General features: G+C 67.7%; 87 protein-coding genes (2 of these 87 only partly in view). 56 read left to right on the forward strand and 31 right to left on the reverse strand.

The annotated features are described in order from the left end of the window. The 6 genes from AB0I35_RS09225 to AB0I35_RS09250 all read left to right on the forward strand — a co-directional run. Positions 1 to 251, forward strand: the 3' portion of a protein-coding gene (locus AB0I35_RS09225; protein WP_067491064.1) for an adenylate kinase. Its footprint begins 295 nt before the window's first position; the window shows 251 of its 546 coding nt (coding positions 296-546); its start codon lies off the left edge, out of view; it ends in the stop codon at positions 249 to 251. Further along, positions 251 to 1,048 (forward strand): type I methionyl aminopeptidase, encoded by a 798-nt coding sequence (gene map / locus AB0I35_RS09230; RefSeq protein ID WP_357395281.1) that lies wholly within the window; start codon positions 251 to 253, stop codon positions 1,046 to 1,048. The genes AB0I35_RS09225 and map overlap by 1 nt, the downstream gene beginning before the upstream one ends. Before the next feature lie 84 nt (positions 1,049 to 1,132). Then, positions 1,133 to 2,224 carry a BMP family ABC transporter substrate-binding protein gene (locus tag AB0I35_RS09235; RefSeq protein WP_357395282.1) on the forward strand — a complete coding sequence of 364 codons (1,092 nt, stop codon included), beginning with the start codon at positions 1,133 to 1,135 and terminating at the stop codon, positions 2,222 to 2,224. Positions 2,225 to 2,234: 10 nt separating this feature from the next. Continuing rightward, a complete protein-coding gene (locus AB0I35_RS09240; protein ID WP_357395283.1) occupies positions 2,235 to 3,752 on the forward strand; it encodes an ABC transporter ATP-binding protein in 1,518 nt (505 codons plus the stop codon). Positions 3,753 to 3,780: 28 nt separating this feature from the next. Then, positions 3,781 to 5,049 (forward strand): ABC transporter permease, encoded by a 1,269-nt coding sequence (locus tag AB0I35_RS09245; protein ID WP_357395284.1) that lies wholly within the window; start codon positions 3,781 to 3,783, stop codon positions 5,047 to 5,049. Next, positions 5,046 to 6,338, forward strand: coding sequence for an ABC transporter permease (locus tag AB0I35_RS09250; RefSeq protein ID WP_357395286.1), 1,293 nt, complete (start codon positions 5,046 to 5,048; stop codon positions 6,336 to 6,338). Before AB0I35_RS09245 ends, AB0I35_RS09250 begins: the two co-directional genes overlap by 4 nt. 1 nt (position 6,339) lies before the next feature. Here AB0I35_RS09250 and dtd read toward each other — a convergent pair whose 3' ends face one another. Further along, a complete protein-coding gene (gene dtd / locus AB0I35_RS09255; RefSeq protein ID WP_357395287.1) occupies positions 6,340 to 6,783 on the reverse strand; it encodes a D-aminoacyl-tRNA deacylase in 444 nt (147 codons plus the stop codon). A gap of 137 nt (positions 6,784 to 6,920) precedes the next feature. On the opposite strand from dtd, the gene AB0I35_RS09260 reads away from it, so the two are divergent. Beyond that, positions 6,921 to 7,133, forward strand: coding sequence for a hypothetical protein (locus AB0I35_RS09260; protein WP_357395288.1), 213 nt, complete (start codon positions 6,921 to 6,923; stop codon positions 7,131 to 7,133). Positions 7,134 to 7,184: 51 nt separating this feature from the next. Here AB0I35_RS09260 and AB0I35_RS09265 read toward each other — a convergent pair whose 3' ends face one another. Beyond that, a complete protein-coding gene (locus AB0I35_RS09265; RefSeq protein WP_357395289.1) occupies positions 7,185 to 8,684 on the reverse strand; it encodes a hypothetical protein in 1,500 nt (499 codons plus the stop codon). Between the two features lie 313 nt (positions 8,685 to 8,997). Between AB0I35_RS09265 and AB0I35_RS09270 the strand changes: the two genes are divergently transcribed. From AB0I35_RS09270 to AB0I35_RS09280, 3 genes are all read left to right on the forward strand, one after another. After that, positions 8,998 to 10,941, forward strand: coding sequence for a hypothetical protein (locus tag AB0I35_RS09270; protein WP_357395291.1), 1,944 nt, complete (start codon positions 8,998 to 9,000; stop codon positions 10,939 to 10,941). After that, positions 10,938 to 11,732 carry an ESX secretion-associated protein EspG gene (locus AB0I35_RS09275; protein WP_357395292.1) on the forward strand — a complete coding sequence of 265 codons (795 nt, stop codon included), beginning with the start codon at positions 10,938 to 10,940 and terminating at the stop codon, positions 11,730 to 11,732. The genes AB0I35_RS09270 and AB0I35_RS09275 overlap by 4 nt, the downstream gene beginning before the upstream one ends. A 61-nt stretch (positions 11,733 to 11,793) precedes the next feature. Continuing rightward, positions 11,794 to 12,114, forward strand: a complete 321-nt coding sequence (locus AB0I35_RS09280) for a hypothetical protein (protein ID WP_357395293.1) — start codon at positions 11,794 to 11,796, stop codon at positions 12,112 to 12,114. 18 nt (positions 12,115 to 12,132) lie between these two features. On the opposite strand, the gene AB0I35_RS09285 is transcribed toward AB0I35_RS09280, so the two are convergent. From AB0I35_RS09285 to AB0I35_RS09295, 3 genes are read right to left on the reverse strand one after another with little or no spacing between them, the layout of a single operon-like run. Further along, complete coding sequence (locus AB0I35_RS09285; protein WP_357395294.1) at positions 12,133 to 12,585, reverse strand: hypothetical protein; 453 nt, start codon at positions 12,583 to 12,585, stop codon at positions 12,133 to 12,135. Then, a complete protein-coding gene (locus tag AB0I35_RS09290) occupies positions 12,582 to 13,073 on the reverse strand; it encodes a DUF6301 family protein (RefSeq protein ID WP_357395296.1) in 492 nt (163 codons plus the stop codon). The genes AB0I35_RS09285 and AB0I35_RS09290 overlap by 4 nt, the downstream gene beginning before the upstream one ends. Before the next feature lie 10 nt (positions 13,074 to 13,083). Then, positions 13,084 to 13,467: a hypothetical protein gene (locus AB0I35_RS09295; RefSeq protein WP_357395297.1), complete on the reverse strand. Its 384-nt coding sequence runs from the start codon at positions 13,465 to 13,467 to the stop codon at positions 13,084 to 13,086. 353 nt (positions 13,468 to 13,820) lie between these two features. On the opposite strand from AB0I35_RS09295, the gene AB0I35_RS09300 reads away from it, so the two are divergent. The 15 genes from AB0I35_RS09300 to AB0I35_RS09370 all read left to right on the forward strand — a co-directional run bounded on the left by AB0I35_RS09300 (position 13,821) and on the right by AB0I35_RS09370 (position 43,290). Beyond that, positions 13,821 to 32,732, forward strand: a complete 18,912-nt coding sequence (locus tag AB0I35_RS09300) for a hypothetical protein (RefSeq protein WP_357395299.1) — start codon at positions 13,821 to 13,823, stop codon at positions 32,730 to 32,732. After that, on the forward strand, positions 32,725 to 33,474 hold the full coding sequence (locus AB0I35_RS09305; protein ID WP_357395300.1) for a hypothetical protein: 750 nt from the start codon (positions 32,725 to 32,727) through the stop codon (positions 33,472 to 33,474). The genes AB0I35_RS09300 and AB0I35_RS09305 overlap by 8 nt, the downstream gene beginning before the upstream one ends. Before the next feature lie 15 nt (positions 33,475 to 33,489). Next, positions 33,490 to 34,689, forward strand: coding sequence for a hypothetical protein (locus AB0I35_RS09310; protein WP_357395302.1), 1,200 nt, complete (start codon positions 33,490 to 33,492; stop codon positions 34,687 to 34,689). An 87-nt stretch (positions 34,690 to 34,776) separates the two neighbouring features. After that, the gene (locus AB0I35_RS09315; RefSeq protein ID WP_357395303.1) at positions 34,777 to 35,253 is read left to right on the forward strand and encodes a YbaB/EbfC family nucleoid-associated protein; all 477 of its coding nucleotides are present in this window, start codon (positions 34,777 to 34,779) and stop codon (positions 35,251 to 35,253) included. 163 nt (positions 35,254 to 35,416) lie between these two features. Continuing rightward, entirely contained in the window at positions 35,417 to 37,246 is a 1,830-nt protein-coding gene (locus AB0I35_RS09320; protein ID WP_357395305.1) for a hypothetical protein, read from the forward strand. After that, the gene (locus AB0I35_RS09325) at positions 37,243 to 38,025 is read left to right on the forward strand and encodes an ESX secretion-associated protein EspG (RefSeq protein WP_357395306.1); all 783 of its coding nucleotides are present in this window, start codon (positions 37,243 to 37,245) and stop codon (positions 38,023 to 38,025) included. The genes AB0I35_RS09320 and AB0I35_RS09325 overlap by 4 nt, the downstream gene beginning before the upstream one ends. A gap of 23 nt (positions 38,026 to 38,048) precedes the next feature. Continuing rightward, entirely contained in the window at positions 38,049 to 38,381 is a 333-nt protein-coding gene (locus tag AB0I35_RS09330; RefSeq protein ID WP_067641166.1) for a hypothetical protein, read from the forward strand. 37 nt (positions 38,382 to 38,418) lie between these two features. Continuing rightward, on the forward strand, positions 38,419 to 38,715 hold the full coding sequence (locus AB0I35_RS09335; RefSeq protein WP_357395307.1) for a YbaB/EbfC family nucleoid-associated protein: 297 nt from the start codon (positions 38,419 to 38,421) through the stop codon (positions 38,713 to 38,715). A gap of 100 nt (positions 38,716 to 38,815) precedes the next feature. Then, positions 38,816 to 39,127, forward strand: a complete 312-nt coding sequence (locus AB0I35_RS09340; protein ID WP_357395308.1) for a type VII secretion target — start codon at positions 38,816 to 38,818, stop codon at positions 39,125 to 39,127. A 2-nt stretch (positions 39,128 to 39,129) separates the two neighbouring features. After that, positions 39,130 to 40,494 carry a hypothetical protein gene (locus AB0I35_RS09345; RefSeq protein ID WP_357395309.1) on the forward strand — a complete coding sequence of 455 codons (1,365 nt, stop codon included), beginning with the start codon at positions 39,130 to 39,132 and terminating at the stop codon, positions 40,492 to 40,494. A 27-nt stretch (positions 40,495 to 40,521) separates the two neighbouring features. Continuing rightward, entirely contained in the window at positions 40,522 to 40,827 is a 306-nt protein-coding gene (locus tag AB0I35_RS09350; RefSeq protein ID WP_067641173.1) for a PE family protein, read from the forward strand. Then, complete coding sequence (locus tag AB0I35_RS09355; RefSeq protein WP_357395310.1) at positions 40,824 to 41,804, forward strand: PPE domain-containing protein; 981 nt, start codon at positions 40,824 to 40,826, stop codon at positions 41,802 to 41,804. Before AB0I35_RS09350 ends, AB0I35_RS09355 begins: the two co-directional genes overlap by 4 nt. Continuing rightward, positions 41,801 to 42,592, forward strand: coding sequence for an ESX secretion-associated protein EspG (locus AB0I35_RS09360; RefSeq protein ID WP_357395311.1), 792 nt, complete (start codon positions 41,801 to 41,803; stop codon positions 42,590 to 42,592). Before AB0I35_RS09355 ends, AB0I35_RS09360 begins: the two co-directional genes overlap by 4 nt. Positions 42,593 to 42,634: 42 nt before the next feature. Next, the gene (locus AB0I35_RS09365; RefSeq protein ID WP_357395313.1) at positions 42,635 to 42,964 is read left to right on the forward strand and encodes a WXG100 family type VII secretion target; all 330 of its coding nucleotides are present in this window, start codon (positions 42,635 to 42,637) and stop codon (positions 42,962 to 42,964) included. A gap of 32 nt (positions 42,965 to 42,996) precedes the next feature. Continuing rightward, entirely contained in the window at positions 42,997 to 43,290 is a 294-nt protein-coding gene (locus tag AB0I35_RS09370; RefSeq protein ID WP_067641181.1) for a type VII secretion protein EsxR, read from the forward strand. A gap of 200 nt (positions 43,291 to 43,490) precedes the next feature. Here the strand turns inward: AB0I35_RS09370 and eccE (AB0I35_RS09375) are convergent, their stop codons facing one another. Further along, complete coding sequence (eccE, locus tag AB0I35_RS09375; protein ID WP_357395314.1) at positions 43,491 to 45,233, reverse strand: type VII secretion protein EccE; 1,743 nt, start codon at positions 45,231 to 45,233, stop codon at positions 43,491 to 43,493. Positions 45,234 to 45,350: 117 nt separating this feature from the next. On the opposite strand from eccE (AB0I35_RS09375), the gene eccB (AB0I35_RS09380) reads away from it, so the two are divergent. Next, complete coding sequence (eccB, locus tag AB0I35_RS09380; RefSeq protein WP_357395315.1) at positions 45,351 to 46,850, forward strand: type VII secretion protein EccB; 1,500 nt, start codon at positions 45,351 to 45,353, stop codon at positions 46,848 to 46,850. A 71-nt stretch (positions 46,851 to 46,921) separates the two neighbouring features. Here eccB (AB0I35_RS09380) and eccA read toward each other — a convergent pair whose 3' ends face one another. Continuing rightward, positions 46,922 to 48,763 (reverse strand): type VII secretion AAA-ATPase EccA, encoded by a 1,842-nt coding sequence (gene eccA / locus AB0I35_RS09385; protein ID WP_357395316.1) that lies wholly within the window; start codon positions 48,761 to 48,763, stop codon positions 46,922 to 46,924. Between the two features lie 157 nt (positions 48,764 to 48,920). Here eccA and eccD (AB0I35_RS09390) point away from each other — a divergent pair, with 157 nt between their 5' ends. From eccD (AB0I35_RS09390) to eccCa (AB0I35_RS09400), 3 genes are read left to right on the forward strand one after another with little or no spacing between them, the layout of a single operon-like run. Further along, entirely contained in the window at positions 48,921 to 50,381 is a 1,461-nt protein-coding gene (gene eccD, locus AB0I35_RS09390; protein WP_281201984.1) for a type VII secretion integral membrane protein EccD, read from the forward strand. Further along, positions 50,378 to 51,787, forward strand: coding sequence for a type VII secretion-associated serine protease mycosin (mycP, locus tag AB0I35_RS09395; RefSeq protein WP_357395317.1), 1,410 nt, complete (start codon positions 50,378 to 50,380; stop codon positions 51,785 to 51,787). Before eccD (AB0I35_RS09390) ends, mycP begins: the two co-directional genes overlap by 4 nt. An 8-nt stretch (positions 51,788 to 51,795) precedes the next feature. Next, positions 51,796 to 55,857 carry a type VII secretion protein EccCa gene (eccCa, locus tag AB0I35_RS09400; RefSeq protein WP_357395318.1) on the forward strand — a complete coding sequence of 1,354 codons (4,062 nt, stop codon included), beginning with the start codon at positions 51,796 to 51,798 and terminating at the stop codon, positions 55,855 to 55,857. On the opposite strand, the gene AB0I35_RS09405 is transcribed toward eccCa (AB0I35_RS09400), so the two are convergent. Both AB0I35_RS09405 and AB0I35_RS09410 read right to left on the reverse strand, forming a co-directional pair. Beyond that, entirely contained in the window at positions 55,854 to 56,426 is a 573-nt protein-coding gene (locus tag AB0I35_RS09405) for a GNAT family N-acetyltransferase (RefSeq protein WP_357395319.1), read from the reverse strand. The genes eccCa (AB0I35_RS09400) and AB0I35_RS09405 overlap by 4 nt on opposite strands. Continuing rightward, positions 56,423 to 57,232: a GntR family transcriptional regulator gene (locus tag AB0I35_RS09410; RefSeq protein ID WP_357395320.1), complete on the reverse strand. Its 810-nt coding sequence runs from the start codon at positions 57,230 to 57,232 to the stop codon at positions 56,423 to 56,425. The genes AB0I35_RS09405 and AB0I35_RS09410 overlap by 4 nt, the downstream gene beginning before the upstream one ends. A gap of 173 nt (positions 57,233 to 57,405) precedes the next feature. On the opposite strand from AB0I35_RS09410, the gene AB0I35_RS09415 reads away from it, so the two are divergent. Further along, on the forward strand, positions 57,406 to 57,906 hold the full coding sequence (locus AB0I35_RS09415) for a DUF4254 domain-containing protein (protein ID WP_067641196.1): 501 nt from the start codon (positions 57,406 to 57,408) through the stop codon (positions 57,904 to 57,906). Between the two features lie 4 nt (positions 57,907 to 57,910). Here AB0I35_RS09415 and AB0I35_RS09420 read toward each other — a convergent pair whose 3' ends face one another. Next, the gene (locus AB0I35_RS09420; RefSeq protein WP_357395321.1) at positions 57,911 to 61,261 is read right to left on the reverse strand and encodes an AAA family ATPase; all 3,351 of its coding nucleotides are present in this window, start codon (positions 61,259 to 61,261) and stop codon (positions 57,911 to 57,913) included. 329 nt (positions 61,262 to 61,590) lie between these two features. On the opposite strand from AB0I35_RS09420, the gene infA reads away from it, so the two are divergent. From infA to AB0I35_RS09465, 9 genes are all read left to right on the forward strand, one after another. Then, a complete protein-coding gene (gene infA / locus AB0I35_RS09425) occupies positions 61,591 to 61,812 on the forward strand; it encodes a translation initiation factor IF-1 (RefSeq protein WP_003418601.1) in 222 nt (73 codons plus the stop codon). Between the two features lie 148 nt (positions 61,813 to 61,960). After that, positions 61,961 to 62,074 carry a 50S ribosomal protein L36 gene (gene rpmJ, locus AB0I35_RS09430; protein WP_011207363.1) on the forward strand — a complete coding sequence of 38 codons (114 nt, stop codon included), beginning with the start codon at positions 61,961 to 61,963 and terminating at the stop codon, positions 62,072 to 62,074. 179 nt (positions 62,075 to 62,253) lie between these two features. Further along, on the forward strand, positions 62,254 to 62,625 hold the full coding sequence (rpsM, locus tag AB0I35_RS09435) for a 30S ribosomal protein S13 (RefSeq protein ID WP_067491000.1): 372 nt from the start codon (positions 62,254 to 62,256) through the stop codon (positions 62,623 to 62,625). Between the two features lie 9 nt (positions 62,626 to 62,634). Then, on the forward strand, positions 62,635 to 63,048 hold the full coding sequence (rpsK, locus tag AB0I35_RS09440; RefSeq protein WP_019045110.1) for a 30S ribosomal protein S11: 414 nt from the start codon (positions 62,635 to 62,637) through the stop codon (positions 63,046 to 63,048). Positions 63,049 to 63,070: 22 nt separating this feature from the next. Beyond that, positions 63,071 to 63,676, forward strand: a complete 606-nt coding sequence (gene rpsD, locus AB0I35_RS09445; RefSeq protein ID WP_067490998.1) for a 30S ribosomal protein S4 — start codon at positions 63,071 to 63,073, stop codon at positions 63,674 to 63,676. Between the two features lie 91 nt (positions 63,677 to 63,767). After that, positions 63,768 to 64,826, forward strand: coding sequence for a DNA-directed RNA polymerase subunit alpha (locus AB0I35_RS09450; RefSeq protein WP_022567324.1), 1,059 nt, complete (start codon positions 63,768 to 63,770; stop codon positions 64,824 to 64,826). A 45-nt stretch (positions 64,827 to 64,871) separates the two neighbouring features. Beyond that, positions 64,872 to 65,378 carry a 50S ribosomal protein L17 gene (gene rplQ / locus AB0I35_RS09455; RefSeq protein WP_357395322.1) on the forward strand — a complete coding sequence of 169 codons (507 nt, stop codon included), beginning with the start codon at positions 64,872 to 64,874 and terminating at the stop codon, positions 65,376 to 65,378. A gap of 85 nt (positions 65,379 to 65,463) precedes the next feature. Further along, positions 65,464 to 66,303: a tRNA pseudouridine(38-40) synthase TruA gene (gene truA / locus AB0I35_RS09460; protein ID WP_357395323.1), complete on the forward strand. Its 840-nt coding sequence runs from the start codon at positions 65,464 to 65,466 to the stop codon at positions 66,301 to 66,303. 204 nt (positions 66,304 to 66,507) lie between these two features. Continuing rightward, the gene (locus tag AB0I35_RS09465) at positions 66,508 to 67,758 is read left to right on the forward strand and encodes a cytochrome P450 (protein ID WP_357395324.1); all 1,251 of its coding nucleotides are present in this window, start codon (positions 66,508 to 66,510) and stop codon (positions 67,756 to 67,758) included. 7 nt (positions 67,759 to 67,765) lie between these two features. Here AB0I35_RS09465 and AB0I35_RS09470 read toward each other — a convergent pair whose 3' ends face one another. Further along, on the reverse strand, positions 67,766 to 69,445 hold the full coding sequence (locus AB0I35_RS09470) for an acyl-CoA dehydrogenase (protein WP_357395325.1): 1,680 nt from the start codon (positions 69,443 to 69,445) through the stop codon (positions 67,766 to 67,768). A gap of 220 nt (positions 69,446 to 69,665) precedes the next feature. Further along, positions 69,666 to 70,001, reverse strand: a complete 336-nt coding sequence (locus tag AB0I35_RS09475) for a metal-sensitive transcriptional regulator (protein WP_067641208.1) — start codon at positions 69,999 to 70,001, stop codon at positions 69,666 to 69,668. Positions 70,002 to 70,130: 129 nt separating this feature from the next. On the opposite strand from AB0I35_RS09475, the gene AB0I35_RS09480 reads away from it, so the two are divergent. Beyond that, a complete protein-coding gene (locus AB0I35_RS09480) occupies positions 70,131 to 70,943 on the forward strand; it encodes an S-methyl-5'-thioadenosine phosphorylase (RefSeq protein ID WP_357395326.1) in 813 nt (270 codons plus the stop codon). An 11-nt stretch (positions 70,944 to 70,954) separates the two neighbouring features. Here AB0I35_RS09480 and AB0I35_RS09485 read toward each other — a convergent pair whose 3' ends face one another. Then, positions 70,955 to 71,944, reverse strand: coding sequence for a GAF domain-containing protein (locus AB0I35_RS09485; RefSeq protein ID WP_357395327.1), 990 nt, complete (start codon positions 71,942 to 71,944; stop codon positions 70,955 to 70,957). Positions 71,945 to 72,051: 107 nt separating this feature from the next. Between AB0I35_RS09485 and AB0I35_RS09490 the strand changes: the two genes are divergently transcribed. Then, positions 72,052 to 72,594: an NAD(P)H-dependent oxidoreductase gene (locus AB0I35_RS09490; RefSeq protein ID WP_357395328.1), complete on the forward strand. Its 543-nt coding sequence runs from the start codon at positions 72,052 to 72,054 to the stop codon at positions 72,592 to 72,594. On the opposite strand, the gene eccE (AB0I35_RS09495) is transcribed toward AB0I35_RS09490, so the two are convergent. After that, entirely contained in the window at positions 72,582 to 74,231 is a 1,650-nt protein-coding gene (gene eccE, locus AB0I35_RS09495; RefSeq protein ID WP_357395329.1) for a type VII secretion protein EccE, read from the reverse strand. The two genes, AB0I35_RS09490 and eccE (AB0I35_RS09495), sit on opposite strands and share 13 nt — an antisense overlap. Positions 74,232 to 74,344: 113 nt before the next feature. On the opposite strand from eccE (AB0I35_RS09495), the gene eccB (AB0I35_RS09500) reads away from it, so the two are divergent. Then, on the forward strand, positions 74,345 to 75,823 hold the full coding sequence (eccB, locus tag AB0I35_RS09500) for a type VII secretion protein EccB (protein ID WP_067641215.1): 1,479 nt from the start codon (positions 74,345 to 74,347) through the stop codon (positions 75,821 to 75,823). On the opposite strand, the gene AB0I35_RS09505 is transcribed toward eccB (AB0I35_RS09500), so the two are convergent. After that, positions 75,820 to 76,575 carry a potassium channel family protein gene (locus tag AB0I35_RS09505; protein WP_357395330.1) on the reverse strand — a complete coding sequence of 252 codons (756 nt, stop codon included), beginning with the start codon at positions 76,573 to 76,575 and terminating at the stop codon, positions 75,820 to 75,822. The two genes, eccB (AB0I35_RS09500) and AB0I35_RS09505, sit on opposite strands and share 4 nt — an antisense overlap. A gap of 144 nt (positions 76,576 to 76,719) precedes the next feature. Then, positions 76,720 to 78,186, reverse strand: coding sequence for a type VII secretion integral membrane protein EccD (gene eccD, locus AB0I35_RS09510; RefSeq protein WP_357395331.1), 1,467 nt, complete (start codon positions 78,184 to 78,186; stop codon positions 76,720 to 76,722). Between the two features lie 184 nt (positions 78,187 to 78,370). Between eccD (AB0I35_RS09510) and eccCa (AB0I35_RS09515) the strand changes: the two genes are divergently transcribed. From eccCa (AB0I35_RS09515) to AB0I35_RS09530, 4 genes are all read left to right on the forward strand, one after another. Further along, entirely contained in the window at positions 78,371 to 82,405 is a 4,035-nt protein-coding gene (gene eccCa / locus AB0I35_RS09515; RefSeq protein WP_357395332.1) for a type VII secretion protein EccCa, read from the forward strand. Continuing rightward, positions 82,387 to 83,859 carry a type VII secretion-associated protein gene (locus tag AB0I35_RS09520; protein ID WP_357395333.1) on the forward strand — a complete coding sequence of 491 codons (1,473 nt, stop codon included), beginning with the start codon at positions 82,387 to 82,389 and terminating at the stop codon, positions 83,857 to 83,859. Before eccCa (AB0I35_RS09515) ends, AB0I35_RS09520 begins: the two co-directional genes overlap by 19 nt. Positions 83,860 to 83,978: 119 nt before the next feature. Continuing rightward, positions 83,979 to 84,299, forward strand: coding sequence for a WXG100 family type VII secretion target (locus AB0I35_RS09525; protein ID WP_357395334.1), 321 nt, complete (start codon positions 83,979 to 83,981; stop codon positions 84,297 to 84,299). Positions 84,300 to 84,335: 36 nt separating this feature from the next. Then, positions 84,336 to 84,638 (forward strand): WXG100 family type VII secretion target, encoded by a 303-nt coding sequence (locus AB0I35_RS09530; protein ID WP_357395335.1) that lies wholly within the window; start codon positions 84,336 to 84,338, stop codon positions 84,636 to 84,638. Between the two features lie 89 nt (positions 84,639 to 84,727). On the opposite strand, the gene AB0I35_RS09535 is transcribed toward AB0I35_RS09530, so the two are convergent. From AB0I35_RS09535 to AB0I35_RS09580, 10 genes are all read right to left on the reverse strand, one after another. Beyond that, on the reverse strand, positions 84,728 to 85,921 hold the full coding sequence (locus AB0I35_RS09535; RefSeq protein ID WP_357395336.1) for a hypothetical protein: 1,194 nt from the start codon (positions 85,919 to 85,921) through the stop codon (positions 84,728 to 84,730). Positions 85,922 to 85,932: 11 nt separating this feature from the next. Continuing rightward, entirely contained in the window at positions 85,933 to 87,036 is a 1,104-nt protein-coding gene (locus AB0I35_RS09540; RefSeq protein WP_357395337.1) for a hypothetical protein, read from the reverse strand. Between the two features lie 187 nt (positions 87,037 to 87,223). Next, positions 87,224 to 88,846, reverse strand: a complete 1,623-nt coding sequence (locus AB0I35_RS09545; RefSeq protein ID WP_357395338.1) for a serine/threonine-protein kinase — start codon at positions 88,844 to 88,846, stop codon at positions 87,224 to 87,226. A gap of 90 nt (positions 88,847 to 88,936) precedes the next feature. Continuing rightward, positions 88,937 to 90,148 carry a hypothetical protein gene (locus AB0I35_RS09550; RefSeq protein WP_357395339.1) on the reverse strand — a complete coding sequence of 404 codons (1,212 nt, stop codon included), beginning with the start codon at positions 90,146 to 90,148 and terminating at the stop codon, positions 88,937 to 88,939. 6 nt (positions 90,149 to 90,154) lie between these two features. After that, positions 90,155 to 91,381 carry a hypothetical protein gene (locus AB0I35_RS09555; RefSeq protein ID WP_357395340.1) on the reverse strand — a complete coding sequence of 409 codons (1,227 nt, stop codon included), beginning with the start codon at positions 91,379 to 91,381 and terminating at the stop codon, positions 90,155 to 90,157. 11 nt (positions 91,382 to 91,392) lie between these two features. Continuing rightward, a complete protein-coding gene (locus tag AB0I35_RS09560; RefSeq protein WP_357395341.1) occupies positions 91,393 to 92,535 on the reverse strand; it encodes a hypothetical protein in 1,143 nt (380 codons plus the stop codon). Positions 92,536 to 92,859: 324 nt separating this feature from the next. After that, the gene (locus AB0I35_RS09565; RefSeq protein ID WP_357395342.1) at positions 92,860 to 94,374 is read right to left on the reverse strand and encodes a serine/threonine-protein kinase; all 1,515 of its coding nucleotides are present in this window, start codon (positions 94,372 to 94,374) and stop codon (positions 92,860 to 92,862) included. Positions 94,375 to 94,450: 76 nt separating this feature from the next. Then, positions 94,451 to 95,689 (reverse strand): hypothetical protein, encoded by a 1,239-nt coding sequence (locus AB0I35_RS09570; RefSeq protein WP_357395343.1) that lies wholly within the window; start codon positions 95,687 to 95,689, stop codon positions 94,451 to 94,453. Continuing rightward, entirely contained in the window at positions 95,686 to 96,876 is a 1,191-nt protein-coding gene (locus tag AB0I35_RS09575; RefSeq protein ID WP_357395344.1) for a hypothetical protein, read from the reverse strand. Before AB0I35_RS09575 ends, AB0I35_RS09570 begins: the two co-directional genes overlap by 4 nt. A gap of 56 nt (positions 96,877 to 96,932) precedes the next feature. Further along, positions 96,933 to 98,123 carry a hypothetical protein gene (locus AB0I35_RS09580; protein ID WP_357395345.1) on the reverse strand — a complete coding sequence of 397 codons (1,191 nt, stop codon included), beginning with the start codon at positions 98,121 to 98,123 and terminating at the stop codon, positions 96,933 to 96,935. A gap of 143 nt (positions 98,124 to 98,266) precedes the next feature. Between AB0I35_RS09580 and AB0I35_RS09585 the strand changes: the two genes are divergently transcribed. From AB0I35_RS09585 to AB0I35_RS09600, 4 genes are all read left to right on the forward strand, one after another. After that, complete coding sequence (locus AB0I35_RS09585; RefSeq protein ID WP_357395346.1) at positions 98,267 to 99,568, forward strand: FHA domain-containing protein; 1,302 nt, start codon at positions 98,267 to 98,269, stop codon at positions 99,566 to 99,568. A gap of 222 nt (positions 99,569 to 99,790) precedes the next feature. Next, complete coding sequence (locus AB0I35_RS09590; RefSeq protein ID WP_357395347.1) at positions 99,791 to 100,492, forward strand: enoyl-CoA hydratase-related protein; 702 nt, start codon at positions 99,791 to 99,793, stop codon at positions 100,490 to 100,492. A 49-nt stretch (positions 100,493 to 100,541) separates the two neighbouring features. After that, on the forward strand, positions 100,542 to 101,744 hold the full coding sequence (locus AB0I35_RS09595; protein ID WP_357395348.1) for a M20 family metallopeptidase: 1,203 nt from the start codon (positions 100,542 to 100,544) through the stop codon (positions 101,742 to 101,744). A gap of 125 nt (positions 101,745 to 101,869) precedes the next feature. After that, on the forward strand, positions 101,870 to 103,033 hold the full coding sequence (locus tag AB0I35_RS09600; protein WP_357395472.1) for a M20 family metallopeptidase: 1,164 nt from the start codon (positions 101,870 to 101,872) through the stop codon (positions 103,031 to 103,033). Between the two features lie 51 nt (positions 103,034 to 103,084). Here the strand turns inward: AB0I35_RS09600 and AB0I35_RS09605 are convergent, their stop codons facing one another. Then, positions 103,085 to 103,549 carry a gamma-glutamylcyclotransferase gene (locus AB0I35_RS09605; protein WP_067490738.1) on the reverse strand — a complete coding sequence of 155 codons (465 nt, stop codon included), beginning with the start codon at positions 103,547 to 103,549 and terminating at the stop codon, positions 103,085 to 103,087. A 210-nt stretch (positions 103,550 to 103,759) separates the two neighbouring features. On the opposite strand from AB0I35_RS09605, the gene AB0I35_RS09610 reads away from it, so the two are divergent. From AB0I35_RS09610 to AB0I35_RS09630, 5 genes are all read left to right on the forward strand, one after another. After that, a complete protein-coding gene (locus AB0I35_RS09610) occupies positions 103,760 to 105,157 on the forward strand; it encodes an NAD(P)H-quinone dehydrogenase (protein WP_357395349.1) in 1,398 nt (465 codons plus the stop codon). Positions 105,158 to 105,333: 176 nt separating this feature from the next. Further along, on the forward strand, positions 105,334 to 106,371 hold the full coding sequence (locus tag AB0I35_RS09615) for a hypothetical protein (protein WP_357395350.1): 1,038 nt from the start codon (positions 105,334 to 105,336) through the stop codon (positions 106,369 to 106,371). Positions 106,372 to 106,902: 531 nt separating this feature from the next. Further along, positions 106,903 to 107,832, forward strand: a complete 930-nt coding sequence (locus AB0I35_RS09620; protein ID WP_357395351.1) for a hypothetical protein — start codon at positions 106,903 to 106,905, stop codon at positions 107,830 to 107,832. Between the two features lie 88 nt (positions 107,833 to 107,920). Beyond that, positions 107,921 to 109,105, forward strand: coding sequence for a PLP-dependent aminotransferase family protein (locus tag AB0I35_RS09625; RefSeq protein ID WP_357395352.1), 1,185 nt, complete (start codon positions 107,921 to 107,923; stop codon positions 109,103 to 109,105). A gap of 289 nt (positions 109,106 to 109,394) precedes the next feature. Next, on the forward strand, positions 109,395 to 110,306 hold the full coding sequence (locus tag AB0I35_RS09630) for an alpha/beta hydrolase (protein ID WP_357395353.1): 912 nt from the start codon (positions 109,395 to 109,397) through the stop codon (positions 110,304 to 110,306). A gap of 24 nt (positions 110,307 to 110,330) precedes the next feature. Here AB0I35_RS09630 and AB0I35_RS09635 read toward each other — a convergent pair whose 3' ends face one another. Both AB0I35_RS09635 and glpK read right to left on the reverse strand, forming a co-directional pair. Then, positions 110,331 to 110,921 (reverse strand): TetR/AcrR family transcriptional regulator, encoded by a 591-nt coding sequence (locus AB0I35_RS09635; RefSeq protein ID WP_357395354.1) that lies wholly within the window; start codon positions 110,919 to 110,921, stop codon positions 110,331 to 110,333. A gap of 2 nt (positions 110,922 to 110,923) precedes the next feature. Further along, complete coding sequence (gene glpK, locus AB0I35_RS09640; protein WP_357395355.1) at positions 110,924 to 112,420, reverse strand: glycerol kinase GlpK; 1,497 nt, start codon at positions 112,418 to 112,420, stop codon at positions 110,924 to 110,926. 234 nt (positions 112,421 to 112,654) lie between these two features. Between glpK and glpD the strand changes: the two genes are divergently transcribed. Beyond that, complete coding sequence (gene glpD, locus AB0I35_RS09645; RefSeq protein ID WP_357395356.1) at positions 112,655 to 114,445, forward strand: glycerol-3-phosphate dehydrogenase; 1,791 nt, start codon at positions 112,655 to 112,657, stop codon at positions 114,443 to 114,445. 3 nt (positions 114,446 to 114,448) lie between these two features. Here the strand turns inward: glpD and AB0I35_RS09650 are convergent, their stop codons facing one another. Together AB0I35_RS09650 and AB0I35_RS09655 are read right to left on the reverse strand one after the other, a co-directional pair. After that, complete coding sequence (locus tag AB0I35_RS09650) at positions 114,449 to 114,829, reverse strand: VOC family protein (RefSeq protein WP_357395357.1); 381 nt, start codon at positions 114,827 to 114,829, stop codon at positions 114,449 to 114,451. Positions 114,830 to 114,926: 97 nt separating this feature from the next. Beyond that, on the reverse strand, positions 114,927 to 115,343 hold the 3' portion of the coding sequence (locus tag AB0I35_RS09655; RefSeq protein WP_357395358.1) for a DNA-formamidopyrimidine glycosylase family protein. It continues 357 nt past the right edge of the window; 417 of the gene's 774 nt are visible here — the last part of the coding sequence; the start codon falls outside the window, past its right edge — the gene reads right to left on this strand; its stop codon occupies positions 114,927 to 114,929.

A 115,343-nucleotide genomic window follows, 5' to 3' on the forward strand; every position in this document is an offset into this window, starting at 1 on the left:
TCCTCGAGCATCACGGCACCGCGCTCGATGCCGTGCTGTGCTTCGTGGTCGCCGAGGACACCGTGGTCGAGCGCATGCTCGCCCGTGGCCGCGCCGACGACACCGAGGACGTCATCCGCAACCGGCTGCGGGTCTACCGCGAGGAGACCGAGCCGCTGCTCGAGTACTACGACGGTCTGGTCGTGACCGTCGACGGTCTCGGCGAGGTCGACGACGTCAACGCGCGAGCGCTGAAGGCTCTCGGCCAGTAATGGCATTCGGTCGCAAGAAGAAGGTCGTGCCGTTCCGCACGGCGGGCGAGCTCGACGCCATGGCGGCGGCGGGCGCGATCGTCGGGCGGGCGCTGGTCGCCGTGCGCGACGCCGCCAAGCCAGGGGTGTCGACGCTCGAGCTCGACGAGGTCGCCGAGCAGGTGATCCGGGAGGCGGGCGCGGTTCCGTCGTTCAAGGGTTACCACGGCTTCCCCGGCTCGATCTGTTCTTCGGTCAACGACCGTGTGGTGCACGGGATCCCCTCGGCGAAAGAGATTCTCACCGAGGGCGATCTGGTGTCGATCGACTGCGGCGCCATCCTCGACGGCTGGCACGGTGATTCGGCCTGGACCTTCGGCGTCGGCAACATCATCGAAGCCGATCGTCTGCTCAGCGAGGCGACGAAGTGGTCGATGGAGGCGGGTATCGGCGCGATGGTGCCCGGCAACCGGCTCACCGACGTGTCGCACGCGATCGAGCTCGGCACCCGGGCCGCCGAAGAGGTGCACGGCCGCAAATACGGCATCGTCGACGGCTACGGTGGCCACGCCATCGGCCGCGAGATGCACATGGATCCGTTCCTGCCGAACGAGGGCGCCCCGGGCAAGGGCCCGCGCCTGGTGGTCGGATCGGTGCTGGCCATCGAGCCGATGCTCACCCTCGGCACCACCGAGACCAAGACCCTCGACGACGACTGGACCGTGGTGACCACCGACGGTTCGCGGGCCGCGCACTGGGAACACAGCGTGGCTGTCACCGAGGACGGTCCGCGCATTCTCACGCTGCGCCCGGAGTGACGCCGGGTAAGTCTTTCGCGACTTTCCGGTGAAGTAATGTTTCGAATCCGGCTCCCGGCCGGGGTGATCCTGTATCTCTGAGTAATGAGATCTGGCTTCGCGCTGATCGCCGTCGTCGCTACCTGCGCGGCGGCGGCGTCGCTCGTCGGTTGCGGTGAGCCGCCTGCCGAGTCGCGCTACACGGGATCGGGCAATACCTACGGTTCGGCGAACGCCGGTTTCGAGACCTGCATGGTGACCGATGCGGGCGGTGTGGACGACAAGTCGTTCAACGAATCCGGCTGGAACGGGGTGAAGGCGGCGATCGACGCCAACCCCGGCGCCTACGGTTCCTACCGGCAGTCGAACAGTTCCGCCGATTACGAACCCAACCTGCGGGCCTCGGCCGATGACGACTGCGATCTGGTGATCGGCGTCGGCGGCCTGATGGCGGAGGCGGTGGCGCAGGTGGCGGGGGAGTACCCGGATCAGCGGTTCGCCATCGTCGACGCGCACGTGGAGTTGGACAACGTCTATTCGATGGAGTTCAACGCCGCCCAGTCCTCTTATCTGGCAGGCTATCTCGCGGCGGGAATGACCAAGACCGGCCGTGTCGCGACCTGGGGCGGCATGCAGATTCCGGCCGTGACGATCTTCATGGACGGTTTCGCGGCAGGCGTGGCCAGGTACAACCAGGTTCACGGGACGAGTGCCGAAGTGCTCGGCTGGAATGTAGCCGAGCAGAACGGTTCGTTCACCGGCAATTTCGACGACACCAGTGCCGGTCGCTCGCTGACCGAGAATTTCATCGCCCAGGGCGCCGACATCATTCATCCGGTGGCCGGTCCCGTCGGCATGGGTGGTGCGTCGGCCGTGCAGGATTCGCCCGGCGTGAGCATGGTCTGGGTCGATTCCGACGGGTACGAAGCCGTGCCCGAATACAAAGACATCATGTTGTCGTCGTCGATGAAGGACATTTCCGCCGCGGTGCGTGTCGCGATCGACAACGCTTTCGCCGAGGGCCCGAAAGACGGCCGGTATGTCGGCACCCTCGGCAACGGTGGGGTGGGCCTCGCGCCGTTCCATGATTTCGACGGTGCCGTGCCCGAGCGGCTGAAACAGGAGCTCACGGCCCTGCGCACCGAGATCGTCGAAGGCCGGATCGTGATCGACTCACCCGCCGCCCCCAAGCTCTGAGGACAACGACATGCGACTCGAAGTACGGGGACTGACAAAGGCTTTCGGCGATTTCCTGGCCGACGAGAATGTCGACCTGGTGGTGGAACCCGGTCAGGTGCACGCGATTCTCGGGGAGAACGGCGCGGGGAAATCGACCCTGATGAATATGCTCTACGGCATTCTCGAACCGACCAGCGGCGAAATCCTCATCGACGGCGCACCCGTGCGGTTCCGTTCGCCCAGCGACGCGATCGCCGCCGGAATCGGCATGGTGCATCAGCATTTCAAGCTGGTCGGCCCGTTCAGTGTGGCCGACAATGTGCAGCTGGGTCGCGAACACGCCAAGCGCGGGATTCTGGACCGGGCGGCGGCACGTGACGCGGTGCGCGCGGTGTCGGATCGGTACGGTCTTGCGCTCGATCCGGATGCCATCTGTGAGGACCTGCCGGTGGGTGTGCAGCAGCGGGTGGAGATCGTCAAGGCGCTCTCCGGCGACACCGACCTGCTGATCCTCGACGAACCGACCGCCGTGCTCACCCCGCCGGAAGTAGCGGAGCTGCTCGGCATCATCCGCAATCTAACCGCCGCGGGCATGTCGGTGATCTTCATCAGCCACAAGCTCAAAGAGGTGAAGGCCATCGCCGACACCATCACGGTGCTGCGCCGGGGCAAGGTGGTGGCCAAGGCCTCGCCCGAGGACAGCGAGGCCGACCTGGCGGCGGCGATGGTCGGGCGCTCGGTGATCCTGACCGTCGAACGCACACCCGCCGATCCAGGTGAGGTCGCCCTGGCGGTGCAGGATCTGACGGTGCTCGGCGAGCGGGGCACGGCGGTGCTCGACGGGCTGAACCTCACGGTGCGCGCCGGGGAGATCGTCGGGTTGGCCGGGGTGGAGGGCAACGGCCAGACCGAACTCGCCAGGGCCGTGCTCGGCACCGTTCGCCCGGACGGCGGAACGATCGAGCTGGGCGGGGTGCCGGTGACCTCGTGGGATCCGTACCGGCGCATCGTCGCCGGGCTCGGCTACATCCCGGAGGACCGTGGCCGCGACGGGCTGGCGGCCGACTTCACCGTGGCCGAGAACCTCGTGCTCAACCAGTACCGCGACGCACCGCTGTCGCATCGTGGCGTGCTCGACAGCGAGGCCGTCCGCACGCTGGCGGACAAGGCCATCGCCGACTTCGACATCCGCACCCGCGGCCCGGGCGAGCTCGTGTCGGCGCTGTCGGGTGGCAACCAGCAGAAGGTGGTGATCGCCCGCGAATTCTCCCGTCCCCGTGCGGTCCTCGTCGCGGCACAGCCCACCCGAGGGGTGGACGTGGGCGCTATCGAGTTCATCCACAGCAGGCTCGTCGCCGAACGTGACTCGGGGACCGGGGTGCTGCTCATCTCCGCCGAACTGGACGAGATTCTCGCCCTGTCCGACCGGATCGCGGTGATCCACAACGGGCAGATCGTCGGCGAGGTCGGTCCGGACACCCCGCGCGAGATCATCGGTCAGCTGATGGCAGGCCACCGCCCCACCGAATCCGCCACCCCGAGCTGAACTGGCGCCGACATCCTCGAGGATTCCCATGCCGAGTACGACCACCGCGCCGGAGACCGAATCGCCCCGGCCCGAAAGACCAGGTTTCGGCCGCACCTTCACCCGGTATCTGACCGAAGCCAACAGCGTGATGGTGACCATCTATTCGCTGCTGCTCGCCTTCGCGATCGGCGCGCTGCTCATCATCGTTTCCGATCCGTCGGTGCGCCGGGCCTGGGGCTACTTCCTCAACCGGCCCTCCGACGCGCTGAGTTTCTCCTGGCAGGCGGTGAGCACGGCCTACCGTGACCTGTTCGAGGGCGCCGTCCTCGACATCGGCCGCCTGCAGGAGTTCTTCGACGGCACGGCCACCCTCGCCCAGGTGCTACGCCCGATCTCGGAGACGCTCACCTACGCCACCCCGCTGATCTTCACCGGGCTCGCCGTGGGGCTGGCGTTCCGGGCCGGATTGTTCAATATCGGTGGGCACGGGCAGTTCATCTTCGGCATGCTCGGTGCCTTGATCGTCGGTTTCGCGATCGATCTGCCGCCGCTGCTGCACGTGCCGCTCGCGCTGGCCGCCGGTGCGCTCGCGGGCGGGATCTTCGGTGCCGTTCCCGGTGTGCTGAAGGCGAAAACCGGCGCACACGAGGTGATCTCGTCGATCATGTTGAACAATATCGCCACCTATTTCCTGCTCTGGGCGCTGAGCACCACCTTCATCCACTCGCTGACCTCCCAGGAGCTGGTGTCCAAGCCGGTCGATATCTCGGCGCGGCTGCCCCGTCTCCTCGGCTGGGCGGGGTCGGGGCTGCGGGTAAGTGTCGGCCTGCTGATCGCGTTGGCGCTGGCGGCGGGGATCTGGTGGCTGCTGCGCAAGTCGACCTTCGGGTACCGGATCCGCGCGGTCGGGGCGAATCCGCACGCGGCGCAGACGGCGGGCATCGACATGGGGCGTACGTTCATCACGACGATGGGGGTGTCGGGTGCGCTGGCCGGGATCGGCGGCGGGGCGCTGGTGCTCGGGTTGAATCCGTACACGGTCAACCCCGGAACGGTTGCCGAGTTCGGCTTCGACGGCATCACCGTCGCCTTGCTCGGGCGGGCGCATCCGGGTGGGATCGTCGCGGCGGCCTTGCTGTTCGGTGCGTTGAAGTCGGGCACGCTGCACATGCAGCCCGCCATCCCGGTGGAGATGTCGACGCTGTTGCAGGCGGTGATCGTGCTGTTCATCGCCGCGCCCGCCCTGGTGAAAACCCTGCTGCACCTGCGCACTCCGCGCGGTGGGCTCAACACGCTGGAAGCGAGGGGCTGGTGAGTACCGCTGTCACCGAATCGAAATCGGTCGTCGTGACCGAGACCGTGCGTCACCCGGTGGGTGGGGCGGTGCTCGTCGTGCTCGGGGCGGTGCTCGCCGTCGCGGCGTTGCTGTGGATGCCCGACGGGCGGGCCACCACGTTCCGTCTGGATCAGACCGTCGAAAGCGGCTGGACCGTCGGCACTTTCGGCATCGTTGTGACTCTCGCGGTGCTCACCGTGCTGCTCGGAGTGCTGATGCTCGCGCGGGCGGTGAGTGCGCGCATGCACGGGGTGATCGTCGGGGTGGCGGCGACCGCGCTGGTGATCGCGGTGTTGTCCTGGGTGGTGACGCCCGGCGTCGGGTTCCCGGTGGAGTTCGTGCTGGCCACCACGCTGTTCCTGGCCTTGCCGTTCATCTTCGGCGCCCTGTCCGGGGTGGTGTGTGAGCGGTCCGGTGTCATCAACCTCGGCATCGAAGGACAGTTCCTGGCAGGCGCCTTCACCGCCGTGCTGTTCGCCTCGATCACCGGCAACCCCTATGTCGGCATCCTCGCGGCAGTACTCAGCGGCATGATATCCACGCTGCTGCTGGCCTGGCTGGCCACCCGTTTCGAGGTGAATCAGCTGGTCACCGGTGTGATCCTGAACCTGCTCGCACTCGGCCTCACCGGGTTCCTGTTCGAGCGGCTCATGCGCATGGACCATTCACTCAACCAGCCGAGCACGGTGCCGCGCATCGGCGGATTCCTGCACGACATCGGCCTCGGCTTCCTTACCGACATCCCGATCCTCGGCCCGGTCCTCTTCGACCAGAACCTCTTCGTCTACGTGGCGCTGGCCTGTGTGTTCGGGCTGTCCTACCTGCTGTTCCACACCAGGTGGGGGCTGCGGACCCGTGCCGTCGGGGAGCACCCGGCGGCCGCCGACGCCGCCGGCATCGACGTGAACCGGCTGCGGTTCTGGAACGTCACCTGCGCGGGTGCGCTGTCAGGTTTCGGCGGCGCGTTCTTCACCATCGCCAACAATGTGGCCTTCAGCAAGAACATGACCGCGGCCCTCGGCTTCGTCGCGCTCGCGGTGATGATCGTCGGCCGTTGGAACCCCGTCGGCGCCCTGTGGGCCGCCCTCCTCTTCGGTTTCTCCAGCGCCCTGCAACGGTTCCTCAACACCATGCCCGGCAACCCGATCCCCACCGAATTCCTCGGCATGCTGCCTTACGTGGTCACTCTCGTCGTGGTCGCCGGATTCATCGGAAAAGCCGTCGCCCCCGCCGCCGACGGCATCCCGTACCGGCCTGGTGACAATTAGTTCAGCCTTCGAGCAGGACGGTGACCGGACCGTCGTTGGTCAGGTCTATGTGCATGTGGGCGCCGAATTTTCCGGTGGCCACGGTGGCACCCAGGTCACGCAGAGTGTCGGCGAAAATATCCACCAGTGGCTCGGCGACCGGGCCCGGGGCGGCGGCGTTCCAAGAGGGGCGGCGTCCCTTTGCGGTGTTGGCGTAGAGGGTGAACTGGCTGACAACGAGAATCGGCGCGTTCAGGTCGGCGGCCGAACGCTCGCCTTCGAGGATACGAAGCCGGAAAGCCTTGTCCGCCAGTGTTTTCGCGATGTCCTCGGTGTCGGTGTGGGTGACGCCGACCAGCGCGAGCAGGCCGTGCGGCACGCCCGTCGCGGCCGGGTCGATCCGGCCGACGACCTGATCGTCGACTGTTACCTGGGCGGTGGTCACACGCTGCAGCAGTACTCGCACAGCTATCGATCATGCCGGGTGACCCGAATCAACGGTAATCGGGGTGCAATCCATTGTTGTGAACGATCCGGGAATTACGAAAAGCGCTGTCCGGCTGCGGTTTACATTTCCCGCCCTGGACCGATAGTTTTACCGGTATGACGGACGAGCAAGTGCAGCAACGTAAGAATCTATTCATGGGGGGAATTGCGGCACTGGTGGGCTTCGGCCTGTTCATTCTGATGTTCTCGGCATTCGACATGGAGCCGAGCGGCTTCACCAGCGCGATCACCACGGGCCTGCTGGTGACGGCGGCAGCCTGCTTCGGCAGCGCCGCCCGAATCAAACGAGACGCGAACCGCAATTCCTGAACACACAAAAGCCGCTGCCCTCGATGTCTGGAGGGCAGCGGCTTCGGTGTGTCAGTCCTTGCCGAAGAACAGGATGTCGGGGCCGTAGTCGGTGAGGGGGCCCTTTTCGGCGGCTTGGCGGATGCCGCTGCCGGGTAGTTCGGTGACCTTGGCGAACATCGCCGCGTTGCCGAAGGCCGCGCGGACCTGGGTTTCGGAGGCGTAGTCGGCGCCGTAGTCGGCGAGGGTGGCGAAGTCGAGGGGGGCCAGGGGGGTGTCGAGTGGGGCTTGGCCCGCAGGGCGGCCGAGGGCGGCGTACTGGGTGGCCACGCCGTTGTCGTAGAGGCACAGCTCGTAGGAGATGTTCTCGATGGTGGCGACGGTCAGCACCGGCCACTTCGCCGACAACGCGACAGCCAGGGGGTGTTTGCCGAGTGCGCCGATCTCCCAGTTCAGGCTCTTCACCGAAACCCAGCTGCCCGAGGCCTTCTCGACGAGCACCACATCGGCGCCGAGTTCGGTGTCCGGGTTGACCTTCGGTTCCTTGACGCCCCAATGCCGTTCGTGCACACCGGCGAACCGGCCCGCGTCGACAGGAGTGGCGCCGTGCGCGGCGAAGGCGGCGGTGACAGCGGTCCGAACCTGCTCCAGTGCGTCGGGCGCCGAGCAGCGCACCGCGATCGCGCCGTAGGTCGCGGTGATTTCCACGGGCCGCGACGGCGGCTCCGGCATGGCACCGGCGGCCAAAGGCTTGAGGCCGACAAGGGCGAGGCGCCAGTTGATTTCGTCGATGGTCGCCAGGTCGCCACCCGACTGGTACAGGATCTGCTGCTGGGTCAACCGGCCGGCGCGCTCGAGCGTCGGAGCGCCGAGCTTGTGCAGTGCCTGGGTGGTCTTCAGGGTGAGATCGAGGTCCTCGATCCGGGTTTCGCGCAGCTGCGCCGTGCTCGCCGAGGACGTGACCTCCGAGTACAGCGCGCGATAGCTGGCGATGGCCTGTTTGCGGGAGCGCCCGACCATCAGCGTCCGCAACAGCGTGCTCAGGCTGGCCAGGTATTTGCCCGGCTGCTCGGGTGCCCGCGCGTACATCGCGGCCCGGATCCGCACCGCCGACTCCGTGGCAGCCACCGCCGCCTCGTGATCGAGGCGCATCAACCACACGCCGCACTTGGACAACCCGTCGGCGCACATCGCCTGCACGTCCGGATAGTCCTGTGCCACTTGCCGATACGCCGAACACGCGCTGCGGATGGTGTTGGTGGCGAGCTGGCGGTGCCCGACCAGCCGCGTCGCCTGCTCGAACAAGCGCAGCGCGTCCTGCAGCGCGCCCGCGTATTCATAGGAGACATAACCCTCGACCAGCCAATGCAGCCGGATCGCCACCGCTTCCTGGGCGGGCTCGAGAGCCTCTGCGGTGCGGTCGCGTCCCGACGGGTCGTCTCTGGTTGCGAGCAGACCTTGGGCCAGTTCGGTGAGCGAACCCGCCAGGCGGAGGTAGTCGTCCGGGGCTTGGCTTCTGGTGTTGGCGCGGTCCGCCGCAACGCGCCGTTCGAGGCTACTCAGGTCGGTCATGAGCAGTTCCATCGCGACGTCAATCTGGCCCCATCAATCGTTCGAGCGTGGCCCCGGGCGGCCTTCAGTGCTTCGATCGAGTCTGTCACAGATCGGTGACCTCCGTCGTGGGTGCGTGCAGATCTGCGCATCGGCCGTCTCGTTGGCGGATGTGCGCCACCGACGCGCGCGGCGGTTTCGGTGACAGACGCGAGAATTCATGGTAGCCGGAAGATGCTGGGGCTGGGCAGATTACATTGCGGTGGCTAAGCTTCGGAGGTTCCGGCCGAGTGGGATGTCCCGCGTCGGCGTTGGGTGCATCGAGGAGCTGGGCGTGGGAGAGAAGACTCCGTGGGATGGGGCCGCGGGCAAGGCGAGCATCCGGATCGAAACCGGTGCCGCGTTGCAGGCTGCCAATGCCTGCCGCGATGTCGTCGCCGTGCTGAAGGGATGCCAGGAGCTGCTGAAGCCCGGCGCTCTCAACAATTACAGCGTGGATGCCCTCGGCGGCGATCAGGTGCACGCGGGGCCGCTGCGCACCAAGTTCATCGACGAGACCCGGCAGGCCTACGACTCGGTCGACCGTTTCATCGATTCGCTGCACGACATGGGCGACATGTTCAAGGCGGCGGGCGAGACCTACACCGGCAACGATTCGCTCTCGGCCAGTGAGCTCGCGGCGCTGAAGGACAAGAAGACCGAGCTGGGTCAGGTGTCCACCTCACCGCCCGCGGTGAACATGAAAGACCTCGCCGCCAAGGCACCGCGCTACCTGCCGCCGGACTACCAGACTCCGGGCGGCAACTACACGGTGCACGACGACGACATCGACGTGGCCAAGAAGCCGAGCTCCAACCCGCCGCTGGCCCAGGCCGAGGGCGCCGACGTCTTCAAGTTCCACGCGCGCGAGCCCGCGAGCATGTCGTGGACCGATCTGCAGGACCTCGGCAGGCGGATCCAGTGGTCCCAGGTCGCGGCCGAGGTGCCGACCTGGAAAGTGCTCGCCGACCAGGTGGACAAGGTGGGCACGACGTTCCAGACCGCGGTGCGCACGATCACCACGACCAACTGGGAGAGCAAGGGCGGTGAGGCCGCGTTCACCGCGGTGCAGGATTTCGTTCGGTCTCTCGGGTCGTTGCGTGACGGCTTCCTGATGATGCACTCGGCGGTGCAATACACCGCCGACTTCCTGCACGCGACCGCGGCGTCGATGCCGCCGCCCGCCGACGGCGAAACCTGTGACGACGTCGGTGAGATTCAAGCGCTGTATCGCAAGCACTATTACGACGGTTTCGAAGCGGTGCAGGGCATGTTCCCCGTGGCCGCGCAGCCCGCGGCGCCGAAGGGGGAGCTCGGTCCGCCGCCACCACAGCCGGAGAAGAAAGACCCGGACAAGAACGGGGAGAACAACGGCGCCGGAAACAACGGTGCCGGAAATAATGGCGCCGGAAATAATGGCGCCGGAAATAATGGCGCCGGAAACAACGGTGGTGGCAACAATTCCGGCGGGAACAACGGTGCCGGAAACAGCGGAGCAGGCAACAGTGGCGCGGGGAATCAGAGCGCCGCCGAACAACAACAGCGCCAGGCGCTCGACGCTCTGAAAGAGCAACGCGCTGAGTTGCTCGGCCAACAGAACGGGCAGGGCGCGCAGGGGCAGGACCGCTCCGGTAACCAGAACGGCACCAACAAGAACACTGGTGCGGGTGGATCGGGTTCGGGCAGCTCCGGTTCGACCACGGGGGCGACGGGCGGCAGCTCGGACATGTCCTCGATGATCTCGGCGATCTCCGGGATCGTCTCCTCGATGACGCAAGCGTTGCCGTCGCTGGTCCAGGCGCTGTCAAGCATCGATCTGACCTCCACCACGCCGGATCTGACCCAGTTGACGCAGGCGCTGACACAGGTGCCCGATATTCGCGCGGCGATCTCGGACTCGCCCGAATTCGCGGCGCTGATGTCCCAGAATCCGGAATTGGCCGACGCCGCGCGCGCGATCGGGCTGACGATCGACCCCGCGGTTGCCGTCGCGACTCCGGCGGCCGGGCTCGACTCGACGGAACCGGCGACCGAGTCAGCACGCGCCGCCGAGGCTTTCCCGCGTGCGTCGCTGCCCGATTTCAGCAACCTCGGCTCACTCACCGACGTCATCACGCCCATCGTGGCCGCGAGTTCGGAAATCGTCGCGCCCGCGGTTGCCGACATCGTCGAGGAGGCTGTCATCACCGCCGAGGGAAATGCTGACCTCGAGCACGCCTCAGCGGAGCACCGGTCATGACGCGGACCTGGGAATTCACTGACACCGAGTTCTATATGCTGTGGCAGCGCCTGATTCGCGGGTCGATGCCGCGCCCGCTCACTTTTGTCACCGAAATCGAGGATTCCAACGAATTCGAGCAGCGCAAACACGAAGCGTGGCAGCGATTGTCGGAGAGGCTGGACGGCGAACTGCACACGGCGATCGATGTGCTCGCGCGGCCGCAGGTGTACGTGCGTTTGCGCGGGTGGAACGACCGTGCGTCGCAGGACCCGAAGTACATGATCAAGGCGCGTGCGGCACGGGCGGGAGCGCGCGGCTACCTGGTGTACCAGAAGCCGGGGATCACCTCGTGGCACAGTTCGGGCTACACCCTGGTCGAGTGTGGCCCGCACGGGCTGACCGAGGCGATTCTCGAGCGCATGCCCGCGGTGGACGCGGGCAAGTCGGGGATCATCCCGTTGGTCGGTGCGCAGAGCGGACAGTCCGAGTCCGAGTCGCGCTCGTCGCTGATCTTCGAGGAGGCCGACACCGGGCTCGCCACCCGCAGCGCCGCCTTCTTCGAGACCGAGGCCGAACGGACCGGGCTGATCGAAATCCTGCAGAACCAGTCGATGTTCGGATCCCGAGGCATGGAGCGCGACATCCTGCTGTGGCGTGACCTGCCCGACGACGGTCGCTATGTGATCGAACTGCCACGCGAGAACCCCAGCGCCACACCGATGACCCGCGCCGACCTCGCCGTCGAGATCGACCGCTCGATCGACCGCCTGATGGCACGGGTGGAGTCGCACTGGGAGGCCAGCGCCTAACTGTTGCACACGCGCATCGGCTGTGGTGTGCTCGAACCAGCCTCGTGAAGGGACCGAAGCGATGGGTAAATTCGAATACGACGCGGACAATTTCCGTGCCGCCGCCAACAAATCACGCGGTGTCCGCGATCAGGTCACCGATATCCTCACCACCCTCAACAGTTCCCTCAATGCCCGCGGAAACGTGTGGGGCAGCGACAAACTCGGCGACGGCTTCTACAACGGCCCGGGCGGCGACGACGGTTACGGCTCCTCCCGCACCAACGTCACCACGAACGTCGAAACCCTGGCCACCTCGATGAACGACTTCGCCGACGGCCAGACCGAGAGCGCGGCCTACATCGACAAGATGGAACAGGGCAACCGGGACGGGCTGAAGTAACCGCGGCCCTGCTCGCCGTCAGGGCATCGGTTGGCGGGGGAGCGCGAGGGCCGGCAGGGTGAGGGGCAGGCGGGTGGGGGTCTCCAGCCAGGCGTCGTAGGCGAGTTCGGTGGGGTTGGTGATGCCGTAGCCGTCGCGCAGGCCGACGACGGTGAGTTCGGCGGCGCGGCGACAATTCGCCCCGGTGATCGGTGCGGGAAAGTCGACCCACCACAGGTGTCCGTTGTCGACGTCGGGGTGATGCCACCCACCCTCGGTGAGCGCCTGGTATCCGGCGGGGCCCGGCCGTCGATCAGGGTCGAGGTACTTGTCGCCGATCAACTGAACCGACAGCACTTCGGCGTCACGGGCGAACTGCACGAATCGGCGGACGCGGGCCGGTTCGGGTTCGAACACGATCACCCGCGCGCCAAGGGGAAGTTCGCCCAGCTCGGCGGTCAGATGTTCGGCGAAGCTCGGCCAGTCGTTCACAGCCGACCCTGCTGGGAGAGTCGGCCGGCTTCGTCGAAGAGATCGAGCCAGTCGTTGGATGCCAGCGTCAAGGTGAGGGAACGGTCGAGCTCTTCGAGGATCAATGTCGAATCGATACCGCTCCAACGCGTTTGGCGAGGGTCATCGGTGATCTCCGCGCTCGGGGCGCCGAGGTCGGCGGCCAGGCGGGCGGTCATCGCGGTGTAGGCCTGTTGGACCAGCGCGCGGGTTTCGCTCGTGTCGGGGCCGATCGTGCTGAGGCCGACCTGGATGCGCTCGACCTCGCCGTCGTCGGCGAAGACCTTGCCGCTGGCCAGGCCGAATCCCGTGTCGAGCATGGCCCAGTCCTCGTCGGTGGAGACCACGTCCCAACCGAATCGCTCGGCGATGGCGGGTATCTCGTCGAGCTGCCAGGACCAGTCGAGCGTGCGCAGCCGGCTGCTCAGGTCGGCGACCTCGTCGGGGGTCCGGGTTCGGAAGTCCGTCAACTGTTTCTCCTCAGAAGTAGGACAGGAATGCCGCGTCGAAGTCGGGGTCGCGGGTGTCGAATTGCTGGGGGACGTAGTCGAAGGAGCGCACGCGCTCGATGAATTCGGCGGGCAGGACCAGGGGCTGTTCGGCGAGGTATTTCAGGGAGTCCTCGCGCCAGATCCACACGCCGTCGGAGTAGAGTGACGGACCACCCTCGATGTCGACGCCGTCGGTGAACAGGTCGGGCGCTTCGCCCATGACGTCGAAGACAGCGCGGACCTCGCGCATGTAGTTCAGGATCTGCTCGCGGTCGTCCTCCACGGTGCCGGTGGGCGCGTCGTGCACCGAGGGCAGCTCGTCGTGGGTGCCCTCGTACATCTCGCGATACATCGCCACCGGCTTCAATTCCATTGCGTGCGTCCGTTCTCGATGTCATGAGGTCTGTATGCCGCTCGGCGTGGGCCGGTCGGTCGCGCCTGCGCTCGGGCGAGCCGTCGATCTCGATCCTTCGCCCGCTCTGCTGGGTCGTCAAGTTCGACGGGGCGGGACGGCAGGCAGACGGCCCACGTTCACTCGATCGTCACCGAAGGTTTGCAGATCCCTGTCAGTGTTGTTGCGGAGGCGAACGAGTTGTGGTGTGCTCGAAGGGCGGCACAGCTGGAGGGATGAGGGGCGATGGCAGCGTTCACGGACTCGAGCTGGTGACGTAGCCTCCTATGATCGATCTGCCTTCCGAGCTGCATTGGCTCTCGATTCTTGCCGGCATGGAATGGCCAGAGGGCAATGAAGACGAGATGTGGGCCATGGCCGAGGACTGGCGCGTGGCCGCCGATGCCCTGCGTGGCCTCGTCGACGATATCGATGCCGCGAAAGCCGCTGCGTACAAGGCGTATCCGTTCGGCGAGGGCGTCGACGACATGCTCCGCGACTTCGAGGGGATGGCGCGCGGCGATCAGTCGGTGACCAAACTGGCCGAATTGTTCGATGTTCTGGCCGGTTCGGTGTATCAGACCGGTACCGAGATCGAATACACCAAGATCATGTTTCTGTCGTCGCTCGGCCTGCTGGCGCTGGAAATCGCCGCGGCATGGCTGTTTCCGCCGACGGCCCCCGCGGTGCAGGCGGCTGCGATCGGCGTCACGCGCGTGGTGGCGCGCGGCATCTTCGGCCGGGTCCTCGCCGCGATTCTGCGCCACGCCACCAAAGCGGCCCTGACGCGAGCCGTGAAATTCCTCGGTCAGCACGTGGCCATCGATACGGTCCTCGGCACCCTGCAGGAACTGGGCGCGCAGCAGTGGCAGGTCGATCAGGGGCACCGCAAGGAAGTCGACTGGAACCAGGTGAAGGCGGCGGCGGTGAGTTCGGCCGCGGGTGGTCTCGCTGCCGGTCCGTTCGCCAATTTCCTTGGCAAGCGGCTCGGCGACCAGATGTCGCCGTTCCTCAAGGGCGCGATCACGGGGACCGGTGCGGGCCTGGCCGGTGCCGGTGGCGGCATGCTCGGCCAGTTCGGCTACGACGGTTTCACGCAGGGCTGGGACAAGGCCTGGGACAACCTGAAGACCGCGGCGAGCGATCCGCTCATGTGGAGTGCCGGCGCCACCAACGGTGGTCTGTCCGGCCTGAACAAGGCGGGCGCCAACGCCGCGTGGAACAGTATGAAGCCGGGTCTGTTCGAGCGCCCGAGCTTCAGCTCGCAGGTCCGCGACGCCATGGGCCCCGGCTACGACCTCGGCAACTTCGGGCTCGACAACAACACCGCCGGTGGTGACGGCTCGACCAACCGTCCCGGCGCGGACGGCGAGAACCGGGCAGGCGGCGAGGACGGCGCGACCGGTGCCGGTGCGGACGGCGCGCGCGGGGGCGCCGGTGACGACACCATGGGCGGCGAAGGCGACGGCGCGGGCGAGAGGCGGGCCGGAGCGGGCGACGACAGCCAGTCCATGCGTCCGGCCGGCGGTGTCACTCCCGAGGCGCCCGCCACGACAGATACCACTGCGGGACAGGCGAACCAGCAGTCGAGCAACGACGGGCAGGGCGCCACAGACGGGGGCGGCGGCGCGGTCGGGCGGCAGGAGGCCAAGCCGGAGGTCCAGGCCAACGATGCCCAGGTCGGGGACGGTGGGCGTCAGGACGGTGGGGCGCGGGCCGGTGGGGAAAGCCCGGCAGCACAGGCAGATTCCGGGAGCGACACCTCACGGGCCGGGGAGGCGGACGCGCCGGTCGGCGAGGGTGTGACCGACGGGACCCGTACCGACGCGCAGTCCGGCGGGCAACCTGTCAACCAGGTCAACGACACTCAGACGGCAAACCGGGACACCCCGGTGCAGACGGGTGCGGCGCCGGTGGGTGGGATCGCCGCTGCGGGGCCGACGGCCACAGGCACACCGACACCAGGTGCGACCGGTCAGGCGCCGGTCGCAGGTCAGGCCACGCCGGGGCAGTCGGCTGCGACGCCTGCCCAATCCTCTTCCGCGCCAGTGCAATCCGCGCCGAGTCAGCAGTCGGCTCCCAATCAGCAGGCGACGCCCAATCAGCAGTCGTCGCAGGGTGCTCAGCCCTCCGCGCGTCCTGGCTCGCCGGAGGTGCGGGCCGGATCGCCCGACGGGATGCAGGCCGGACCCGAGAGCCGTTCCGGCACACCGGAGGTTCGGGGCGACGGTGCCGAAGCGCCGCGCTCCGCCGAAGCGCCGCGCTCCGCCGACACGCAGAACGATGGCGACGCACGTCCGGATGGGGAAATCCGTGCTGGCGCAAGCGAACAACGCGGCGGGCCCGGACTGGCCGAGACCCCGCTGCACGGTCTACACGCCGCTCCCGGGGAGTCGCCGCCGGTCCGGTCCGAAGCCGAGGTCGCCGCCGAGCCGGTTCGTGTCGACGACGCCGAGGCGCGTGACCCGCTTGCCGACGCCGCGGCGATCCTGCCCATCGTCGGCGTCGATCCTGGGGCAGGTCCGGCGCGACCAGATTCTGATGCGCGGACCGCGCGTCCCAGCACCCACGACACCTCCACACGGGACCGCGCCGACGGCGACGACCGCAGGCAGCCGCAGCGCGACGACAGCGAGCCCGTGTACGACACCCGGCTGCCCAACGGTCAGGGTGTCGTCCACCACCCCACGGGCACCGCGATCGGCGAGGACGCGCGCACCCATCGCGTCGCCGCGAACGTGCGCAACGACGGCGCTCACGACGTGGTCGTGCACGGGCGCCGCGACGGCTCGGTGACACCGAGCAACGGCAGCCCGGTCCACCCGCAGGACATCGTCGATGCGATCCGGAGCAACCCGAACTATGTGCCGGGCACACCGATTCGGCTGCTGTCCTGCCACGCGGGCAATGCCGACGGCTGGGCGCAGTACATCGCCGACCAACTGGGTGTGGATGTCACCGCGCCCACCGACCGTGTCGGTGTGCGGCGCGAACCCGATTCCGAACCGGTGATCGATCGCGGCGGCGTGTGGCGAACGTTCAGCCCGGAAACGGCGACCCAGCCCGCCGACACCAACTCGCCGCGACCGGACATCGACCCCGCGGACCCGTCGGATCGCGACGACCTCGACAGTGAGTCGCCACGGGATCGCGAGCTCGTCGACTTCATGAGCGACCAAGACCCGCCGACGCGCCCGGCCGCGATGTCGTTCCTCGAGCCAGAAAACGGGACCGACCACGCGCCGTTCAGCCGCGCGCCCGGCGTGGACGCGCATCTGCTCGGCGTGCTGGACATGAGCGATCCGCTGGTACAGACCACGGGGGAGCCGCCCCGGATCACCCATGTCGGCGGGGAACCGATCGACGAGTTCTCCCACCGGCTCAGCGCCGAACGTGGTGACGCGTTCGTGGCCGCCGCGAGACCGGATGCGGCCCTCGTCGCCGAATTCGAACAGCGCAAGGCCCAGCAGAAGGCACTGGAAACTCAGCGTTCCGAGACTGGGCGGGGGGTTCGTGAGGCCATCAAGGCGCTCAAGGATGCCGAGAACGCCCATGCCCGCGGCGAGGGCACCGAGGAACTGGTGACCCGCGCCCGTGACGACGTCGCGGCCGCCAAGGAAGCAGCCGCACGGGCCAAGGCCGACCTCGACGCCTTCCTCGCCGCCGACGCCGCCGAGACCGCGGCGGGCGATTCACCTGCCGCGCGCCTGGCGAAGGCCGAAGCCGACGTGCTGTCGGCGAACCGGCGCGGCCACGTCACCTCCATCACCATCGACCGGTTGACCGGTCGGGTGTACGAGGCCGCCAACGGCACCGCCGAACAACGCATCCACCCCTCGAAGCTGCATCCGACCTTGCGCGACAACGTTTCTCGGTACCAGGATCCCGAAGACGTCTACCACAACGGCGGCAAGCCTCCCCATTTCCCGCACCACGACAACCCGCTCGGACACGCCGAGGTGCGCGGCACCGATGCCGCCCTGCACGACCGGGAACTGCTCAACCGGCAGCGCGACCCCGCCGACCACCTCCCCACAGACTTCGACGGCCTGGCATCGATCCTCAACTCGCCCTATGTTCCGAGTCGTGGTGCTGAGGCGCCCTGCTGCGCCAATTGCACACGGGTGGTGCAAGGCACCGAGAGCACCGCAGGCCATATTATCGACGAAGGCCAGCCCCGGGTGGATCCGCTGCGTCACGCGGATCTGGAACAGGCGGCCCGCGAGGGCAATCCGATCTCGCCCCGGCTCGTGTCGCCCGAAAAGCCCGAGACCGACTTCATGGGCGACGACGATCCCGACAGTTCGTCGCCCGATACCAGCCCGCCCCGAGCGGCCGGCCTACAACAGCGGCCGGACGGCACCCTGTTCCGGCCGGGCGACCGCCCGGACAGCTACCGCGATTCCGACGGCACCTGGCATCACCGCGACGACCCACCGGACACGTTCCGCGACAAGCTTTTCCGGCTGCAGAACGTCACCGGCGGCTTCTATCGGGGCGATGCCGACCCACTCGCCGGTAGCGACTACAAGTACCGGGCGATCAAGGGCGACACCGAGCCCTACACGATGCAGGATCCCGATCGCGCCGCCGAGCTGCGCGACCTCGTTGCCCAGCGCGACGACGTGGAGATCAAGCGCGGAAAGCAACAGGTCAAACTCGACCGGCTGATGGCCGAGTTCGGCCTCACCGACCGCAACGACCTCGCCCCGAAGAAGGTCGCGAAAAAGATCGAAGCTTTGACCGCCGAGATCGAGAACGACCCAGCGTTGTCGGAGCCGGACAAGCAGGCCAAGGCCGCGAAGCTGATGGCGCTCCAGTCCACCGCGAGCAAGTACTTCTCGCTCGGCGTGAAGTTGGGCGGCCTGTCCAAACTACTCGGTGAGCTCGCCGGACTCGACTACGCGTTGAACCGTCCCGGTGCGATCCAGCTCACCTTCGACGACGCCTTCGACGGGGCAAATGTCGTCGACATCGCCGTGATCGTGCCCCCGGCGCGTCCGGGCGACCCGCCCACCCTGCTCGTGGTCGAGGCGAAGGGCGCAGGCGCCACCCTCGAGGGTTCGAAAATCGCGGATGCGCAGCAGGGTTCGCCCGAGTACCTGCGGCGCACGCTGGCGATGGACCAGAACCTGCGCTACCTTCTCAACGAGACGCCCGCGCAGATGCTGCAGCGTCGGCTCGATCCCGACAGCGCCGAGGGCAAGGCCCTGCGCAAAGCCGTTGCCCAGCTGATCGCCGCCCGCGAGGACGGCACGTTGCGGACAGAATACAAGCTGGTGCACGCCTCGGACAAAGGCAAGGTGCGGGTCACCGAGCTGCACCTCGTCCGCGACGGCGTCGACGTCTTGGCCGGCGTCCCGTTGCCCGTCGATCCCGCCACGCTCGATCGCCTCGCCGCCGACGACACGATCGACTACATGGACACCGAGGGCGACGACCGCCGTGACCGCACCGAATTCGCCGACGCGGAACCGCCGCGGCGCGAAGTGCGGGTCGAGCTGGGCGACAACGGTGAAGTCGTCGCGCTGCACATCCAGCTGGCCGATGGGCAGTGGGTCCTCGCCCGTGACGACGGTGTGGAGAGCGCGCAGCACGCGCCCGCGAGTCGGGACGCCGATGCTCGCGAGATCGACAACCGCAACGCACTGCGGAAGCTGATCGACGACCTCAATGCCGGGTATGTCGGGCTGAACCTGAAGTACCCGTCCGGATCGAATCTCGACCACCGAGGCCAGACCGCCATTCGAGACGGTGTGACCGGTGGCGCGCAGCTGATCTCCGATCCGCCGCCCGCGCCCGCGCAACCCGCGCCGCCGCCCGGCGACACACCGGTGATGAGCGCGCCGCCGCCCGGCCCCGGTGATCCCGCGTTGAACGTAGCCCGGATCGGGCGCGAAGGGCTCACCTGGTACCACAATCGCGAGCACATTCCGATTCTCGGTCCGGTGTTCGGACGTCAGGCCGATGTGGCGGGCGAGTACCGGCCGGTGTACTTCCCGGACGGCACCGAATACCGGCCGTGGATCAGCGACGCCGACCCGAACGCGGTGCGCGAGACCGTTGTCGACGAGCTCCGGGCGAACCGGATGGAGCCCGACGAGGTTCGCGACATCCTGAAGGAACTGTTCGACAACGCGCGCGACCCGCAGTTGCGTCAGGACCTGGTCGACGACCTGGAATTCAACGGGCTCATCGACACCGACGAGGCGCGGGCGATGGAGGACGCGCCGATCCCGCCCGTCGATTCGACGCCTGAGCAGCCGGGTCCGCCGCCGGAGGGCGAAACGCTCACCGAGATGGCCGAGCGGCTCGGCATCGACCTCGACGGCGACAGTCCCCAGGATCTGCGTCGCGCGATCGACCGACAGAGCCACCGCCTGCTGCGCGAAATCGGTGCGATCGAGGGTCTGGCCGACGCGGCACGGCGCGCCGAGGAGGAGCAGACCCGCCCGTACCGGCGCGCGGATCATCCCGCCGACCCGGCACCCGCCGCCGACGATCGGACCTTGCGCGGACAGGACCGGCCGCGCGAGCCCGGGTCGGACGAAACACCGGACGACGCCGCCTATTACGACGACGAAGTGAGCGGTGCCGAGCCGCGGCGCAGCCACTGGGGTGACACCAGCACGCCGCGGCCGGTTCCGTTCTCGCGGGAAGTCAGTTTCCTCGACAAGGACCCACTCGGCCGGTTCCTGCGCGATCTGATCGTCGCCTTCGAAGGCGTCACCGCGCTGCGTGATTACGACCGGGTCGGCAACGGCGCGGACCGGCTGCCCGAATGGGCCAGCTTCTCCGACGACCGGGAGCCGGGCCGCGATGAGGCGCGGGCTCGTGAATTCTTCGAACACGCGCTGCGCCGCGACCAGTTGCGTGACGAATTGTCCGGCTGGGCAGCGATGTTCGGCCTCGACCTGAATGACCTGACCGGTGACCGGCGCGAGCCGACGTTCGACGCACTTCGCGACGCGGCGCGTCAGCGGGCGCAGAACCTGGCCGACTTCATCGCCGCCGCGCAACCGATCCTGCAGGGTGACGGCACCCAACCGCTCGGCCGTTCCTACGGCGACCAGGTCGCGCGTGTGCCCGATGCCGATGGCGGACCGGACCGGTTGCTCGTCGTCGACGGGCCGCTCGACCGCGAACAGGCGCTGGCCCGTGCCCTGCGGGACAATCCGGAACTGGCCGTCGACCTGGACAACGGCAGGCTGCGACCGGACTTCCGGGCGGTACACAGCGATGGCGCGGACCGGCGGTTCCTCGACCCGGTGACCACCCCCGAGGTGCAACACATTCGGCGTACCGTGGACGGCGCCGAGCTACAGGTGACGATGATGCGCGGCGAGGACGGTCAGTGGCGGCCGGTCCAGGCCGCGCCCGAACCGCCGCCGACACCACGCGACCGCGCAGACATGGTGCGCGAGATCGTCGATCTGGCACGGGATCTCGGACTCGGCCCGGCCGCCCTGCACCCGGACGCTATCGACGCGACCATCCGCGCGCTGCACTTGGACAACGCGGTGCGCGCCGGGCAGACCGAGGCACTGTCCGACTACGCCCGCACGATGGCCGACATCGAGACCTTCCATCTGATCGGTGACGCGCGTGGCCAGTTGGCCACGCGGCTCGGCATCGCGAGCGGGGACCTCACGCCCAGGCGCATCGCCGAGGCGCTGGTCGATCCGAAGCAGCGGCGCGGCACACGCCAGCAGCAGTTCGAGGACCTACTCGACGGGCAGCAGCGCGATCCGAGCAAGACCGCCGGGTACTCCCAACAGCTGCGCAATGTCGACGAGGCCGCGGTCGAGGCGGCGCAGGAAGCACTGATCAAGGCACTGAGCCCGCGGAATCCGGAGGCGCTTCGCCCGAAGGTGAGCAAGACCGACCCGGTGACGGGCCGGTCGAAGGTCGGCCCGGCCGACAGCGGTATCGACCCGGCCAAGTTGCGTAAGCTCGTCACGCGGCTCAACCGGCTCGGCGCCGGCGACTACGTGCGAGGCGCGCTGGCCGCCTACGCCGATGCACTGATGCGCATCGACCCGTACACCGATCACCCCGCGGGGACCGCGGCTCGCGATCCCCGCACCACCGGGGACCCGCACATCTACGACGGCGAGGCGATCCACGGCCTGCGTGATGTCGTCGGTGCCGCCGAGCCGGGCGCGAGCCCGGTCGACTTCGCCGCGCGGGTCGCCGACAACGTCGCCCGCTCCTACGGCTCCGATGATCCGGTCGATCCGAATGATCCACGACCGCAGCCGAATCAGGACTGGGCCCGCCTGGTCGGAGTGGATGTCTCCACCGCCGACGACGCGAAGTTCGTCGAGATCTACGAGGCATACCGCGACGGCAAGATCGAAAAGCACGAGGGCCTGAGCCCGGAGAAACTGGCGGCCGAGATCGCCGCCATCCGCGAGGAGATCCACCTCAGAACCGAACGGATCGAGCAGCTGAAGGCGCTCACCGACGAGTTCTACCGGCCGGTGGCCGACCTTCCAGCCGGTGATGGCACCGCGGCCAGGGAACACCCGGGTCCGCGGCCCGACGAGCTGCCCGCAGGGCGACGCGGTCTGCCCGCCGGGTCCGAGAGCGCAGAGCCGAGCGGTGATCCGCGACCGGGTCGGCCCGATGCCGGAGTACCACCCGAACGCGGCACCGACCTCGACGATCGAGCCGACGCCGAGCTCGACCAAACCCTGCGCAAGCTCGACGAGGTCGCCGACGAGCTGGCGCAACCATTGCCCTCGCTGGACGATCTGGTGGGGCCGGGGGAGCCGGTCGATCCGTCGGCGATGCTCGACGCCGCCGTCGAACGCCAGAACAAACTGCACGACCAGGCCGACGAACGCCGTGCCGCACAGGCCGAGGTCGCGCTCGACGACACACTGCGTGAACTCGACGGCGTCGGCGCGGATCTGGCGGCGTTGGAGTCGTACCTGCGCGCCCAACGGGAATTCGACGCCGCCCAGGCCGAGATCGCCGCCCGGTTCGAGGAACTGGCCGCCCGGGATGCGCAGGCCGCCGCCGAGCGCGGCGACGAATCGGCGGACGCCCTCGCCGTACGCGCCGCCGACCTGGCCGCACTCGAGTCCTTCCTCGCCGCACAGCAGCAGTTCGACGCGTTGCGCGGCGAGTTGGCCGGGGCCACCGGGGTCCGGCCGGAGGACTTGGCCGCCGAGACCCTCGCCGACGCCCAGGCCCTCGAGTCATATCTGCGCGCCCAGCAGCAATTCGATGCCGCTCGTGCGGAAATGGCGGCTCGGTTCGCCGCCGCGGTGGAACGTCAGCCGACGAGGGAGCCCGTCGGAGCGGACGGGGACGATCCGACCACGTCCGACGGCATCGATCCGAGTCGCGACCTTTCCGATGGGGCAACCGACCGGGGCGACGACTCCGATCGCGGATCTGCCGACCAGGATCGGCCCGACGACGACACCGGTGAGCCACCGGCGGCGAGCACCGATCCCGGCGGCCCGCCGTCCAAGCCGCCGTCACGGCCGCCGACGGCGCCCAGCCCGGAACCCGAAGAGCCGTCGAAGAATTCGTCGCCGTTCGGCTTCGAGATGCCGAAGCCGCCCGCCGAATCGGCCGTGCCCGGCGAGGCGGTCCAGGATCAGTCTTTCAGCGACCGTGCCGACGCCGACACCGTGCCCGAACGTGCATACCAACGCCGGGATCTCCTCAACGACGTCCACCAGTTCTTGCAGGAACTGCGTGACCTGCCGCCCTCGGTCCATGCCGACGCGCCACCGCTCACCCCGGAACAGGCCGAGCAGATCCGCATCCTCGCCGACGCCCTCGGTCTCGGTGACGCGCTCACCGGTCAGCGCGATCCGCTCGGTGCGCTCGCCGAGATCGCCGACATGGCGCGGGCCCGCGGATTCCTCGACAGCGCCCTGGATCCCGACGCCGAACTCGGCAAACCCATGCGGTATCCCGACGACTACGAACCGCTCGACGTCGACGAGTTGCAGGACGGTCTCGACCACTGGCGAGTCGAGGGCGACCCTCAGGCGCGGGCCGAGATCGCCGAGGAACTGCGACTGTCCGGGCTCGACGGCGCCGCACGCCCCTCGCTCGGTACAGAACCGGAGCCGAATCCACAGGCCACGCCGTTGCATCCGTCCTCGATACTGCCGCCGGAGGACGGTGCGCGCCGACCGGGAAGTCCGCGGATAGAGCCCGCGCAGCAGGCGATGGACCGCCTGGCCGCCAGGTTCGGCGTGGATCTCGGCGATCCGGGCGCTCTCGATGCCGCGCGGTATCGCCAGCTGCTGCGCGCGGGCGCCGTCGAGGCGTTCGCCGCCGCGGTCCGGCATGCCGAAGCCGCCACCGACCCGCAACAGCGGACGCTGCGCGAGGCCGTCGCCCGGCGCTGGGCAGCCCGGCTCGGACTGCCCGCCGACCCCGGTCTCGTCCGCGCCGCCGACGACATCAACCGGTTGCGTGCGGGGGTGACACGCGATGCCGGCGACATGGCGCACCTGTATCAGATGGTGCGTAATCAGCTCGACGACCGCGTGCTTTCGTTGGACGTGGACGGCGACAAGATGTTGGTGCGGCTGGTGGCCGACGGACCCGACGCCTGGCATCTCGAGCCGCTCGCACGCGTCGAACCGAAGCCGTTCCGCCCGGCCGCCGACAACCCGGTCGAGGTGGCGCCGAAGAAGAACTGGCTGCGCAGACTCTGGGATCGTGTCGTCAATCGTGGCTACTACGGCCAGAACCCGAAGTACCCGTCGGGTTCGAGTATCGATGGTGCCGGTCAGTCGATGCTCGGCCACAGTGCCGGGCTGCCACTCACCACGGTGAAGGATTCGACGCCCAACGCGCCCGGTGGTGAGTACGACCAGCTGCAGATCAAGTTCAACCCGGCGCGCATCCTCAAAGAGGGTGTGCTCATGTGGCAGAACCGCGAATTGGTGCCGATTCTCAAGCATCTGTCCTCGCGGATCGCCGATCAGGCCGGTGAGTTCCTGCCGCTGCGCAATCTCGACGGCACCGAGTACAAGCCGTGGATCTCCGACGCCGATCCGGAGCTGCGGCGCCAGATCGAACAGGACCTGCGCGATGCCGGACTGGAGCATCTGCTCGAGCCGGAGAGCCTGACACCGCAGGAACTGGCCGCACGGGACACGAGGGAAGTCCCGGAGCCCGGTGACCCGGTCCGGATTTCGAGCGAGGGCGAAGAGGCGCCGGCCGTCGCCGAGCCCTTGCCGCCGTGGTTGGCGGACGTGGTCGACGCGGTGAACGGACGTCTCTCCGACGCGACTGTGCTCGAGGCGCTGGCACACGAACTCGGGGTGCGGCTCACCGATTACAGCGAAGAAGGGCTGCGCGAGGCGCTCGCCGAAGCCGAGTACCGGCTGTTGCGGCGCGACGGTGTGATCCAGGCGCTGGAAGCGGCATCGCGGTTCTTCAATGCCGAGAACGCCGAAATCCCGTTCCGGCCTGCCAACTTCCACAGCAAGGATCCACTGGGCGCCTACCTGAAGGAAGTCGTCGCCGCCAAGGGCGACAAGTTCAGCTTCGACATGCTGAACTGGCGTGGGGTGAACAACGGCGGCGAGCTGCCGACGCTCTGGGCCGATCTCGCCGACGACGGCAACGATCCGACGGTGCTTGCCGAGGACGCGCGCAAGATCTTCGACGACGCGCTGCGCCGGGCCGGCCTGCGTGATGAGCGGTCGACCTGGGCGCATCTGGCGGGCGCCGATCTCGACGCGCTGGTCCACAACCTCGACGCCGAGATCGCCCGGCTGCGTGGGCGACTCGACGACAACATCGGCGTGCTCGGCGAATTCGCCCAGCGAGTGGCCGATTTCAATTCCAGCGACAGCGGTGACCGACTCGTCGTCGACACCGAGAACGGCACGATCGCGATCGTCGACACGGGGGCCGGGCACGAAGCCGCCCTGGCGCGGGCGCTCGCCGAAGCCGACGCGGACTTCATTGACCGCCTCAACCGCGGCGAGGTCGACATCGAGATCCGGATGATCGGAATAGACGCGAACGGCCGCGTCCATCTGCTCGAGGTCGACGCGCCCGAGGTGCGGCATCTGCGGACCGAGGTCGGTGGCCGCACGGTGGACGCGACAATGGTGCGCGACCAAGACGGGCCCTGGCGCGTTGTCGAACTGCCGCCCCAGGCGATCGTGCCCGACACCGGCCTGTCCGTCGCGCCCGAAGACACGAATCATCCTGTACTGCAACCACGTTCGCTGTCCGAGGTCAGAGCAGACATCGCCGAGGTGGCAGGCCGGCTCGGCATCGAGGATCCGTCGAACCTGACCGCCGATCAGCTCGACAAACTGCTCGCCGACCAGGAACGGGCCAATCGGGTGCGGGCCAGGCAGGTCGAGGGTCTGGTCGACTACGCGCGAAGCGCCGACGCGATAGACAACTTCAACGCGCTGCACAATGTGCGCAGTGCGCTGGCGCTGCGGTTCGGAGTCACCCCGGAGGCGCTCACGCCGGAAGTGATCGCCGCCGGGTTGGCCGATCCCGCGACCCGGGTGGAACTGCATCGTCAGCGGTCGACCAACCTCACCGAGTACACGAAGCTGCTGCGCGCGCTCAACCCGTCCGCCGTCGACGCCGCGCGCGACGCGCTCGCCCCACATCTCGGGTTGCCCCGTGGCGGGCTGCCGCTGGACGCGGAGGCGTTGGCCGAGGCGCTGTCGAACCGGGCGGCGCGCGGTGAACTCGACGACCTCATCGGGCCGCTCACCGACTACGTGCGAACGCTCGCCGAGATCGACCCGTACGCCGACGATCTGGTGTACAACCCCGAAGCCGACCCGCGCGCGCGGGGCGACGATCCGCCCGTGCATCCACGCGATGCCCTCGACTTCCTGCGTGAGGTGGGCGCCGACGACCTCACGAACCGGTCGCCGCTGCCGCCCGCGCCCACCGATGCCGTCCCTGGGCCGAGCCGCGACCATGCCCGACTGCTCGGCGTCGACCTGACCGATGCCGACGACGCTCGCATCGCCCAGGTCTACGAGTGGTTCCGCGACGGCCGCATCGATAAACACGAGCGCCTCACCCTCGAACAGCTCGCACAGGTGCACGAGGAGATCCGCGACGAGATCCGCCGGCGGTCCGCCGACCTCACCCGGCTACACGCACTGCTGAACGAGCCGTTCGCGACCGACCCCGACCTGGGCGCCGCCGACCGCCCCGCCCTGGAGGGTCCGGGGGACGGCACGCCGGACTCGCGCCGCGCCGACGGTGCTCCCGATCCGCGTGGCGACGACGATCCGGGTGAGCCGCCCGCGCCCCGGCCGGCACGGGGCGGCCCGCCGTCGAAGCCGCCCGCCCATCCCCCGACCGCGCTGAGCCCGGAACCCGAAGAGCCGTCGCGGAATTCGTCACCACTCGACCAGGGGATCCCACGGCAACCGGCCGAACTGGCGGTGCCCGCCGATGCCGACCCGGCTGATTCGCGTGACGACCTCGACCCGCCGAACCGGACCGAGCAGCGCGGCGCCCTCATCGACGATGTGCGTCGGTTCCTGCGCGATCTCCGGGATCTGCCACCCTCGGCGCACGCGGACGCGCCCGCACTGACTCCACAGCAGGCCGAGCAGGTGCGCAGGCTGGCGGACGCACTCGGTCTCGGTGACGCGCTCACCGACCAGCGCGATCCGTTGGGTGCGCTCGCCGAGATCGCCGACATGGCTCGGGCGCGCGGATTTCTCGACAGCGCACTGGATCCCGATGCCGAACTCGGGGCGCCGATGCGTTACCCGGACGACTACGAGCCGCTGAATCTGGATCAGCTGCAGGACGGTCTCGACCAGTGGCGGGTCGAGGGCGACCCGGAGGCTCGCGCCGAGATCGCCGAGGACCTGCGCCAGGCAGGCATGGAAGACGGCTCGCGGCAAGCACTCGACACCGATCCGGAGCCGAACCCGGCCGCCGAGCCCCTTCACCCGTCCGCGGTCCTGCCGCCGCACGACAGCACGCACCAGCCGGGTGGTCCGCGGATGGAATCCGCGCAGCAGGCGTTGGATCGGCTGGCAGCACGTTTCGGGGTCGACCTCACCGATCCGGGTTCGCTCGACGCCGCACGCTACCGGCAGCTGTTGCGTGCCGGCGCGGTGGAGGCCTTCGCCTCGGCTGTGCGTCACGCCGAGTCGGCGACCGACCCGCAGCAGCGTGCGATGCGCGAAGCCGTCGCACGTCGCTGGGCGGTGCGGCTGGGACTGGGTGGTGACCCGGGCCTGGTACGCGCCGCCGACGACATCGCCCGCCTGCGCGCCTCGGTGACCCGGGACGCGACCGACCTGGCGCACCTGGACCGACTGGCGCGCACCGACCTCGACGACCGGATGCTCTCCGTCGATGTCGACGGCGACCAGACGCTGGTCCGCCGGGTCGAGGACGGGCCCGACGCCTGGCATCTGGAACCCGTGGCGCGCCCGGAGCCGACGCCGACGACGCCGACGACCGAGAAGACCGTCGAGGTGCCGCCGAAGAAGAACTGGCTGCGCCGACTCTGGGATCGGATAGCCAACCGCGGCTTCTACGGTGAGAACCCGAAATATCCCTCCGGCTCGAGCCTCGACGGTGCGGGCCAGTCGATGCTCGGCCACAGCGCGGGCATGCCGCTCACCACCGTCAAGGACGCGACGCCCCACGCGCCCGGCGGCGAGTACGACCAGTTGCAGATCAAGTTCAATCCGGTGCGAATCCTCAAAGAGGGCATCGAGATGTGGCGCAGGCGTGAACTGGTGCCGATCCTCAAGCACCTGTCCTCGCGCATCGCCGACCAAGCGGGTGAGTTCCTTCCGCTGCGCAACATGGACGGCAGCGAGTACAAGCCGTGGATCTCCGACGCCGACCCCGAGCTGCGCCGCCAGATCGAACAGGAACTGCGTGAGGCGGGGTTGGCGCACCTGCTCGAGCCGGAGAGCTTGACACCGGCGGAACTGGCCGCGCGAGAGCCGAAGGCAGTCTCCGACTCGGCAGCGCCGCGACAACTCACGGACACGACCGAGCAGACACCCGAGGTCGCCGAGCAGGTGCCACCGTGGTTGCGCGAGGTGGTCGACGCGGTGAACCAGCGCATCACCGACGCCACCGTTCTCGACGCGCTCGCCCGTGAACTGGGCGTGCGGATCACCGACTTCAGCGAGGACGGTCTGCGTAAGGCGCTGGCCGAAGCCGAATACCGGTTGCTGCGTCGAGACGGCGTCATCCAGGCGCTGGAAGCGGCCGCGCGTTTCTTCAACGCCGAGAACGCGGATATTCCGTTCCGCACCGCCAACTTCTTCAGCAAGGATCCGCTCGGCGCCTATCTGAAGGAAGTCGTCGCGGCCAGGGGCGACGAATTCAGCTTCGACATGCTGAACTGGCGCGGGGTGAACAACGGTGGCGAATGGGTCGATATCTGGCCCGATCTGAGCGATGACGGTGGCTCCCAGACCGTCCACGCCGACGACGCTCGCAAGATCTTCGACGACGCGCTGCGCCGTGCGGGGCTGCGTGACGAGCGCTCCACCTGGGCGCATCTGGCCGGGGCCGACCTCGAGACGCTGGTCCGGAACCTGGATGGCGAGATCGCGCGGTTGCGTGGTCAGCTCGACGGCAATGTCGGCACGCTGGACGAATTGCGCCGACGGGTCGCGGATTTCGCCGACAGTGATGCCGGTGACCGGTTGGCGATCGATACCGACAACGGCACGATCGCGATCGTCGATACCGGTGCCGGGCACGAGCCCGCGTTGGCCCGCGCGCTGGCCGAGGCCGACGCGGATTTCATCGATCGGCTCAACCGCAGTGAGGTCGAGATCCAGATCCGGATCGTCGGAGTCGACGATGGAGGACGCGTGCGTGTCGTGGAGGTGGACGCCCCTGAGGTGCGGCACCTGCGCGGTGTGTCGGACGGTCGAACCGTCGACGCGACCATGGTGCGCCAGGGTGCCGGGCCGTGGCGGATGATCGAGACTCCGCCCCGGTACGCGGCGCCGGACACGAACCTGCCCGCAGTCTCCGACCACGTGAACCGGTCTGTGCCACAGCCCCGTTCGCTTGCCGAGGTGCGCGCCGAGCTCGCCGAGGTGGCGCAGCGGCTCGGTATCGACGATCCGTCGAACCTGTCGGCGGAGCGGCTGAACACGCTGCTCGCCGAGCTGGATCGGGCCAACCACGTGCGGGCCAGACAGCTCGAGGCGGCCGTCGACTACGCGCTCACCGTCGACGCCGTCGACAACTTCAACGCCTTGCACACCGTGCGCAGCGCGCTGGCGCTGCGGTTCGGCGTCGCCCCGGACGACCTCAGCCCGCAACTCGTCGCCGACCGGCTCGCCGATACCGGCACCCGGGTGGAGTTGCACCGTCAGCGGGCCCAGGACCTCACCGACTACGCGAAGCTGCTGCGTGCGCTCGACCCATCCGCTGTCGACGCCGCGCGCGACGCGTTCGCTCCCCATCTCGGGCTGCCGCGCGGTGACCTGCCGCTGGACGCCGCTGACTTGGCCGAGGCGGTGTCCAACCGTGCGGCCCGCGGTGATCTCGACGATCTCACCGGCCCGCTCGCCGACTATGTACGAGCACTCGCCGCGACCGACCCGTATGCCGAGAACCTGGTCTACAACCCCGACGCCGACCCACGCGCTGTCGGCGACGATCCGCCGGTTCACGATCGCGACGCCCTGGACTTCCTGCGAGAAGTAGGTGCCGACGACCTCACCGACCGAACGCCGCTGCCCCCCGCACCCGCCGATGCCGTCCCCGGCCCGAGTCGCGACCACGCGCGTCTGCTCGGCGCCGACCTGACCGATGCCGAGGACGAGAAGGTCGCGACGGTCTACGAGTGGTTCCGTGACGGCCGCATCGACAAACACGAGCGTCTCACCCTGGACAAGCTGGCTCAGGTCCACGAGCAGATCCGTGACGAGATCCGCCGCAGAGCCGCCGATCTCGCCCGTCTCCGTGCCCTGCTGGACGAACCGTTCATGACGGATCCTGAGCTCGGTGGAGCCGAAAGGTCTGAACTGGGCGCGCCATCCGACGGTGTGCCCGGCGACGGATCGCCGGACCACGGCGGGCCCTCGAAGTCGGCGCCTGCCGTGCCAGGAACACCGGCGCGCCCGGCGTTGCCGGGCGACCCGAAGCTCCACGGCGACAACGACACTGCGCGTAGCGACCGTCCCGAGGAGCTGCCCCCGGTCGAGAACCGAGCCGAACCCGAGCCCCGGCCATCTACCGAGCCGGATGCCGCTGCTGCCGACGACGGTCCAGCCGACCCGCCGATCCTCGCCGCGGTGATCGACCCGGGCGATCCCGGTATTCCGAAGGATCCGGATCGCATTCAGGGCCGACGTCAGGCGGCGGTGCCCGATGCCGATGCCGATGCCGATGGCGTCGGTTCGTCGGAGCCGAAGTCGTCGGTGGACTCGCCGATGGTCGCGGAGCACGGTGACGGATCGCATCGCCGCCCGTCCGCTGAAACGAATGAGTCTGTTGCCAAGGGTGATTCGGCACTACCCCCGGTTCTCGGGCCGGTCACAGATCCTGGTGATCCAGGTATCGCGAAGGATTCGCAATCCGGCGCCGAGGCTCGTCCTCCGGCGGGCGATTCGGCAGAGAATTCGGATCCCGGTGACGGTTCGCGCCGTCGCCCGCCTGTCGCTCCGGAATCCGGGGACCCGGACGTAGGTTTCGATCCAGATGGTCAGGTCCCGCCGCGGGATCCGGAAGGGGATCGCTCGGGGGTGCTCCGGGAGTTGCCGGGCTCGGCATATCGGTCGCACATTCCGCATCCGCCGCACGAGTACGAGGTGGAGCTCGAGGTGCCGCTGTTCGACGCTGTCGAATGGCCCGTGCCCCCATTGGAATCGACGCCCGAGCCGCCAGATCCTCCGCGTCCGCCGGAGCCTCCCCGGCCGCCGCTGCCCCCGAAACCGCCGTGCCCGCCCGCCCAGCCGGATCCGCCGTGCCCGCCGGACCTGCCCGAACCCCCACGACCGCCGCAACCTCCGGTCCCACCGCAGCCACCTGTGCCGCCGGAACCGCCGGTACCCCCAGCACCTCCGGTACCGCCCGTACCTCCTGTTCCGCCGCAGCCGCCGGAACTGCCGGACCCGCCCCAGTCGCCGGAACCGCCGGAGTTCCCGGTGCCACCGCAGCTGCCTGTGCCACCGCAGCTGCCCGTGCCGCCGGAGTTCCCGGTGCCGCCGGTGCCTCCGCAACTGCCGGTGCCGAATGCGCCGACCGTGCCGTCATGGCCAGTGCCGCCTACGCCACCGAGTGGTGGTCCCAGCGTCCCACCACTGCCACCGTGGGTAGACCAACCACCGGGCGCGGGTATGCCGATCCCGCCGGGGAATGGTCAGCCGTACCCGCCTGGCAATGCTCAGCCGAACTTGCCCGGCGATGGTCAGCCGTTCCCGCCGGGGAGCGGCCGGCCGTTCCCGCCGGGAAATGCTCAGCCCTACCCGCTCGGTGACGGTCAGCCTTACCCGCCTGGCGATGTTCGCCCGAACCTGCCCGGCGATGGGCAACCCCTTCCACCGGGGCACGGACGGCTGTACCCACCGGGCCAGACGTACGCGCCCGGGAACGGCAACCCCTACTACCAGCCGGGTTACGGGCAGCCGTTCATTCCGGGCAGCGATCAGTCGTATGCGCCGGGGAACGGGCAGTCCTACGCGCCGGGTAACGGCGGTGCGCAGCAGGCGGGCAACGGCGGTGCGCAGCAGGCTGGCCACGGTTATCCGTCGGGTGCCCCGATGTACCCGCCACCGGTGCTGTCGCCCGGCGGTGGGCAGCAGGGGCAGCGCAGGCCGTATCGACCGGCGTACCAGCCGCCGACCGAGCAGGTGGTGCTGTTGGTTCGCCCGTACGCCAGTGGCGTGCCCGCCGAGTTCGATCCCCGCACGGGGTCGTTGCGTCCCGCCCCGCCGGGACAGCTCGGCGCCGACGGCCTGTACGCCGATCTCGGTGGCGTGCGGGTGGTCTTCTACCGGCTCGACGAGCGGTTGATGGTCCAGGTGGGTACCGAAGCGATCGAGCTCAGCGGCGCCGCGCGGGTGGGCTGGGAACGGTCACCGCAGCGGGTGACGCGGTTCACCGTCGCCGTGAACGGCAGGCCGATGGGTGAGCTGATCTATCCCGCGGTGCCACCGGAGCTGGACCTGGGTCTGCTGATCCGTAACGTGGTTGCCGATCCGGCAGACCGGATGACAATCTTCAGCGACCGAGCGCGACCGATCGGAGAGGTTTCCCCAGGTGAGTGACGACCCGATCGAATGGAACGATCCGGATGTGCGGGTCGACCCGGCGACCGGCCGGTTGTCCTACCGCGGCGAGCCCTACAGCGGGGCCGTGACCCACACCCGTCCCGACGGCACCTGGCGTGAGTACTGGAGCTACGACGACGGCGACCGCGACGGCGACTGGTCGGGCTGGTACCCCGACGGGACCATGCGCTACAACGGCGAGTTCTACCGCAACCGTCCCGTCGGCACCTGGCAGGAGTGGTACCCCGACGGTTCCCGCCGCCTCGAAGACGTCTACGACATCGACGGCATGCTGCTCACCCACTCGGTGTGGGACGAGGCGGGCGAGCTGATCGAGTTCGCCGACGAGCGCACCCGCAAGGGCGTCAGCGCCGACGCGGTCTCCGCCGACGACCCCGAATTGCGGTGGGACGACGAGGAAAACCGCATGTACTACCGCGGTGAGCCGTTCACCGGTCAGGAGTTCCGCCGCCCGGCGCCCAGTGCCCCCATCACCGAATTGTCCACCTACACCGACGGATACCGTGACGGGCCGACCCGAGCCTGGTACCTCGACGGCACGCCGCGCTTGCGCGGCGAGTACGCCGACCGGCACGAAGTCGGCACCTGGACCACCTGGTTCCCCAACGGGAACATCGAGCAAGAGACGGTCTTCGCCCCCGACGGCGCCCTGCTCACCCGCACAGAGTGGGACGAGTCCGGCGCCGTGAGCGCGCGGTACGGCGAGAACCGGGACTAGACGAAGGAGTGCGTAGTGGCTGACGAACCGGCCGGTGAACCCGATCTCGGATTCACCCTCACCAGGGTGGTCGCCGAGGACGACGGGGCATCGGATCAGGCCGCCGCACTAAGTCATCGCATCGCGAAAACGGTTGCGGCCCTTGGTCCGTCGGGTTGGTCGAAGGTCGAGGCGTCGTTCGCGATGACCGCGGCGGCCGAGGTGTCGATGATCGTCTTCCACGACGAGCAGGAACGCTTCGCCCGTGTGTTCCCGAGCCCGGAACTGCTCGACCTGCTCCGCGAACACCGTCACGTGTCCGCCTCGATGGGTGACGGCCCGTGGTGGCGCTATCTGCTCACGCTGTCCGCGGCGGGCCGGATGGATGTCGACTACGACTACGGCGACGAACCGTTTCCGGACGACCAACTCTTCCCACCGACGGTGTACCGCACCGACATCGAGATCTATCCGCGCGACCACCTGCCGGCCTGGTTGGCCGCCTACATCGGCCACGACGATCGGCAGGTGCGCGGTCCGGTGGCCGCCGCCGAACAAGCGCGCGCGGACGTCGCGGCGGGGCGGACCGCGGTCGGCTCGGCACCGGATGTGGAGTTCCCCGCGCTGGAGCCGATGGCGCGCCGGTGGGCGCTGATCGCCGCCGCGTTCGTCGCGGTCGGGTCCAAATGGGGTCCGCGCGTGACCCCCGCGTTCCACGTGTTCGAGGGCTCGAAGTTCAGCGGCTCCACCCTGTGCCTGCTCCCCGGCGACCGCGCGGTGCTCTCCGGTGGGGTATGGAACGCGCCGGAACTCGACGCCGTCTACAACAAGAACCAGCCGATGCCCGACTTCTACCGGGGCGCACCCGACTGGGTCGCCGCTCCGGTGATCAACCGTCGCGCGGAGAACGGCCTGCTCACCTTCTGCTACTGGTGGGAGGGCGGCCGCTGGTACCGCGGCGCCTCGCCGGGCGCCGACACGCTCGCCCCGGCCGTGCCGGGCATGTGGGACACAAGGACTGTCGTCGACGTGCTCACCGGACTGCTCGGCGAGCGGGCCTCGCAGGCTCAGAAGGAGGCCGTCCTCGGTCTGGTGGAGTCGGCCGAGCGAGCCGCCGTCGCCAGGGAGACCTTCACCCGCGTCTTCCCCGCGGACGCCTATCACGTGGACGCCGCCTGGTTCGAGCTGAACCTCGGCGGTCTGTGCGGCACCCACACCGTCGGCCTTGCGGGCTGACGTGCTGTTGCGAGCGTGGGGTGGGTGTGATGTGCTCCCTCACCGACGAGCCGGTCGGGACGGCTTGGAAGTCGGAGGTATTCGGGTATGACCAATGAACACGCCAAAGCCCAGATGGAAGACATTCTCGAGACCGTTCAGCAGCAACTGCGCAAGATCGGACAGGTGCAACAGGACCGGGCGAAACTGGTCGCCAGCGCCACCGTTCGCAAACGTGTCACCGTGACGGTCAACGCCGACTACAAGGTGATCGAGACGAAGTTCGCCTCCGACGTCGACGACCTCACCTACACCGAGATCGCCAAGGCCGTCACCGAAGCCGCCCAGCAGGCCGCGGCCGAGGTTGCCCGCAAGACCCGCGAGCTGATGGCGCCGGTGCAGACCGAACGCGCCCGCCTGCCCAAGCTCACCGAATTGGTCGAGGGCATCGGCGATTTCACCATTCCGCAGCCGGTCGAAGCCTCCCTCGAGCCACCCAATTCGCCGGAGCGGGAACGTCTCTCGTCCGACGAGGAGGACGGCGCGCGGGACCCATCGCGCACCGCCACCGACGCCGGCTGGTGACCCGGATGCTCGCACCCCCGCCACCGGCGGGATCGCCGCTGTACATGCGGAATTCATCTGTCGGACCGTAGAATCGTTAGCAAGCCGTGCGAATCGGCGGTGCCTTGGGAGCGCCGCACGGTGGGACGGCCGTGGTGATCAGGACGACAGGGAGGGCTCGGACATGACACCGACTGGACCATCGGCGGCCCAACAGTGGTCTGGCCTGCGTTCGTCGGCTTCGGATGGGGCGCTGGTCCTCGAGCCGTCGGCGCTGCCGAATCTGGTGAACGCGGCCACCGATGCCCGGATCAAGGTGAACTCGGTCAAATCGTCCACCGATCTGGTCGGACAGCTCGCACGGTTCTCCTCGTTGGATTCGGGGCAGCAGCTGGCGAAACAGTTCTCGGACAAGGCCGGTGAACTGGCGACCGTCCTCGGTAAGCACCAGACGATCCTCGACGACGTCGCCACCACCTTCATGGATGCGGCCAAGAGCTACAAAGGTGCCGACACCGCCAGCGAAGTCGATATGAACCAGCTGCGCACCACTATCGAGCAGAGCAAGTCCAAGGGTGACAAAGTCAGCTCCTCGGCGCCTGTTGTGCCCCTGCCTCCGGTGTCGCAGGGCGCACCCCCGTACCTCCCCGGCGTCACCACTCAGGTTCCACCGCTCGTACCCATGCCGGCCGCCGGCTCGGCGAACATTCCGAACGAGCTCACCAATGGCAAGAACTTCGATCCGGCCGAGGTGACCGCGGAGAATCCTGGCTCCTACAGCTATGAGGAGCTCAACATGATCCGGGTTTCCATCGAGGGCGTTCCTGCCAGATTGCGGACGGCGGCCGCGGACTGGACCTTGCTCAAGAACCAGGTGAAGCCGGCTTTCGATGACCTGAACGCGAAAGTTGGCGACAGTTCGAAGAACTGGACGAGCCCGGGCGGTGCCACCCGAGCCAGGGCGGCCATGAACGCCTACCACGAAGGCAACCAGAAGCTGGTCGAGCAGATGGGCCAGATTTCTGTCGCGCTGGAGTACGCGGCCGGTTGGCTTTCCGCTACGAAACAAGGCTTGGACAGCACGCTGTACATCCCGTCGTCTGTCAAGCAGAGCGAGCTGCAGGCCGCCAAGGAAGAGGCCGCGAAGAACGCGCGGAATGTACTGATGTCCACCTACGTGCCCGGAGTCAACGCGACGTCGAGTCATATCGCCACGTTGCCCGAGCCGACCGCGCCGACATCTGGAAACGGGACCGGCAACGGCGACGGCAACGGGAACGGGAACGGCTCCGGAAACGGCAGCGGAAGTGGCTCCGGATCGGGTTCAGGCAGTGGTTCGGGTTCGGGCGACACTTCCGCCGCGTTCAAGAAGGCGATGGCCGACCTGCAGCAACAGCAGTCCGGTAACCAATTGGGCAACGGCAGCGCGGACACCAACGGCAACGGAGGGCTTGGTTCGAACGGCTCGACGGGATCTGGTTCCGGTTCTGGTTCGTCCTCGACCGATCAGCTGACCTCGGCCCTGCAATCCGGTCTGGAACAGGCCAGTTCCGCCGCGCAGTCCGCGCTGGAACAGGCGTCCTCGGCCGCCGAACAGAGCTCGCTCGCGGGGATTCCGAGCGCGGCCGGGCTCAGTTCGCTGCAGGAACAAGCGAAGAAGGCGCTCAATGCCGCGAGCAAAGGCGGTGGCGGAGGTGGTGGCTCCGGTGCGGGCGGTGGTGGCGCCGGTGCGGGGGCCTCGCCGCTTTCCCCGAGTCTGGACAGCGCCTCCAAACTGTTCCCGCGCGCGTCGGCCGCCACCGGGATGGAGTCCGCGTTCCGGGCAGGCGTCGCCTCGTCGGCCGCGGGCACGCCGATGGGCGGCATGCCGATGGCGCCGATGGGCGGTGCTGGTGCCGGTGGGCAGGGCCAGCAGAAGGAGCACAAGCGCGCCGACTACCTCGACTCGGTGGAGCATCTGGACGAGGCGCTCGGTGACGCGCCGATCGTTGCGAGACCAGTGGTGGAACAGTGACGCCCACTTGGGAATTCACCGGCGCGGAGTTCGAAGCGTTGTGGGCCGGTATCGAAGCCGAGTACATGCCCGAGCCGTTCATCCACTCCAGCGAGCCGTGCTCCGCTGACGAAGCGGAGTACGCGCTGAGACAGGACTGGATCAGGATCAAGCAGCGCTGGGGGCATGAGCTCGACGACATCATCGCGGTGCTCACCAAGCCCGATATTCGGGTGGTCGTGCGTGGATACGGTGGCGGCGAACGACTCACCGATCCCGCGCTCTCGGTGCGCATGCTCGCGGTGCGCAAGGGTGACGTCGGATATCTGGTGCGTCAGCGTCCGGGCCGAACCTTGTATCACGCAGAAGGATTCGTCGTCACCCGGCACGCCGCGCTGTCCCTCGGTGACGTTGTCGCCGGTCAGCTGCCCGCGGCCGAACCCGGCCGCAGCCGGGAGATCACCCTCGACGAACCCTCCGGTGACCAGTTCGATCACTCCTACGGCCGCTCACTGGTGCAGCACTACGACGACGACGCCGCGGTGCAGACGAAGACCTTTCAGCAGTCGAGCCTGGACCGTGACGGCTTCATCGATGTCGAACAGGGCTGGTCTCGATTCGGTCCGCGTGGCATCCTGCGATTGCGGCTCGGCTGGCGCGATCTGACCGACGACGGTCGCTATGTGATCGTGCCCGGCACACCGCCGGTCGCGGTCGGCGCCGATCGCAGGCGGCTGGTTTCGCTGATCAACAGTCAGATCGCGGAAGTTGTCAGAGCCATCAGGGATGATCGGTCGTAAGCTTGCGAAGGGAGGGGAAAACCATGGACGAGTTTCCGACGGAGTTCACCGCGGCATCGCTGACGGGCGCGATCGCGGTCCGCACCACCGAGCAGGGACTGCCGCTCGGCGTCACCGTCGACGCGGACCAATTACGGCGTGACCCAGCCGAATTGGCCGCCGAGATCCTGCGGCTGTGCCAGAAGTCGGCCAAGCGCGCCGGGTTGGCCCGCCGAAACCAGCTGGCGGAGGCGGGTTTCGATCCAGCCCTGCTCGCCGCGACCGGGTTGCCGACCGAAGCCGAGGTGGCCGCCGCGGAGATCGTCGAAGAACAGGAATACGACACCGAACCGCAGAGCTGGCTGCGTTCGGTTTAGAGCGGTCGATCCGGCGAAGAGGAGGGAGGACTCGGCGATGGTCGAAACCATGGACGAGCTGATCGCGAAGGTTCAGGGTCAGCTCTACCGGCTGCAGGATCTGGCCGAGGCCACCAACGACATCCGGGCACAGGAAACCTCACCCGACGGGTCGGTCACCGTGACTGTCGACGGCAGCGGAGCGCTGGTCGGCCTGGAGTTCACCGGGGCGATCGCCAAGCTGTCGCCCGCTGACTTCGAGCGGGTCCTCGTGCAGACCGCGCGGGCCGCCGCGCATCGCGCTTTCGGTTCCCGCGCCGAGTTGGTGACCGCGTACAACCGAGCGGGCACGTGAGATTCAACTGTTCTTAACCACGGATATGCGTGGCGCAGGCTTATGACGGGTAGATAAAGTAACGAAACACCGTGGGCTGTTTCGAGATTGGACGAAAGCCATGAACCAAGTTGCGGTAGTTCCCGACGCCGTCCGCGCGTACGCGGGTGCCTCGGCCACCATGGCGGCCGGGGTCGCGCAGGCCGGTGCGGTCGACCAGGTCGCCACCATGGCCGCCGCCGTGCCGGTTTTCGGCCTGATCGGCCAGGAATTCTTGATGTCGTTCGCCTACGCCCAGACCAACCACCTCACGTCGGTGGCCGAGCTGGCCGCGGTGCACGCGGGCACGGCGCTCACCGCCGCCCAGGCCGCCACCACCTACGAGGGTGCCGACGGGGCCTCCAAACTGGGCATCGCGTCGGTCGACCAGTAGCCATGACGTACCCCGGGGGAAATACGGCGGGTGCGAGCGGATCGGTCGACCCGACCGTGCTCGAGCTGCTGCGCGGCAGTTCGCTGGCTCCGATGCTCGACCAGCCGGTGAGCCAGGTGCTCAGCTCGATGGGACTGCCGCAGTTGCCGCAGTTGCCGGAGTTCATCCAGCTGCCGGAGATGCCGCCGCTGCCGACGATCGACCTCACCGCCCTGATGCGCCCGCTCACCGAGCTGGCTTCGGCGTTCGGCACGGGCGCACTCGGCGGCACGGGCGACACCTCGGGCACCGGCACGTCGACGAATCCCGCCGAGGCGCTCACGAACATCAGCTCCGTGCTCGAGACGGTGATGTCGCTCGGGTCGACCGCGCTGCAGACGGTGATGCAGCTGTGGCAGAGCGCCGCCGCGATGGAGGCCGCGAACAAAGCGACGGCGGCGCAGACAGATGGTGCGAAACTCGCCGCGCAGAGCACCAGCGAGAAGGCGGTACTCACTCACGCGGCCGGCAATGTCGCGGTCGGTGGGGCCAAGCTGGCCGCGGTGATCGCGCGCTACTCCGCCACGCTGGCCCTTGCCCCGCTCTACGCGGCTACGCCCGGCGGGCAGGCGGTGCTGATCGCCGCCACCCTGGAAGCCATGGCCGAAGGTCTGGCCATCACCGCCGAGACCAAGGCCGAGATGATCGCTCGCAGCGGCGAGATGATGCAGGCGGGGGAGAAGGTCCAGGTGACCAACGCGCCGACCGGTGTGTCCTCGGGCGCCGATTCGCTGAGCCAACTGATGGGTTTGATCTCCCCGCTGATCAGCACCGCGAGCACGGCGGCGTCCTCGATCGGTTCGCTTGCCGAGCAGTTGAATTCGCTGTCGACCAGCACCACCTCCGACGTGTCGGCCACCGGCGGCGAGATCGCCGCAGATGGTGGGGAAACGGCGGAGGGAGCACTCGGCGCAAGTGGCGGCGGTGGGGGCGCGATCGGCGGTGGCGTCGGCGCGATCGGGGCGGCGGGCGCGGCGTCGACACCGCTCAGCCCGTGGCAGGGCGGTCGCGGTGGTGGGTTGTCGACGGTCGGCAGCACCGGTGCGGTCGCCACGTCCGGCGCCACCACCTCGGGCGGAGCGAACATGACGACCGCCGCGGCGAGCGGAGCGGCACCGGGCATGATGCCGATGGGTGCCGCGGGCGCGGGCATGCCGATGGCGCGGGGGGTGGAAGGCGGCGACAACGAAGCCGTGCACTCCCAGCTGGTCACCGGTAGCCACGGTGACGAGGTAGTCGGCCGGATCGAGGGTGTCTCCACCCCCGTGGTCGGCGCAGCCGAACCGATGGCCGCCGAAGCTCCACCGGACAAGGAACTCTCACTGTGACGCGGCCCGACCACGACAGGAGTGGCAATGACTGACACCTTCGAATTCGATTCCACCGCGGCGAGCAAAGCCGCCGCGGCCCTGGACGGCATCGCCGACCGGCTCACCACCGAACTCACCGCCGTCGCCCCCGCGTTGCGGGTGGCTCCCGCCGGAACCGACGAGGTGTCGGCGCGCGCCGCGACCACCGCCAACAGCGTCGCCGACGACTACCTGGCCGGAGCCGAGGCGGGTGCGCACGAGATGAACAAGCTCGCCGCCACCCTGCGTTCCCAGGTCGCCGATTTCGACCGGATGGAAACCGACAACACCAGCGGCTTCACCGGAAAATGATCGAACCACCGCAGCCCGGCTTCACCGGAGTGGTGTGGGAGGCGCGCGAGCCGGCCAAGCTCGCTACCGACCTCACCTCCGGTGCCGGACCGATGCCGATGGCCGACGCGGCCGCCGCCTGGACGCGGCTCGCCGCGGCCTTCGGCGCGGCCGCGCTCGACTACGAGCAGGTGCTGCACACCTTGCGAGGCTCCTGGAAATCGGGCAGCAGCGAGCAAGTGTGGGAACGGATCTCGGCCCTGCGCGAATGGCTGCTGGAAACCGCCGCCGCCGCCACCGCCAACGCGGCTCGGTTGCAGGCGCAGGTGCTCGCCTACGAAGTGGCGGCCTTGGCCATGCCCAACACCGCCGACATCGCCGCGATCGCCGCGATGCAGCAGGCACTCGAACAGGTCGGCACGGCTCTCGGCGCTCCGATCAAGGCGATCGCCGCGCAGACCGACACCGAGGCCGACGCGGCGAAGGCCGTCGCCTCCCGGGTGATGCGCAGCTACGAAGCCGCCACCGAACCGCTTTCCACCCCGTGGTTGCACGCACCGCCGCCACCGATCGCGCCGGAAACCGCACTCACCGGCGAACGATCAGGCAACCCGGCTGCCACGCCCGCCGCGTCGGGCTCTCTCGGCATCGTTGGTGCGGGTATGGGCATGGGCGCGTTGCCACCGATGCCCGCCCCCATCCAGACTGCCTATCGCGCACCAGTTTTCGCGCAATCGGCAACCGCTGTCACCACCACGCCGCAACCGACTCCCGTGGCCACGCCCACCGGACAGGCGGCACCAGTCGCCCCGGCGGCCATGGCCCCCGCGGCGGGCGGGCAGGACACCGCGCACCGATTCCCCCGCGCGGGCCTCGCCCACGAGGAAGCCGACCAGTTGGTCGCCGAAGGCGAGATCCAAGCCGCGCCCGCCGTGCTCGGTGTCGCCGAACGTGCCGCCGCGCCGACGACGAACTCCACCGCGGAGGGCCGGTCATGACCACCCTGACCAACGACGCCCTCCTCGCCGTCGCCGAACGGCTCGGCGTGCAAACACTTCCGCTCGTCCTCGGCGTCGGGCCACGGCAGGACACCTTCGACGCCTGGCGTGCCGCTCGCGACGCCGCCGTCGCCGAACTCACCGCCACGGGCATTTTCGACGCCTACGGCGACGTGGAACCCGAACTCGCCGCGGCTGTCCACACCCTCGCTCAACCCGACGCCGAACTGGTCGCCCGCGGCTACGGCGAGGACAACCGGCGCCGGATCTGCCTGGCTCGGCGCGGCACCGGTCACGCTGCCGCCGTCTACACCGGCAGTACCTACGACATCACTACAAGCACCATCGACGGCACCGAACGCGAACTCACCCGTCTGCTGCTCGCCGCGCTCCCTTCCTGCGCGCCCGCCGAAGCAGCGAGCGTGAGCGTCCTCGCCGACGACCTCGCGGCCCGCTTGGATGCGGCCGAAACCACCTCCGACTACGTGGACGCGATGTATGCGCTCGGCATCGACGCGCACCAGGCGACCGTCCTCGGCGCGGCCTTCGGCAGCTGCCATGGCTATACCGAGATCGTCGCCGAAGTCCACCACGACGGGCTGACCACCCGAGCCCCTGGCGCGGTCGCGGTATACGACACCGCGCGCGGCCGGGTCGTCGTGACGCCGGCAACGGCGCCCGACGGGCAGGTGTGGTCGACCATCACGCCGGGCACCGACCACCGCCTCACCCAGGCAGTCGGTGCGCTCCTCGAGGGGCTTCCCGGTGGGAGGTGGCAGCCCGATTAAGCCAACTCTCGTTTCAACCATCAAGTAAGAAAGGTTCGGCACATGCCCCCTCAGGGACCAGTAGGTGTAGAAGCAGGCGGCGTAGACGGCGTCGTCTCCAAGCTCGAAGGCACCATCAACAACCTGCGCACGTCGGTCGGTCAGATCGACGACGCGGCCCAGGCCGTACTCCGCGGCTGGAAGGGTGACGCCTCCTCCGAATTCGTGAAGGTCGCCCAGGCCTGGCACGACGAGGCCGACGCCCTCAACAAGAAGTTCGACCGCCTCACCGAAGCCGTCAACAGCGGCAAGTCCACCCTGGTGAACATGGACCAGGGCGGCCTGTCCGGCGGCGGCGCCGGCGGCGGTGGCGGCAGCTACACCAACCTCTGACCGCGAATCAGACACGAACAGGAACTGAGCTCATGACCATTCTTTACGATCCCGCGGCGATGAACGAGCTGTTCAACGACCTGCAGACCTACGGCGGGAAGATGAAGGGCGAGATCGACGAACTCGAAGGCGCCGCTTCGGACTTCCGGGCCAACCTGCAGGGTGACAGCGCAATCGCCAGCTTCGACACCGCGCACAAGAACGTCACCACCGAGCTGACCGACACCCTCGACAAGCTCGACAAGCTCGCCGCACAGGTCGAGGCCGCGCTCAGCCGCGCGCTCGAGGCCGACGGCAAAGTCGGCGACGGATTCGCCGGGTTCTGAGATTTGGAGCGCTGGCGCGCTCGAGCGCGGCCCCCTTGGGGCCGAACGAAAAACGGGGCTGGACTCGTGCCTTCGGCACTTTGTCCAGCCCCGTTTTTCGTTCGGCCGGGCCGCTTGCCCGCTTCGCGGGCGATGCCTCCTCGGGGTCGGGTCCGCGGGGACGCGGGATTTGTGGGTGGGTTCGGTGTCGGGGGGCGGATTCAGCGGGAGGCGACCAGGGATTCGCCGATGTAGTGCATTTCGTCGGGGGTGGTGACCATCGAGACGGTGGCGCTGCCGGTGCTGGTTCGGACGGTGATGCGGTTGGGGGCGTCGGGATCCTGTACGAGGGTGACGTCGGGTGGAACCGCTTCGGGGTCGCGTTCGGTGGTGCGGACTTCGATGATGGTCGCGCCGCCGAGATGGGTGGTCGGGGCGATGCCGTCGAAGACGAGGACCGTGGTGGTCGGGTAAGGGGCGGCGGGGACCGGTGGGGGTCCCGGCGGGGGTTGGGGGGAGGCGCCGGCGGCTCGGGGGGCGATCGACAGGAGTTGGGGAGTGGCGAGATTGGCGACCATGGAGTGCCAGGCATGGGGACGCGAGGTGTGGACTACGGCGTGGGCGCCGAGGGCGGTGGCGCGCAGGACCACCTGTTGTGCCAGGTCGAGATTGCCGATGACGTCGACGTGGCGGGTGCCCGCGCCGATGAGGGGGACGGCGATGCCCTGGCCGCGTTCGTCGGCGCCGATGAGCTGGCCGCAACCGGTGGTCGGCACGGCGATGTCGGTGAGGGCGGCGAGGGTGCCGCGGTAGCCGTCGCGGCCGCCGAAATCGTCTGCGGCGCCGAGCGGGAGGGTATCGAGCAGGATCCGGCGCTGGCTACCGGGGAGCTCACGCAGGCCGGGGAGGGGTGGCTGTTCGTAGGGTGCCGCGGTATCGAAGCGGACGACGGCGTTGAGGACCACGGTGCCCGCCCGGTCGTCGGCTCGGTCCACCCTGCTGGTGCCGGGGTGCAGGCGCAGGGTGACGGTGGTCGACAGCGTCGGCAGCGACCAGATCTCGGCAAGCCCGCCGGTGCTGATCATGGGGGCGGTCAGCTGGTAGTGGGTCAGGTGCCTGCCGAATTCGGATTCGAGGCCGTCGGCGGTCTCGGTGAGCCGGGCGGGGTCGAAACCATGGGCGAGTTCGCGGACCGCGCTGTTCATCTCGGTGGCGGTCAGGATCGCGGCGTCGATGCCGTGGGTGGCGAGCCGGTTGGCCACCCGGCGGGTGGCGATGATCATGGTGCGCAGGGCGCCGGTGGCGCCACCGCCGCGTTTGTCGACCGCGGCGGCGTTGGCCACGGGGTCGAGACGCAGCACCAGCCAGCAGGTGCGGTGGGCGATGGCGGGCAGCGGGCCGAGGATCCGGTCGTAGAGGTGGGCCGCGGCGCCGGTGCCCGCGGTGCGTGCGCCGGTGGCGATGACGTCGATGCTCACCAGCTCCACATCGAACTGGTCGAGGCAGCGCGCGATCTCGGTGAGCGGCAGCAACTGTTCGGCGCTCAGGGTGCCGCGGCGCAGCAGGTTCAGCGAGTCCGGCGGCGGGTCGATGCGCAGCATGGTGAGCAGCAGATCGCCGTCCCAGCGCAGACCGCAACCACCACCCTCCGGCAGCGGCACGTCGAAGGCGGGTGCCCGGTCGATGGTGTCGGTGCGGTTGCGCCAGCGGCGTGCCAGCCAGTCACCGATGCGCACCGCGGGTGGGCGACGCCGAATCGGGACAAGTCCGATCAGCAGCACCACAGCCGCGCCGCCGATCGCCCAGTAGCCGGAATCGGTGGTGGCCAGCACAATCCAGGCCACCACAGCCGCGAGCACCGCGACCGGCACACACGCGCGCAGCGGGTACATTCGGAACAACCAGAATTCCGGGTCACGCAGTGTGTCGTAGACATTGTCGCCGCCGGTTTCCCCAGCGTTCATGCTGTCGTTCAAAATAGTTGTCCCTGCTTGGCATTCGTCGAATCATGGTGAAGGACAATTCCGGATTTACGGTACCGTGTCCGACGAGATGGTGATCAACGCAGCATTGGAGTCCCGGTGCCGGCACAGCTGACGACCAAAGCCCAGGTCAATGGTTATCGCTTCCTGCTGCGCAGGCTCGACCACGCCCTTATCCGCCGTGACGTGCGAATGTTGCACGACCCGATGCGGTCGCAGAGCCGATCGATGCTGGTCGGTGCGGTGCTCGGGCTGATCGTCGTGGCAGGCGCGGCCATTCTCGGATTCCTCAAACCGCAGGGTGCGATCGGTGATGCGTTGATCGTCACCGGCAAGCAGAGCGGTGCCATGTATGTGGTGGTCGAGGCGAAAGAGGGCGAGAAGACACTGCACCCGGTGCTGAATCTGGCTTCGGCTCGGCTCATCGCCGGTGACGCGCAGTCCCCGAAATCGGTGAAAGACGACAAACTCGGTTCGCTGCCGCGTGGCCCGCTGCTCGGTATTCCGGGCGCCCCCTCGGCCCTGCCCGGTTCCAAGCAGGGTTCGAGCTCGAATTGGACGCTGTGCGAGACCACCCAGCTGTCGGCCGCCGGCAGTGCCGCCGGTGCCACCGGTGGCCGCACCACCGCCATCGTCGGCAAGCCCGAACTCGGTGACCGCGTCGGCGTCACCGGACCGGACGACGCCCTGCTGGTGCGTCGCGACGAGAAGACCTATCTCGTGTACCGGGGGACCAGGGCCGAGATCGACCCGAACAATTCGGTGGTCTCCCGCACCCTCGACCTGTCGGGAGAGCAGACCCGCCCGATCGGCAGCGCGGTGCTCGGCGCGACCACCCAGGCCCCACCGCTGACGGTGCCGACCATCGACCGGGCGGGTGAGCCGGGTCCGGGCAAGCTGGCGGGTTTGCCGGTCGGCGGCATCATCTCGGTCACCGGGGTGCAAGCTGCCGGCGAGAAGACGATGTATGTGGTGCTCGCCGACGGTGTCCAGCCGGTGTCGGAATTCACCGCCGAGCTGCTGCGCAATGCCGACTCACGCGGGATGCGCGAGATCGCGCAGCTGGCGCCCGACGCGCTCGATCGCCTGCCCGTCCTGAACACTCTGCCGATCGAATCCTTCCCGGAGCGCAAGCCGCGCATCCTGTCCGCCGAGGACGCCCCGGTGGCGTGCGTGCACTGGGCCAAGAACCCCGGCGAGGCCACTCCGCAGGGCCAGTCGGTGGACGGACCCGCCGAACGCGCCACGGTGACGCTGCTCACCGGAACCGAACTGCCCCTCGCCGATTCGGCCAAGCCGGTGACGCTCTCGACTTCCGACGGCACCGGTGACCGGATGGACGCGGTGTATCTGCCCCCGTCCACCGGCGAATACGTACAGGTCACCGGTGCGGAGCCGGGCAGTCTGCGCCGTGAGTCGCTGTTCTATGTAGCCGACAACGGGATTCGCTACGGCATCCCCGACGCGGCCACCGCGAATGTGCTCGGCCTTGGCGACAAGCCGCGCTTGGCTCCCTGGTCGATCATCGGCCAGCTGGTGCCCGGCCCGACCTTGTCGGCGAAAGACGCACTGACCAGTTACGACTCACTGCCGCAGTAATACTGGCGCGCTCGGACTTCGCGGTGGACCCGTCGGTGTCGCGAGGCGGTGAGTTGCGGTAGATGTGTTTCTCAGGACAGGTTCGGTAGCCGGCCCACGTTGAGGGTGGCGACGATTCCGATGAGTGCGGTGCGCATGTCGGGCTCCTCGATACGCATCAGCACGTCGTCGTCGGCCTCGGCGAGGTCGAGTCCCTCGGTGTTGGCCAGGCGGAATTCGCGTTCCTCCTCGGCGGCCTCGATCACGTTGCGGATGAAACGACCGTTGCCGGCGAGGTCGACGCCGCGGCGCGGCTGGCCGCTCTGATCGGTGCTCTCCATGTTGTAGAGGTGCTCGCACGTCTCCACGAGCAGCGCGAGCGCCTCGGGCGACAGCTGCGAATCCCGGCTGCCTGCGACGATCTCGCCGATCTGGCCGAGCTCTTCGGCGGTGTAGGACGGGAATTGGAGGCGCTTGGCGAAGCGGGAGGCCAGACCGTCGTTGGCGGCGAGCAGGCGGTCGATCTCACCGTCGTAACCGGCGATGATGACGACGAGCCGGTCGCGGTCGTTCTCCATACGGGCCAGCAACGTGTCCACCGCCTCGCGGCCGAACGCGTCACCACCCGAGAGTCCGGTCTGGATCAGGGTGTACGCCTCGTCGATGAACAGCACACCGTCCATCGCGCTGTCGATCAGCTTCTCGGTCTTGATAGCGGTGCCACCGAGGTTCTGGCTGACGAAGTCGACACGCTTGGCCTCGACCACCTTGTCGGTCTTCAACAGCCCGACACCGCAATAGATCTTGGCGACCACTCGCGCGATGGTGGTCTTACCGGTTCCGGGCGGGCCGGTGAAAGCCAGGTGCTGACCACGGGATTGGCTCGACAGCCCTTTGTTGGCACGGATCTTGGCCAGTTGCGCCGAGGACTGCAGCTTGGCCACCTGGTTCTTCACCGACGCCAGCCCGACCTGCTTGTCCAGCTGCGCACGCGCTTCGGCGAGCACGGTCTTGGCGCGATCCTCGGCAGCGGCCTCGTTCATCGCGGCCAGCGACGGTGCGGAGTTGGGGTCCCACTTGTCGGTGCGCGCGTCGATCACCTCGCGGCTGGTCACCACGATGCGGAACGTGCGGTCGCGCATAGCCGTGGTGTTGGCCGTGAAATCGGGCAGCTGCGAATAGACCTGCTCGAACAGTTTCTGCGCCTCGGACTCGTTGCCCGCCTCCCGCAGACACAGACCGCGGTTGTACATGGCGGTGAACTTGGCCGATGGAATCGGGCCTGCCTCGGCCTGTTCCATGCGCCGCACCGCTTCGCCGAACAACCCGAGCTGAGCGCAGGCGGTACCGACCATCACGTGCGCGCCGGTGGCCAGGTACGGATCCTTCCACTGCTCCGAACCGGCCAGCACCGTCATCACATCGGGCCAGCGCTGGGTGTTGTAGTGCAGGATGCCGCGAATGTAGGCGCTGATCCGGTCGTCGATCTGCTTGTCCGGGTCGTCGGGCCGGTTGCGGCGCAGCTCGGCCAGCTGGTCGAGGACCTGCTCGGCCTGGTCGTAGTCCTTGTCGGCGATCAGCTGTGCGGCCCACGCCAGCCAGATCTCGGTCAGCCCGGCCAGCGGATAGTCGATGTAGAGCCCGGGCAGGAACCGGCCCGCCATCGCCCGCGGCGCCAGGCCGAGCCTGCGTTGCTCGCGGCCGAGCGAATCGAGGCTGGTGCGGTGCAGATTGAACAGCACCTCCTTGGTCACTTCACCGGCGGCGGCGCGGCCGAGCCACGCATCGCACATCGACGAATCCCATTCCGTCGCACGCTGGAAGGCCAGCTTCGCGTACTCCTCGTCGCGCGCGGATTCCTGTCCGTCGATGGACAGGCCGAGCGAGAGGACACCGGCGTCGAAGGCGCGCTGAGCCTGGCGAATGTCTGGCATATGGTGTCGGACCCCGAAATCTTCTTCTCGTGGACAGCTGGCGTTCAACCCGGCAGTAAAGCTTCGATCGCGCCGGTTTGCCCTGTCCGTTAGATTAGGTAACGCTGCCGTGTGGTCGCAACGGAAGTAGTCAGCTACGACTGAGAGTTCATCACTGGTGTCGACGTTGTTAGGCAATGAGCCCGAACTATGCCGAGTTTCAGTGATCGGGGGTGATACGCAGCTCGACATCGGACTGCCTGCCACCGTCCCGATCGCCGGATTCATCGGCGATCTGGTGACGCTGATCCGCTCGCGGAATCCGCGCTTACCGGATGCGGACGAGGACACCGCCCCGGTCCGTGCCCAGCACTGGACGCTGGCCCGGCTCGGGCAGGACCCGCTCGCGCCCAGCCGTACCCTCACCGAGGCCGAGGTCTACGACGGCGAACTGCTGGTGCTGAGCCCGGTGACCCGCAAGGAGTCACCGGCGCTGTTCGACGATGTGATCGATGCGGTATCCCGGCTCACCGCAGGCGAATTCCGGGGCTGGTCGGGTTCGGCGGCGCGGTGGACGGGTCTGGTGATCGCCACCGTCGCCATCCTGGCCGCGCTCGCGCTGCTCGCCGTCTCGCGTGCCGACAGCGACCCCCTCGCGCCCGCGCTCGCGCTGCTCGGGTGTGGCATCGCCGCGTCGGCGGCCGCGGGCATCGCGGCGCGGAAGTTCGCGGATTCGGTGACGGGAACCTGGCTTTCGCTGGACGCGCTGCTGCTGATGTTCGGCGGTGCGGCGCTGTTGGTGCCTGGTTCGCTCGGCGCGGGTCAGGTCATGCTCGGCAGTGTCGCGCTGTTGGTGACCGGGGTGATCGGCTACCGGGTCACCGGAATCGCGGCCGGTTTGTTCGCCGCCGCGATCACCGTCGGTGTGTTCGGCGCGCTCGCCGCCACGATCTACCTCATCTGGCATCCGGGGCTGGCCAAGCTGTTCGCCGGGGTGCTCGTCGCCGCTGTGATCCTGCTGTCGTCGGTGGCGCGGCTGGCGGCGGTGACCGCCCGACTGCCGATTCCGCCCGTGCCGACGGCGGGCGGGGCGATCGACCCGGCCGACCACGAACAGCGTCCGACCATCGAGGGAATCGGCGCGGTCGGCGCGATCGCGTTGCCCTCGGCGTCCGGCCTCGGTGAGCGAGCGCGGGTGGCCAACCAGATCCAGACCGGGCTCGTGGTCGCGTGCGCGCTGGCGGCGCTCGTCGGCGCGATCGGGGCCGCCGATCCGTTCGGGCCGTTCCACTCCGGCGGGGTCGCGCTCGCGGTCGTCACCGCGATCGTGTTGTGCCTGCGTGGCCGGTCCTACGCCGACCTGGTGCAGGCGGCCACCCTCATCGTCGCCGGTGCGCTCATCGTGCTCGCGCTGCTCACGGGCCTCGGCCTCGGCCACGACTCGCTCGAATTCGCCGCTGTGGCACTGCTGTTGGTCACCGCGGGCAGTGTGGTCGGATTCGGGGTGATCGGACCGCATGTCGAGGTGACCCCGGTGACCAGGCGGATGATCGAGATCTTCGAATATCTGTTGATCATCACGATGATCCCGCTCGCGCTGTGGGTCATGGACGTGTACTCGACCGCCCGCAACATATGACCCGGCCACCCCTACGGCGTACGGTGCTGCGGCTGGTCTGCGCGGCGACCGTACTGGGTGCGGTCGCCGGTTTCCCAGCGCCTGCCGCCGCCATCTCCCCGCCCCGGATCGACCCGGGTGCGCTCGACGCGGCACTGGCGCTGAGTGGCAGGCCCGCTCCGCTCGAACCGACCGAACAGCGCGAACTCTGCGCGGAACCGGTGCTGCGCGGAAGTCCTCCCAGTGAGCCGCCGATGGCGCAACGGGTACTCGATCTACCCTCGGCGTGGCAGTTCAGCCGTGGTGCGGGACAGAAGGTCGCGGTGATCGACACCGGCGTGAACCGGCATCCGCGACTGCCCGCCCTGCAGGCCGGTGGCGATTATGTCAGCGATTCGGACGGCACCGTCGACTGCGACGGGCACGGCACGCTTGTCGCGGGCATCATCGCCGCCCGGCCGTCACCCGAGGACGCGTTCGTCGGCGTCGCCCCCGACGCCGAGATTCTCGCCATCCGCCAGTTGAGCCTGGCCTATGAGCGCAAGGACCGACAGGGCTCGGACAAGCCGCCCGGTTCTCTGCGCAGCGACGGCTACGGCAGTGTCCTCACACTCGCCGGTGCCGTCGTCCGTGCGGTCGACATGGGCGCCACTGTCATCAACATCTCCGAAGTCGCCTGCACGGCGGCTGGTTCCGACACCTCCGACGCCGCTCTCGGAGCCGCGGTGAAGTACGCCTACGAGCGCAATGTGGTTGTCGTCGCGGCCGCGGGCAATGTGGAGCAGGGCGGCCCGTGCCAGAACCAGAACGAAGGGTCTGGGTGGAGTTCGGTGACCACGGTCGCCTCGCCCGCCTGGTTCACGCCCTACGTGCTCGCGGTCGGCTCGGTCGACGCCGACGGAAAACCCTCGGCCCTGTCGTTGCGTGGGCCGTGGGTCGGGGCCGCCGCGATCGGGCGCAACATCGTCTCGCTCGACAGCCGACCCGGCGGCACCGGACTGGTCGACGGCGTGCAGACCATGAACGGTTTGCAACCCGTCGACGGAACCAGTTTCGCCGCACCGTATGTGGCAGGACTGGCCGCGCTCGTGCGCTCCCGCTTCCCCGACCTGTCCGCCCAGCAGGTGATCGACCGGATCACCCGCACCGCTCACGCACCGGGCCGGGGCCGTGACGACGCCATCGGCGCGGGCTTGATCGACCCGCTGGCCGCCCTCACCGCCCCTTTGGCCAGCGAACCGCCGAGCCAGGGAGCCGATGTGGGGCATCCGATCGCGGCTCCGTTCGTCGCGCCCGACCCCGACCCGCGGCCGCGGCAGATCGCGATCGCCGGATCGCTGACCCTGCTGGCTGCCCTTGGCATCGGCGCCGCGTTCGCCTTCCCGTTCCGCACGCGGCGCGCCGACCTGAACGACGAATTCGAGTAGAGGGATCGATGGCCACCGAAGGTTTCGTCCGACGCCCCCGGATCGCGCCGCCGCGCGCACCGGGTGGTGAGGTCGCGCTCACCCCGCCACCGGAGATCGAGCGGGCCATCCCGTCGCCGCTGATGATGAAGATCATGCCGGTGATCATGGTTATCGCGGTGGTCGGCATGATCGCGATGATGGCGACGATGGGCCGCAATCTGCTGGCCAATCCGATGATGATGATGTTCCCGATGATGATGCTCATGTCGATGGTCGGCATGATGGCGGGCATGCGCGGCGGCGGCCCCAAGCGCGCCGTCGAGCTCAACGAGGAACGCAAGGACTACTTCCGCTACCTCGCCCAGGTGCGAAAAGACGTGCGTCGCACCGGTGTCAAGCAGCTGGAGGCGCTGGGCTGGAGCCATCCCGAGCCGGCCGACCTGCCTTCGCTGATCGGCAGCAGACGGATGTGGGAACGTCGCCCGAGCGATCCCGACTTCGGGCACGTGCGGGTCGGCGTCGGTAGTCACCGCCTGGCCACCAAACTGGCCCGCCCCGAGACCGGCCCGCTCGAAGACCTGGAACCGGTCTCCACCGTGGCGCTGCGCCGTTTCGTCCGAACCCATTCGGTGGTGCACGAACTACCGACCGCGGTCTCGTTGCGCGCGTTCCCCGCCATCAATATCGGTGGCGATCTCGACGAGGGCCGGGAACTGGTCCGCGCGATGCTGATGGAGCTGACCACCTTCCACGGCCCGGACAATCTCGCCGTGGCGATCGTCTGCGCCGACCAGGACGCGCAGTGGGCCTGGGCGAAATGGCTACCGCACGTGCAACATCCGTCGCTGCGTGACGGTCTCGGCTCGGCCAGGATGCTCTACACCTCCCTCGGTGAGCTCGAGTCGGCGTTGCAAACCGAACTGATGGAACGCGGCCGGTTCATGCGCAACCCCCAGCCGACCCAGGGCCGGGTGCATCTGGTCGTGGTGATCGACGACGGCTACATCAGCGGCAACGAACGCATCATCAGCGAATCCGGACTCGACTCGGTGACGGTGCTCGACCTGACCGCCCCCGAGAACGGACTGGCTGCCCGGCGCGGCCTGCAGTTGGTGGTCGGCGACGGCGCGGTATCGGCGCGCAGTGCCGCCGGGGTGGAACGGTTCGCCACCGCCGACGAGGTGAGCGTCGCGGAGGCGGAGGCCTTCGCCCGGCACCTGGCCAGATACCGGCTCGCGACGGCCGCGCAGATCGTCAGCCTGGGGGAGGGCACGGCCAGTGATCCCGGCCTGATGGCGTTGCTGCGCATCCCCGACGCCGCCCAGATCGACCCGGCCAGGGTGTGGCGCCCGCGCACCGCGCGCGAACGGTTGCGCGTGCCGATCGGCGTCACCCCGGACGGGACCCCCGTCGAGATCGACATCAAGGAATCCGCCGAGAACGGTATGGGCCCGCACGGCCTGTGCATCGGCGCCACCGGCTCGGGTAAGTCCGAATTCCTTCGCACCCTGGTGCTTTCGCTGGTCACCACCCATTCGCCGGACGCACTGAACCTGGTGCTGGTCGACTTCAAGGGTGGTGCGACCTTCCTCGGACTCGACTCGTTGCCGCACGTGGCGGCCGTCATCACCAACCTGGAGGAAGAACTCTCCCTGGTCGACCGCATGAAGGACGCGCTGGCCGGCGAGATGAACCGCCGCCAGGAGCTGCTGCGCTCCGCAGGCAACTACGCCAATGTCACCGACTACGAGAAGGCCAGGGCCGCGGGTGTTCCCCTCGACCCGCTGCCCGCGCTGTTCGTCGTGGTCGACGAGTTCTCCGAACTGCTCTCGCAGAAACCGGATTTCGCCGAACTGTTCGTGATGATCGGCCGGCTCGGCCGTTCGCTGCACGTGCATCTGCTGTTGGCCTCGCAGCGTCTGGAGGAGAACAAGCTGCGTGGCCTGGAATCGCACCTGTCCTACCGGATCGGCCTGCGCACCTTCTCGGCCAATGAATCCCGCGCGGTGCTCGGCATCACCGACGCCTACCACCTGCCGAGTGTGCCCGGTGCCGGCTACCTGAAAAGCGATGCGTCCGAACCGCTCCGGTTCAACGCCAGCTATGTGTCGGGTCCTTACGTCGCGCCTGCGGGCACGGTGGTCGACGACGACGGCGCACCCGTGGGCGGACAGCGTCCGGTCGTGTTCACCGCGGCCCCCGTCGAAGCCGCCGAGGTCCAGCCCGAGCCTGCCGACGAACCCGTGCTGCGCGGCAGGCCCGAACTGCCACCGCCCCCACCGAGCGCACCCGTGGCGGAGGAGGGGATTCCGGACTCCCTGCTCGACGTCGTGGTCAAGCGGCTCACCGGGCACGGCCGCCCCGCTCACGAGGTGTGGTTGCCGCCGCTGGACGAGTCGCCCACGGCCGACATGCTGTTGCCCGACCCCGATTGGCGTTCGCCGGTGAACCGGCACGGTCAGTTGTGGATGCCCATCGGCGTGGTCGACAAGCCCTACGAACAGCGTCGCGACGTCCTCACCATCAGCCTCGCGGGCGCGCAGGGCAATGTCGCGGTCGTCGGTGGTCCGCAGTCCGGCAAGTCGACCACGCTGCGCACGATCATCATGGCCGCCGCCGCCACCCACACCCCCGAGCAGGTGCAGTTCTACTGCCTCGATTTCGGTGGTGGCAGCATGGCGGGCCTGGTCGGTATCCCGCATGTCGGCTCGGTGGCGGGTCGCCTCGACGGTGACCGCGTGCGCCGCACCATCGCCGAACTCACCTCGCTGATGCGTCAGCGTGAGGAACGGTTCGCCGAACTCGGCATCGAGTCGATGGCCGAGTTCCGCAGGCGTAAGTTCTCCGCGCTCGAAGCCAGACAGATCAACGGAACCACCGCCGCACCAGGTGACGCGCTCGCCGCCGACCAGTTCGGCGACGTCTTCCTGGTGATCGACGGCTGGGGCGCGATCCGCGAAGAGTTCGACGTGCTGGAACCTCAGATCAATGCCATTGCCACCCAGGGCCTTTCCTACGGCATCCACCTGATGATCGGTGCGTCCCGGTGGGCTGAGATCCGCCCGGTGGTCAAGGACCAGATCGGCACCCGGCTCGAGCTGCGTCTCGGGGACCCCGGCGACTCGGAGATGAATCGCCGTACCGCCCACCAGGTTCCGGTCGGCAGGCCGGGCCGTGGCCTCACCCCTGACCAGCTGCACATGCTGATCGCGTTGCCGCGCCTGGATTCCGATTCCGACCCGGCGACCATAGCCGACGGTGTGACGCGGGCCAAGGAGGAGCTGATTGCCCTCTACCCGGGCAGGCGCGCGCCGGAGGTGCGCATGCTGCCGCTGCGTTTTCCCCGCGAGCAGGTCATCGCGGCCGCCCGGCAACAAGGTGTCACGCTCGACCGCAGCAAGGTCGTCGTCGGGCTCGGCGAGTCCGAATTGCAGCCGCTGGTCCTCGATTTCGGCGTCGAACCACATTTCATGGCGTTCGCCGACGTCGAGTGCGGCAAAACGACGCTGCTGCGCAACATCGTGATGAGCATCGCCGAACAGTCGACTGCCGACGAGGCACGGGTGATCTTGATCGACTACCGGCGCACCATGCTCGGTGTGCTCGAAGGCGACCAGCTGGCCGGCTATTCCACCTCCTCGCAGACCTGCGGGCCGATGATCGCCGAGGTCGCCGCCTATCTGGCCAAACGGATTCCCGGCTCCGACATCACCCAGCAGCAGTTGCGCGACCGCAGCTGGTGGTCGGGTCCGGAGATCTATGTCGTCGTCGACGACTACGACATGGTTGTCGCGGGCTCGGGTAACCCGTTCACCCCGCTGCTCGAGTACCTACCGCAGGCCCGCGACATCGGCCTGCACCTGGTGGTCACCCGGCGCATCGGCGGCGTCTCGCGGGCGCTGTACGACCCGGTGCTCGGCGCGATGAAGAACCTGTCGGTGCAGACGCTGATCATGAGCGGCTCGCGCGACGAGGGAAAGCTGATCGGCGATGTGCGCCCGAGCAAGATGCCGCCGGGGCGCGGCACTCTGGTCTCGCGCAGTCAGGGCGTCGAACTCGTCCACATCGCCGATCTGCCGCCGCTCTAGCCACTCTGCATGGAGAACCGGCTGCGCACGTCCCTCGGCAGGCGCGTGGGCGGTGCAACCCGGCGTTCGAACAGCGCGCGGGAGGGGCCGGTCGCGCCGGGGCCCGCGATTCTGGCCAGGCGGAAGCCGGCGCGGCGGTAGTAGTCGTGCAGGTCGGAGTTGGTCGTCCAGGCGTCGAGGCGGACCCACGGACGGTCGGCCAGCTCGGCCACCCGGTCGGCGTGGTCGAGCAGATGTCGGCCGACCTGCCTGCCCGCGAACCGCAGATCGACGATCATGAAGTGCACGACCACCGCCTCGGTGAGCTCCCACGGCGACCACAGTCCGGGATCGGCGCGGCGGTTGACGGTGATCGTGCCCGCCGGTTCGTCGTCCACCTCCGCGATCCAGGTCTCGCCCGCATCGAGCGCGCGGCCAACCGCATCGGCGAAGATTTCGATCGGACGGCCCTTGCCCGCCACCGTCCACTGATCCGAACCGCGTGCGGCCAGCCATGCGGTGCGCTGCACCCGCAGGCGGCAGATCAACGGCAGGTCACCGAGGGTGGCCTGCCGCATCCGCGCGGTCATGGCAACGCAACGGCGTGACCGGGTGTGATGCCGAGAGTGCGGGCGATGACGGCGGTCCCCGCCTCGTCGCCGAGTTGGTAGGCCAACCGGTTGCGACCGGCCAGGGAGCGGTGACGGGTCGCCCGGGTGACCCGTTCGTGATTGGCTCCGATACGCAGATGATCCAGCAGTACGGTGCCGGTCGCGACGCCGAGCACCACCGCCTCCTCCGCGGTCGCGGGCCGGGCGACGACCGTGTCGCGGTGCGCGGTCTCGCCGTAGCCCCGGTCGGCCAGGCGCCGCGTGGTGCCCTCGGGAATGTCGTGCGGTGAGTCGATTCCGGCTGCCTCGGCGAGGTCGCGCGGATAGAAGCTCACCTCCCACGACCACGGTTCGTTGTCGAGGTACTGCACCACCGTCCTGGCAAGCACCCAGGACGCCGGTGGCACGCCGAGCCAGTGCGCGACCTGTTCGTCGGCCGGTTCCATGCAGGTGCTGAACTCCTTGGCCGGCTGCCTGCTCGCCGCGCGCGCTATCTCCTCGAAGATGTCGTGCGCCGAGCGCGGACGATCACGCCGGATGTGGTCGGTGACCACGGATTCCAGCACTTCTTGGTTTCGAACGATGGTTCCGCGGGAAGTCGCTGTATAGACCAGGTTTTCGGCGACGAGCACCTGGATGGCGTTGCGCGCGGTGGTGATCGAGACCTGCATCTGCTCGGCCAGCTCGGAATGGCTGGGCAGCCGGTCGCCCGGTTTCCAGGTACCCGCGCGGATCTCCTCGCGGAGGAGGTTCGCGATCCGCAGATAGGTCGGACCGTCCGCCATCATGCTCCTCGGTAGGTCGTGCAGGTAACGAAGTGTACTCGTCTGGGTTACCTACGGCCGAGTAATGCTTGACAGTGAGCTTGCGAGGTTTATTGTAATGAACGTCCTGATCCGGTGCTGTGCGGCGACGACGGCGAGGCAACGTGGCTGGTGCGGAGAGTTCTACGGTTGTAATGGCTTTCCCCGACACATTGCGATGTGTCGGCCCCGCAGGTCCGCACGCCGATACCGGTTTACTGCCCTTCTCCGACCTACTGGTCCGGGCATGTCGCGGGCACCGGGTGGTCGGCGGACCGCTGCTGTGGTTCGCGCGTGACCTTGCGGTGCTGCACGAGAAGCGGGTGGTCGGCCGTGGCGGTCGAGTCGAGACCGACGCCGTGGTGCTGCGTGAGATCGACTGCCGCCGAAGCGAATTGGTCCTCGCTATCGACGACTGGGTGCTGCGCGGCGTGCCGCAGCACCGACTGGGCGCCACGCTGCACACCGAAACCATCGGCGCGGTCATCGACCGGTTGGCGGAGTCCTCGGTGCGTGCTCACCACGCGCTGATGACGCTGGACGCCAACGACGAACTGCTGCACAGCGCCTGGCACCACCTGGCCGAATTGGCCGACGCCTACGACGATCTGGTGCGCGATGTGCTCGCCGGGCGGCGTCGGCTGCCCGAGTGGTGACCGCTCAGCGGTAGCGGTTGTGTTCGGCGCCGAACTCGTCGGCCACCGTCGCCGCCAACTCCACGTACGCGCGCTTGGTCGACTTGTGCAGGCGGTGCAGGTCGATCTCGGCGCCCTCGGACAGGTGTTCGTCGAACGGGATGATGTGCACGGCACGGCAGCGTGACAGGAAGTACTCCCGCAACTGCTGTACACCGACATTCGGTGAACCCTCACGCGGCAGGTTGATCACGACCACCGCATTGCGCACCAGGTGGTCGTGCCCGTGCAGCGACAGCCAGTCGAGCGTCGCGGCGGCGCTGCGGGCACCGTCGATGGCCGCCGACGAGATCAGCACCAGCGAATGCGCCAGGTCGAGCACGCCGTTCATCGCCGAGTGCATCAGGCCGGTGCCGCAGTCGGTGAGGATGATGTTGTAGAACCGCTGCAGAATGCGGGCGACGGCCCGGTACTCCTCGTCGTTGAACGACTCCGAGGCGGCCGGATCACGTTCACTGGCAAGCACTTCCAGCCTGCTCGAACTCTGCGAGGTGTGCCTGCGCACATCCGAGTACCGTTCGATCGCCGGATCGAGCAGCAGGTCGCGCACGGTCGAGCGGGTCTGGATGGCCACGCGCTGGGACAGGGTGCCGAAGTCCGGGTTGGCGTCGACCGCGATCACCCGGTCGCCTCGGATCGACGCGAAGATCGATCCGAGGCCGGTGGTGGTCGTCGTCTTGCCGACGCCACCCTTGAGCGAGAGCACCGCGATCCGGTAATCGCCACGCACGGGCTGCCGGATACGGGCCACCAGCTCCTGCAGGCGCCGCTCCTCGGCCGACATTCCCGGGTTGATCGCACCACCGGAAACATGGTGCACGGCCTTGCGCCAACCACTGCCCGGCGCCTTCTTCACCCGTTTGACCGGCACATTGTCCAGTGACGGAGGTTGATAGCCGGGGTTACCCCAGCCCGGCTGACCGTAGGCGGGCTGCTGGTACTGCGGTGGGACATGCTGCGGAGCAACGTTGTTCGGGGCGTGGTGCGGCAGCGCCGGTCCGCTGTGCGGGGTGCCGTCCGGCGCTTGGAAGGGCTGTACCGGGGCGCCGTTGGGTGCTTGGTACCAGGTGCCGTCCGGCGCCTGGAACTGCTGGGGCGCGGCCGCCTGGTACGGCTGTGCTGGTGCGCCATCGGGTGCGTGGAGCCGGTTGCCGTCCGGTCCCGGGTACGGCTGTGCCTGGGAGCTGTTGGGCGCCTGGTACGGCTGAACCGGTGCGGCAGGGCCCTGTGAATACTGCTGGGTCTGAGCAGCATTCGGGCCCGCCTGCGCGACGTTCCCGTGGGGGTACGAGCCGTCCGGCTGGACACGCATACCGTCAGGGCGGTACTGGGGGAGTCCGTCGCTCTGGTACGGATCGGCGGTGCCCCCATCGCGTGCCTGCGGGTAGACGTCCCCGGTGGGCTGCTGTGCCGGATAGGCAGTCGCACCACCGCTCTGCGCGGTCGGGTCGGGGACGCCCTGCCGTGCGAGTTCGGGCTGCGATGGCGCGGCGTCCGGGGTCAGCTGATGACGTGGAGGTGTTCCCTCGGGGCGGGAATGCGGCCCTGGCTGTGCGAAATCACCTGAGCGATAAGCAGTTTCAGACGGCCGACCCTGCGCGACGGCGGCGCTGTCGCGGGGCAACACACCCTGCAGCCGAGGGTCGTCGGCCCGGAACATCTCGGTCTGCGCATCGGGTGCGTGCACGGAAGCGCCGTGCGAAAGATCTCCGGGAATCGAATCGTATTGCGACGCAGAGAAAGCCGGTCCCTGCGGTACCTCGCCGGACGCATAGGGCGAGACAGGCGCCGCCGAAGCCGCGACGTCACCGGAGCTGTACGGCGACCCCTGCGCGACCCCACCCTGCTCGGCCTGGGCTTGATCGGCGCGGTCCTCGGTCTGTGTCGACGAAGGGCTCGCCGAGTATCCGGCGTCAGCCGACTCGGCGGCGACGGAAGCCGCCGATGCTCCAGTGGCCGGCCCGGATGTCGGTGCACCAGAAGTGTTGTGTGGCGCCGCTTCTGCTTGCGCGGCCCGGGTCGACGGATCCGGCTGGCCGCCGGTGGACGGCGCAGGTTCGGCTACCGGGCGCGAAGGGATCGAGAGCGCCTCGATCGGAGTGTCCGATGACAGCGGGTCGACGGGCGCCGAAACCGCTTCGGTAGCCGACGCCTGCGGATGCGCGGGTGACTGCGACCAGACCGGAACGGCAGGCGGCGACAGTGGGTCCGCGGGGGAAGGCGACGACATCGGCACGGCGGGCGGTGCAAGCGGGTCGACAGGTGCAGACGACGAGACCGGATCGGCGGGTGCCGGCGGGTCGGCGGGTGAAGGCGAGGACACCGGCACGGCGGACGGCGCCAGCGGGTCCGAGGGGGACGGCGTGGCGGGCGCGAGCAAGCGCGGCGGCGCCTGGGTCGGGCGTGCCGGGGGATCGGGCAGCGGGGGAGGTGGCGGGAGGTCGGGCAGGCTGCGCTGGTTCGAGGGCCCGAGCGGTGTGAAGCCCTCGGACGGGGGAGCGGGGGTCCGCGTCGGGAGAGCCGCCGCGGCCTGCTCGGCAGGTGCCGGGGGCAATGAAGGACCCGAATGAGCTGGCGGAACGGCCGCATTCGGGATCGAGTGCGACGGCGAACTGGTGTGCGTCGGCGCGGCCGGGAACTGGGCCGGTGTAGAGGACTGCCCGGTGTTCCACGGGGAGAACGCATCCGGACCGGTCTGCGGCGGCATGAGCCGGTCAGGTGCGCCCTGCTCCTGGGGTCGAGCGGCGCCGGCCGAGGACCGCGAGCCGGCGGCATGCTGGGCGGCGTCGCCCGTCGCGCCGGAGTCGAGCCTCGGCGGAGCGAGTGGGTCGGTGCCTTGCTCCCACGCGCTTGCCTGGGCCTGCTGGGCGGAGCCGTCCGAGCCCGACCGCGGTGACGGAGCGAGTGGGTTCGGGGCGCCCTGAGCCTGCGGCCAAGGCGCGCCGGTCGAGGCCGGTGGCCAGGAAGGGTCGGCGCCCTGAGTCGGTGCGGGCGCGCTCGATGTCGACGGATTCGGACCGGGCATCAGCGGGTTCGCGGTCGACGGTGCCTGCGGATCGTGGAAAGCAGGGCCTTGGCCCGCGGTGCCGGTTGTCTGACTCGGCTGTTCGGGCTCGCGGTCCTTGCGGCGGCGACCGCCCTTCTTCTCTTTGCGCGCACTGTCGTCGCCGCGCAGGAACCGGCGGCGCTTGGGGGCGTCGTCGATCGGCTCGTCCTGTGGCAGGTTCTCGACCGGTGCCTCGTACCCGACCTGGGTGACTTCGCTCTCCGACAGCCATGGCGGCAACATGGGGAGGCTGTCGTTGTTGCGGCTCACCGGTGCGCTCCGCTCACCAGGGTCCCCCGATCTGATCGACCCACTACTTGCGACGCCGGTGAGTTTACGCGACAACCCGATCGGCGTGGCGGGCGCCTCATGCCTGCCCGCGAGCCCACCGTCGACGTCTTCATTGTGCGACGTGCGCCACGTTCAGGGTGTACCGTCGGGGTCTTTTTGCCTCAGCGCACACGGACCGGTAAGCTTGAGCGGCGGTGCACCTAGGCGCCGACTGTTCGCGTGCAAACCCGGGAAGTTCGTCGGGCCTGTGGGTGAGCAGCTACGAGGTAATCCACTCAAGGTTGAGCATAACCGGGATCGCGGAGGATATGGCGAAGAAAGACGGGGCCATCGAGGTCGAGGGTCGAGTTGTCGAGCCGCTGCCCAATGCGATGTTCCGGATCGAGCTCGAGAACGGTCACAAGGTTCTCGCGCACATCAGCGGAAAGATGCGGCAGCACTACATTCGCATCCTTCCGGAAGACCGCGTGGTCGTCGAGCTCTCGCCGTACGACCTGTCCCGCGGCCGGATCGTCTACCGCTACAAGTGATGCCTGCCTGACGTCGCGAGCCTGAGGCCCGCGGCGTCACACGGTGTTCCGGCCAAGGTCGGAACGCGACAAGAGACTTCCCCAGTCGTCGGCTGGGGAAAAACTGTGTTCACAGACCCTTGTGAACCCACGAAAAGATTGGACGGACGTGAAGGTTCAGCCGAGCGTCAAGAAGATCTGCGAGAAGTGCAAGGTGATCCGCCGTCACGGTCGGGTCATGGTGATCTGCGACAACCTGCGCCACAAGCAGCGTCAGGGCTGATCCAGCCTCACCGCCGGGCACCGATCGTCTGATCGGACTGACCGAAAAGAAGAACTCCCAGCTCCAGCGCGTACGCACGTGTGCGCGCCAACCACCGGTACGGAGGCCGGTGCCCCCATTCGCAAAGACGGGGGGACGGACAGGGAGCAGACCTCCGCAACCATTAAGGAACCTGCCACATGGCACGTCTGATGGGCGTTGATCTCCCGCGCGAAAAGCGCATGGAGATCGCGCTGACCTACATTTTCGGAATCGGGCGCACCCGCGCCACCGAGATCCTGGCTCAGACCGGCGTCAGCCCGGACCTGCGCTCGAAGGATCTCAGCGACGACGACCTGAGCAAGCTGCGCGACTACATCGAAGCGTCGGAGTTCAAGGTCGAAGGTGACCTGCGCCGCGAGGTCCAGGCCGATATTCGCCGCAAGATCGAGATCGGCTGCTACCAGGGCATCCGCCACCGTCGTGGCCTGCCTGTGCGTGGTCAGCGCACCAAGACCAACGCGCGTACGCGCAAGGGTCCGAAGAAGACCGTCGCCGGCAAGAAGAAGTAGGGATAGCGTATGCCTCCGAAGAGCCGGGCCGCTGGCCCGAAGAAGACTCAGAAGTCGCGTCGCCGGGATAAGAAGAACATCCCGCACGGCCACGCGCACATCAAGAGCACGTTCAACAACACCATCGTCTCGATCACCGACCCCGAGGGCAATGTCATCTCGTGGGCGTCGTCGGGCCACGTCGGTTTCAAGGGTTCGCGTAAGAGCACCCCGTTCGCCGCGCAGCTCGCTGCCGAGAACGCTGCCCGCAAGGCGCAGGAGAACGGCGTCAAGAAGGTCGACGTGTTCGTGAAGGGCCCGGGTTCGGGCCGCGAGACCGCGATCCGTTCGCTTCAGGCCGCTGGCCTCGAGGTCGGCTCGATCTCCGATGTCACTCCTCAGCCGCACAACGGCTGCCGGCCGCCCAAGCGCCGTCGCGTCTAGCGGGAAAGGAAACAGCTAAAAAATGGCTCGTTATACAGGCCCCATCACCCGCAAGTCGCGTCGTCTGCGCGTCGACCTCGTCGGAGGCGACCAGGCGTTCGAGCGTCGTCCTTACCCGCCCGGCCAGCACGGCCGCGCGCGGATCAAGGAATCCGAGTACCTGATGCAGCTGCAGGAGAAGCAGAAGGCTCGCTTCTCCTACGGCGTCATGGAAAAGCAGTTCCGTCGCTACTACGAAGAGGCCAACCGCCTCAAGGGCAAGACCGGCGACAACCTGCTGCGTCTGCTCGAGTCGCGGCTGGACAACGTCGTGTACCGCGCCGGTCTGGCTCGTACCCGTCGTCAGGCCCGTCAGCTCGTGAGCCACGGCCACTTCCTGGTCAACGGCGTCAAGGTCGACGTGCCCAGCTACCAGGTCTCCCAGTACGACATCATCGATGTCCGGGAGAAGTCGCTGCCCACCCTGCCGTTCCAGGTGGCGCGTGAGACCGTCGGTGACCGTCAGGTTCCGGGCTGGCTGCAGGTCGTCCCCGGCCGCCTGCGCATCCTGGTGCACCAGCTCCCCGAGCGTGCCCAGATCGATGTGCCGCTGCAGGAACAGCTCATCGTCGAGTACTACTCGAAGTAAGCGCTTTTGGTGGGGGCCGTTCCTACGACGGCCCCCGCAATCACTGATTAGGCGTCAAATAGCGGACGCCCTGAACAGGAAGTAGATCCTCATGCTGATTTCCCAGCGTCCGACACTGACCGAAGAGGTTGTGGCGGAGAACCGCTCGAAGTTCACCATCGAACCCCTCGAGCCGGGCTTCGGTTACACCCTCGGCAACTCGCTGCGTCGTACCCTGCTGTCCTCCATCCCGGGGGCCGCGGTCACGAGCATCCGCATCGACGGTGTCCTGCACGAGTTCACCACCGTTCCCGGTGTGAAGGAAGACGTCACCGACATCATCCTGAACCTCAAGGGTCTGGTCGTGTCCTCCGAAGAGGACGAGCCGGTCACCATGTACGTGCGTAAGCAGGGCCCGGGCACCGTCACCGCTGGTGACATCGTGCCGCCCGCCGGCGTCGTCGTGCACAACCCGGACATGCACATCGCCACCCTGAACGACAAGGGCAAGCTCGAGATCGAGCTCGTCGTCGAGCGGGGCCGCGGTTACGTGCCCGCCGTGCAGAACAAGGCGACCGGCGCGGAAATCGGCCGGATCCCCGTGGATTCGATCTACTCCCCGGTGCTCAAGGTGACCTACAAGGTCGAGGCCACCCGTGTCGAGCAGCGCACCGACTTCGACCGTCTCATCCTCGACGTGGAGACCAAGAACTCCATCACGGCCCGGGACGCGCTGGCTTCGGCCGGTAAGACCCTGGTCGAGCTCTTCGGCCTGGCCCGTGAGCTCAACGTCGAAGCCGAGGGCATCGAGATCGGCCCCAGCCCGGCCGAGGCGGACCACATCGCCTCCTTCGGTCTGCCGATCGAGGACCTGGACCTCACCGTCCGGTCGTACAACTGCCTCAAGCGCGAGGGTGTGCACACGGTGGGCGAGCTCGTCGCCCGCACCGAGTCGGACCTGCTCGACATCCGCAACTTCGGCCAGAAGTCCATCGACGAGGTGAAGGTCAAGCTGCACGCGCTCGGCCTCTCGCTGAAGGACTCGCCCGCTTCGTTCGACCCGTCCTCCGTGGTGGGTTACGACGCGAGCACCGGCACCTGGAGCGATTCCGGCACCTTCAGTGACACCGACGGCGGCGAGCAGGACTACGCCGAGACCGAACAGCTCTAGGCCATCGGGGGGCACCCCGGCTGCGCCTTTCACAAGGAGAATCCAATGCCCAAGCCCAAGAAGGGTGCCCGCTTCGGCGGGTCGGCGTCGCACCAGAAGGCGATCTTCGCCAACCTGGCCACGGCGCTTTTCGAGCACGGTCGGATCACGACCACCGAGTCGAAGGCCAAGGCGGTCCGCCCCTACGCCGAGAAGCTCATCACCCGCGCGAAGGCCGGCACCCTTGCCGACCGTCGCGAGGTCATGAAGGTCATCCGCAACAAGGACATCGTGCACGCGCTGTTCGCGGAGATCGGCCCCTCGTTCGAGGGTCGCGAGGGTGGCTACACCCGCATCACCAAGGCGCTGCCGCGCAAGGGTGACAACGCGCCGATGGCCGTCATCGAGCTGGTCCGCGAGAAGACCGTGACCAACGAGGCCGACCGGGCCCGTCGCGTCGCCGCTTCGCAGAAGACCGAGGCGCCCGCCGCCGAGGCCACCGAAGCCGAGGCCGACGAGGTCGTCGAGGCTCCGGCCGCCGACGAGGCCGCTGAGGACAAGAAGGACGCCTGATTCTCAGGAGTTCGATCGAGCCCGTCACCCTTCGTGGGTGGCGGGCTCGTTCTTTTGGTCAGTGTTGGTGAGGCAGGGAGGTCCGATGGACGAGATCGAGCGGGAACGGTCGCGCGTGCGGCTCGGAATCAGTTACGACGGCACCGATTTCATCGGGTGGGCGCGTCAGCCCGGGCTGCGCACCGTGCAGGGCGTGCTGGAGGAATCGCTGTCGAAGGTGTTCCGGGAGCCGATCGTGCTCACCGTCGCCGGGCGAACCGACGCGGGCGTGCACGCCGAGGGGCAGGTGGCGCATTTCGACACCACCGGCGAATTCGACCCCGACAAGCTGATGTACCGGATGGCCCGCTTTCTGCCCAAGGATGTCCGCATCACCGATATCCGCACGGCACCACCGGAATTCGACGCCCGGTTCTCGGCGATGCGTCGCCACTACGCCTATCGCCTCACCACAGCCCCCTACGGTGCCGAACCGTTGCGCGCGCGCAGCGTGGTCGCGTGCAAGCCGGGTGTGGACCTGGAAGCCATGCGCGCCGCCTCCGGAAAGTTGTTGGGCCTGCACGACTTCGCCGCCTTCTGCCGGCGCCGTGAGGGCGCGACCACCGTGCGCGAACTGCAGCGTTTCGACTGGGAGCGTGCGGGCGACCGGCTCACCGCGTACGTGAGCGCTGATGCGTTCTGCTGGTCGATGGTCCGCAGTTTGGTCGGCGCGGTGCTCGCTGTCGGTGAGGGTCGCCGGACGCCGGAATGGGTCGCGTCGCTGCTGTCGGAAACGCAACGCTCCAGCTCCGTGACCGTCGCTCCCGCACACGGCCTTAGCCTGATCGCGGTCGACTATCCCGCCGACGCCGACCTGGCCGCCCGCAATGCCCAGACCCGCGAGACCCGGACCGTCCCCACCGCCGAGGGTTGCTGCGGCGACTGACTTCCGAGCGGCGAATTTCTCCGTCACTGTCCTGACCGGCCCAGGCCACCGATCGGGCGTGACAAGGATCCTTGACCGGGGTGGCGCGAGCAACTCGGGAACTGGCGGGCGCGGCGGCATACGCGCTGGTAGGCTCTGGCCGGTTACGAGTCGAGCGGTCCGTCTGGACTACCATTGCGCCGCAGTCGATTTCAGGGAGTTATTGTGAATCCGCAGGACACGAATCAGGGTGCCATCCGCAACTCGCCGTTGTCCGCGGCGGTGCCCGAGCACCGGATTCCGCTCTACGACGAGGCGTTCGCGGCCGATCCGCACGGTGCCTATCGCCGGATGCGTGACGAGTACGAATCGCTGGTGCCGGTCGAGCTGTGGCCGGGCGTGCCCGCGACGCTGGTCATCAAATTCAGCACCGCGGTGCGGATCCTCAACGACCCCGCGAACTTCTCCGCCGATCCGAGGGCGTGGCAGGCGACCGTGCCACGCGATATCCCGATCATGCCGATGATCGAGTACCGGCCGAACGCGCTGCGTACCACCGGCAAAGGCCACATCCGCTACCGCGACGCCGTGAACGACGCGCTCGCCGGGATGGACCTCAATGTCATGCGCACCAGCGTGGAGCGATCGGCCATCCCGATCATCAACTCGTTCTGCACCGACGGGCACGCGGATGTGCTGCACCAGTACATCTTCCCGATGGTCTTCTCGGTGCTGTGCGAATTCCTCGGCTGCCCGCCCGAGATCGGCGCGGAAGTCGCCAGGGCCAATGCCGCGATGTTCGACGGCGTGGACACCGACAAGGTGAACACGATCATGACCAACGCCCTGCTCGACCTCACCGCGCTGAAGCGCTCGCAGCCGGGCGACGACATCACCACCCGCCTCGTCCAGCATCCGGCGCGACTGACCGACGACGAGATGGTGCATCAGCTGGTGCTGCTGTTCGCGGCAGGCGTCGAGCCGCCGATGAACCTCATCGCCAACACCCTGCTGCTGATGCTGACCGATCCCCGCTTCACCGGTGAAGGCAACTCGATGCCGTTGTCGACCAAGATGGCGATCGATGAGCGCCTCGCCACCGACCCGCCGATGGCGAACTACTGCATCACCTACCCGCGCCAGTCCGTGCCGATCGACGGTGTGCTGCTGCCCGCACAGCAGCCGGTCATCATCAGCATGGCCGCCTGCAATACCGACCCGACGATCAACACCGGCGATTTCCTCGGCAACGGCTGGAATCTGGCGTTCAGCGCGGGCGAACACGCCTGCCCCGCGCATGCGCGCCCGTACGGCGTGCTCCTGGCGCAGGACGTCATCGACCAGCTCTTCGATGTCCTGCCGGAGCTGAAGCTCGGAGTGGCCCAGGACGACCTCGTGTGGCGTCCCGGGCCATTTCACCGAGCGTTGTCAGCGTTGCCGGTCGTGTTCCCACGAACGGCACCGCTGTCGCTGTAACGGCCTATCAGCTGTTGATGCGGCTCTCCCACGCGCCGGGTAGATCGTCGAACAGCACCGGCGCGCCGAGGATCTCGTCGTCGAAGCCGAAGGAATCGAGCAGGGCCGGAACGTTGTCGGCGAGAGTGTCGATGGCTTCCCGGAGCTGCTGCTTGATGCCTTCGACAGCGGCGACGTCCAGGTAACCGCGGGTGAGGTACCACGCCGCATTCTGATCGAGGTAGTGCAGCGCGAAAACGTTACGCACGGCGGCGATTTCGGGCAGGTGCTCGTACCGGTGGAGCAGCTGCAACGCTTCCTCCGCGCTGTAGGCCTCGGCGAGTTCGAGCGCTTCCGGAATGACGGCGAGCCGATCCGCGAGGTCTCCCGATTCCAGATGCCGCTGGGCTTCCTGCACGATCGTGAGGGTGCGCGCGGTGAACAGGCCCAGGCGGTCGGTGGTGACGGCGGGATCGTGCAGACCGGTCTGCGGCGGTACCTTGCCCGCGAGGTGCCTGGCCAGGACGCGTCCGGCCACAGAGCCGAGCACATGGCAGTCGCCTTCGCCGGTGATGGCCGCGTGGCAGACGCCGATGTAGTCGGCGACCCGGTTGGCACTGAACATGCCCTGCGCACCCATCTTGATGCGGCAGTGGGTCACCGTGTCCAGGGCGTGCAGCTGGATGAAGTGCTTGGCCAGCATCACCGAGACGACGGTGTCGCGATCGGTGAGGTCGCTGTTGGCGAGGGAGGTCTTGACCGCGTTGCCGAAGATGGTGCGCGCGACCGTGCCTGCCAGGTCGGTGAGCAGGGTGTTGCGCACGTGCGGGATGTCGGCCATGACCGTCGTGGCGGTCGGCGTCAACGGCACCGCGCGCTTGGCGGCGTAGCGCAGTGCGATGTAGAGCGAGGCCCGCGCGGTGGCGTTCAGACACGACGCGAGGGCCAGGCGGCCGACCGTCAGCTGGCTGATCGCGGAAGCGAACGAGCGGCGCTGGCTGTCCTCGTCGTTCCAGGTCAGGACGCCGTTGTCATCGATGGTCGCCAGGTTTCCACCCAGCCAGGCGCTGCGGTCGACGCGCAGATTGTCGAAGCTGATGACCGAGTTGTCCATGATGACCAGCGGCTGTCGGTCGAGCTGGGTGATCGTGACACCGGGTGCGGCCGTGCCGTCGGCCACCCGCAGACGCGCGGTGAACAGGTGCACGCCCTGATCGACACCCGCCGCGTCGATGAAGCGGGCACCGACGACGCACACGCGCGAGACCGGGATACCGACGCTCGGCATGAACTTGCGTGCCCTCGGGTTCGGGGTGTTGATGACGAACCCGCCGTCTTCCCAGGTCGCCGTGGTCTGCATGAAGCCGATGTTGGAGCCGCAACCGTATTCGGTGAGCAGCATGACGCCGATCGCGGTGGCGTCGTCGAGGTCGTGCAGGTACGGCGCCGCCGAGTCGGAGTCGGTGAGCGTGGACAGCGAGCCCGACGCCAGGTTGAAGTGGCCCGAGATCAACGGGATGAGGTCGGTCGCCAGCACCGCGGACCAGTCGAACAGCGCGAACAGCTGGGGGAGGTTGGTCGCGACATCGCTGGCCTTGCCGAGTTCCTTGACCAAATCGCGCAGCTGGGCGTAGGCGTTCTCGCGCCGCTGCGCTTGACCCTGATGCACGGTGATGGCGTAGTCGGGGTCGATCAGCAGTTGCTGCAACCGTTCCTGAAAATCTCGCTCACCGTGGCGGAGAAGTTCCGAAAGAGGGGTGTCTGCCGTGTTGCTTTGCGCCGTCATCATCGATCCTGCTCTCACGTGGGCGCCACGACGAACAGGTTCACGGCGCCCCTGAATACCGAAAATGCATTGTTGCACAGCGGATTACGCCAATTCTGTGAATCGTCACTTCACAACAGTCGGTGCAGGCAGACGCGGTCTTTCAGGATCGGACGAGCCGCGCGATGGCGTCGGTGGCTTCCTTGATCTTCGCCTCGGCCTCGGGTCCGCCCGCGACGGCGGCGTCGACGACGCAGTGGCTGATGTGGTCTTCGAGCAGCCCCATCGCGACCGCCTGCAGGGCCTTGGTCATGGCCGAGACCTGGGTGAGGATGTCGATGCAGTACTTCTCCTCCTCGACCATGCGCTGCAGGCCGCGGGCCTGGCCCTCGATGCGGCGCAGGCGCTTGAGATAGTCGTCCTTGGCGGTGATGTAGCCGTGGCCGTGGTGGCCGGCGTGCTCGTCGGCGGGCGCGGTGTCGGGGGTGGGTGTGGTCACCGTGGTCTCCTCGTGCGTCGTGCCCGCCGGATGCGAGCTAATACCCCCCTAGGGTACAGTTTTGCGCCGAACTTGTCAGATATGGTCCCGGTGCTTCGCGCGACCAGCCCGGACGGGAGAATCAGCGGTATGAGTTCGCATCCCCGGCCCGCCCTCGCCGTCATCGGCGGCAGCGGTTTCTATGACTTCTTCGACAACGACGCGGTGCACGTCGACGTCGACACACCGTATGGCACGCCGAGCGCCCCGGTCGCGATCGGCGAGGTGGAAGGCCGCCCTGTCGCCTTCCTCCCGCGCCACGGCAAGCAGCACGAATACGCCCCGCACACCCTGCCCTACCAGGCCAATATGTGGGCGCTGCGCTCGCTCGGCGTGCGCCGGGTGTTGGCGCCGTGCGCGGTCGGCAGCCTGCGTGCCGATTGGGGGCCGGGGACCGTCGCGGTACCGGATCAGCTCGTCGACCGCACCTCGGGCCGCCCGCAGACCTACTTCGACGGCGGCGGTATCCACGTCTCCTTCGCCGACCCCTACTGCGACGACCTGCGCGGCGCCGCGGTGAAGGCGGCCGGTGCCGGTCGGCTGCGTGTCGAACCGTCGGGCACGATGGTCGTGGTGCAGGGCCCGCGCTTCTCGACGAGGGCCGAGAGCCGCTGGTTCGCCGGGCAGGGCTGGGATCTGGTCAATATGACCGGCCACCCCGAAGCCGTCCTGGCTCGGGAGCTCGAAATGTGCTACGCCGCAGTCGCTCTGGTCACCGACCTGGACGCGGGCCTGGAGGAGGGGCAGGGTGTGCACGCGGTGGACGTGTTCGCCGAGTTCAAGAAGAACCTAGGCCCGTTCAAGGAGCTCATGCGCAGCGCCGTGGCGGCCGTCGACGGTACCGACACCTGTGAGCGTTGCCAGGTGCACGCCGGGGTGTCGCTGCCCTTCGAGCTGCCCTGAGCCGAACTGGCTCAGCCTTCGGACTGCCCCGGGGCGAGTCGCACCTGAGCCAGGACGAACAACGGTGTGCCGTCGCCCGGCGCGCCGGGCAGGGGTGACACCTCGACGTCGGCCACCAGCCACCCACCCCACTCGGTGGCCAACCGCAGTCCCGGCAGTGTCGCGTTCGTCGCCCCCGCCAGGATCTGCTCGCGCACCTCGAGGATCCTGACCCGGTCCTCGGGGTGCGGGATGTCGCGGTCGTCGACCCGGTGCCAGCGCACTCCGGGCAGCGGCTCGGTCACCCATCGCACCGGACGCGCCTGTACGGTGTCGATGATGGCCAGATACAGCCCGGGCTGAGTGTCGCGCAACAATTCGAGGGTGGTCGCCTCGAGTGATTTCGGTTGTGGCGCAATGCTGTCGGTGACGTCGATCGACACGCCACGCCACTGGAACCGGTCGTCGGTCTCGTTGCGGGTGGCGATCAGCATCGACCGAGGCCCGATCCCGGAACGTATGGTGGCGATTCCCGACCAGCGACTGCCCGGCTCGGAACGATTCAGCGCGGCGACGAGATCGAGCGCGCCGTCGAAGCGCTCCACCAGCTGGTACGGCTCGGCGCCACGATATTCCCTCGGTTCGGCACCGAAGTGGGCGCCGAGGCCGCCGGGCCTGCTGCTCACCCGGCGGGTGCGCGCATCGATCCGGAACGGCGAGACACCCAGTTCCTCGGTGGGCGCCTGCCTGCCCACCCACACTTTCACCGCATGCGGCGCCGAGCCCGGCCACACCACGGGGACCGCGCGAAACCGGTGCTCCGACCACGGTTTCCGCGATTTCGGCAGCACCTTGTCGATCGGTTCGCCCGAGTCGTGGGCGGCCACGACCAAGGGCCGCAACTGCGCCGAGATCGCCCGTTCGTAGGACGTCCACTCGCGCGGTGTCGTGCCCGAAGTGAGCATCGACCAGGTATGCGCTTCCCCCAGGGTTTCCACCAACTGCCAGCGGTCGAGAATCATGAGCGTCCCCCTTCGTCACACGTCGCCGGAACATGAACGAACGGTGACCATCGTGCCTGATCCGCCCGCTCGCATCGGCGCCGGGGCAGCATCGATAGGCTCAGGGTATGGATGAACCACTGCGGTTGGAGGTCATCGTCGCCAGCACCCGGCCCGGCCGGTTCGCGCCCGTGGTGGCCGACTGGTTCCTCGGGGCGCTGGCCGACCGGCCGGAATTCGAGGTGGGGGTGCTGGATCTGATCGATCATCCGATGCCGACCGAGCTCACCGACACTCCCCAGGTCGCGGCATTCCGGGAACGGCTCGGCGCCGCCGACGCCTTCGTGGTCGTCACCTCCGAGTACAACCACGGCTATCCGGCCTCGCTCAAGGCCGCGCTCGACAGCGCCAAACACGAATGGCGGGCCAAGCCCATCGGTTTCGTGTCCTACGGCGGGCTGTCGGGTGGCTTGCGCGCGGTCGAGCAGTTGCGGCAGGTCGTCGCCGAACTGCACATGGTCTCGGTGCGCGAATCGGTGAGTTTCGCCCAGGCCAAACGGCACTTCGACCCCACCGACGGCGCGGCGGTCGATGCCCGCGAGCGGATGCTTCGCCAATTGGCCTGGTGGGGAACGGTACTGCGGGAAGCGCGGCCGACCTATCCCGGCTGAGACGCCATCGCCCGCTGGCCGCGCGGCTGACCGATGTAGGTCGACTCGCGTGGGATGGAGACCAGCGTGAGGTTCACCCTTGTCGTGCCCGTACGCAGCACCACCCGGTTACCGACCGCACCCGGCTGATAAATCTCCAGGTCGGGACGGGAAGCGGGCCAGCCGTTGGGATCGGCGGTGAGGTAGATCGTGGTGACACCGGCGTGCGGGGCAGGCGCGAGCACACCGTCGACGATGGTCGCGGTGAATCCCGCGTCGGACTGGTGCGTTTCGACCGCGATCGTCAACCGCTCGGGGTTGCCGACGGTAGTCACCAGCTGCTCCCAGGCCTGGGCGCGATCGGTGCGGATCAGTACCCGCTCACCGACGGCGAGCGCACGGAATACCAGCTGCTGAGCCAGGTACAGCTCACCGGCCACGTAGACGGTGGAGATACCGGCGCCGATGATGCGCGTCGCCACACCGTTGCCCTCCTCGTCGGAACCGAGCAGCTGCCCGCACCCGGCCGAGGGCAGGTGCAGCGCGCCGATCACGTCGATCGGGTACTCGGTGGTCGGCACCGTGTCGTCGACGCCGGGCACCGCGATCGGCAGGTGCGCGAGCAACGCGTCGCGGTGGCGCCCGTTCATCGAGATCATGCCCTTGGTCTTGGCCTTCTCGGGCAGCTCGCGCGCGGTCAGCCGCCAGGCCGCGCCCACGCTCACCGATTCGGCGTCACTACCCGGGCGCAACCGCACGGCGACGGTCGTGCCGCGCGACGGCGCCACCCACAGCTGGGCGAGCAGGTCGGAACCGAGCTGCGCGGGGTCGACGGCGCTGCCGATATTGACCGCGTTGCCGATCTCGGCGTACTTCCAGCGCTGGCTGAGCGTGCGCGGATCGAGCCCGACGGTGATCTGCTGCACCGCTTTCCGGATTTCGGGAGCGGTGAGGATGCGGGCGTTGCAGTCGGCGTCTTCCAGCGTGCGCATGATGCGCTGGGTGGCGATGGTGACCGCGCGGGAGGCACCTTCGGTACCGCCGCCGCGCCGTGCCGCGGCCTCGGGGCACCGCACCGCGTCGAAGCTGATCGCCAGCCACACCGTGCGATGCGCGGTGGCGGGCAGCGGGCCGAGCAGCGACTCGTAGATCGCGCCCGCGGGTGTGCCGGAGCGGCTGCGGTGGCCGTGGCTGATGATGTCGATGCCGCTGAGCAGGATGTCGTGCTGGGTGAGGCACGCGGCGAGCTCGGGCAGGGGTAGCAGGTGGGAGGCGTGCACGGCGGTGCGCGCGATTCGGGTGAGTCCGCCCTTGGGCGGCAGGACCTCGACCACGGTGACCACCCGGCTGCCGTCCCAGTACAGTCCGAGCGAACGGCCGTCGGCGCCGCGGAAATCCACGGTGTCGCCCAGGGTGTAATCCCGCTTGCTCGCGTAACCGCGGATGGTGGAGAGCCAGTCGAGGATCGTGCGCTTGCCGATCGGGATCAGCGGAACGAGCATCACCGCAACCGCCACCCCGAGCGACGGGAACGCGCCGAGGCCGACCACCAGCGCGACGAGCCCCGCGATGAGACCGAGGACCTGCGCGATGAGCAGATGCGGCAGCGAAATCCGACCGAACAGCGGACGCGGACCCGCACCGGTGAAGTCGGCCATTCGTTCCTCCCCCAAGTACCCGATTACCGATCGACCGATGGCCGAATGCGAACAAGTGCTGCCGGGAACTGTACTGTGTTGCCCGGACAAGAGCACTGTTCGGGGGAGGAACCATGCCTTCAAAACCCACTACGCGCTGGCAGGTCAGCGGTTACCGCTTCCTGGTGCGGCGGATGGAGCACGCCCTTGTACGGCGCGACGTGCGCATGCTGCACGATCCGATGCGCGCCCAAACCCGTGCCTACGTGGTCGGATTGGTGCTCGGCATCGTCGTTCTTGCCGGTTGCGGCGTGCTCGCCCTGCTCAAACCGCAGGACAAGATCGGCGACAACAAGATCCTGATCGGTAAGGAATCCGGCGGCGTCTACGTGGTGATCGACAATGTCGTCCACCCCGCGCTCAACCTGGCCTCCGCCCGTCTGGCCGCGGGGGAGGCGGCCAAAGCGGTGATCGTCAAGGAGTCCGAACTCGGCAAGAAGCCGCGCGGTCAGCTGGTGGGTATCCCCGGCGCCCCCTCGTCGATCCAGTACGACAAGGACGGCAAGGGCAGGCCCTGGTCGGTGTGCGACCGGCTCAAGGCCGACGGCAGCACCGACCTCACCACCTCCGTCCTCGCGGGCGCACCCGAACTCGGCGATAAGGCGTCCAAGGTCGACACCGGTAAGGCGATGCTCGTCAAGGGCAAGGACGCCACCTACCTGATCTACGACGGCAAGCGGGCCCGCGTGAAGATGGACGACCCGCCGGTCACCCAGGCGCTCGGCATCAGTGGTGAAACGCCGCGCCCGATCAGCGAGGGACTGCTCAACGCGATTCCCGAGATGCTGCCGATCATCACCCCGGTCATCGACAACCCGGGCGGCACCCCGCCCTACAAAGTCGGCGGCCACCGGATCGGTGACGTCGTCCAGGTCTTCAACGAGCCCAATCAGAACTATGTCGTGCTCCACGAGGGACTGCAGGCGGTCTCGGCGTTGACCGCCCAGATCATCCGCAACTTCTACCCGACGGTCATGCCGGGCACCACGATTCAGGCGACGGACAAGACCTTCGCCCCGCACGTGCAGACGCTACGGGTCCAGGACTATCCCGCCGAGCGGCCGACCCTGATCACCGCCAAGGACCAGCCGGTCAGCTGCATCTCCTGGAAACCGATCGCCGGTGCCACCGACAACGACGACAGCACCGCACGCGCCGAACTTTCCCTGATCACGGGAATCGACATGCCGATCCCGAACAAGGCCAAGCTCGTCGACCTGGCTCAGGCCGACGGTGTCGGCCCGAACGCCGACTCCGTCTACATCCCACCGGGCGTCGGCGCCTACGTGCAGTCCACCGGCATCGAGCCCGACAGCCGCCGCAAGGACAGCCTGTTCTACATCGCCGACACCGGTGTGCGCTTCGGCATCAAGAACGCCGAAGCGGTGAAGGCGCTCGGCCTCGAGAACGTCACCGCCGAACCCGCGCCCTGGGCGATCATCGGGCTGCTCGCCGGCGGCCCGAGCCTCGGCCGCGAGGACGCGATGGTCGCGCACGACGGTGTGTCGCCCGATCCCTCACCCGCGAAACAGCCTGTCGCGTCGGTGAATTAGCCGCCAGGCGTTTCCCGCTCGGTGGTCAGCGCGGCCACCTCGGCACGCAGCGAACGCACCTCCTCGACCAGTTCGGCGAGAGTGCGTTCGGTGCGGTCGGCGGCCTCGTCGACGGTTTTGAGCTGCTCGACCACCCAGCTGGTCATGGTGCCGATGGCGAAGGAGATCAGGCCGATGCCGAGCGTCATCAGGACCAGCGATACCAGGCGGCCCTCGGGCGTCACCGGGTAGACGTCGCCGTAGCCGACGGTGGTCACCGAGACCGCCGACCACCACAGCGCGTCGGCGAAGGACTTGATCTTGCTGTCCGGTGCGCCGTACTCGGCGTCGAAGAACGCCAGGCTGCACAGCAGCAGGATGAGCAGCGAGCTCGTCGCGACGAAGGTCATCAGCCGGGTGCGCGGTTTGGTCGCGCGGTTGAGGCTGTCGAGCAGCAACAGTGCCACGCGCAGCAGTCGCAGCGGCCGGAACGGTGGGACAAGGACTACGAGCAGGTCGAGGGGGTGTTTGCGGACGAAACGGCCACGGTCGGTCGACAGATACAGCCGCACCGCGAAATCCACCGCGAACGCCGCCCAGATCGCGACATCGGCCCAGATCAGGGTGATGTCGAGGGTGGGGGAGGCCTGGGTGTCGAGTACCCGCCAGGCGTAGATGAGCAGGAACGCGATCGCGAGCACCATCAACGGCAGGTTGGTGCGCTGCTCCCAGCGTTGCCGCCGGGTGAGCGGGCGCTCGGTCGTCGTCGTCATCGCTACCTGCCTCGCTGGTCTACACGTCTGAGCAGGACAGTAGCGCGCCCCGGCCGCCACCGAGGGCAGTGCTCGACCGACGAAAAAGGGGCCGCCTACCCACCGGTCGAAACCCGTTGGGAGGCAGCCCCGTCCGTGGCAAAGCTACAGACCGCGCACCAGCGAGTAGAGGTCGGCGACCCAGAACACCAGCGGAAGCACCGCGGCGACGAAGCCGTACTCGATGAGTTCGGCGGCCCGGCGCATCGGCGGGGTGGCGGACTGGTTGGGCACGATCAGGCCGATGACCAGCGCGGCGACCAGGATCACCAGCGCGGCCCCGAACACGACGAGCGGCTGTTCCATCCCGACCGCGACCCCGATGAGCATCAGCAGCACGATCGCCGAACCACCCGCGATCAGTACAACGGCCTGCTCGGCGCCCGCGTAGGTGCGGCTGCGGAACATCAGTACCACCGCGCACACCAGCGCCAGCGCGATGCCGGGCCAGTACGGGTCGTCGGCGGACGGGTTGGTCGCGAGCAGCGCGCCGACGACGGTGACCAGCGTGGTCGCGCTGACCAGCCCGGCGAGGTAGTTGCGGGCCCGTTCGGAGCGGGCGCGCAGGTTGTCGAGGGTCGGCAGGGCGCGGTGGTCGTCCGGGTCGTCCTCGGTGGGGTCGATCGGGGTACCGGGGGACGGGACCGGCGGCAGCGGCAGCTTGGCCAGCAGCATCGAAACACGCGGCGAGAGTGAAAGACCCGCGAGCGCCAGTGCCGCGACGACGGCGCCGATGGCCTTCACCGGCTGATCGGTGAGCAGACCGACCAGCGCGGCGGGAACGACGAACACCGAAATCGCGGCGGCACCGATGAACAGCGCGAGCCCCACCCCGGTCACCCGCCACGCGAGCACCGCCGTCGCACCGAGCAGCGCGGCGCCGAGCAACAGATTCGCCCAGCCGTAGTGGTCGGGCACCAGCATCATGCCGCCGGTGAACGCGGTCGGCAGGGCGCATCCGCCCAGGACCAGCGCGGCGGAGGTGTCGCCGTACATGCGGCTGAGCACGGTCCCGGCGATCACGCACAGCACCGCGACGAACAGGGCGAGCGACCCGCTCACCCAGAACGGCACACCGTCGGGGGCGGCGAGCAGGCCGAAGCAGCCGACCAGCATCGTGAGCGCGGCGAGCACGGAACCGGTGATGCGCGCGGTCTTGGGGGTCCAGCTGCGGTAGTGCTCGGCGTCGGCGATCGCGACGTTGTACATGATGTCGTCGAACAGTGGCGTCGGCGCGGTGTGCGAGGCGCTCTCGAGCATCAGCAACTCACCGTCGCGCACGCCGTGTTCACCGAGGCTCAGCGAGTTCGAGAAAGGCGGGTGGCCGATGCGGGCCAGGACCCATTCGGCGGGTTCGTAGCGTTCGCCGTCGTTGTCGAAGTCGTTGGAGCGGCTGTGCGCGGCGACCATGTCGACCACACTCGGGATGACGAGCGCGACCGGGACATCCACCGGAATCGCCATGTCGACCTGTGTGTGCTTGGCCAGAATCGTCACCCGGGCAAGGTCGGGTGCGCGAACGATTCCGCGCGCGGAATCCTCTTCCACATGATCGAGTCGCGCGTGCGTCAAAACTCCCCCAACTCCGTCTCTACCTCGCGTTTCCGCTCGACCGGTCAGCGGCCGACAGTTTGCGGAACCCACCGTTCGGACAGCAGAATGCCTGACGAACCATACGACATGTCGGCCGCGACCTCTACACTGAGCCCGTCGCGAGGACAGACAGCGAGTAGTCAAGCAGGGGGAGTCTTCGACCATGAGCACAGTCCGGTTCCAGCGCCGTGCCCGGCGCGAGATGCCGCGCACGCCCGGTGGCGAAGTCACCCTCCAGCCGCCCCCCGAGATCCCGCGCATCACGCCCGGAAGTCTGCTGATGAAGCTGATGCCCGTGGTCATGGTGGTCGGCATGGTCGGCATGATGGCGCTGATGTTCACCCAGGGCAGCGGCATGCTGTCCAACCCGATGTCGATGATGTTCCCGCTGATGATGATCATGTCGATGGTCACCATGTTCGGCCAGGGAAACGGCAAGGGCGCCAAGGCCGCCGAGGCCAACGAAGACCGTAAAGACTACTTGCGATACCTCGATCAGGTCCGCAAGGACGTCGACGAGACCGCCAAGCAGCAGCGCGCCGCCGTCGAGTGGAGTCACCCCGAGCCCGGTCTCATCTGGATGCTCGCCGGCACCAGCCGCATGTGGGAACGCCGCTCCGGCGACAAGGACTTCTGTCACGCCCGCATCGGTCTGGGTGGTCAGCGCCTCGCGACCCGCCTCGTCGCCCCCGAGACCGGTCCCGTCGAAGAGCTCGAGCCGATCGCCGCGGTCTCCCTCCGTCGTTTCGTCCGCGCGCATTCCACCGTCCCCGACCTGCCGACGGCCATCGCCGTGAAGGGTTTCGGCACCATCGCCCTCGACGGCGACCGCGCCCAGGCCCGCGACATGACGCGCGCGATGTTGTTGCAGCTGTGCATGTTCCAGGCCCCCGACCAGGTGCTGGTCGCGGTGGTGTGCGGCCCCGACACCGCCCGTGAATGGGAGTGGACCAAGTGGCTGCCGCACACCCAGCACCCCGAGGTGACCGACGGTGTGGGCACCCAGCGCATGTTCTACGGCTCCATCCGCGAAGCGATGTCGGGCCTGCACCCGCTGCTCGGCAACCGGGTGCGCTACTCGCGTAACCAGCCGAACAACCCGAACATGGTGCACGTGGTGATCGTGGTCGACGGCGGTCTGCTCGAAGCCGAGGACGACCAGCTGCGCGAGTCCGGTTTCGAGGGCGTCACCATCATCGACCTGTGCAATTACGCACCGCGCCTCGCTGTTTCGCGTGGCATCAAGATGGTCGTCGAGAACGGTGAATGCCTCGGCCGCGGTGCCACCGGCAACCAGGAACGCTTCGCCACCATCGACCGCGTCAGCGCCGAGCAGGCCCAGCAGGCCGCCCGTCGCCTGGCCCCCTACCGCGCCGCCACCCAGCGCAGCAGCGATGTGGAGACCGACGAGTCCGAGGCCATCACCAGCTGGGCGCAGCTGATGAACCTCGGCGACATCGGCAACTTCAACCCCGCCAGCGCGTGGCGTCCCCGCTACGGCCGCGAACGCCTGCGCGTGCCCTTCGGTCTCGGCGCCGACGGTGCCCCCGTGGAACTCGACATCAAGGAAGCCGCCGAGAACGGCATGGGCCCGCACGGCCTCTGCATCGGTGCCACCGGTTCCGGCAAGTCCGAGTTCCTGCGAACCCTCGTGCTCAGCCTGCTCGCCACCCACTCACCCGACCAGCTCAACCTCGTCCTGGTCGACTTCAAGGGTGGTGCCACCTTCCTCGGCCTCGACGGTGTCCCGCACGTCGCCGCCGTCATCACCAACCTCGAAGACGAGGCCGACCTCGTCGACCGTATGAAGGACGCCCTGGCCGGTGAGATGAACCGGCGCCAGGAAGTCCTGCGTCAGGCGGGCAACTTCGCCAACGTCTCCGAATACGAGAAGGCCCGCGCCGCAGGCGCCGACCTCGATCCACTACCCGCGCTGTTCGTCGTGCTCGACGAGTTCTCCGAACTCCTCACCCAGCACCCCGATTTCGCCGAACTGTTCGTGATGATCGGCCGCCTCGGCCGCTCGCTGCACGTGCACCTGCTGCTCGCCTCCCAGCGCCTGGAAGAGGGCAAGCTCAAGGGCCTCGAGTCCCACCTGTCCTACCGCATCGGCCTGAAAACCTTCTCCGCCAACGAGTCCCGCCAGGTCCTCGGCGTCCCCGACGCCTACAACCTGCCCAACTCACCCGGCGGCGGCTACCTCAAAGCCGACTCCGGCGAGATCCAGCGCTTCCAGGCCTCCTACGTCTCCGGCCCCTACGTCGGCGGCGGCTCCCAGCGCGAGGTCACCAGCGCGGGCATCGTCGGCGGCGAAATCGACGTCAACGCCCGCCCCTTCAGCGCCACCCACGTCGACTTCCGCACCTCCGACCGCATCCCGTTGCCGGTCGAAGCGGAGTACGAGCCGGAACCGACGGGCGACGAGAACGACCAGGTGTCGAACCTGAACATGCTCGTCTCCCGCATCCAGGGCCATGGGCGGCCGGCGCACGAGATCTGGTTGCCGCCGTTGGACGAGGCGCCGACGTTGGATCAGTTGATTCCGCGGTCGATCCTCACGGGGGAGTACTCCGCAGCCGCCACATTGCGCGCACCGATCGGCATCGTCGACAAGCCATACGACCAGCGTCGTGACCCGTTGATGCTCGACCTGTCCGGCGCGCGTGGCCACGTGGCGATCGTCGGTGGTCCGCAATCTGGTAAGTCGACTGCGTTGCGTTCGCTCGTGATGGCAATGTCGTTGGCGCACACGGCCGAACAGGTGCAGTTCTACTGCCTGGATTTCGGTGGTGGCACCCTGGGCAGCCTCGAAGGCCTGCCGCACGTGGGTTCGGTGGCGAGCCGTCTCGATCCCGACAAGGTCCGCCGCACAGTGGCAGAAATGTCGACGCTGGTCCGGCAGCGAGAGAAGCGCTTTCACCAGCTCGGCATCGAGTCCATGGCGGAATTCCGGCGGTTGCGGGCCGCCGACCCGAACAGCAGCCCAGCCGCGGCCGGCGCACACGCAGACCCGTACGGTGACGCCTTTCTGGTCATCGATGGTTTCGGCACGATCCGCCAGGATTACGACGCCCTAGAGCAGCAGATCACCAACCTCGCGCTGCAAGGTCTTTCGTATGGTGTGCATGTGGTGATCTCGCTGTCCCGGTGGATGGAAGCCCGTCCCGCTCTCAAGGACCAGATCGGCACCCGCATCGAACTCCGGCTCGGTGACCCGATGGACTCCGAGATCGGTCGCAAGTTCGCGGCCCTCGTCCCGCAGGGCAGGCCCGGCCGTGGTATTACCCCGGACGCGCTGCACATGTTGATGGCACTGCCGCGAGTCGACGGCAGTTCGGACCCGACAGACCTGAGCACCGGTGTCGCCCATGCGGTCGAGATGATCGCGCAGCGCACACCCGGCCGACCGGCCCCGGGCACCCGTACGCTCCCCGATGAACTCGATCGCGCGGCACTGCTGCGTGCCGTGAATAATTGGCCGGCGGGCCTCGACATGTCGCGGCCGAACATGCAGGTGCCGATCGGGGTCAACGAGTCCGAGCTCGCACCGGTGATGCTGAATCTCGCTGAGACGCCACACTTCCTGGTATTCGGTGACAGTGAGTGCGGTAAGACCGCGTTGCTGCGCGGGATTTGCCAGGGCTTGGTCGAATCGAACACGGCCGGACAGGCCAAGATCATCCTGGGCGACTACCGCCGTACCCTGCTCGGCACGATCGAGAGCAACCACCTGGCGGGCTACGCCCCGTCGTCGGAGGTTCTCGCCCCGTTCGTCCAGCAGGTCGTAGGCATCCTCAAGTCGCGAATGCCCGGTGCGAATATCACCCAGCAGGAATTGCGCACACGTTCCTGGTGGTCCGGGCCCGAGCTGTACTTGATTGTCGATGACTACGACCTGGTCGTCACGTCATCGGGCAACCCGCTGTCGCCGCTGGTCGAATACATTCCGCACGCGAAGGACATCGGTTTCCACCTGATCATCGCCCGTCGTTCGGGTGGCGCTTCGCGCGCGCTGTACGAGCCGGTCATCTCGCGTATGCGTGATGTCGGCTGCATCGGCTTGGTGATGAGCGGTAGCCGCGACGAAGGCCAGCTCTTCGGCAACATCCGCCCGAGCGCTATGCCGCCCGGTCGAGGCACCCTGGTAACCAGGAACGCGACTGACCTGGTGCAAGTGGCATGGTCGCCAGCATTGTGAGCGTCATTGACGTGGTAGTCAGCGGTGCCCGTCTCTGGGCGCGCACCGCTGCCCAACACACCGATGTGATCCCTTCGGTGTTGTCCGTCGAGGGAGGGATCACCATCGGCGCTTCCGTCGGACCGGATCAGCCGTCGGTCGGAGTGCTGACGATGGCCGATTCTGCGTGGATCGGATTCAGCCCGACACCCGTGTCGACAGCAGATGCGGTGAACGCGGTAGTCGATGAGTTGTTCTCCGAGCTGAGGCCGTTTGCCCCCGACTCGACAATCGCTGCGGCACACCCGGGTTCATGGTCGAGGGCGCGGTGCGAGCTCTTCGGGAACGCGCTCGCCAGGTATTCGAGCAGGGTCGTGCTCGAGCCACTGGCCACCCGCATCGCATCCTTGCGCCAAGCACTCGCCTCGTCCGAGCTGATCGTTGTTGTGGAGGTCGAGCCGCTGCACCTCACGGTCAGCGCCGTGGCACGGGCCCACGGCCAGGTGCGTCTCACCGCCTGCGAGCACGACCCGGCCTTGGGTGTGGAGGAACTCTCGGAGGACAACTTCGAACGTCTGGCTTCGATGATCCAGGTGGTCGTCGAAGGACACCGTCCGTCGGCTGTGATCGTGGTCGGTCAACACGGCGCCGAGCTGGACGAACAACTACGCGACTTCGTCGCCGGAATCTGGCCCGTGCAGCCTCCGCTGGTCCAGTCGTCGACCTACACAGCCTTGCATCGCCCGCAACCGCGCACAGGCGACGCCTACGGCTCGCAGGGCCGACCGAATCGCCAGGATTGGGTGGGGACACTGCGCGAACGTGCCGCCGCCTCGGCCCCAAACCCGCGGGCGGGCATAGCGAAAGCCGTTGCGGCTATGGGGCTTGTGCTTGTTCTGGTCTCGCTCGGCGCCGTCGCCATCCTGACGGCCAGAGGCGCTGAAGGGGACGCGGCGACAGCCGCTCGTGCGGAGCCCACAACCAGTGCGATGCCGAATGCGGGACCGACGACTACCTCACCTTCGATGTCGTCCAGCCGCCCTGCAGCCCCGTTATCCAACCACGTGCTGGGCCGCGTGACCTTCGCAATCCCCTCGGAGTGGCAGCTAGCTGCGGTTTCGACACCCGAGCGCGCCACCCTTAACCCGAAGACCGCAGCAGCTGCACGAATTACTGTGACGTACAACACTGTTGCAGATCTCGCCGGATATGATGAAGTGCTAAGGGACATCACGTCACGAATCGGCCGGGCCGAGCCCGGACGGTTCACCACACCGGAGCGTGACGTGGTGTTCGCTGGGCGCCGGGGGATCGGCTACCAAGAACTTCCTGGTGACGGGTCCGTCGTCAGGTGGTATGTCCTGCTAGACCACGGTGTCCAAGCAAACATCGGGTGTCAGCACGGGACGGAGGGATGGGGGGCTATCAGCTCGGTATGTGAGCAGGTCGTGAGGACCGTCATGATCTCGCCGTAGTGCTGGAAATACTTTCAAGAATGATGGAACCGAATGCGCCGATGGTGCGTCCAACCAAGTGAGGGCACAGATCTCCGACCTGGTCTGGTCCAACCGCTGAGAACGAAGGAGCCAACAAAATGGGGTTCGTAGCAGAAACACACGAGATCAAGACGTTCTCGGACCAAATGAAGCAGAAGTGGGAGGCGATCAACGGTATGATCGCAAGGGCTGACACCCTCGCGCAGAACGTCAATAGCCCCGCATTTCAGGGCGAGGCTGGTACCGCCTTTCAGAACACGATGACGAGGTACCTTGATGCCGCTCGTCGTATGAACACTCAGTTGCATGATTCCTCGGATCGGGTGGCGGCAGTTGCTGCTACCATCACCGATGAAGAAGCCAACAACGCGAAAGATATTCTCGCCGCCCAGGGGCCGGCCCTGGATATGAGTTCCTAACCCAACCACTAGTTAATCAAAATCGGAGGGGCAATAATGGCTGACATTGGTGCAGTACGGTATGACTTTGGCGCGATCAACGATTCGGGCTCCGGTCTGCAGGCCGCAGCTCGGGAGATCACTACCGCTCTCCAGGACTACGAGAACGCTTTCGAGCGGTTCATCGTAGACAACTGGGAGGGTGAAGGCGCAGCTGCGTTCTCTATTATTCAGACTAAATGGCAGGCTGATTCGATGGAACTGAACGCATGCCTTCAGGCCATCGGTACCAAGACAATTTCGGGTGCCGAGAACATGCAGGCGACCGATGTGCGTCTGGCTCGCATGCTCGAGGGCTAGTATCTACCTACAAGGGGCGGATTCGGGATATTCCTAATCCGCCCCTTATGGTATGTACAAGTGGTCTGAAACGGCTGAAGCTGCACGGATTAGCGGTTCACTGCTAGCAGCGTGTACTGCGCCGCTGTCCGTTGCAGCAGCTCTGGCGCGGATGGCGCTTCGATCACCGCAAGATAGCGATCAAATGCTACGTAGCAGACGTTGGTCTGGAGGTAGTAGGGGACGTGTTTGTCCTTTTCTTTGAAGCATTTGGCGACCGGTAGTCCCGCCGGGCTTTCGATGGGGCTGAGATATTGGCCAATGGGGGCAAGTAGCGCATCCATTAGTGCAGAAGCAGCTTTGGAATCCTTCGCGCGGTAAACCCTGGTGTCTGCCTCCCGGGATACAAGATCGACGCCTGCATTCACGAGGGCAGGTTTTGCATCCTTGGGCCGGTGCTCGTGTGCGAGCGCGGCTTGCAACGGCTCTACCGCGCCGTCGGGAAAGCCATCGCTCCAATTATCTTTTGTACCCGGAAGGGTGCGGCTCAACATTCCGTCGACATCAATTGCGAGTCCAGGGCGATCGGCGACCGGCGTCGGGGTGTAGCCCGCCGTCATCTCTATGAGTTTCGCATAAGCCTTTGAAATGAATTCAATCGGTCGTGTGGGATCGCGTGGTATGGAGACGAGATCCACGACTCTCACTCCGAAAAGCATCGATCCGTGCGCCATCCAAGAGTCATAGTCCATTGCTCTCAATTGGGTGTGCGCGGTTGGGTGCCCAGGGATGCTCATTGTTTCCGACTTGATACTATCGCTCTTGGGCACCTGCTCCGCTACCAGATTGTTCTTTGCTACCTCTGCTTCCGCGGGAGTGCTGAAGCTAAACGCGCGGAGAAATGCCTGCAAGCCAGCTGCCGAGTTTTGCCGTCGGTGGCCGTCGGTGGTCCAACCTGCGATGAGTCCCGGTGTCAGCTCGCGGAACCGTTCCTTGTCGACGGAGCTAAGTGAGGCGGGTATAGCGGGCGTTACCCGAGGTGATGACGTACTACTCAAGAACGCGTAGCTCGGGTCCGCGTCATAGGGAATCGGAACGTGGGCTCCGAGGCGTATCGCTTCGATCGCGGCACCGGTATTATCGACTTTGGCCTCATCGGCATTACGCGGAACTGATTGGTAGTTCCCTGTTTCGAGTGCTTTGAGATCTATCGATGCCATCGCATTTTCTGTGGAATCGGAGCTGCATCCGGCAGTTGTTGCGAGCAGTAGCACCGCGGCAGTTGCAAGTGAACTGGCCTTCACTGAACATCCCCCTATTCGGTCGTGGCAAGGAGCGCGTATTGAGCTGCCGCGCGCTCGTAAAGAACAGGATCGACTTGTCCAGAGAGCTTCGATCGAGCCGTAACGACGCCAACCCACCTGCCCTTGACGACTGCGCATAGCAGGTCGTAATTCCTGACGGGGTCCTTCTCGTACAGCTGTACGCACCTCGCATCGGCCATAAGCGACGGTGCAGGAGTCTCGTGATCGCGCTTTCCAAGGCTGGTCAACGCTACTTGCAGCTGGAAGGCGCCCTCGAGATCGCGTGTTCGGTATACGATACCGGCCCGACGCCCCACTAGATCAACACCGCTAGCGGTATAGGCCTTCCCGACCTGCGGGAGGTTTCTTTCGTAGTGCAGGTGGGCGGTTGGGGTATACGCGCCGAAGTCGCCCTGATCGTCGAATGGATACTTCGGGGATTCTGACGCCAACGCCTTCTTCATGATCCCGTCTGGATCCACTGGACTGTCCAGGACGTCTTCCCAGGCCATCGGGACCAAACCTTCGATCTTGGTAAGCTGAAGGTTCATCGCTTTGCTCAGGTTTGTAGTCACGGCCGTCTCGTCTGGTGCAGCTCGCCCGTAGTTGATCATTACCAGATATACGCCGCGAGCAGCGACCGCAGTACCGGCGGACCAACTGGATGAGTACGCCGTGACATCGGGCATGTCATTGATCTTGATCTGCTGCGGGCTCTTCTCCTGGATTGCCCTTCCGAGATCGGTGGTCGCCTTGGAGGCTGCAGATTCTGTTGGAAATCGGAGTAACGAGACGATTAAGCGACGAGGGCTTCGGGAGTTGCCGTCGGTTCGTGCGACGTAAGCGCCGGCGACCATTGTATTGTCGCCTATAGCGGGCTTGAATTCGTCCGGAAACACTGGTGTCTCGAACGGATCCTTAGGTTCTTTGAAGGTCTCGACCCCAGCGAGTTCGTCGGCTTCCGCGTCAATGTCTGCTGCGGAGATGACATAGTTCAGCATCCGCTTGGATTCGATTCTGCGAAGCTCGGCAGCCTTTGCGGTGCTGCTGAACTCGTAACGGTACGGCTCGGCAGTGTAGCTGCCCATATTCAATTTCGACAGATCGGCAGGCATCTCGGTGGGGCTCGGGGCGCCACTTATCGCCGACCCGCACCCTGAGATAGCAAGCGAGCCGACTGCAAATAAGCCCGCAATTGTAAATAAGCTCGCAATTCTTTTCGGCATTAGTTCCCCCTTCTTTATGAAATAGGTATAGGAGCTCCGTCGAGTGCCGCGTTGCTTGCCTGCGGCTTGCTATCTCTCAGCTGATCTCTCTTGCAATCGCGGGCACAACTTTGTCGATGAGTATCTGCTGCGACTGCGGGCTCCATACTTGGAAGGCCTGGACAGTAGCTGGATCGTCGATAACGACCATCTTGCCGCGACCGCTTGTGAGTGCATGCGGCAGGCCACGGAAGCCTCCGTTTCCAGCGAGAGAGTCGGTGCGTACGACGAGAACTACATCAGTGTCGTTCTTCAGGTTGTAGTCGCCAACCGACAATTGTCGAGGCGACTTCTCGTTACCGACTGCCTTGAACTCCGGGTTGTAGTCGAAATCGAGATCCCGCAGAAACTTCCATTGGTCGCTAGGGTTGAGGACAACTGAGAGGCTGGAGTTTCCGAAGTTGTAGGCGGTGATGGTCTTACCGCTGAATTCGGGGTGCTGGGACCTTGCTTCGCTCATAGGATCGTCAGCGGCAGCTGCACCGTCCGGCCGGGTGAGTACGTACACCCCCGTGCCGACCAATGCTGCGACGAGGAGAGCGATCAATCCGGGTAGCAATAGTTTTCGTGTGTGATTCGGGGTGCGAAGGGGTTGAGGGTTGCGGGCGGTGAGGATGTCACTTTCTGGGACGCCGCCGTGGTGCCCGGCGTTGGCTACGGTCGGTCCTGTGTTGGTGACCGTCGGGCGGCTGGGGTCGGGGGTCCAGCGCGGCTGAGCGACTGCCTCAGTAGCGGCGGTCATGGGGCCGCCGTTGAAGGGGGTAGGCATGCTCGGTGTGCTGAGGAAACCTTGGGACGCCGGGGCCTGCATGGGGCTGCCGAAGAGGGCGGTGTGGGCGTCTTGGACGAATTCGCGGCAGGTGTTGTACCGCTGGGCGGGGTCCTTGGCCATGACCTTGGCGATGACATGGTCGATCGCGGGTGGGAGGTCGGGGCGGACCGCGGTGGGCCGGGGTGGGGGCTCGTGCAGGTGGCCCATCATCACCATGGCCGACACTGTTGCCGGGTAAGGGTTTTGGCCGGTGAGGAGTTTGTAGAGGGAGCAGCCGAGGCTGTAGATGTCGGCGCGATGGTCGAGTTTGGAACCCATCAGCTGTTCGGGGGGAGCGTAGGCGATGGTGGCCATGATATTGCCGGTGGACGTGAGTTCCTGGCCGTCGTCCGACGACTTCGCGACGCCGAAATCGGTGAGTAGCACGCGCTCCTCGTCACCGTCCTCGGCGGCGGCGATGAGGAAGTTGGCCGGCTTGATGTCGCGGTGCAGCAGCCCGCGGCGGTGGGCGTAGTCCAGGCCCTTGCCGACCTCGCCGATGATGCGCAGCGCGCGGTGCGCGGGCATGCGCGCCGGGCCCTTCGCGACCTCGGCCGAGGCGTCGGTTCCGTCGATGTACTGCATGGCGATCCAGAGTTGACCGTCCTCATCACCACGGTTGTACACCGCGACGATATTGGGATGGTCCAGGCCGGCCGCCAGGTTCGCCTCACGTTCGAAGCGGGCGCGGAACTCGGAGTCGGTCGACAAGTCGCCGCTGAGCACCTTGAGGGCGTCGCGGCGTGGCAGGCTGGGGTTCTGGGCGAGGTAGACGGTGCCCATGCCACCGGCACCGAGGACCTTGATCACTCGGTAGCCACCTACAATTGCGCCGGGCCGCAAGGCCATTCGCATCTCCTCATCCTTCGCGCCCCGCAGTGCACGTGCCAACCAGGGCAATCTAACAGGTGCGGCGTTACCGCACCTCCCACGCATTCATCAGCTGAAACCGTGCAGAAGCTTGTACTGGGCGGCGATTCGCTGATGTGCGTCCTGCATGCTGCTTGCCGATACAGCGATGGTGTAGCGGCCGACGGTGCCCCGGCACGTCGGCTTCGACATGAAGGAACTTGTGGCCTTCGGGTCGACCGAGAAGCAGGTGAAAGTCGGCATGTTCGGTGGCGCTTCGGCCTTTACGAATGCTTCGTCGTCACCGGTGTCGCTGTCGAGCCAGGCGTGGAAGCGGGCAGCCGCGTCTTTATCGCGTGTGCGGTAGACCGTCCCGGCGTCGAAAGCGACGTAGTCGATGCCCGCATCCGCATAGGCGGCGATCGCGGCTGAGGGGTGCGACTCCAGGTGCAGTGCGGCCTGCGCGGGGTAGACGGCGGAACTGCTGGTCGCACGTTCGGGACGCTTCGCGGTTTCGAGCGGCAAAGTGCGGCTCAGCAGCGCTTCGGTGTCGAGGGGAAGATTCGCGATGTCGCTTATCGGGGTAGGCGAATACGATCGAAGCATCTCGATCTGTTTGTCGAAGTACTTCTGCACGACAGCCGCATCGGCGACAGGGTCGTAGGGCAGGCCCAACCAGTCTGTTACTCCGACGAAAAGCAACAGGTCGCCGCGCTGGAGCCATGCTCGGAGATCCTGAACTGGCAGGAACTCTTTGTCCAGTTCCAGCTTTGCCAATGCGTCCGAATAGTTCGGGATCGGATACACCGAACCTGCCGCACGGTTCGACAACTCGGTTGCCGCGTGTTTGGCCTGATCAGCAGTCTCGAACCGAAGGGTAATCGTTGAAACGGTTCGGCCCGCGTTCATCTCGTCGCGACGGTTACCTGACGATTCCCATCCAGCGACGACCCCCGGAATCACCGGAATGACAGCGTCGCCGTCGAGACCGGTGCCAGGGAAGTACGGGTAATCAATCGACGTGAGGTGCCGACCGCCGGAATTGCCCGTGGCGAAGACGAATCGCGGATCATATTGGACCGGAAGTGGTGTCGCCGCACCGATGCGAATAGCTTCACGCAATGCACCGGAGGTCGGGACACGAGTGGGTCCCAGATCGACCGGCGTGGTCGGGTAGTTGCCCGAATCCAGCTTGGCGACATCGATTTCCGGCGCGGGCGGCGCTGTCGCTTCGGACCCGCCACATGCACTCAACAGAAATCCGAAGGCGACGAGCGTGCTGCTCAGACGTAGTTTTCGCATTTTTCGTCACTCGCTCTTCTTCAAGATCACGTATTGCGCGGCGGTCCGTTCGTGCAGCACTGGGTCGGATTGCAGCGAGGATTTGGACACCGAAGTCAACGACATCACCACGGCCACATACCGGTCGTAGACCAAGACGCAGATGCCGTTGTAGTTGCGGTTCTTGTCGGCTTCGCCGAGACGGAGGCAGCGGGCATCGGCGATGCCTGGGGGTGAATCGAGCTCGGCGTCGTCCTTGCCTGGCTTGGCCAATGCCGTCTGAAGCTTGAACGCCGCTTCCACGTCGCGGGCGCGATACACGGTGCTGTAGCGACGACCGATCAGGTCGACCCCTGCTTCTTCGAAGGCTTTTCGAGCCGTTGCCGGGTCACGCTCATAGTGAAGGATCCCCGACGGCAGGAAGGTACCGGAATCCTCGTCGTAGAAACTCATGCCGTACGGGTCACCCGCGGGTGACTTGCCCATTGTTCGCCGCACGATCCCGTCCTGGTCACGCGGCAAGTCCATCAGATCATCCGGCGCTACGATCTTGAATTGGTCGAGCGCCGGGAGCTGCTTGTCCAGCGCCTGCTTGATCTTTCCGGCCAGTCCTGTCAGGTCCGGGGTCGACTGGAGTACTGCGGTGGTGACGACAAACGGACCGTGCTGTTGAAACGCGTTGACGCTGGCGTCGTCGGCGCTCGAGGCGTTCGCGTTCGGGTAGTCGGGGATCGATGCCGGGTGGCGCGGCGTCGCACCGGACATGGTGACCTGAAACATCGCCGCTGCGGCGTTTTTCGCGTCCTGTTCGGTGGCGAACTGCAGGATGCCGATGAGCGCGGACTCCGGAGTGCGGACACTGCCGTTCGTGCGTGACGCGCTGACGCCGACTACCAGGTTGTTGGTGGCTATCGCCTGGTTGTACTGCGCGGGAATACCACCGGTCTTGGACATCGCCTCTGGGTTCGCGAAGATCCTCGTGTAACCCAGCTCGGTCGCTGACGGCTGGAAGTCCATCGGAGGCACGAGCACATTGAGGAGCCGACGTCCCTCGATCAATCTGATCCGCTCCGACGTGCTGGACGGGAACCTTTCCTTGAATTCGGTGGGCTCGGTGATCTGCGCGCCGGTCTTCAGAGAGGCCAAGTCGACCGGGGTCAGACCGGGCTTCGCGGTGCCGGAAATAGGCGCGGCGCAACCTGGTCCAACAGCCAGTACCGCGAGTAGCCCAGCCACTCGTAGCGTGCTCTTCATCGCGGAAGTCCTCATCGTGCGGCCAGCAGAATGTACTGGGCGGTGACCTTCTGATGCAGGTCCTGCAGGTTCTTGTTGCGCACCTGCACCGAATACCTGTCCACCTGCATGTAGCAGAGGTGGTCGACGACCTTTTCCTGGCCCTCGCTGTCGGTGTAGGTATCGGCGAAACACTTGACCGGAACCGGCAGCTTTTCAGGAGCTCGCGCTTCCTTGACGCTCGGATCGTCCGGGGTGATTCCCTGTTGGTACATGCCGTTGGCACCTGCCGCGGAGGTCGAGCGGAACACGACGGAATCACCGAAGGTGATGAGGTCGACGCCGTGCTTCGAGAAGTCCTCGAGCACCTTCGGCGACGGACTCTCGAAAAGGCTGAGCGCGCCTCGCCCCGTCGCGAAGCCGTCGGGCTGTGCGCGAGCCGGTGCCCCCGGATCGGAGGGCAACGTCCTGCCCATCAGTCCTGTCGGATCGAGCGGTACATGTTCGAGTTTGTCCGAGGGTGTCGGCTGGAACTTGCCGAGCAGCGGGATCTGAACCTCGAGCGCCCGTTCCACCTGGGCGGTCAGCGAGCCCAGGTCGGGAGCCCGCATCTCGTCGTCGATCTTCATGAAGATGACGTAGCGATCGTGCACGGTCCAGGAACCGATCGAGGACACCGACGGACGCCAGTGCGCGAAAGTCTTGGGGTACTTGGTGATCGGCACCTTCACGTTCTCGGTGTTGAACGTGAAGTCATCGTGCTCGAGCGTCGGTCCCACCGATTCGGCGGTCTTCGCGTCGGGGAACATCAGTACCGAGAGATGGAGCTTGCGCGATTTGTTCTCGGCGTTGGGTTCGGTGGCCCACGAGTTGAGCCAACCGGCCACGAGGTCTTCGGCGACCTCGTCGAAGGTGTCGTTGACGATGAGTCCGCCGAGACCCTTGCGGTTCAGCACGATCTGAGTGCTCGGAACGAACGAATCGAACCGTGCGTCACGGACATACGCGGGATCGATCTCGAACGGAACAGCCACATGGTCCGCGAGGCGCTGAGCCTCCCACGCACGCGCCTGGGTCATGCTCTTGGCATTGCCGACCACCCGAGGTTCGGTCTGATAGTTGCCGTAGTCGAGACCCGAGGTATCAGGCGCCTCGCGCGTGGCGGAGCCCGACACCTGCCCGCCGCAACCGGCGACGGTGGCGGTGATGACGCTGGCGACTGCCGCCTGAAGTGCGAAACGGGTTATCGATGCGCCACGGCAAAGCCTCACGCCGCCCCCTCCAACTAACTCTTCGATCCGATCGTGAGCTCGTCGGCCCACCTCGTCCCCGGTGATCTGTTTCGCGGGCATAGTAGCGCACCCGCGGTTACGAGTTCCTTGTCAATCGCTGACCTTGCGTGGGCACCTGGGTCGAGTTCATGGGGCTGAAGTCGACTACCTGTGTCAAGGCCGACCAGCGGTCCGACGCATCGCAGCCACCGGTTCAGCGGTACACGGCTACTTCACCCGGTTCTTCAGGATGGGGACGAGGCGGGAGAGGAGGGTTTGTTCGGAGGTGGTGGTCCAGGTGCGGATGGCGGTGACGGTGAGGGGGTCGTCGATGGGGATGACGGTGGCTCGGGAGCCGGTGAGTTGGTAGGGGAGGCCGAGGAGGCCGCCGCCGCCTGCTTTTTCGTCGCTGCGGACCGCGAGGATGTAGCTGTCGTCGGGGGTGTCGAAGCGGGCGGTGGTGCTGGTGACTGGGCGGGGGGAGGGTTCTTCGCCGGTTTTGGTGTAGTTGAAGTTGTAGACGAAGCCGAGGTCTTCGAAGAATTTCGTGGGGAGGGTGCCGCCGAGGTAGGTGGCGAGTTTGCCGTCGGCGGCCACGTCGACCATGAGGACGGTTTTGCCTGCGAAGGCGGGGTTGTCCTTGCGGGCCTGCTCGAGTGGGGTCAGGGCGGCGGTGGTGCTGGTCGAGGGGCCGGGCGGGGTGGAATCGCCGCTCGAGGCCCAGATGCCGATGCCCGCGGCGACCGCGACCACAGCCACTACGGCCGCACCCGCGAGGAGCAGTTTGTTCCTCGACTTCTCGGGTGCCGGGGCGGCGGCTGCGGGGGGAGCGGGTGGTGACCACTGCTGCGGCACCTGGACGGGGTAGGTGGGGGCGGTGTGGTGGCCGGTGGGGTGCGAACCAGGCACAAGGGCGGCGGTCGCGGCGTCGGTGAATTCGCGGCAGGTGCCGAACCGCTCGTTCGGGTTCTTGGCCATGGCGCGGGCGATGACGTGGTCGATCGCGGGCGGCAGGCCGGGGCGCACCGCGGTCGGTCGCGGTGGCGGTTCGTGCAGGTGACCCATCATCACCATGGCCGGTTGCGTTGCGGGGAAAGGGTTTTGGCCGGTGAGGAGCTTGTAGAACGAGCAGGCGAGGCTGTAGATGTCGGCGCGGTGATCGAGGTGTGTACCCGACAGCTGCTCCGGCGGCGCGTAGGCGATGGTGGCGAGGAAGTTGCCGGTCTGGGTGAGTTCGGAGGCGTCGTCGGTCGACTTCGCGACGCCGAAATCGGTGAGCAGGACTCGCTCTTCGTCGCCGTAACTGCTCGACAGCAGGAAGTTCGCCGGTTTGACGTCGCGGTGCAGCAGGCCGCGCCGGTGCGCGAAATCGAGGCCCTTGCCGACCTCGGTGGTGATGCGCAGGGCGCGCAGCGGAGTCATGGCCTGCGGGTCGCGGGCGAGTTCGGCGGCGGCGTCGGTGCCCTCGACGAACTGCATGGCGATCCACAGCTGGCCGTGCTCCTCGCCGCGATTGAAGACCGAGACGATATTCGGATGATCCAGTCCGGCAGCCAGATTCGCCTCCCGCTCGAAGCGGGCACGGAACTCGGGATCGTTGCTGAGTTCGGCGCTGAGAATCTTCAGCGCGTCGGTGCGGGGCAGGCTGGGGTGGGCCGCGAGATAGACCGAGCCCATCCCGCCCGCGCCGAGCTTCCGGATGATCCGGTACCCGCCGACGATGGTGCCGGGGCTCATCGCCATATCTCACGATCTCCTGACTCGGTGCATCCTGTCCCGCTCGGGCCGGAGCATAGCGAAACCGGCGCGTACGGGGCAGTCATCGGGTATTGGCGAACAGTGCGTACTGGGCCGCGGCACGTTGATGTGCGTCGAGCAATTGGCTGCCACCGACCACGCCGACGTATTGCTTGTACGCCACCAGGCAGCTGAAGCGCTTGGCGCCGTCGAGGGTGCGGTTTTCGACGCAGGCCGACTGGGGCAGGTTGGGTGGCGCGGCGGCGTCGGCTTTGGGGTGGTGGGGGAAGAGTTTGTCGGTGACGGCGCGCTGGGCCGAGGCAGGATCGGTGGTGCGGATGGTCATCGTGCCGTGGGAGAAGGCGACCTGTTCGGCGTTCATCGCGGCGAACTGCTCGGCGATGCGGTCGCGTTCGGGGGAGAGGGGGACGCCGGAGGTGCCTGCGAAGTGGAGGGCGCCCGCCCTGGTGGTGACCGTATGGGAGCCGTCGCCGCCGGGGAAGGTGAACTGGTCGGGGTTGAGGGTGCGGACCAGCAGGTGGTCGGGGTCGAAGGGGAGGGTGTACACCTCTTCGTCGGTCAGGATCGGTACGTCGGCCAGCGCCTTGATCTGCTTGTCGTAGGCGGTTGCCGCTAGGGCGGTCAGCGCGTTCTGGTCGGGTTTGTCGACCGAGAGCAGGAACGCGAGCACGTAGGGGCCGTGCGGCAGCAGGGTGCGCAGGAAGGGGGAATCGGGGCGCCAATGGGAACGGGCGGCGGGATAGCCGGGAATGCTCACGGGCTGGTTGCGGCCCTCGAGGGCGGCGAGGTCGGCATCGTGGAATTCCTGGGCGGCCGCGGTGGCGCGGTCGGCATCGGGGAATTGCAGCACCATGGTGGCGGCTGTGAATTCGTTCGTCGGTTCGTTCATCGGCCAGCCGCTCATCGCGCTCACGGTGGAGTCGCTCGAAGCGCCGGCGGACAGGAATCCGTAGAGCATCTTGTGCTTCTCGGCGATCGGCTCGATGACATCGTAGTCGCCGAACTCCCAGGGAGTGGTGCCGTCGGAGAAGGCGCGAGCACCGGTGCCGTACTTCATTCGCGGGTCGATGACCGCGGCGTCGATGACGTGACTCGCGATACGCATACCGGCCACGTTGTACATCTCGTAGAAGTCGGGGGCCGGATCGTCGTCGTGGGCGTTCACCGGTTCGGTGGGGAAGCTGCCGACATCCAGGGTGCGGATATCGATTTCGCCGGGCAGTGCGGTACCGGTGACCTCGGAACCACAGCCCGCGAGGACGACGGCGAACACGGCGATCGCGAATCGGCGGATTCTCATGACGCGTTCACCAGCAGGGCGTACTGGGCGGCGGCGCGTTGCTGCACGTCGAGGAGCTGGTTGGACCACACGTACGCGGCGTAGCGGTCGTAGGAGACCGCGCAATAGAAGCGGATCGCGAAGCGCTGATTGCGCCCGATGTATTCCTTGCATTTGGCGCTCGGCAGATTCTTCGGTGGGTCGGCAGCGGTGAATTTGCGGGTGAGACCGCCCAATTCGTCGCGCACGGCCTGCGCGCCCGCGATATCGCGCGCCCGGTAGACATCGGCGCCGTCGCTGGCGTACAGGTCGACGCCGTTGTCGGTGATCATCGCGGTCGTGCTCACCGGGTCGGAGGTGAAGTGGCGGGCGGTGCGGCCCGCGTAGACGCCGGGCGGGTTGAGCCAGGAATCCTCGCGGGGGCGGGGCGCGGTGCGGCCGAGCATGCCTTCGCGGTCGCGCTGCAGAGTCATCAGATCGGCGGTGGGAGTGAAGTTCGCGACCGAGGGGACGATGGTGTCGAGACTTTTGCGGGTCAGCTCGAGCAGGGCTTGCTTGTCGACCTTGCCGAGCCAGATCTTCAGATAATCGTAGAACCAGGTGTAGATCACGAGATGCCCGGTGGCGAACCACGATCCGATCGACTGCTGATCGGGCTGCCAATGTGCTTTCGCCGCAGGATAACCCGGGATCTCGATCGGCTGATTGTTGGGCGCGTAGCCGAAATCGAGTTGCTCGAGCGCGGTCGCGGCGGCGGTGGCCTTCTGCGCGTCGGGGAAAACCATGACGGCATTGACCATGTCGATGCCGTGATTGTCGGGCGCGGTCTGGGCCGAACTCACGAAACCACCGATGAAGTCGGGCGCGATCTCGGCGAACCGGTCGACGGCCATGATCTTGCCGAGCGCGGCCTCGGGATCGATGAACACCGAGGCGATCGACGGGTTGGTGTGAATGAACCGGGGATCGATATCGGCGGGGGCGGGGACGTGATCGCCGAGGCGTTCGGCCTCGATGAAACGGGCCTGATCCATGCTTGCGACGGTGCCGACCACCCGGGGCTGCGTCGGGTAGTTGCCCACATCGAGGGTGGCCAGATCGACCGGCGGATCACTCGCCGCAGCCGCTTCCTCCCCGGATCCGCACGCCAGCAGGCCGGTGAGCAGGACGGTCGCCAGTGCGGCGCAGGCCGGTTTCCTCGACAGCACGGCGATCATTCCTCCCCGAAACGATGGTCGGCCGAATAGTAACCCGTTCCGCCGACCTACAAACTGTTGGCCAACAGTGCGTATTGGGCGGCGACTTTCTGCCGGATCTCCGGTTCCTGCTCGGCGCCGACAATGGCCAGGTAACGCTTGTACGGGACGTAGCAGCGGTATTCGGAATCGACCTCGGAGTTGCCCTTCGCATTGAGTTCGAAGCATTTGGCGCCGGGCACATCGGTGGGCGCGGGCACGGAATCGTAGTGCTCCGCCGAGTCGATGAAGCCCTGCATCAGCGCTTCGGCTCCCGCCTGATCGCGGACGCGGGCGATGGCACCGCCTTCGACCAGGGCGTACCGGTCGGCGCCCGCGGCTTCGAGGAGACGTTCGCGGGCGGCCTCGTCCTCGACACGGCTCACGATGTGCTCGGGGCTGTACACGGCGAAAGTGCTCTGGTCGGGCTCGGTCTCGGTGGTGTCCTCGACGACGGCACGGGCCAGCAGGCCGTCGGGGTCGACGGGCAGGTCGGCGAGCTTGTCGTAGGGAGTCGGGGTGAACTTCGCGAGCTGGGCCAGACTGGCCTCCAGCGACATATCGATCCAGGACACGAGGTCGTCGGCGTCGGCGCGCGGCCGCTGCACGAACAGCGAGATCACGAATTCCTTGTGCGCGTGGAAGGCGCCGACGGTGGGGATACCGGGACGCCAATGGACATATGCCTCGGGGTATTCGGTCGAGGCGAGCTTGCGGTTGTCCGGGGAGACACCGAGGTCGACGTCCTCGAGTTCGCGGGCGGCAAGCGTGGCCGAGGCGCTGTCGGGAAAACGGAGCACCGCGGTGGTGATGGCAGTGGCGTCGGGACCGGGGCGTTTGCTGCCGTCGGGATCGGCGCGGTCGGCGCCGAGCGTCACATAGCCGGTGACGAACTTGCGGTTCTCCAAGACCGGACGCGACACGTTGGCGATGAAATCGAGTGCGCGTTCCACCGACGGGATCACGGTCGAACCGCGCCCGTACGACATCGACGGATCGATCCGGACCGTCGGCGGCACGGCGCCCGACATCCGCATGCCCTCCACGAGCGGACCTGCGCTACCGGCCTTTTCATCGTGTGAGCGTTTCTCGACGGCGAAGGTGCCCACCTCGAGTTTGCGCACATCGATCTCACCTGCGACCGGGGTGCCACTCACCGCGCAGCCCGTGAGGGCGATCGTGGCTGCCGACAATGCGAACGCGACGCGGATCCTGATCATGGCTGCCCCTCGGTGTTCCTCCCGCTGTAGGTGTGAAGTTACCGGAACAAGCCCGCCCAGGGGGCCCTAAGTGTGGTGCTTTGCCATAGTCTGGATGTCATGTCGACGACCCTGCTGCGCGGTTCCGGTGGAGGCCGATACCTGTGAGGGATCGGCAGGTCGAAATCGTGCCGGGCGCGCATGCCGTGGCGCACGTGGCGGGAGCGGTGATCGCGGTGGCGCACCGGCAGCCCGGACGCCTCACCCCGGAATCCACCGCCGCTGTCGCCCTGGAATCGCTGGCCGAGCTCGTTCGCACCGCGGTGGAGGCGGAACCGGGCGGGCCGGGCGCCTCGGTCGCGCGGGAGGCCACCCGGTGGCTGATGAAACACGCCGAGCAGATCTCGCCGGGTGTGCCGATCGACTTCGGGGTGCTCTCGGCCGCCGACAACGGTGGCGTCGCGATCTTCCTGCACGGCGCGGTGACCGCCGTGCTCGCCGGCGATCGGGGGCCCGAGTACTACCGGGGTAGTGACGCGGCGTTCACCGTCGACCGGGTGGCCTCCGAACCCGCCAAGGGCGTGGCGCTGTTCGTCGACGATGCCAAGGGCCGCATCCCCGACCTGCCCGCCGAGCGCGGCATCGGCTGGCTGGTCGAAGGCATCGCGCAGGCGGCCGGGGCCGTGGTGTGGGCCAACGATGTGCGAAGCCGGGTGCGCACCGCCGACCCGGACGCCCGCCGCCTGCCGCCGCCCACTGCCCGCATCGACCGGGAACCACGCCAACCGCAACAGGATTCGCGTCCGGCCGAGGCGGCTGCCACTGGGATGCAGCCCGCGACCTCGATGCTGGATGCGGTGACCGGAACCAACCACGACCTCGTCGACCCGCACAACGCCGAAACCCGCACCGCCGGAACCAATCCCGCCCCCGAACCCGACCCCGACCTGCAACGCAGGCTCGAGGCCACGGCCCGTTCGACGGTGCTGACGGTGAAGGTGATGGGATTCAAATGCGCGCGTGCGCATCCCAGCGACCCGCGCTCGGCGTTCTGCACGGTGTGCGGCATGCCGGTCGACCAGACCCAGGCACTGGCCGAGGTGGTCCGCCCGCCGCTCGGCATGCTCGTCCTCGACGACGGCATGACCTACCTGCTCGCGGCCGACGCGGTGATCGGGCGCGACCCGGAGAATTCCGAAGCGGCACAGCGCGGCCTGATCCCGTTGCGCATCGACGACACCTCCGGCGGCATGTCCCGCGCACATGCCGAAGTGCACCTGGTGAATTGGGACGTGCAACTACTGGATCGCGGTTCCACCAACGGCACCCGCAGCCGCCTACCCGGCTACCGCGACTGGATCCGGCTCACCCCGAACCAGCCGCTGGTGCTCGTCCCCGGCACCGAGATCATGATCGGCAACCGGGTTCTGCGCTACGAACCCGCCGCGCCGCCCCCGTTCGGCTGAATTATTGGAGCGCTGGCGCGCTCGAGTTCGCGGCCCCCCATGTCCCGACGATCAGGCACCGTGGCTTGCTCCTTCGTCGCCTACGCCACGGCACCTGATCGTCGGGACGGCCGCGAACCGCCGCTGCGCGGCGATCCCTCCTCGAGGTCGGGATGTGCGGGGCTGGGAAGGGTGTCTACCCGCGAGTAGGGGAGTGTTCTGGCGCGGACTATTCTCCCCGGTATGCCGTATTTGGAGCGCTCTGGTGAAGTTTTCGTCCTGTACCTCGGTAACGAGGGGCAGACCGACAACGAGAACCGTTTCTCGCCGGACTGGATCGACGCCTTCCACGCCGAACTCGACAAGGTCGAGGCGTCCGAGGGGGCCGCGGCGCTGGTCACCGTGGCGACCGGCAAGTTCTACAGCAACGGCCTCGACACCGACTGGGTGTTCGGCAACCTGGACAAGATCCACGGCTACCTCGACCGGGTGCACACCCTCTACTCCCGGCTGCTGACCTTCCCGATGCCGACCGTCGCCGCCATCAACGGTCACGCCTTCGGTGCGGGTGCCATGCTCGCCTCCGCGCACGACTTCCGGGTGATGCGCGGTGACCGCGGCTTCTGGTCGCTGCCCGAGGTGCACCTCGGCATGCCCTTCACCATCGGCATGAACGCGCTGCTGCAGGGCCGCCTCAGCAATCAGGTGTGCGTGCAGGCCATGACCACCGGGCACCGCTTCGGCGCCGACGAGGCGATCGCCGCGGGCATCGTCGACGCCAAGGCCGATGCCGAGCAGGTGCTGCCCACCGCCGTCGCCCGCGCGGCCGCGCTCACCAGCCTGCGCAAGCCGATCACCCCGATCATCAAGACCTCGCTGCACGCGGAGACCCTCGCCGCGCTCGCCACGCCGGTGACCCCGGAGAACCTGCCCTTCGGCGGCTGAGCTCCTTCGCCGGTGCGCCCGGGTGGAGCACTGATGCGAGACTGAGTGCATGGCACCCTCGCGTACCGGCGAATTCTCGGCGACCGCAGCCGATACCGCGATCCTCGCGGCCTCGGACGAGCTGATCGGGCTGTCGCACGCAATTCACGCCGAACCCGAACTGGCCTTCGACGAGACCCGGAGCGTCGCCAAGGTGCTCGCCCCGCTACGCGCCCGCGGCTTCGCGATCACCACCGGAATCGCGGGGCTGCCCACGGCCTTTCGCGCCGTCTACGGCAGCGGCCCGCTCACCGTCGGCATCTGCGCCGAATACGACGCGCTGCCCGAGATCGGGCACGCCTGCGGGCACAACATCATCGCCGCGTCCTCGACCGGTGCGGCGCTCGGCCTGGCCGAGGTGGCCGATCAGCTCGGCATCACCGTCGTCGTGCTCGGCACACCCGCCGAGGAGAGCGGCGGCGGCAAAGTACTCATGCTCGAGGCAGGCGCCTTCGACGACATCGCCATGGCGATGATGGTCCACCCCGGCCCGGCCGACATCGTCGGCGCCCGATCGCTGGCACTGGCCGACCTCGCCGTCACCTTTCACGGCCGCGAGGCACACGCGAGCGCCGCCCCCGAACTCGGCCTCAACGCGGGCGACGCGATCACCGTCACCCAGGTTGCTCTCGGCTTGCTGCGCCAGCATCTGCGGCCCGGCCAGCAGCTGCACGGTATAGTGTCCGACGGTGGTGTAGCCCCCAACATCGTGCCCGGACGTGCGGAGTTGCTGTACTACCTTCGCGCTGCCGACGCCGCGTCCCTGGACGACCTGATGCGCCGGGCGAAGGCATGCTTCGCGGCGGGCGCCCTGGCGACCGGCTGCACCCACGACATACGGACGCTCGCGCCCACCTATACCGAGCTCACCCCCGACCCGGAACTCATCGCTGCCTACCGCGCGCAGATCACCGGTTTGGGACGGGTGCCGATCGCGCCCGAGCTCGAGGTGCTGCGACCGCTCGGGAGCACCGACATGGGCAACGTCACCAACGTGATCCCCGGCATCCACCCGGTGATCGGCATCGACGCCGGTGGCGCGGTGACCCACCAACCGGACTTCGCGGCGGCCGCGGTGAACGCCTCGGCGGATCAGGCCGTGATCGACGGTGCGCTCGCGCTGGCGCGTACCGCTGTCGCGATCGCGCGCGATGAAGTACACAGGGACAGGTTGTTGCAACGTCTGATCGAACGACAGGAGGACATTCGGTGAGTATTTCCGGCCATTCGGGCACCGCACGCGCAGGCGCTGACGCTCTATCGATGGGTGTCGCCACCCCGTCGGTGATGCGTGAGCCCACGGTGTTCCCGACCCGGCCGGCCGCCGAACCAACCATGATGTCGGGAACCGAGATCGTCGACGCATGGCTGGCCGAACACACCGGTGACCTGGTGCAATGGCGCAGGCACATCCACGCCAACCCCGAGTTGTCGCGGGCGGAGTTCGCCACCACCGAATTCGTCTCCGGCTGGCTCACCAAGGCGGGCCTGACCTGGGAGGTGCTGCCCGGAGGCACCGGCCTGATCTGTGATCTCGGACCGTCCGACGGACCGCGCATCGCCCTGCGCGCCGACATGGACGCCCTGCCGATGCAGGAATTCACCGGCCTGAGCTTCGCCTCGACCGTGCCCGGCGTGTCGCACGCCTGCGGTCACGACGCGCACACCACGGTGCTGCTGGGGACCGCGCTCGCGCTGGCCGAGGCCGAACACACCCTGCCGGTCGGCGTGCGGTTGATCTTCCAGCCCGCCGAGGAAGTGATGCCCGGCGGCGCGCTCGACGTGGTCGCCGCGGGCGGGATGAACGGCGTGGACCGGATCTTCGCGCTGCACTGCGATCCACGACTGGAAGTGGGCAAGGTCGGGCTGCGGACCGGGGCGATCACCTCGGCGGCCGACACCGTCGAACTCGTGCTCGACTCGCCCGGCGGGCATACGTCCCGGCCGCACCTCACCAGCGACCTGGTGTATGCCATCGGCACCGTCATCACCGGGCTGCCCGGGCTGCTGAGCAGGCGGGTCGATCCGCGCACCAGCACCGTGATGGTGTGGGGCGCGGTGAGCGCGGGCAAGGCACCCAACGCCATCCCGCAGACCGGCATGCTCACCGGAACCGTCCGCACCGGCGACCACCCCACGTGGTTGCTGCTCGAGCCGCTGGTCCGCGAGATCGTCGACAGCCTGCTCGCGCCGACCGGTGTGCGGTACCAGCTCAACTACAAGCGCGGCGTGCCCCCGGTGGTCAACGATCCGGCCTCGACCCTGATGTTCGAGAACGCCGTCCTGGCGATCGGACCCGACACGCTGGCCGACACCCCCCAGTCGGGCGGCGGCGAGGACTTCTCCTGGTACCTGGAACACGCGCCGGGCGCGATGGCGCGTCTCGGCGTCTGGTCGGGCACCGGCGAGCAACTCGACCTGCATCAGCCGACGTTCGATATCGACGAACGCGCGCTTGCCGTCGGCGTGCGGACACTGACGAATATCGTGCTGCAGGCGTGAGGGGCGGCGGGGAGTGCGGTAGGTGGCGCACTCCCCGGGTTCGGGGCCGGCTCAGGCCGAGCCCGGACCCACATTCTTGCTGTTGCGGGTGCGCAAGGCGTGCACGTAGTCCTCGGGTGCGCCCGCCTTCTCGGCGGCATCGGCGATGACACCCAGGTAACGCGCCGACGGCAGCCCACCCTCGTACGCGTCGAGCACGTACAACCAGGCCAGCCGGGACTCGCCCTGGGTGCCGGTGACCCGCAGCCGGATCTTCTTGTGGATGCCGAAGTCGGAGCCCTCCCAGCGGTCGAGGCGTTCCTCGTCCTCCGGGGACACGTCGTAGAGGACGACGAACACCCGGGAGCCTGGATCTTCGACGACGGTGGCCAACGGCCCTTCCCAGCCGATGTCGTCACCGGCGAAGGTCAGGCGCCAACCTTCCAGCCACCCGGTCCCCGACATGGGCGAATGCGGGCAGCGTTCCAGCATCTGCGTGGAGTCCATGTTGGACCCGTAAGCGGCATAGATCGGCACCTGAGGAACTGTAGCCAATAAACCGCGCGGAATTCCTGTCTCCCACCCAGATCGGCTCACTGTCACACCCGGCGGTGACGGCGAACACGCCGAACGTTGTTCACCGAGCCGACCCGGTCGCGTCACGGCGCACCTGAAATGATGGGGCGACAGCGCGGGCGGCCCTCACAAGGGGCGATGCCCGATCAGGCGAGCACAGGAGCGTGACTGGTGGCACGGATTGCGATCATCGGCGGTGGACCGGCGGGATACGAGGCGGCTCTGGTGGCCGCCCAGCACGGGGCCTCGGTGACCCTGGTCGATGCCGACGGCATCGGTGGCGCCTGTGTGCTGTGGGATTGTGTTCCGTCGAAGACGTTCATCGCCTCCACCGGTCTGCGTACCGATCTGCGCCGCGCCCGTGACCTCGGCATCACCCTGGACGCGAGCCAGGCGAAGGTGAACCTGCCCGAGGTGAACGGCCGCGTGAAGGCGCTCGCCCTCGCCCAGTCCTCCGACATCCGCGCCAAACTGCAGGCCGCAGGAGTGCAGTTGCTGGCCGGGCGCGGTGAATTGGTCGGTCCCGCAGCTGGTTTGGCGCACCGTGTGCGTGCCACCATGGCCGACGGCAGCACCGAGGAATTCGAGGCCGAGGTGGTGCTCATCGCCACCGGCGCCAGCCCCCGGGTGCTGCGCGGTGCCGAACCCGACGGTGAGCGCATTCTCACCTGGCGCCAGCTGTACGACCTGCCGGAACTGCCCGAGACCCTGGTGGTGGTCGGATCCGGTGTCACCGGTGCCGAATTCGTCTCCGCCTACACCGAGATGGGTGTGCGGGTGAAGCTGGTGTCCAGCCGCGACCGCGTGCTGCCCGGCGAGGACGCCGACGCCGCGCTCGTGCTCGAGGAAGCCCTCGCCGAACGCGGTGTGGAACTGGTCAAGCACGCCCGCGCCGACGCCGTGGAGCGCACGGCCGACGGCATCGTGGTGAAGCTGTCCGACGGGCGTACCGTCACCGGCACCCACGCCCTGATGACCGTCGGCTCCACCCCGAACACCGCCGAACTCGGTCTCGACCGGGTCGGTATCGAACTCGACAACGGCTACCTGCGTGTCGACCGCGTGTCGCGCACCTCGGTGCCGGGTATCTACGCGGCGGGTGACTGCACCGGCCTGCTCCCGCTCGCCTCGGTGGCCGCGATGCAGGGCCGGATCGCGATGTACCACGCGCTCGGCGAGGGGGTGAGCCCCATCCGGCTCAAGACCGTCGCCTCGGCGGTGTTCACCCGCCCGGAGATCGCGACCGTCGGCGTGAGCCAGACCGCCATCGACAACGGTGAGGTGCCCGCGCGCACGGTCATGCTGCCGCTCAACACCAATCCGCGCGCGAAGATGTCGGGGCTGCGCCGGGGCTTCGTCAAGATCTTCTGCCGCCCGGCCACCGGTGTGGTGATCGGCGGCGTGGTCGTCGCCCCCATCGCCTCGGAGCTGATCCTGCCGATCGCGCTCGCGGTGCAGAACAACCTCACCGTCACCGACCTCGCGCAGACCTTCTCGGTGTACCCGTCGCTCACCGGATCGGTCACCGAAGCCGGTCGTTTGCTGATGCGCCACGACGACCTGGACTGAGCCCCCACGGCCGATGTCCGAAAGCTACTGCCGCGTTGCCTGTCTCGCGCTCATATGGTTGACTCACGGCCGAGGCGCGTTCGAATGTGAGCGCGTGGTGGATTGTGGGGGATTCCCTCCGGGAAAGGGATTAGCGAAAAGTGAAGCATCGTAAGCCGAGTCGGGCGCAGCGAGCGATGGCAAGCACGTCGTTGCCCCTGGCCGCCGCCGCGGCCGTGGCGACCCTCCTCGCGGCTCCGGCCGGCGCGGTCCCCAGCGACCAGCCGACCACACCCGCGACTCCGGCTCCTGCGCAGCCGGGCACCGAGACCCCGAGCCAGCAGCCGGGAGAGACGCCGGAGACGGTCACTCCTGAAGAGAAGCAGCCGGAGACCCCGGAGAACGTGAAGCCGGGCGAGTCCAAGCCCACCCCGGCGCAGCCGGGTGTCACCACCCCCGCGCCGGAGGAGCCGGAGCAGGCCAAGCCGACGCCGAGCCAGCCGGGCGTCACCACCACCCCGCGTACCGCGCCGCTGCCGGTGCCGGGTCAGGCCGGTCAGGGCAACCCCGCTCAGCCCGCCGTGAACAACCCGGAGAAGCCGCAAGAGGCCGCGCCGGGCCAGCAGGGTGGCACCCCCGCCCAGCAGACGCCCGCGCAGCCCTCGCAGAACCAGCCCGCCGCCCCGCAGGCGCAGGGCGGTGCCGCCGAAGACGGTCCCGAGACCCTGGTGCAGGAGCCGCAGGAAGCGCAGGAGCCCGCCTGGCAGGCGCCGCGCCTGGCCAACGCGCCCGCCGCGCCGGTCGTCGAGATGGAAGGCCCGCACCAGGAAGTCGGCGTCACCGTCGACGGCGGGTCGCTGCTGCCGGGTGTGCTGGCCAACACCCACCACTACAACAACGCTTCCGGGTACGTCGGCACCATCGGGTACCGCACGCCGGGTGGCGGCTTCGGTGACGCCGGTGTGGCGGTCGAGTACGTCGGCGAGAACTCGGTGAAGGTCACCACCTTCAACGGTGGCGACGGCCGCCCCGACAACACCATGGTCACCGTCCTCGACACCACCCAGGCCAACCTGGCCAAGGCGGCGGTCGAGAACTGGATCAAGGCTCAGCCGGGCGGTGCCGCCGCGATGGAACAGGCCGCGAAGGCTACACTTCCGGTGCCGGGGGAGCTGCTGCAGACGATCAACGTCGCGGGTGTCACCACTCAGTGGGGTGGCTCGCTCCAGTACTGACACGCAGTACGTCGTGTGGGGCGGTCGGATGGCGACCGCCCCACACGTGTGTCCTGGGGAAAGGATGGGACTGTGGCCACCGAGGATGACGAGAACGAGCGCGGCCGTAACCGGCCCGCGAGTGAATTCGGTCCTCCCGTAGGCGATTTCGGGCCGCCGGTCGACGACGCCGGTTTCGGTGGTCCGCTCGCCGTGCCGCCGCCCGCTCCGCCGGGACCGCTGCCGGAGGTGGGTTGGCGACCCGCGCAGCCGGGCTCCGCGCCCGGGCCGTTCGGTGCGCCGGTGGCCCCGGCTGGACCCGTTCCGCCCGTCGCTCCCGGTCCAGTGCCTCCCGCCGGGAGCGTTCCGCCGAATGCGCCTGTTCCGCCGCGCGGGTCGGATCCTGCTGTGCCACCGCGTCGTTCGGCTCCGACATCTGTCTTCGGTGATGCCGTGTCCACGCCGCCGCCCACGAGTCCGCCTGCGCCACCTCGTTCTTCGGCACCGACCTCCGTTTTCGGTGGGGCCACCCCGCCGCCCGCGAACCCTGTTGTGCCACCGCGTCCTTCACCGTTCGGTGAGGCTGTCGCGACACCGCCGCCCGCACGACCCACCCCGTCCGCCGATCCGACGGTGCGTTTCGGTGCCGACGCTGCCGCCGCCGGTAGCTCGGTGTTCGGCGATTCGGTGCCGGTGACTTCCGGGAAGGAAGAGACCGAGGTCATCCGGCGCAACTCCGCGCCGCGCCAGCAGCGGATCGCCGAACCGAAACGCGCCCCCGAACCGCCGCGCGCGCCGGCCAAGGACAACGACGCCGAGGAACGGGCCTGGTGGAACAGCCCCGACGACGACGGCGGCGTCCCTAAGCCGCCCGAACCCGGCCTGTCCTGGGCCGACGACCCCATCGCCCGCAGGCTCGCTCCGAAGACGCCGCCCGCGCCGGTCGCCGAGGAGTCCGAGCCCGACAACCGGATGCGCTGGATCATCGGCGGTGTCGTGGCCGCGGTCCTGCTCGTCGTCGCGCTGGTGCTGACGATCGGGCTGGTCAAGCGTGGTGGTGGCGAGGATCCCGGGCCTACCGCGGCACCGGTCACCTCCGCCGCGGGTACCGACTGCCGGACGATCGCCGACGAGGGTCTCACCGTCGGCAACGGTCCCGGCGACACGTCCTCGGGTGCGAGGGCGATCCTCGGCTTCCAGTACGCCTTCTATGTCGAACGATCCGGTGCGCGCGTGCGTGAGTTCGTCGCGCCCGACGCGGTGAACATCTCGCCCGCCGATGTCATCCAGAAGGCGATCGACGATCAGATCCCGAGGGGTACCACGCACTGCGTGAAGGTGCGCGAGACCGGTGTCGGCGTCTATGACGTGGAGTTGCGCGAGTGGCATCCCGACCGTACGTCGGTGGTCTACAAGCAGGAGATCGTCACCACGCTGACCGATGGGAAGTGGCAGGTCAAGTCCATCACTGCCCTCCCATAGTCCCATTATCTGGGACAACAATTTCATATTCTGGTGAATGCTGTGCGATCGTTGGTCATCGCGTCCCCTGGCGTTCCCGGAGGTTTCCATGTCGCTGACCAGTCCAGCATTGGCGGGCAAGCTCGCCGGTTTGCAGAGTTCGGCGATCAGGGACCTGCTCAAACTCACCGCGCGGCCGGAGATCGTCAGCCTTGCCGGTGGTCTGCCCGACGCGGCACTGATGCCGGGCGAGCGGATCGCCGCCGCCGCCGAGGCGGCCCTGCGTGATCCGGCGGTGCTGCAGTACACGGAGTCGCCCGGCTGGCCCGCGCTGCGTGCGGTGATCGCCGATCGCGAGTCCGCCCAGATCGGCCGGTCGGTGCCGGTCGGCGAGGTGTTCATCACCCATGGTTCGCAGCAGGCGTTGTCGCTGCTGGCCGAGGTGCTGCTCGATCCCGGCGCGTTGGTCGTGGTGGAGGACCCGGCGTATGTCGGTGCGCTGCAGGTGTTCCGGGCGGCCGGTGCGCGCATCGTCGCCGTGCCGCTCGACGCCGACGGGCTACGTGTCGACGTGCTCGAGGAGCTGCTGGCCGCCGGTGAGCGTCCGGCCGTCGTCCACACCGTCGCCAACTTCCACAACCCCGGTGGGGTCACCCTCGCGCCCGAACGCCGCCGTCGCCTCGCCGAACTCGCCGAGGCACACGGCTTCTGGGTGATCGAAGACGATCCCTACAGCGAACTCTGGTTCGACCAGCCGGCCCCGGCGCCGGTCGCCTCCTACTCACCCCAGGTGATCCGGCTGTCCAGCGTGTCCAAGATCCTGGCCCCCGCCCTGCGCGTCGGCTGGTTGATCGCCCCCGAAAAGGTCTGTCGCGCAGTCGAACTCCTCAAACAAGGCGCCGACCTGTGCGGCTCGGCCCTCACCCACCAGATCGCCACCGACCTGCTCACCGACACCGACTGGCTCACCACCCACGTCGACACCATCCGCGCCGCCTACGGCACCCGCGCCCGCGCCCTCGTCACCGCCCTGCGTACCACCTTCGCCGACCGCGTCCACTGCACCGATCCCACCGGCGGCATGTTCATCTGGGCCGATTTCACCGACGGCACCAACGCCTCGATCCTCCTCCCCACCGCTTTGGAAGCAGGCGTCGCCTACGTCCCCGGCGCCGCCTTCGCCGTCACCGACGCCTACCAGACCTCCATGCGCCTCTGCTTCACCACCTCGGACGAGCCAACTCTCACCGAAGCGGTCAACCGCCTGGCAAAAGCAGCCACGACCAGCGTTTGACAGTGGCTCGCCGGTCGCTCGGATGTGCCTCGACTCTTCTCGAGGCTTGTGCATTCGGGTGACCAGGACACAGTCATGCGCGATTCGGCGGTGCTGTCCACAACGGATGACCGGAGTCCGAGACTCCGGGCTGGCCTGTGACCGACTGCAGAAGCCGCATAGCGATGTTCGAAATGTGAGCACGGGAATCAGTGTCTTGCGATTGCACTGGTCAGTGGGTGTTTTTGGGGCCGGTTCGGTGGTGTGAATGCGAGTTGGCAGCGGGTATTCGGGGGCGGATTCTGTGCGTATGGAGTATTCGAGTTATGTGAAGTTCCTGCCGGTGCGTTATCAGGAGGCGGTGGTCGAGCCGCGGTCGACGTGGTGGGAGTGGCGGGGGCGCAGGGTGCATGTGGCCAGGGCGGAGCGTGGGGACGCGGCTGTTCGGGTGTTGGCGTTGCACGGGGCGGGTGGGCATGCGGGGTTGGTTTGGCCGCTGCTCGGAATCGTCGCGGGGGAGGGAGTTTCGGTCGCGGCGCTGGATCTTCCGCTCTACGGCGACACCGTGGAGCCGGAGCCCGCGTCGGTGCGGTATCGCGACTGGGTGGAGTTGGTGAGCGAATTCGTCTGTGCTGAAACCGAATCCGACAGCAGGCCGCTCGTGCTGTTCGGCGCGAGTGTCGGCGGGATGCTCGCGTACGAGGTGGCGGCGCGGACCGGGCGGGTCGCGCACGTGGTGGCGACTTGTCTGCTCGACCCCGCTGACCCGGCCGCGCGCCGGGCAGCTGCGCGCTGGAAGGCGTTGGGAGCGTTGCCGCGTGGCGTTCTCTCGGGCGCGGGGCGAGTGGCGGGCGGTGTGCGCCTGCCGATTCGATGGATGGTCGATATGGCGAACATGAGCCTCGACCCGGCGTTGTCGCGACACTGTGGCAGCGACCCGAGAGGCGGCGGTGTGTGGATCCCCGTCGGTTTTCTCACGGACTTCCTCTTGTTCGAGCACACACCTCCACAGGACTATCAGGGTTCGCCGGTCACGCTGGTCCACCCGGCGGCGGACCGGTGGACGCCGCCGGAACTGAGCGTGCGGTTCCTCGACCGGATCGCCGCCGACACGAGAGCGGTATTGCTCGAGGGATGTGGTCACTTCCCCATCGAAGAGCCGGGGCTGACGCAGCTGGCCGACACGGTGCGGGAGGTCATCGGCTCTCTCCGCCCGCTCTGACCGGTCGGGCCGTCCACAGCCCGTTCAGCCCTCCTGCAGCAACTGCCGCGCCAGTACGAGCAGCGCGTCCGCATCGACGGTATGTCGCGTCATCACGCGGTGCACCTGGGTGTCGACGGCGTGGACCAGGGTCCGCGCGGTGAGCTGCGGATCAGCTCCGCCGCGCCCGCATCGCCGCAGATGGAACTCCACCTCGGCGACGAGGTAGTCCTCGAAGGCCCGCACCGCCTCCCATTCCGCGGGCAGCCGCAACGCGACGCGGTGCATGAGGGCGTGCAGGGCAGGCCGGTCGCGATGCAGATCGGCGACAGCCGTCACGATCGCACGCAGCGTCTCGTCGAACGGTGGCTCCTCGGACCGCAACCGCGCGAACACCTCGCCGAGCCCCGTCTCGGCAGCGATGAAGTGGCGCTCGGCCAAGGCGCGCAGCATCGCCGTCTTGTTCGGAAAGTACTGGTACAGCGTGCCGATCGAGACGCCTGCCCGTTCGGCGATCCGGTTGGTCGATGCCGCCGCACCCTCGCGGGAGAACACCTGGGCGGCGGCCTCGAGCAGTGTTTCCACGGTCTCGCGCGCCCGGCGTTGACGAGGCAGTTTGCGGGGACGGTCGTCCATGTTCAGGACCAGTTGTAGGTGCGTTCCACGGCCTTGTTCCATTCCGAGCAGCGTTGGGTGCGTTCGGATTCGGGCATGTCGGGGGTCCAGGTGTGGTCGGCGATCCAGTTGTCGCGCAGGTCGTCGAGGTTGGACCAGTAGCCGACGGCCAGGCCTGCGGCGTAGGCGGCGCCGAGGGCGGTGGTTTCGCGGACCACCGGGCGGACGACGGGGACGTCGAGGATGTCGGCCTGGAATTGCATCAGCAGGTCGTTGCCGGTCATGCCGCCGTCGACCTTGAGGGTGGTCAGTTCCAGGTCGAGGTGCTGGGCGGCGGCGTCGGCACGCATGGCGTCGACCACCTCGCGGGTCTGGAAAGCGGTGGATTCCAATGCGGCTCTGGCCAGATGGGCCTTGGTGACGAAGCGGGTGAGGCCCGCGATGACGCCTCTGGCGTCGGGTCGCCAGCGCGGGGCGAACAGGCCGGAGAAGGCGGGAACGAAGTAGGCGCCACCGTTGTCGGGGACTGTGCGGGCCAAGGTTTCCACTTCGGGGGCGGAGGAGATGATGCCGAGGTTGTCACGCAACCACTGCACCAGCGAACCGGTGACCGCGATGGACCCTTCCAGCGCGTAGACGGCGGGGGAGTCACCGATCTGGTAGCAGGCGGTGGTGAGCAACCCGTGCTTGCTGAACACCGGCGTCGTCCCGGTATTGAGCAGCATGAAATTGCCTGTGCCATAGGTGTTCTTGGCCTCGCCGGGCGACAGGCACGCCTGCCCGAAGGTGGCGGCCTGCTGGTCACCGAGAATGCCGGCCACGGGCGCGCCGGCGAAAGGCCCGGCGGTGATCTCCGCGTACACCTCCGAGGAGCTGCGGATCTCGGGCAGCATCGACATCGGCACGTCGAATTCCGCGCAGATCTGCGAATCCCATCGCAGGGTGCGCAGATCCATCAGCATCGTGCGCGAGGCGTTGGTGACGTCGGTGCGGTGTTCACCGGTGAGATTCCACAGCACCCAGGTATCCATCGTGCCGAAACACAGGTCACCCGCCTGCGCCTTTTCCCGTGCACCCTCCACGTTGTCGAGGATCCAGCGCAGCTTCGGACCGGCGAAATAGGTCGACAGCGGCAACCCGGTGCGGTCGGCGTACCGCGACGCACCCTGCTCGCCACCGAGCTCGGTGCACAGCTGATCGGTGCGGGTGTCCTGCCAGACGATGGCGTTGTACACCGGTTCGCCGGTGGTCCGGTCCCACACGACGGTGGTCTCGCGCTGGTTGGTGATACCGATGGCGGCCAGATCGCCCGCCGAGCAGCCGCTGTTGCCCAGCGCGGCGCCGAGCACCCATTCCGTATTGCGCCACACCTCGACCGGATCGTGCTCCACCCAACCGGGCTTGGGGAAGATCTGCCGATGTTCGCGTTGCGCGGTCCCGACGATCCGGCCCTGCCGGTCGAAGACGATGCACCTACTCGAAGTCGTGCCCTGATCGATGGCGGCCACATAGCGACGCATTCAGGCAGGCTACCCAACCGCGCGGTCGTCGTAGCGAGCTTTGTCGCCGACGACGAGCGGAAATCGCCCGGTTGGGCGCGGGTACCGAATTTCGGCCACGCGCCTCGCCGGGTTCGTCCCACACGCCGGGTGGGCACTACGTTTAGCCTGTAGGCGGCGTCGGGACGTGCCCGGCGTCTGCACCCAACTGTCGGCTGGGACCGGCCGTTCACGGTCGGCGGCGAGGAGTCGAGCATGTCGCAGACACCGGAGTTTCCGTTCCTGAACCCTGGTGAGTTGGTCGCCGGCGGGAAACGAGACCGGCTCGGCCCGGGGGAGCTCGGGCCCGAACACCGGCGCACCGCGTGGGAGCGCCTCGGCAAGGACCGATTCGATGTGCTGGTCATCGGCGGCGGCGTGGTCGGCTGCGGAATCGCGCTCGACGCGGCGACCCGTGGCCTGTCGGTCGCCCTCGTTGAGGCGCGTGACCTCGCCTCGGGCACCTCGAGCCGGTCGTCGAAGATGTTCCACGGCGGTCTGCGTTACCTCGAGCAGCTCGAGTTCGGATTGGTGCGCGAGGCGCTCAAGGAGCGCGAGCTGGCGTTGTCGACGCTGGCGCCGCACCTGGTGAAGCCGCTGCGGTTCCTGTACCCGCTCACCCACCGGCTGTGGGAACGGCCGTACGTGGCCGCAGGCCTGACCCTCTACGACACCATGGGCGGCGCGAAATCCGTTCCGGGACAGCACCATCTGACCCGACACGGTGCCCTGCGGCTGGCGCCGGGGCTGCGCCGTGACGCGCTGATCGGCGGTGTCACCTACTACGACACCGTCGTCGACGACGCCCGCCACACCATGACCGTCGCCCGCACCGCCGCCCACTACGGTGCCGTCATCCGCACGTCCACCCAGGTGGTCGGGCTGCTGCGGGAGGCCGACCGGGTGGTCGGGGCGAAGCTGCGCGACACCGAGGACGGTCGGACCGCCGAGGTGCGCGCGAGCGTGGTCATCAATGCGACGGGCGTGTGGACCGACGAGGTGCAGGGGCTGTCGCATCAGCGCGGTCGATTCCATGTGCGAGCGTCCAAGGGCGTGCACATCGTCGTCCCGCGCGACCGGATCGTCAGCGACGCGGCGATCATTCTGCGGACCGCCACCTCGGTGCTGTTCGTCATTCCGTGGGGCGCCCACTGGATCGTCGGCACCACCGACACCGACTGGAATCTGGACCTCGCGCATCCCGCCGCGACCAAGGCCGACATCGACTATCTGCTCGACCGGGTGAACGAGGTGCTGGTCACGCCGCTCACCCACGACGACATCGATGGCGTGTACGCGGGCCTGCGACCGCTGCTGGCGGGGGAGAGCGACGAGACGTCGAAGCTGTCGCGCGAGCATGCCGTGGCGCGGGTGGCTCCCGGCCTGGTGAGTATCGCGGGCGGCAAGTACACCACCTACCGGGTGATGGCGGCCGATGCGATGGACGAAGCGGCGCAAGACATTCCGGCCCGCGTGTCGCCGTCGATCACCGAGAAGGTCGCCCTGCTCGGCGCCGACGGGTACTTCGCGCTGGTGAACCAGACCGTGCAACTGGCCGAGCACTACGGCGTCCACCCGTACCGGATGACCCACCTGCTCGATCGCTACGGCTCGGTCGTCGACGAGGTGCTCGCCATGGCCGATGGCAAACCCGAACTGCTGCAACCGATTACCGACGCCCCCGCCTACCTGCAGGTGGAAGCGGTGTACGCGGTCGCCGCGGAGGGCGCCCTGCACCTCGACGACATCCTGGCCCGGCGCACCCGCATCTCCATCGAATACCCCGATCGGGGCGCCAACTGTGCCGAGCAGGTCGCGCACCTGGTCGCGCCGATCCTCGGCTGGGACGACGACGACATCGAGCGTGAGGTGTCGACCTACCAGGCGCGGGTGCGCGCGGAGATCGAATCGCAGACCCAGCCGGACGACAAGTCGGCCGACGCGCTGCGGGTCGCCGCCCCGGAGCCGCGTCCACAACTGCTGGAACCGGTACCGCAGGACCGCTGACCCTCAGACCGGGTCGATGCGCGCCTTCAGCAGGCAGAAGTAGTTGTCCTCGGGATCGGCCAGCACGTGCCACTGCTCATCGCCGGTCTGGCCGATCTCCGCGGGACGTGCGCCGAGGTCGAGCAGGCGCGCGAGTTCGGCGTCCTGGTCGTGGTCGGTGGGATTGACGTCGATGTGCAGGCGGGCCTTGCCGGGCGCGGGGTTGTCGGTGGGGCTGAGGATGATCGTCGGCTGCGGGCCACCGAAGCCGACGCGTGGCCCGATCTCGATGCTGCCGTCGTCGTCGCGATCGAGCACGACGTACTCGAGTACCGCGCACCAGAACTGGGCGAGCGTCTCGGGCTCGCGGCACTCGAGCACGAGCTCACTGATCCGACATGCCATTGCGAAACCTGCTCTCTACCTGGTGGACTGCCGGGAAGTCAGCGGTGGGAACGACTTCGGCGAGCGTATCGGACGCGGGCAGCGGCGGCGAGCCGATTCAGGCGAGCGGCTGGCAGCGCGGACAGAAGAAGATGCCACGTTCGCGCTGGGTGATGCGGTCGGCGGGGTCGTCCTCCCCGAGGAGCTGGGAGGCGATGGGGGTGCCGCAGCGTGGACACGACCGACGGGTCCGCCCGTAGACCAGTGGCCGCCAGGGTGGTTCGTGCGCGGCCTTGCCGAGCACCCGGTGTGACTCGTCGACGAGGGCGGGGAGATCGGCGATGTCACCGACCGGCGTGGCCGGGTGAACGCGGCGCAGAAAGCAGATCTCGCTGCGGTAGATATTGCCGATACCGGCCAGGTTGCGCTGGTCGAGCAGGGCGAGGCCGACGGCGCGTCGCGGATACTGCGCCAGGCGGCGCAACGCTTCTGCGGTGTCCCAGTCCGGACCGAGCAGATCGGGACCGAGATGGTC

Source organism: Nocardia sp. NPDC050378 (assembly GCF_040655675.1).
In the GTDB taxonomy this organism is placed as follows: domain Bacteria; phylum Actinomycetota; class Actinomycetes; order Mycobacteriales; family Mycobacteriaceae; genus Nocardia; species Nocardia coubleae.

What these genes read in the sequence shown, in the direction of transcription:
- map (WP_357395281.1), top strand. Translation starts at nt 251, where the DNA reads ATGGCATTCGGTCGCAAGAAGAAGGTCGTGCCGTTCCGCACGGCGGGC.
- AB0I35_RS09235 (WP_357395282.1), top strand. Translation starts at nt 1,133, where the DNA reads ATGAGATCTGGCTTCGCGCTGATCGCCGTCGTCGCTACCTGCGCGGCG.
- AB0I35_RS09240 (WP_357395283.1), top strand. Translation starts at nt 2,235, where the DNA reads ATGCGACTCGAAGTACGGGGACTGACAAAGGCTTTCGGCGATTTCCTG.
- AB0I35_RS09245 (WP_357395284.1), top strand. Translation starts at nt 3,781, where the DNA reads ATGCCGAGTACGACCACCGCGCCGGAGACCGAATCGCCCCGGCCCGAA.
- AB0I35_RS09260 (WP_357395288.1), top strand. Translation starts at nt 6,921, where the DNA reads ATGACGGACGAGCAAGTGCAGCAACGTAAGAATCTATTCATGGGGGGA.
- AB0I35_RS09265 (WP_357395289.1), bottom strand. Translation starts at nt 8,684, where the DNA reads ATGACCGACCTGAGTAGCCTCGAACGGCGCGTTGCGGCGGACCGCGCC.
- AB0I35_RS09275 (WP_357395292.1), top strand. Translation starts at nt 10,938, where the DNA reads ATGACGCGGACCTGGGAATTCACTGACACCGAGTTCTATATGCTGTGG.
- AB0I35_RS09280 (WP_357395293.1), top strand. Translation starts at nt 11,794, where the DNA reads ATGGGTAAATTCGAATACGACGCGGACAATTTCCGTGCCGCCGCCAAC.
- AB0I35_RS09295 (WP_357395297.1), bottom strand. Translation starts at nt 13,467, where the DNA reads ATGGAATTGAAGCCGGTGGCGATGTATCGCGAGATGTACGAGGGCACC.
- AB0I35_RS09300 (WP_357395299.1), top strand. Translation starts at nt 13,821, where the DNA reads ATGGAATGGCCAGAGGGCAATGAAGACGAGATGTGGGCCATGGCCGAG.
- AB0I35_RS09315 (WP_357395303.1), top strand. Translation starts at nt 34,777, where the DNA reads ATGACCAATGAACACGCCAAAGCCCAGATGGAAGACATTCTCGAGACC.
- AB0I35_RS09320 (WP_357395305.1), top strand. Translation starts at nt 35,417, where the DNA reads ATGACACCGACTGGACCATCGGCGGCCCAACAGTGGTCTGGCCTGCGT.
- AB0I35_RS09330 (WP_067641166.1), top strand. Translation starts at nt 38,049, where the DNA reads ATGGACGAGTTTCCGACGGAGTTCACCGCGGCATCGCTGACGGGCGCG.
- AB0I35_RS09335 (WP_357395307.1), top strand. Translation starts at nt 38,419, where the DNA reads ATGGTCGAAACCATGGACGAGCTGATCGCGAAGGTTCAGGGTCAGCTC.
- AB0I35_RS09340 (WP_357395308.1), top strand. Translation starts at nt 38,816, where the DNA reads ATGAACCAAGTTGCGGTAGTTCCCGACGCCGTCCGCGCGTACGCGGGT.
- AB0I35_RS09345 (WP_357395309.1), top strand. Translation starts at nt 39,130, where the DNA reads ATGACGTACCCCGGGGGAAATACGGCGGGTGCGAGCGGATCGGTCGAC.
- AB0I35_RS09350 (WP_067641173.1), top strand. Translation starts at nt 40,522, where the DNA reads ATGACTGACACCTTCGAATTCGATTCCACCGCGGCGAGCAAAGCCGCC.
- AB0I35_RS09355 (WP_357395310.1), top strand. Translation starts at nt 40,824, where the DNA reads ATGATCGAACCACCGCAGCCCGGCTTCACCGGAGTGGTGTGGGAGGCG.
- AB0I35_RS09360 (WP_357395311.1), top strand. Translation starts at nt 41,801, where the DNA reads ATGACCACCCTGACCAACGACGCCCTCCTCGCCGTCGCCGAACGGCTC.
- AB0I35_RS09365 (WP_357395313.1), top strand. Translation starts at nt 42,635, where the DNA reads ATGCCCCCTCAGGGACCAGTAGGTGTAGAAGCAGGCGGCGTAGACGGC.
- AB0I35_RS09370 (WP_067641181.1), top strand. Translation starts at nt 42,997, where the DNA reads ATGACCATTCTTTACGATCCCGCGGCGATGAACGAGCTGTTCAACGAC.
- eccE (WP_357395314.1), bottom strand. Translation starts at nt 45,233, where the DNA reads ATGAACGCTGGGGAAACCGGCGGCGACAATGTCTACGACACACTGCGT.
- eccA (WP_357395316.1), bottom strand. Translation starts at nt 48,763, where the DNA reads ATGCCAGACATTCGCCAGGCTCAGCGCGCCTTCGACGCCGGTGTCCTC.
- mycP (WP_357395317.1), top strand. Translation starts at nt 50,378, where the DNA reads ATGACCCGGCCACCCCTACGGCGTACGGTGCTGCGGCTGGTCTGCGCG.
- eccCa (WP_357395318.1), top strand. Translation starts at nt 51,796, where the DNA reads ATGGCCACCGAAGGTTTCGTCCGACGCCCCCGGATCGCGCCGCCGCGC.
- AB0I35_RS09405 (WP_357395319.1), bottom strand. Translation starts at nt 56,426, where the DNA reads ATGACCGCGCGGATGCGGCAGGCCACCCTCGGTGACCTGCCGTTGATC.
- AB0I35_RS09410 (WP_357395320.1), bottom strand. Translation starts at nt 57,232, where the DNA reads ATGGCGGACGGTCCGACCTATCTGCGGATCGCGAACCTCCTCCGCGAG.
- AB0I35_RS09415 (WP_067641196.1), top strand. Translation starts at nt 57,406, where the DNA reads ATGGCTTTCCCCGACACATTGCGATGTGTCGGCCCCGCAGGTCCGCAC.
- infA (WP_003418601.1), top strand. Translation starts at nt 61,591, where the DNA reads ATGGCGAAGAAAGACGGGGCCATCGAGGTCGAGGGTCGAGTTGTCGAG.
- rpsM (WP_067491000.1), top strand. Translation starts at nt 62,254, where the DNA reads ATGGCACGTCTGATGGGCGTTGATCTCCCGCGCGAAAAGCGCATGGAG.
- rpsK (WP_019045110.1), top strand. Translation starts at nt 62,635, where the DNA reads ATGCCTCCGAAGAGCCGGGCCGCTGGCCCGAAGAAGACTCAGAAGTCG.
- rpsD (WP_067490998.1), top strand. Translation starts at nt 63,071, where the DNA reads ATGGCTCGTTATACAGGCCCCATCACCCGCAAGTCGCGTCGTCTGCGC.
- AB0I35_RS09450 (WP_022567324.1), top strand. Translation starts at nt 63,768, where the DNA reads ATGCTGATTTCCCAGCGTCCGACACTGACCGAAGAGGTTGTGGCGGAG.
- rplQ (WP_357395322.1), top strand. Translation starts at nt 64,872, where the DNA reads ATGCCCAAGCCCAAGAAGGGTGCCCGCTTCGGCGGGTCGGCGTCGCAC.
- truA (WP_357395323.1), top strand. Translation starts at nt 65,464, where the DNA reads ATGGACGAGATCGAGCGGGAACGGTCGCGCGTGCGGCTCGGAATCAGT.
- AB0I35_RS09480 (WP_357395326.1), top strand. Translation starts at nt 70,131, where the DNA reads ATGAGTTCGCATCCCCGGCCCGCCCTCGCCGTCATCGGCGGCAGCGGT.
- AB0I35_RS09485 (WP_357395327.1), bottom strand. Translation starts at nt 71,944, where the DNA reads ATGATTCTCGACCGCTGGCAGTTGGTGGAAACCCTGGGGGAAGCGCAT.
- AB0I35_RS09490 (WP_357395328.1), top strand. Translation starts at nt 72,052, where the DNA reads ATGGATGAACCACTGCGGTTGGAGGTCATCGTCGCCAGCACCCGGCCC.
- eccE (WP_357395329.1), bottom strand. Translation starts at nt 74,231, where the DNA reads ATGGCCGACTTCACCGGTGCGGGTCCGCGTCCGCTGTTCGGTCGGATT.
- eccB (WP_067641215.1), top strand. Translation starts at nt 74,345, where the DNA reads ATGCCTTCAAAACCCACTACGCGCTGGCAGGTCAGCGGTTACCGCTTC.
- AB0I35_RS09505 (WP_357395330.1), bottom strand. Translation starts at nt 76,575, where the DNA reads ATGACGACGACGACCGAGCGCCCGCTCACCCGGCGGCAACGCTGGGAG.
- eccCa (WP_357395332.1), top strand. Translation starts at nt 78,371, where the DNA reads ATGAGCACAGTCCGGTTCCAGCGCCGTGCCCGGCGCGAGATGCCGCGC.
- AB0I35_RS09520 (WP_357395333.1), top strand. Translation starts at nt 82,387, where the DNA reads ATGGTCGCCAGCATTGTGAGCGTCATTGACGTGGTAGTCAGCGGTGCC.
- AB0I35_RS09525 (WP_357395334.1), top strand. Translation starts at nt 83,979, where the DNA reads ATGGGGTTCGTAGCAGAAACACACGAGATCAAGACGTTCTCGGACCAA.
- AB0I35_RS09530 (WP_357395335.1), top strand. Translation starts at nt 84,336, where the DNA reads ATGGCTGACATTGGTGCAGTACGGTATGACTTTGGCGCGATCAACGAT.
- AB0I35_RS09540 (WP_357395337.1), bottom strand. Translation starts at nt 87,036, where the DNA reads ATGCCTGCCGATCTGTCGAAATTGAATATGGGCAGCTACACTGCCGAG.
- AB0I35_RS09545 (WP_357395338.1), bottom strand. Translation starts at nt 88,846, where the DNA reads ATGGCCTTGCGGCCCGGCGCAATTGTAGGTGGCTACCGAGTGATCAAG.
- AB0I35_RS09550 (WP_357395339.1), bottom strand. Translation starts at nt 90,148, where the DNA reads ATGCGAAAACTACGTCTGAGCAGCACGCTCGTCGCCTTCGGATTTCTG.
- AB0I35_RS09555 (WP_357395340.1), bottom strand. Translation starts at nt 91,381, where the DNA reads ATGAAGAGCACGCTACGAGTGGCTGGGCTACTCGCGGTACTGGCTGTT.
- AB0I35_RS09565 (WP_357395342.1), bottom strand. Translation starts at nt 94,374, where the DNA reads ATGGCGATGAGCCCCGGCACCATCGTCGGCGGGTACCGGATCATCCGG.
- AB0I35_RS09570 (WP_357395343.1), bottom strand. Translation starts at nt 95,689, where the DNA reads ATGAGAATCCGCCGATTCGCGATCGCCGTGTTCGCCGTCGTCCTCGCG.
- AB0I35_RS09580 (WP_357395345.1), bottom strand. Translation starts at nt 98,123, where the DNA reads ATGATCAGGATCCGCGTCGCGTTCGCATTGTCGGCAGCCACGATCGCC.
- AB0I35_RS09590 (WP_357395347.1), top strand. Translation starts at nt 99,791, where the DNA reads ATGCCGTATTTGGAGCGCTCTGGTGAAGTTTTCGTCCTGTACCTCGGT.
- AB0I35_RS09595 (WP_357395348.1), top strand. Translation starts at nt 100,542, where the DNA reads ATGGCACCCTCGCGTACCGGCGAATTCTCGGCGACCGCAGCCGATACC.
- AB0I35_RS09600 (WP_357395472.1), top strand. Translation starts at nt 101,870, where the DNA reads ATGTCGGGAACCGAGATCGTCGACGCATGGCTGGCCGAACACACCGGT.
- AB0I35_RS09615 (WP_357395350.1), top strand. Translation starts at nt 105,334, where the DNA reads ATGGCAAGCACGTCGTTGCCCCTGGCCGCCGCCGCGGCCGTGGCGACC.
- AB0I35_RS09625 (WP_357395352.1), top strand. Translation starts at nt 107,921, where the DNA reads ATGTCGCTGACCAGTCCAGCATTGGCGGGCAAGCTCGCCGGTTTGCAG.
- AB0I35_RS09630 (WP_357395353.1), top strand. Translation starts at nt 109,395, where the DNA reads ATGGAGTATTCGAGTTATGTGAAGTTCCTGCCGGTGCGTTATCAGGAG.
- AB0I35_RS09635 (WP_357395354.1), bottom strand. Translation starts at nt 110,921, where the DNA reads ATGGACGACCGTCCCCGCAAACTGCCTCGTCAACGCCGGGCGCGCGAG.
- glpK (WP_357395355.1), bottom strand. Translation starts at nt 112,420, where the DNA reads ATGCGTCGCTATGTGGCCGCCATCGATCAGGGCACGACTTCGAGTAGG.
- glpD (WP_357395356.1), top strand. Translation starts at nt 112,655, where the DNA reads ATGTCGCAGACACCGGAGTTTCCGTTCCTGAACCCTGGTGAGTTGGTC.
- AB0I35_RS09650 (WP_357395357.1), bottom strand. Translation starts at nt 114,829, where the DNA reads ATGGCATGTCGGATCAGTGAGCTCGTGCTCGAGTGCCGCGAGCCCGAG.